Origin of the sequence: Gordonia sp. DT30 (genome assembly GCF_049844915.1) — a bacterium.
Taxonomy (GTDB): domain Bacteria; phylum Actinomycetota; class Actinomycetes; order Mycobacteriales; family Mycobacteriaceae; genus Gordonia.
Genome location: NZ_JBNCLY010000006.1, coordinates 57672 through 170724, shown reverse-complemented (window position 1 = coordinate 170724; position 113053 = coordinate 57672). Strand labels below are relative to the sequence as shown.

Genomic DNA, 113053 nt, shown 5'->3' with positions numbered 1-113053 from the left:
GCGCAGCCGGTCCCCGTGGGGTAGCCGCGCGGGATCGTGAGAAGTCATGGATTGTCCTCGGCTTCATCGTATTCGAGGTCGACAGCGAGGCGATAGCCGCGCTTGACCACCGTCTGGATCATCTTGGGATCGCCGAGGGCCGCGCGCAGCCGGGCGACCGCGACCTCGACGGCGTGGGTATCGGCGCTGTCACCGGGCAGCCCGCGCAGCAACTCCTGGCGTGCCACCACACGTCCGGGCACCTGGGCGAGCATCTTGAGCAGCAGATGACCCGTCGCCGAGAGGTCCCGCACCTGACCGTCGACGACGACGGCCTGGCCGCGAATCGCCGTGTCATGTCCGGCAACTCGCAGGATATGACTACGTCGGGGCAGTTCGTCGGTGATGAGACGGGCGAGTGCACCGAGCCGGAAGCGCCGGGGATAGGCCGTGGGAATCTGCAGCGCCTCGAGCGGTCCGGCGGTCACCGACCCGACACAGTAGACCGGGACGGCGGTGCGCAGGGAATGCAGAAATGGCTGCAACTTGCCCAGTTCCTTTGCGCGCGTGAGGATCGACGCGGCAGCCGGCGCGCTGGTGAAGGTGAGGGCGTCGAGGTCGGCGCGGATCACCGAGGCGATCATCGCGTCGATCTGTGCGAGGTCGGGATGGGTGTTCCAGCGATACACGGGCACCGGGAGCACGTCGGCCCCCGCTGCGCGCAGCACGGCACAGAAGTCCGGCAGCGGCTCCCACTCGCTGGTGGCGCCGTGCAACTGCACTGCGACCCGCTTGCCCTCCACGCCCTCCTCGAGGAGCCGGTCGAGGACCTCGGAGGACGACTCGCTCTCCGGCGACCACTCCTCGCGCAGGCCGGCGGCCCGGATCGCACCCTTGGCCTTGGGCCCGCGGGCAATAAGTCGCGACCGGCCCAGCGCGCTCAGCAACTGCTCGGCGTCGCCCCACCCGTCGGCGGCCTCCACCCAGCCCCGGAAGCCGATCCCGGTGGTGGCCACCATCAGATCCGGTGGTTCGACGACGATGCGTTCGGTGACCTCTTGCAGTTCGGTGTCGTCGACCAGCGGCAGGATGCGGATGGTCGGCGCCATGACGACGTCGGCCCCGCGCCGGATGAGCAGCGCCGCGAACTCCTCGGCACGGCGCGCCGCGGTGATCCCGATGGTGAATCCGGTGAGCGGCAGCTCGTCGGGCGTGGTCGGCTCCGGACCGGCCGAATCCGCGCCGGCCGCAGCCGGGTGGGCGGGATCCGGTGTGGCGGGATCGGGGCTCATCGTGTCCCGTTGCCGGTGAACCAGATCTCGACGTTGCCGTCGACCACCCGCGTCCCATACGAGGGCACCGACACCGACTCGTCGTCGAGGCAGACCCCGGAACGCAGCGAGAACACCTGCTTGCCCAGCGGGCTGGCCACCGTCGGCTCGCCCGCATGGTCACCGGTGAGCCCGCGCGAGAGCACCGCGGCCCGACCGAACGGGTCGATGTTTCCGATCGCGTAGAGCCGGGAGCGTCCCACGGCCTCACGGTCGGTCTCGGCCGCCGAGATCCGGAACAGCGCCGCCTGCGTCATGTCCGGGCCCAGTACCGCCACCCCGCGTCCTTCGATGAGGTGCTCGAGCGGACAGGCCCGCACCCACTGTCCGTTCGCCGTGCTCGGCGCCTCGATGGCGGTCATGTCGGAACTCCTTCGCGTTCGCTCGTCTGGCCGGGCGCCGGTCGTCCGGCTCGCACGCGCGGCATCTCCAGTAGTACCGGCACCTTGCGGTCCCCGCCGGGGTGCGTGAGGTCGATGTCGCCCAGCGCCGCCGATGCCGACGGCCCATCGGTGAACCGGATGGTCGGATCGGCGACCTCCGGCGCATTGACGAAGGACACGAACCGTGCCAGCTTCTCCTCGTCCTCGAGTACCGCGGCCCATTCGTCGCGGTACCCCGCGACGTGAGCCTCCATCGCGGCCTCCAGTTCGGCCGCCAGCCCCAGACTGTCATCACACACCACCGCACGCAGATGATCGAGACCACCTTCGAGTGATTCCAGCCACGGGGCCGTGCGCTGGAGCCGATCCGCGGTACGGATGTAGAACATCAGGTACCGATCAATGTAGGCGACGAGGGTCTGGTCATCCACTCCGCCGGCGAGCAGCTGGGCGTGCTTGGGACTCTGCCCGCCGTTGCCCGCGACGTAGAGATTCCAGCCGTTCTCGGTGGCGATCACCCCGACGTCCTTGCCCCGGGCCTCCGCGCACTCACGCGCGCACCCGGAGACGCCGAACTTGAGTTTGTGCGGAGACCGCAGGCCGCGATAGCGCTTCTCCAGCAGTACCGCCATGCCCACCGAGTCCTGCACCCCGTAGCGGCACCACGTCTCGCCCACGCAGCTCTTCACCGTGCGCAGACTCTTGCCGTAGGCGTGCCCGGACTCCATTCCGGCGTCGACGAGGCGGCGCCAGATCTTCGGCAGCTGCTCGACCCGCGCACCGAACAGGTCGATGCGCTGACCGCCGGTGATCTTCGTGTACAGATCGAAGTCGCGCGCGATCTCACCGATGACGATCAGCTGTTCGGGCGTCACCTCACCGCCGGGCATCCGCGGCACCACCGAATAGCTGCCGTTCTTCTGCAGATTCGCGAGGAAGTGATCGTTGGTGTCCTGCAGTGCCGCCTGCTCACCGTCGAGGATGTGCTCGCCGGAGGTCGACGCGAGGATCGAGGCGACGGTCGGCTTGCACACCTCACATCCACTGCCGGTGCCGTGGTTGGCGATCAGCTCGGAGAATGTGCGGATACCGGTCACCGCAACGACTTCGAACAGTTCTGCGCGCGACTGCGAGAAGTGTTCACACAACGACTTGCTCACCGCCACCCCGGACGCGGCGAGCAGTGCGGTGATGCTCGGCACACAACCGCCACAGGTGGTGCCCGCCGATGTGCACGCCTTCACCGCGGCAAGATCGCATGCGCCGTCCGCGATCGCCGAACAGATCGTGCCCTTCGACACCGCGTTGCACGAACAGATCTCGGCGGCGTCGGGCAGTGCGTCGAGGCCGACGCCCGCCGACCCGCCGGTGGGAGCGATAAGGGCGGCGGGATCACCCGGGATCTCCCGTCCCACCATCGGTTTGAGCATCGCGTACGCCGACGCATCGCCGACGAGGATGCCGCCGAGCAACGTGGTGGCGTCGTCGGAGATGACGATCTTGGCGTACTTCCCGCCCACCGCGTCGGAGTAGACGATCTCCAGGGCGTTCTCGGTGACCCCCATCGCATCACCGAAGCTGGCGACATCGACGCCGAGCAGTTTGAGCTTCGTGGACATGTCGGCGCCGGGGAACGTCGACGAACCGTCGAGCAGTTGGTCGGCGACCACCTCTGCGGTGCTGTATCCCGGTGCCACGAGCCCGTAGCAGCGACCGTCGACGGCCGCGACCTCACCGATCGCGAAGACGTCCGCATCGACGGTCCGGCAGGCCGAATCCACCAGTATCCCACCGCGTTCGCCGACCGGTAGACCGGCGGCGCGGGCCAACGAGTCCTGCGGGCGCACCCCGGCGGAGAACACCACGAGCGCGGCGTCGATCGTCGACTCGTCGCTGAGGGTGACCGTCAGCGACTCGCCGTCGGCGCCATCGGTGATCGACGACGTCCCCACCCCGGTGTGCACGTGCAGGCCCAGATCGGTGACGAGATTCTCCAGGACCGCGCCACCGCCGGCGTCGACCTGCATCGGCATGAGCCGCGGTGCGAATTCGACGACGTGCGGTGTCATCCCCAGCAGCCGAAGGGCATTGGCGGCCTCCAGCCCGAGTAGGCCACCGCCGACGACGACACCCGCCGCACCCGGACCGGCCGCCTCGGCGGCGAGGCGGATGCCGTCGAGATCGTCGAGGGTCCGGTAGACGAAGCACTTCTCATGGTCGTGTCCGGTCACCGGCGGCACGAACGGATACGACCCGGTGGCGAATATCAGTGCGTCGTAAGCGATGTCGGCACCACGATCGGTGCGCACCCGCTTGGCGTCGCGGTCGATCGCGGTCACCGCCTCACCCAGATGCATCTGAACCGCGGCGTCACCGGCGTAGTCGTTGCCGGCCAACGCCAGGGCCGAGCGCTCCCAGGCACCGACGTAGGACGACAGCCCCACGCGATCGTAAGCGGGTTCGGACTCCTCGGCGATCACCACGATGTGCCAGGCGCCGGCCTGGTCACGCTCGCGCAGCGTCTGCACGAACCGGTGGCCGACCATGCCGTGGCCGATCACGACGGCGGTCTTCGCGGTGGGGGCCGTCACCGAAGCAGGCTTCTCGAATGTGCCCAGAGGGTTGTGGGAGTGGGTCATCGGGCATTCACCTCGGTCGGGGCGTCGGTGCCCCGGGTATCGGTCGTGGAAGCGGAGTTCGGGGCGGGGGCACCGGCGGTGGCCACCTCGATGTCGTCGGTGTGGCGGTGGTCGGGGTCGAGAACGACCTCCCGGCGGGCGTAGAACCACCAGGTGATGATCGCGGCGATGACGTAGAAGGCCATGAAGATCCAGAACGCCACGGTCGCCGAATGATTGGCCTTGTAGCTGCTGCGCAGGACGAGGTTGATGGCGACCCCGCCGAGAGCACCGAACGCGCCGGCGATACCGATGAGCGCGCCGGACATCGAGCGCGACCACAGCACCGCTGCCGTACCGGATATGCCGGGCAGGTTGCGCGACTTGTGCTCGAAGATGGTCGGGATGATCTTGTAGACCGAGCCGTTGGCCACGCCGGAGATCGCGAACAGCAGGATGAATCCGACGATGAATCCGGCGAGTTGCCCGGTCTCGATCCGGTGCCCGGGGTGGCCGTCGGCGATGGTTCCCGAGGTCACCAGGACGATCGACGAGGCGACCATCGCGGCGAAGGACCACAGTGTGACCCGGCCGCCGCCGAATCGATCGGCGAGCTTGCCGCCGATGGGCCGGAACAGCGAGCCGAGCAGCGGACCGATCCAGGCGATCTGGGCGGCCGAAAGCGCTGCCGCCGAGGCGGTTTCACCCGAGGACTGGAAACTCAGGCTGAGCACCTGGCTGAACGCGAAGGAGAAGCCGATGAACGAGCCGAAGGTGCCGACGTAGAGGATCGAGATCAGCCAGCTGTCGTAGTGCTTGAGGCAGTCGATCATTGCGCGGCCACTGGCGGTCTGGTGATCGAGATTGTCCATGTAGATGGCCGCGCCGATGCCCGCAACCGCCAGTGCCACAAGGTAGATGGCGCAGAGGATCTCGGGACTGTCACTGGCCAGCCAGATGACCAGGAGGCCCAGGAGCTGGATGACGGGGACACCGATGTTGCCGCCACCTGCGTTGAGTCCGAGCGCCCAGCCCTTGAGCCGTTGCGGATAGAAGGCGTTGATGTTGGTCATCGACGACGCGAAGTTGCCGCCACCGAAACCGGTGAGCGCGGCGACCGCGAGGAACCAACCGTAGCCGAATTCGCCGGGGTTCATCATCAGCATCATCGTCAGACCGGTGGGGATGAGCAGGACCACCGCGGAGAAGATCGCCCAGTTCCGGCCGCCGAAACGCGCGGTGGCCTGGGTGTAGGGCACGCGCAGACAGGCGCCGACGAAGGTGGCGGTGGCCGCGATGACGAATTTCTGGTCGGCGTTGATGCCGTACTCGGGACCCATGAACAGGGCCATCACCGAGAACAGCGACCAGATGGAGAAGCCGATGTGTTCGCAGATCACCGACCAGAGGAGGTTACGGCGGGCGATGACAGAATTTCCGCCGTCCCACGCCTGCCGATCCTCGGGATCCCAATCGGTGATCTTGTGGTCTCTGCGCAGGTCGTGCACAAGTGTCGAGAATGCCATTCGTGTTGGTCCCATCGGGTCGAAGCGGGCTGAAATGCCTTGACCACCGACGACGGCGTCGGTCGTTGGAACCAAAAGTACGAAGTGCGTGTTGCGCCGATTTTCACCTCGGTGACCGCGACGTCACGTTGTTCTCACATCGGCGCCCGAAGCGTGTGAGAGCCCGAGATCGGGAGCAGACGGCACCAACCGGTGCCATCTGCGGTTTTATACCATCAGCCGAACGATGTCGACGACGCGTTTGAGACCGGGCAGCGCGCCGGCCGTGGAGCGTGGGTGCAGCGCGTGCACCGCGAGCCGGAAGATGGTGGCGCGCAGCATCATCTGTGGCCACTCCGGTTCATCCGACCAGCGCCGGACGAGATCGTCGTCGGCGCCGCCCCAGGCCAGCGAGTCCACCACGACGACGGCCGACGCCCAGGATGCGGGGCGCCAATACGGCACGATGTCGGTGATCCCGGGCGCGGCCGCGCCGGCGAAGAGCACCGTTCCGAATAGATCGCCGTGCACGATCTGGCTTTTCAGATCCACGTCTTTGCGTAGGCGCGCAAGGGTTTTCAGTATCTCGACACTCTCCTGCCCGTCCGGCGCGCTCGGCTCGGCCATCCCGGCCGCACGGGCTGCGCGCATCGGGGTGTCCTCCCAGGCCGCGCGGTCGGCGGCAGCGAAGACGTCGACGTCGGTGTGCGGCGGGGCGGGCTGCTGCAGGAGGAACCTCGGACGCGGCAGGTCGGCGGTGGCCTCGTGCAGTCGCTCGGCCACCGACACCACCTCGTCATGACGGGGTTCGGGGACACCTGCGATGTAGGTGTCCGCGCGCCAGCCCGACACCACATATCGGCCGTCGGTGGCGCGGAACGGCCGCGCGATCCGCAGGCCGTCGATGTAGAGGTTCTCACGTACCGATGCCGACCACGCCGCACGCGCGTGGTCGGGGACCATGGAGAGCACCACCTCGCCCACGCGCCAGCCACCGGCCCAGGTATCGCCCATCGCGATGGGCGGATGGGCGGTCAGCCCGAACGTGTTGAGCACGTGCTCGGGTGGCTCTACGGTGTTCACATTGCAGAGAATACCGAGGTCGTCGCCCGGCATCCCGCAGCGACACCGGCGCCGGCCGATTGCCGGTGTCGGTGGCCGCCGGTATCAGTGGCCGCCGGTATCAGTGGCCGCCGGTATCAGTAGACCGGGAGTTCCTTGTCGACCTGATTGGCCCAGGCGGTGATACCGCCCTGCAGATGCTTGGCGTCGGCGAAGCCGGCGCGCTTGAGCGCCGCGAGTGCCTCGGCCGAGCGGATCCCGGTCTTGCAATAGAGGACGGTCGGCCGGTCCTGCGGAATCTCTGCGAGGGCGGCACCGGAGAGTATCCGGTCCTTGGGGACAAGGGTGGCCCCGTCGATGTGCACGATGTCCCACTCGACCGGTTCCCGGACGTCGACGAGTGCGAGTTTCTCGCCGGCATCGATCTTCGCCTTGAGCTCCGCGGCGGTCAATGTGGATCCGGCGGCGGCCTGCGCGGCCTCGTCGGAGACGACCCCGCAGAACTCTTCGTAGTCGATGAGACCGGTGATCTTCTCACCTTCGGGGTCCTTGCGGATCTTGATGGTGCGGTAAGTCATGTCGAGGGCGTCGTAGACCATGAGGCGACCCAGCAGGGGCTCCCCGATACCGCAGATGAGTTTGATCGCCTCGGTACCCATGATCGCGCCGATGGAGGCGCACAGGATGCCGAGCACACCACCCTCGGCGCACGAGGGCACCATGCCCGGCGGCGGAGCCTGCGGGTAGAGGTCGCGATAGTTGATGCCGCGCCCGTCGGGGGCATCCTCCCAGAACACCGATGCCTGGCCCTCGAACCGGTAGATCGATCCCCACACGTACGGCTTGTGGGCCAGCACGGCGGCATCGTTGACCAGGTAGCGGGTGGCGAAGTTGTCGGTACCGTCGAGGATCAGGTCGTATCCGGAGAACAGGTCGATCGCGTCCTCGGGTTCCAGGCGCCGGTCATGGATGTCGACGGTCACGAACGGGTTGATCTCGAGGATCGAATCCCGCGCGCTCTCTGCCTTGGGGCGGCCCACGTCCGAGAGTCCGTGGATGATCTGCCGTTGCAGATTCGACTCGTCGACGACGTCGAATTCGACGATGCCGATGGTGCCGACGCCGGCCGCCGCGAGATACAGCAGCGTCGGCGAACCGAGGCCGCCGGCCCCGATCACCAGGACCTTCGCGTTCTTGAGCCGCTTCTGACCGTCCATCCCGACGTCGGGGATGATCAGGTGCCTGCTGTAGCGCGCGACCTCGTCATTGGACAGTTCGGCTGCCGGCTCGACCAGCGGTGGCAAGGACGACACGATGGGCCTCCCGGATTGTGCATCGGAATTGAAGAAACTGTGGGGAACAACGACCCCGCGCATACCGGCATTCCCCGGCGCCACGCCGGCCGTGCGGCCACCGCCCAGCCGCGACGGCGGCAAGGGTCAGCTGCTGCTCGTGCGATCGGGGAAGGGCCACGGGTTGGGTTTGCAGACCAGCGACGGGTTGGCGCGGACGTCCGGGTCGAGGGCCATGATCTGGGAATTCGAGACGCCGAACGACTGCTGCATCATGATCGGGGCGGGTGCCCCATTGGCCGGACACGGCTCGTGGTGCTCGTAGCCGATGCCATGGCCGACCTCGTGGTTGACCAGGTACTGCCGGTAGGAGACGTCGTCGCCCTGATAGGACAGCGCCCCGCGTACCCACCGGGCCTCGTTGAGGATGACCCGCTCGTCGGGCGGGTAGAAGCACGACGTCTCGAGTCTGATCTGGTAGCCGCACAATTCGCGGGTGGTGTCGGTCGAGGTGAGTGATATCCGCAGGTTCGGTTCGCCCCGATCGATCCGCTGGAACGAGACCTTGCCGTCGCCGATCCAGCTCTTCCGGTTGGCCAGCGTGGCGTCGACCATCTTCGCGAAGGCCTGATCACTCCCGTACTCGGAAGGGACCAGCCCATTCTCGGCCTCGACGGTGTAGGTGTAGACCTGCCCGCCGCCACCGACTCGCGGTGTGGTGCCCGCAACGACGTGGTAGGTCTTGCGCCCCGCGGTCGTGAAACCGCCGCCGCCGGGCAGCGCGGCCTCGGTCAGTTGCGCCGCCTGGATGTCACCGGTGGGCGCGCCGATCGGCCGGGTCTCCTTGGTCACCCCGACATTGCGCGACGACGGACTCGGCGTGATCGGGGCGCCGGTGTTCTCGGTTCCCCCGTCACGCACCGTGTACACGAGCAGCACGATGGTCAGCACCACCAGGACCGGGATCGCGTACGCACGCCAGCCGTAGGTGGTCACAAATCGTCCGAGCGCGCTCTGCTTCTTCCGCGGCGCCGCCGCGTCACGATCGGACCGCTGCCTGCCGTTGTCGTCGGTCGGGTCCCAGCGCGCCCGCAGCGGCTGATCGGGCAGTGGCCGTCGACGGGTCGTGGTGCTCCCGCTGCGCCCGGCCGATCCGGTCGACGACGCAGCGCCGGTGCCGGCCGTACGCGCCGTACCCGTCTCGCCATCGCGCCCCCGGTATCGTCCGGCACCGCTCGGCGCACTCGGCGTCCCCGACGCATCATCTGTGCGGCTCACGGTTCACACCTTCTCATAGAACGCGCCGTTACCATGTCCGACATCACTGGTCCTCACGTAAGGCCGGGTATTCACTTCGACGAACCGCAGGGTTTGCGGCCACCGCACCCGAGTACCCTCTAACCATGCCCACGGCCGCAAACGTCTCCGCCGGACGCAACGGAACCCGGCTTCCCCGGAGTGCACGGCGCTTGCAGTTACTCGAGGCCGCCAGCGAGATCTTCGTCGAACGCGGCTACCACTCGGCCGGGATGGACGAGATCGCCATCCACGCGGGGGTGAGCAAGCCGGTCCTGTACCAGCACTTTCCGTCCAAACTCGACCTCTACATCGCGGTCGTCGATTCCCACGCGGAAAAACTGGTCGTCGATGTCAACAATGCGCTGCTCACGACCACCGACAACCGGCAACGCGTCCAGGCCGCGGTCCAGGCGTTCTTCGACTTCATCGATTCCGACAACTCCGGATACCGGCTGATCTTTGCCTCCGATGTGATGGATCCGGCGGTCATCCGACGTACCGAGGGCGCCACCGAGGCATGTGTCGACGCCGTCTACGGCCTGGTCATGCAGGATTCGGGACTCGATCCGTATCGCTCGCGCATGCTGGCCGCGGGGTTGGTGGGCGCCAGCCAGGTCAACGCCCGCTACTGGCTCGAGGCACGGCGGCCCATCGACAAACAGACCGCCATCGACACGACCGTCGCACTTCTGTGGGGCGGTCTCTCCCATGTGCCGCGACAGGCCGAACTCGACGCGCAGGCGCGCCTGGCCGAGGAAGCAGCGGCGGCGCAAGCCGCGCAGACGACGACCCCGTCCGAGTAGTCTCCCGCCGGACACGACAACGCACCGGGCCCGATGGCACCGGTGCGCTGGGGTCGGGCAGATTCAGATTCAGGAACCGAATCCGACGCGACGGTTTTCCGAGGCCCCCACCTCGACGTAGGCGATCTTGGCGACCGGCACGAGGTAGCGGGCCCCACGCTCGTCGGTGAGCGTGAGCAGTTGCTCCTTGCCGCTCAGTACGGCCTCCACGGTGGCCAGCGCCTTGTCGCTGTCGAGGGGCGTCTGGATCGACAGTTCACGAGGGCTGTCGGTGATACCGATCTTCACTTCAATGGTCATGGCCACCCTTCTCTGGAGAAACTGTCACGTTGAACGTGCAACGCCGACATCACGATGCGGCTGTTGCCTGCCGCACCAGGCTAGTCCAGCGGAACCGGCCACGGGCAGCGGCTCCGCTCACAGCGCAAGCCGGCCCGACGATCTGCCCGACGCGATCAGCCCAACCCCATGTCGGCCATCCGCTGCGCGTGCCGGGCGGTGATCGACTCGAAGAAGTCGGCGACCCCGTTCAGCGATGTCGTACCCGAGAACAGCAGGTCGGTCACGTCCTCCTCGGCCGCGAGGACCCATTGCGCATGCGTGACGGCTTCGCCGAGCAAGCGGCGGCCCCACAGGGTCAACGGCGAGCGCAACGCCGGGTCGGCGGCGAGCGCGGCCCTGACCTGCTCGCGCGCGAACCGCGAATTGCCGGTCTCGGCCATCACCCCGGCGACCACCCGCTGCGCAGCCGACGGCATGAACTCCGACAGCTCGAGGTAGAAGTCGGCGGCCAGCCCGTCGCCGACGTATGCCTTGACCAGCGCCTCGAGCCACGTCTGCGGGGTCGTGGCGAGGTGATATCGGTCGAAGACCGGGCGGTAGCGCTCCACCGATTCCGCCGGGTCGAGCCCGCGCTGCACCACCTGTTCGGCGAGTAGTTCGAAATGCGCGATCTCCGACGCCGCCATCCGGGCGATCGCGATGCCGCTGACCGTGTCGGGCGCCATCGAGGATTCGTCGATCAGCCGGTAGAACGCGGCGTACTCGCCGGCGAGGAGAACCGCGAACAGCTTGCCGACGGCCGCATCCTGCTCCTCGTCGAGGCGGGCCGACCCATCCCGCTCCGACAGGTCGCCCGAGATGGCCGGTACGGGTTCGGGCGAGGCGGTCGACGACGACATGCCCCGATGGTAACGGTCGCGCGTATCGGTCGGCTTCGGCCACCACGTACACTTGCGGACGGTGTAGTCGGCGAACGTCGATCGGCCGATCGCGTGCGGGCAGCCTGTCGGCGCCCACACGTCGACGGCGGAGCGCATCGCCCGGGCAGCCGGAGAACGCTCGCAGACCACCAGACATTGTGCGCGCACTTGCGAGCCCACCCTGTCGCCCGACGCGATCGCGACGGTCGCGCGGCGAACGCGAGACACCGGGAGATCCGAGATCCGGAGAACCCGACACTCGACGAATCAGTGGAGCCTTTCGTGCGCGCTCGAGCGACATACGAAAGGCACACGAGTAACAACATGACCGAACCCGGCATACATACGACCATCGTCGACGACGCCCATGACTCCCCCTCCTTCGCCGATCTCGGCGTCGACGAGGCGATCGTCTCGTCGCTCGCCGACGACGGCAAGACCCATACCTTCGCGATCCAGGAACTGACGATGCCGCTGGCGCTCGCCGGCGACGACCTCATCGGGCAGGCGCGCACCGGGATGGGCAAGACACTCGGCTTCGGTGTCCCGCTGCTGCACCGGCTCATCCACCCCGAACAGTCGGGGATCCGCCCGCTCGACAACACCCCCCGCGCGTTGGTGATCGTGCCGACACGAGAGTTGTGCGTGCAGGTGACCGGCGATCTCAAGGTCGCCGCAAAGAAAGTCGTCGTCACCCTGCCCGAGGGCGAGGACGCCGACGGCACACCGACGGGGTCGCGCCGACGGCCGCTGAAGATCACCTCCATCTATGGCGGGCGCCCCTATGAGTCGCAGATCGCCGATCTGCAGGCCGGGGTCGACGTCGTGGTCGGCACTCCGGGACGGTTGCTGGATCTGGCAAAACAGGGTCACCTGATCCTCGGCAAGGTGGCCGTACTGGTCCTCGACGAGGCCGACGAGATGCTCGATCTGGGCTTCCTGCCCGACATCGAACGCATCATGGCCGCACTGCCCGAGCAGAAGCAGACAATGCTGTTCTCGGCGACGATGCCCGGGCCGATCGTCACCCTGGCCCGCACCTTCCTGCAGCAGCCCACCCACATCCGGGCCGAGCATGCCAACGACTCGGCCATTCACGAGCGCACCACCCAGTACGTCTACCGGGCGCACGCGCTCGACAAGGCCGAACTCGTGGCCCGCATCCTGCAGGCCGAGGGCCGCGGCGCGACGATGATCTTCACCCGCACCAAACGCACCGCACAGAAGGTCGCCGATGACCTCGCCGAGCGCGGCTTCTCGGTGGGCGCCGTACACGGCGACCTCGGGCAGGTCGCGCGCGAGAAGGCCCTCAAGAAGTTCCGAACCGGCGAGATCGACGTGCTCGTCGCCACCGATGTGGCCGCACGCGGCATCGACATCGACGACGTCACACATGTGATCAACTACCAGTCCCCCGACGACGACAAGACCTACGTACACCGCATCGGACGTACCGGCCGCGCCGGGCGCACCGGTATCGCCGTGACCCTGGTCGATTGGGACGAACTGCATCGTTGGGAATTGATCAACGCGGCACTGCAACTCGGCCAGCCCGAGCCGGTCGAGACCTACTCGACCTCTGAGCACCTGCGCGCCGAGCTCGGCATCCCCGAGTCGGCGACCGGCCGCATCGCCGCACCGCGGCGCGCACCTGCCGAGGCCGACGGAGAGCGCCGCGAACGGCGCGAACGCCGGGAACGGCCCGCTGCCGGTTCGCGGTCGCGCCGCCGCACCCGCGGCGGCAGCCCCACGACCGGTGGCGGCGCCACGAACGACACCGGCAAAACCGCGGAGCCCGCCACGTCATCCGACGCCGCATCCGCAGCGGGTTCGGCCGGTGACGCCCCGGGTTCGGCCGGCGCCGATCCGGCATCGGATGCCGCCGACGCCCCGCGCAAGCGGCGTCGCCGTCGCGGCGGCTCGCGGCGACGTGGCGGACAGGACGGCGCAGCCGAGCAGCCATCGGCGGACTCGGCCACTTCGGGAGCCCCGGCCGCGGCGGCCTCCGAGTAGGGTCAGGCGAGCCTGCCGACGCGGACCCGCACGACAACCTGGAGCCTCCGATCAGCACGTCGACCCCACCCCGCACGCCGTCTGCGCGACGGATTCGGCCAGAACGACGCACCCGCGCCGATCTCCTGGTCAGTCTCGGTATCGTCGTGGTCCTCGTCGTGGCGGGTGCGGTCGTCTGGTGGATCAGTCCGGCCCGCCACGCCCACAGCGTCACGGCGACGACCGCTCCGGCGGAGGTCGTGCCCGCCACGACCGTGCCCGCCGCGTTCGCCTCGCGCTGGTCGGCTCGGTCGGCGGCGACCGACCAACCCGCGCTCGCCCGTGCGGTGATCGTGACGGCTGACCGAACAACCGTCACCGGTCACGATCCGACGAGCGGTCGTCCCCTGTGGAGTTATGACCGCAGTCAATCGCTGTGCAGTGCGGCAGCGGCGTGGCCGAGCAGCGTCGACGAGGTTCTGGCGGTGTATCGCAACTCGCGTGGCTGCTCGGAGGTCACCGCACTCGACGGCTCCACCGGCGCACGCAAGGCGGCGCGCACGAGCGACGCCGACGACACGTTGCGCCTGTTCGCCGGCTCCGGTTATGTCCTCGCCCAGGGACCCGGACGCCTCGAGACCTGGGGATCCAACCTGGTGCGGGGCATCGAATACGGGCGGGTCAGCGCGCCGGTGAAACCAGGGGTGCAGCCGGGGCGTACCGACTGCCATCTGTATTCATCGACCCTCGCCGGAGACCGGGTCGCGGTGATCGAACGATGTGCCGGCGACCCCGGGTATCGGCTGACCGTGCTCGGCGCACTTCTCGACAGCAACGACCAGGTCACCCAATACGGGTCGACGCTGATCACCGAACGCGCGTCCGACGATCCACCCCGACTGGTCGCGATGAGCACCTCGGGAATCGCGGTCTACGACGGCGGCACCAACGCGGCGGCATCGCAGCCACCGTCGATCCGGCTGTTCAACGCCGACGGCGCCCCCGGAGCTTCGAGCGAGGTGAAGGGATCGGCGCAGCCTCCCGCCGACAGCGTCGCGACCTTCTCCGATGGACTCGTCACCTACTTCACCGGCCAGGCGACGGTGGTACTCGACGCACAATCGCTGCGGCCGCGATATCAGATCCCGGCGGCGCTCGGGCCCGGCGCGGTGATGGGCGGGCAGTTGCTGCTGCCGAGTCCGTCGGGAATCAGTGTCCGCGATCCGGCAACCGGCGCCGACATCCGCACCGTCAAGCTCGATCGCCGCGGCTACACCGGTGGCACCGTCGGTCTGCGGGTCCTCGGCGATCTGGTCGTCGAACAACGCGGCCCGCTCATCGAGGTGTACGGACCGAGGGGCTGACGCCGGCTCGGCTCAGCAGGCAGCGCACAAGCGAATACGCAGAGCTTCAGCTCAGATCTGCGGTGTGCACGTCCTCGCCGCTGTCCCAGTACTTCCAAAGATTCTCGGCAAGTTCGCGGTAGGCGGTGGCGCCCTTGTTCTTTCGGCCCCGCATCACCGACGCGCCGGACGCCGACGCCTCGGCGAAGCGCACCGTGCGCGGTATCGCCGGATCGAGCACGGGCAGACCGTAACGATCGGAGATGTCGGCGAGCACGTCCCGGCTGTGGGTGGTCCGGGCGTCATAGAGCGTGGCGACCGCACCGAGCATCGTCAGATTCGGGTTGGTGATCTGCTGGATCTCGGTGACGGTCCGCAGGAGTTGTCCGACACCACGATGGGCGAGCGTCTCGCACTGCAGGGGCACGATCACCTCGTCGGCGGCCGTGAGTCCGTTGAGCGTGAGCACACCCAGCGATGGCGGACAGTCGATGAGAATCACGTCAAAGTCTTCGGCAACCTCGGCCAGCGCACGCTTCAAGGCGTACTCGCGGCCGGGCCGCATCAGCAGCAGGGCCTCGGCGCCGGCCAGGTCGATCGTCGCCGGCAGGAGCGTGATCTTGTCGTCGGTCTCGACCAGCACATCGGCGATCTCCGCATCACCGAGCAACACGTCGTGTACCGACGACTGCAACTGATCCGGGTCATGTCCGAGGGAAAAGGTAAGACACCCTTGCGGATCCAGATCGACGACGAGCACCGACACACCGAGGTCGGCCAACGCGGCCCCCAGCGACGCGACGGTCGTGGTCTTGGCAACCCCACCCTTTTGGTTCGCAACCGCGAGCATGCGCGTCATGGCGTTCACTGTAGTGGTTGGAATCGGCGAATTCTGTGTGGCCGACCACAATGCAGCCGCAGATTCGTCCGCACCATAGGTGCGGACGCTTCGGCGAAGCGCCCGCAGTCGGTCACCGCCGCCGCACGTCGTGCCGTGGCTGACCCGTGCGGCCGTTGGCGCCCTGCCGCTTTACGCCCTACCGCTTGGTACCGGGGTCCTTGCTACCGGGTCCCTTGCTACCGGACCCCTTACCGGGTCCCTGGGTACCGGGCCGGCGCCCCCGGGGGCCGTCGTCACCGGCAGCCGGAGCCGGGCCGGGCTCCTCGAGTTCCAGGTCACCGGCCAGCCAGCGCAGCGACGGCGGGGCGAAGAGAAATCCGAGGGTCACCAGGGCCAGGATGGCCAGCGGTACCGCGAACACCGCCTGGTGGCTGGTGAACAGGTAATAGGCGACCGGTAACAGCAATATCTGGGCCACCACCGAGATCGCCCGGCCCCAGCGTCGTCCGAAGATCAAGGCCAGCCCGCCGGCCAGCACACCACCGAAGATGATCGCCAGCCACAGTGCGGTCCCCAGGCCGTTGAATGCATCGTGCCGGTCGTCGGTGAGTCCCCGGACGACCAGGATCACCGCCACGACGAGCGCAGCCACGCCCTCGGCGGCCGTCAGGGCACCGGCCACCCGGATCGGGGTCGGCGCCCGATCGGCGGCGCTCGCGCGCCGCTCATCGCCGCCGGTTCCGCGACCGCGCGGCCGGTCCCCCTGTCCACTGCGTGTGCTCACCCGTCCAGGGTAGGTCGGCCCGCCCGGATGGCCACACGCCCGCCCGGGCGGCGGCGGTCCGCCACGACCCCATATCCTCGGATGTCGTGCGCGTCATGCTCATCGTCAACCCGTTCGCCACCGCGACCAGCCCCGCCGGCCGCGATGCCCTCGTCAACACGCTGAGCGCACACTTCCCCGTCGACGTCGAACACACCACCCATCGCGGCCACGCCGGTGAACTCGGCGCACGAGCCGTCGCAGACAACTACGACGCGGTGATCGTCCACGGCGGCGACGGATCGGTCAACGAGACCGTGAACGGTCTGCTCGGCCCTCCGTGGCGGAGTGCGCCCACCCGGCTACCCGCTCTCGCGGTGATCCCCGGTGGCAGCGCCAACGTGTTCGCCCGCACGCTCGGCATCGATCCCGATCCACTTCAGGCGACGCGGCAGATCATCGATCTCCTCGACCACGGCAGCCACCGCCGGGTCGGGTTGGGGCACTCCGCGGATCGGTGGTTCCTGTTCAACGCGGGCATGGGCATCGACGCCATCATCGTTCACGCCATGGAGGACAAGCGCCACGCGGGCAAAGCCGCGACGCCCGCCCGCTACCTACGGACGACGATCGCGAGTTTCCTTCGAAATGCCCGCGACACAAAGACTTTCACGGTGACCGCGGCCGGCCACGACCCGGTCGAGGACACGCGGTTCGCCTTCATCAGCAACACCAGCCCGTGGACCTACCTCGGGCGGCGGGAGATCCGGATCAATCCCGCGACCGGGTTCGGGACGCGCCTGGGCGTCTTCGCCGCGACGTCGACCGGGGTGCTGCGCAATCTCCCGTTGGCCACGCGACTGGTCGCCGGGCGCACCCCGAAGGCCCGCCACGTGTTTCGCGACGACGACGTGGCGTGGGTGGCCTTCGCGGCTCCGGAGGCACTCGACGTGCAGATGGACGGCGACTACATCGGCGCCTTCACCGACATCCGGTTCGACCATCGTTCCGATGTCCTCGACGTCGTCGCCCCGGCCGGTGAGCCGACTGTCAACCGCTGATCTCAGCCCGACCCGAGCGCTTGACATCCGTTCGCGACCGCCCCGCGGGGTGCGTGTGACCAGCCATGCAGCGTGCGCTTGCTCACACGCACTGTGATCGATCAGACGATTGCCACGAGCCCGACCTGCAAAAACGCGTGACGGCTCGGCCCGACTCGGCGTAGGATAGTTCACCGGAGTTGGAGCTGACACACCGGCCCCCCGCGGGGACCGGACACGTGAAGTGATATTGCGACGACAGTGATATTGCCCACGTGTTAACGCAAGACCATTGACTTCGCCTGGATTCGTGAAAGTATTCACAAGCAACAGCGCGGAAACAATCGGTGTCTTCGCGTGAATTATCGGTTACAGCCAATACAAACCAACCAACGGTTGTCGAGTGGTGCGCGGAGCACCTTAAGGAGAAGGAATGGACTGGCGTCACAAGGCCATCTGTCGCGACGAGGACCCGGAGCTGTTCTTCCCGGTGGGAACCAGCGGTCCGGCCATCGCACAGGTTGCCGATGCGAAGCTCGTCTGCGCACGGTGCCCGGTCACCGCCGACTGCCTGGCGTGGGCCCTCGAATCGGGCCAGGACGCCGGCGTCTGGGGCGGCATGAGCGAAGACGAACGACGCGCACTCAAGCGTCGCACCGCCCGCACCCGCACCCGCAGCGGCGTCTGAGCGAGCGACGAACACCGGCCGCCTCCGGCGGCCGCACAAGAGACCCGGCCATGGCCGGGTTTTTTGTTGCGCCGACCGGCCACCCCACATCTGCCTGCACGGCCGGATTCAACTGCACCAGAGGGTCAGCGCGTGGCTTCCCGATGCAGCGGGATCACCACGACGAACTCGGCGCCGGGACCATCCGGGTTGTGCATCGCACTCACCTCACCGCCGAGCTCGATCGACACCAGCGTCGCCACGATACGCAGGCCGAGCCGTTCCGACGAGGTCATGTCGAAGCCGTCGGGCAGCCCTGAACCGTTGTCGCGCACCGATATCCGTAGGCTGCGCACGTCACGGTCGGCGTGGATGTCGATTCGCGCGTCGGTGCGCGCGGCAACGAAGCCATGCTCGATCGCGTTCTGGATCAGCTCGGTGAGGACCATCACCAACGGCATCGCGAGGTCGGCGGCCAGAACGCCTAGGCGGTCGCGGCGGCGCACCCACACCGGCCGGTCACCGGAGGCGACGTCGACGAGGGTGGGCACCAGTCGATCGACGGCCTCGTCGAGGTCGACCTCCTCATCCACACTGCCGGAGAGCAATTCGTGCACAAGCGCGATCGACGCCACCCGCCCCACCGCCTCGGTGAGCGCGGTGCGTGCCTCATCGTTGGAGGTGCGCCGCGCCTGCAGTCGCAACAGCGCCGACACCGACTGCAGATTGTTCTTGACCCGATGGTGGATCTCTCGGATCGTCGCGTCCTTGCTGATGAGCGCGAGGTCACGACGTTTGACCTCGGTGACGTCACGGATCAGGACCACTGCACCGGTGCTGGCTCCGCGTGGGGCCAAGGGCACGGCACGGATGAGCACTGTGGCGCGGCGGGCGTTCGCCTCCATCCGCATCCCGACATCGCGGTAGGGCCCGGTCGGCGGATCACTCACCCCGCATGCGGCGTCGATCAGCAAAGCCGCGTCTTGCGACTCGAACGGATCGGTCAGCAGGGCCGCGGTCACCTCCGAGAGGCGCGTTCCGCCGAGTTCGGCGCTCCAGCCCATGCGGTGGAACGCCGACAACGCGTTGGGGCTCGCGTAGACGACCACCCCACGGTCGTCGATGCGCACGAAACCATCCCCGGCGCGCGGCGTCGAGAGCCCCCGCGGATTGCCCTCCTGCTGCGGGAACGTGCCGTCGGAGACCATCTGGCAGAGGTCGCCGGCCGAATTCTGATAGGCGAGTTCCAGTGGGGACGGCAGCCGCGGATGGGTCAGGTCGACCGCGCGCGTGAGCACGCCCACCACCGCGACGCCGCCGGTGGAGTCGATGAACCGCACCGGCACCGTCTCACGCCGGATGGCCGTCGCGCCCAGCCAGACGGGGTCCTCGTCGCGAAGGATGCGGCCCTCGGCGAAGGCGCCGAAGACCTGCGGGTGCACGGCCGGGTCGACGACGCGTCCGACCTCGTCGTCGGGCAGCACCGTCGACGCCGTGTTGGGCCGGCATTGGGCAACGTTGACGATGTCACCGGCCTCGGTACGCACCGACAGGACGAAATCGGCGAAGGACAGGTCGGCCAGCAATTGCCATTCGGCCACCAGCCGTTGCAGATGCGCCGCGGCACGCTCGCGCAGCGTTGTGTGCTCGGCCAGCAGATCGGCCAGGGTGGACATGGCGGTGGGATCTCGCCTCGCCTCAGGCGATCACTCGTAGACGGCGATGATGTCGCCGGCCTGGATCACGTCCCCGACGTGGACCTTCATCTCGGCGATGGTGCCGGGTTCCTCGGCGAGCACCGGGATCTCCATCTTCATCGACTCCAGCAGCACCAGTGTGTCGCCGACCTCGACGTGCCGGCCCGACCCGGTCCGCACCTCCAGCACGCTCGCCACGATCTCTGCCACGACGTCTTCAGCCATGCCCCTGAATCTAGCCCACCCTGGATCTGGTCCACCCCGCGCGCGCCGACGACGGCCGCATCCGACCCTCGGCAGGGGCAGTCACGCACCGATTCCCGGACACTGCACTGCTCGTGGGACAATCTGGGGGCACAACTCGATGAAGGAGGCCCGCCATGGGTAAGCGCGGACGCAAGAAGCGCGCTCGGAAGAAGAGCGCAGCCAATCACGGCAAGCGACCCAACGCCTGAGCTCAGTTCTCGGCGTATGAACGACAAACGCCCGGTGCGGTGAGCCCGGTCCGATGGGACCGGTTCCGCCCGGGCGTTGTCGTAGGCCGATGACCTGCGTCTTTTCTCAATCTACTGGGTGTGTCAGTCTCCGGAGGTGTAGCGCGTCTCCTGCACGATGACGGTCTTGCGGATCTCCACCCGCAGCCGGTCGCGGAGTCCGGCGGGCGCGTGCTCGCCCCCGCATTTGCGGTTGATCAGCGCTTTGAGGTCACGCTCGATGCCATAGTGCGCCAAGCATGACGGGCAGTTGTCGAGGTGCCCCTGAAGCCGTGCGCGCGCGTCCGGGTCGCATTCGTGGTCCAGCAGCAGCCAGACGTCGGCGATGACTGCCGAGCAATCGAGCGAGCTGAATTCCGGGTCGTCGTCGGTGGGTACGTGGGCTTCGCTCATCGGGCCACCTCGCTCGTGGTCGTGCTGACCGAACGGTTGAAGCCCCGCTCACGGGCGACGTCGGCGAGCAGTTCGCGCAGTTGCCGTCGACCTCGGTGCAGACGCGACATCACGGTGCCGATCGGGGTGTCCATGATCTGGGCTATCTCCTTGTACGGCAGCCCCTCGACGTCGGCGTAGTAGACCGCCATCCGAAAATCCTCGGGCAGCGCTTGCAGGGCTGCCTTGATCTCGTCGTCGGGCAGCGCGTCGAGCGCCTCGATCTCGGCCGACCGCAGACCCGTCGACGAGTGCTCGGCGGTCGCCGCGAGCTGCCAGTCGGTGATCTCGTCGGTCGGGTACTGAGCCGGCTGCCGTTGCTTCTTCCGGTAGCCGTTGATGTAGGTATTGGTCAGGATCCGGTACAGCCACGCCTTGAGATTGGTGCCCTCCCGGAACGACGCGAAGGCGGAAAAGGCCTTGACGTAGGTTTCCTGGACCAGGTCCTCGGCGTCGGCCGGTTTGCGCGTCATCCGAAGCGCCGCACCGTACATCTGATCGAGCAGCGGCAACGCGTCACGCTCGAATCGCTCGGTCAGGTCGGCGGCGCTCTCGCCGGGGTCGGCGCGGCGCGGAGCGGCGGAGCCGGGGCCCTCGGCCGAACCGGTGACGGTACGCGCGGACCGTTTGTCGGCAGTCTTGCCCGACAAGTCCTGCGCGGAGTCGGCCGGGGCACTCTCGCGAGCGCCTGAATCGGGTTCGGTCACTGCGATCCCTTCGGTGATGACGCCGGCGGACACCGATTCCGGTGATCCGATGATGTCGATCAAGTCTACCGAGCCGGCACCGGCCGGCGGTGTTCGAGGGGGATCGAGCAGCATCTCCGAGTTCATCTGCCCACCTGCCTTCCGCTGCTTCGAGTCGTCTCCCAAGGAGACCCCGAGATCGTCACTGGGGCTACACGCCGCATCCACCTGCGATGATGCGGTCATATCCGCCCGGTCCTGTGGTGATAACAGGGCCGGCGCGACAATTGTTCCGTCCGACGCCTGCTGTGTTCCGCCATCAGTTCTCCCCTGCCAGGCTTTCTCCGACCGGTCGGCCCACCGGTCTCACCGAGGAGGTATGTGTGTCCGCGACACCGGCCATCGCCACGCTCACCGCGGCGGCGATCACCCACGAGGTCCACCGGTATCGCCACGATCCGCGCAGCGCCGCATATGGCGCCGAGGCCGTCGCCCTACTCGGCGGCAGGCTCGGTGTGGCGCCCGAACAGGTCCTCAAGACCCTGGTCATCGAATTGACCGGGGCAGCCTCAGGCCTGGCCGTGGCCGTGCTGCCCGTTCCGTACAAGTTGTCGCTGAAGGCCGCAGCAGCCGTCCTGGGCGCGGGCCGAGCGGTGCTGGCCGACGCGAAGGCGGTCACCCGCAGTTCCGGCTATGTACTCGGCGGGGTGTCCCCCATCGGTCAGCGCACTGCGCTGCCCACCGTGATCGACGAGTCGGTGCTGCGGTGGCCGCGGGTGTTGTGCAGCGCCGGGCGCCGTGGTCTGGAGGTCGAGTTGGCGCCGGCCGACCTGATCGCGATCACCTCCGCGGTGACCGCGGGCATCTGCGCGGACAAGACCGCCTGACACCGTCGTCCGACCACCGATCCGCACGCCCCGTCGGGTAGACATGAGGTCATGTGCGGACGCTATGCGGTGACCACCGACCCGGCGAAACTCGCCGCGGAGATCGATGCCGTGAACGAGGTGCCGCTCGACGCACCGACAAACGCCGACGGATCGGGTCAGAAGGCGCCCGGTGTGCCCGGACCGAACTACAACGTCGCACCGACCACGACCGTGATGACCGTCGTCAAGCGGCACGACCATGACGAGCCCGAGGACGACCCGCGGCTGCGCGTGCGCGCCATGCGGTGGGGTCTGGTCCCGGCCTGGACCAAAGAGATCGGCAAGGGTCCGCTGCTGTTCAACGCCCGCGCCGAGACGGCCGGCGAGAAGAGTTCGTTCCGGTCGTCGGTGAAGTCGCGCCGCTGCCTGGTGCCGATGGACGGCTGGTACGAGTGGCAGAAAGGGCCGCCCGACGCCAAGGGCAAGCCGACCAAGGTGCCGTTCTTCATGTCCCCGGCCGACGGCACCCGGGTGTTCATGGCGGGCCTGTGGTCGGTGTGGCGCGACCGTACCGATCCTGCTGCGTCACCGCTGCTGAGCTGCTCGATCCTGACCACCGACGCCGTCGGCGACCTGCGCGACATCCATGATCGGATGCCGCTGATCATGCCGTACGGAAATTGGGATGCGTGGCTCGATCCCGATCATCAGGCGCCGACGGATCTGTTCGCGCCGCCGAGCGCCGACGTCGCGGCCGCCATCGCGATCCGCGAGGTGTCGCCGCTGGTCAATCGGGTCGTCAACAATTCGCCAGAACTGCTCAACCCGGCCTGACCGGCCCACCGGCCGCGTGCCCGAGGCTCGGTGAGAACTCAATCGTCGGGCACGAGCACCGCGGCGCCGTCGAAGCGCCCGGCCTTCAGGTCGGCGAGGGCCACATCGGCGCGGGCGAGTGGGTATCGGTGCGTGGTGGCGGTGATGCCGTATTCGGCGACCAGCTCCAGGAATTCGCGGCCGTCGGCGCGGGTGTTGGCGGTGACCGAACGAATTTCTTTCTCGTAGAACAGCTCTCGCTCATAGTTCAGCACCGGGATATCGCTGAGATGGATGCCGGCGATCGCCAGGACACCACCCCGGTCCAGGGCACGCATCGCAACCGGTACCAGTTCGCCGACCGGGGCAAAGGTGATCGCGGCGTCGAGCGGCTCGGGCGGGGCGTCGTAGGCGCCGACCGCCGAGACCGCGCCGAGCGAGCGCGCCAGCTCACGCGCCCGTTCGCCGCGCGTCATCACATGCACCCGGGCGCCCTGTGCGATCGCCACCTGCGCGGCGAGGTGCGCGCTGCCGCCGAAGCCGTAGAGTCCCAGTCGACCGCCGGGCGGGAGTGCGGCCCGCTTGAGCGCGCGGTATCCGATGATGCCGGCACAGAGCAGCGGGGCCAGGGTCACATCGTCGACCCCCGCCGGTAGCGGATAGGCGAAATCGGCGGGCACGGTGGTGTATTCGGCGTAGCCCCCATCGACGTCCCACCCGGTGTAGACCGATGCAGGGCAAAGATTTTCGTCGCCGCGGGCACAGTACGCGCAGGTGCCGTCGGTGTGGTGCAGCCAGGCAACGCCCACCCGGTCACCGATACCGAATCCGGCGACGCCGTCGCCGAGGCCGACGATCTCGCCGACCACCTCGTGGCCGGGCGTCACCCCTGGCCGGTGGACCGGCAGATCACCTTCACAGACATGCAGATCGGTGCGGCACACCCCGCAGGCACGCATGCGTACCAGCAGTTCTCCGGCCCCGGGTTCGGGCACCGGTTTGTCGACCAACGCCAACGGCGCGGTGTCGATCGGTCCGGGACGGTTCACGGCCCATGCACGCATGGTCACACAGTAGGCGCGTTCCGATACGCATAGGCGTCGAGCGGAAAGTTACCCATTTTCCGCAGGGTGGTCAGCGTGGAGTTGGGCCGCAACAACGCGGCCTCGCCCTGGTGGTTGAAGTAGTAGCTGCGCGAGCTCGCACAGTTGCCCCGGTAGAACACCGACGACGCGAGATTGTCGGTGACCTCGCCGAGGAAGTCGGCGTTGGCCTGCTCGGTCACCTCGAAGGTCGACGCCCCGCGTCGTCTCAGTTCCTCGAAGAGCCGGCCGATGTGGGTCATCTGTCCCTCGATGGTGGTGAAGTACGAGAGTCCGCTGTAGGAGTACGGGCTGTTGAGCGACAACAGGTTCGGGAAGCGCGGGACGGTGATGCCCTGATATGCCTGGAACCGCTCGGTCCGCCACCACTGCCCCAACTCGACGCCGTCCCGGCCGACGACCGGAAAAGCGGGAAAGTTGCTGTCCCACAGGTCGAATCCGGTCGCGAGGATCAAGGTGTCGATCTCGGTCCGGCGGCCGTCGCCGACGACGATGGCACCGGTGTCGAGATGTCCGATGCCACTGGTCTCGAGCGTCACGTTGTCGCGGACGAACGCGGGAAAGTAGCTGTTGGAGAATGTCGGTCGCTTGCAGCCGAAGTCGTAGTCCGGGGTCAGTGCCCGCCGCAACGATGCGTCGGGCACCTGGGCGCGCAGATGCATCTTGGCGAGCATCGCCGCCGCCATGTTGCCGAGCCGCGCCTGCCGGAAGTGCAGCACCCCGAACACCATCAGCATCTCGAGCAGGGACGTGTTGACCAGGCGGGCCGCCCGCTGCGCGAGGGGGACCCGGGCGAACAAGCGCTGCACCGGCTTCGGGATGGCGAAGTCGACCTTGGGCACCACCCAGATCGGGGTGCGCTGGAACACCGTCAGGTGTTTCGCGACGCGCGCCGCCTCGGGGATCAGTTGGACGGCGGTCGCCCCGGTCCCGATGATCGCCACCCGTTTGCCGGTGAGATCGGCGGAATCGTCCCAGGCCGCGGTGTGCAGGATGCTGCCGGTGAAGGTATCGACTCCGGGGAAGTCGGGGATATGGGGTTGCGAGAGGAAGCCGGTCGCGGTCACCAGATACCGGCACGTGCGTTCGGTGCCGTCGGCGGTGCGGACCGTCCAGCGCTGCCGGCTATCGTCCCACTCTGCGCCGGCCACCGCGGTGCCGAATTCCATGTGCCGCTTGAGGTCGTACTTGTCGGCGATGTGGGTGGCGTAGCGCTTGAGTTCGGGGCCCGGGGCGAACAAGCGCGACCAATACGGATTCGGCTCGAAGGAGTACGAGTAGGTCACCGACGCGATGTCGACGGCCAGCCCTGGGTAGTGGTTGACATGCCAGGTGCCGCCGAGGTCGTCCTCGCGTTCGAGGATGGCGATGTCGTCGATTCCGAGCCGCCGGAACTCGATGGCCGCGCCGAGCCCACCGAATCCGGCGCCGACGATGATGACCTCATGATGCAATGACATGACCCGCTCCTCCCGAGTGTCGCTGTGCCGTCCGGGCCCGCGACCCCCATCTCTATCTGTTACCCGCTTCCACAGTAACGCAGATCACTCTAGCGTCTGTCGCACAGTCCGAGCGCGTGGGCAGAAAGTCCTCACACGGGGCCCCGCCCGCTGTGAGGTTGCTTTTACCGAGCGCTTTCCGCAGGTTGCGCAGACGAAACCCGCGCCACCCACCCTGTGGGCATGGACAAAGACACCCTCACCGCCAGCCTCGCCCTCGTCGATCTGCCCGACGACGGACTCACCGTACTGTTCTACGAGAAGCTCTTCGCCGCCCATCCCGAGGTCCAGCCGATGTTCAGCCGCAGCACCCGCGGCCAGGCCGCCATGCTGCGGACGGCGGTGATCAGCGTGGTCGAACACCTCGACGATCCGGAATGGCTGACCACCACACTCGGCGCGCTCGGCCGCCGCCACGCCGATCTCGGTGTCGGCGAGGCGCTGTATCCGGTGGTGGCGCAGACCCTGATCGCCACGATGGCCGAGATCGCCGGGCCCGCATGGACCGACGAGTACACGGCGCAGTGGGCGCAGGCACTGACCGCGGTCGCCGACCTGATGCTCGCCGGATATCCGGAGGCCGAAACCGACTCCGGCGCCGCCTGAGCATCGGCCGCTCAGGGAATTTGCCGGCTCAGGGAAGTTGCCGGCTCAGGGAAGTACCGGCTCAGGGAATCGGCGATCCGTCGTAGAGCACGTCGAAGAACTGGGTGGCCACCAGCGTCTCGCCCTTGTCGCGATCGATCCCGAGCTGTTTGCGGTAGGCCCACACGTGCTGCAGCGACAACGCCGAATACAGCAGCGGCAGACGGTCTTTGCGCTGTTCGTACACTCCCAAGGCGCCGCGTGCGGCGTCCCGGTCGGCGCGCGCGTGACTCGGGTGCATCAGGGCGTCGCGGATCACCGCCGCCCGGATCATCCTCTTGCGGCCGGCCGGGACGACGACGAGTTCGCCGGGCGCGAAGAGCGCGGTGTCCAATTCCTCGGCGGTGGCCACGGTGCAACCAGCGGTCGGGCGGGGATTGCACTCGACCATGTGGTGGACACCGTCTTCGGTCATCAGGTAGTCGAAGCTGAGCTGACCGTGCCAATTCAGTTCGCGCGCAATGCGTTGCGCGGTCTCCAGCGATTCCGGCGAGTCGACTGAACGGAAGATCACCCCGCCGCGATTGTCGATGGCCAGCGGATGCTCGTAGCAGGAGTGCAGCACCACCTCGCCGTGGTGTACGACGCTCCAGCTGCATCGATCGACGCCCTTGAGGAACTCCTGCACCAGCCATGGGTTCTCGGCGGTCGGCTCGATGTCCTCGGGGCTGATCTCGCCGGCCAGCGGGCCGGTGTTGGTCGCCACGTCGAGCCCGCCGCGGCCGAAGGCCGCGCGCGCGAACCAGTGATCCCAGTGCCCGAGCGCGGTGCGCAGCTCATCTTTGTCGGTGGCGGTGATCGTCTCGGCGACCGGGAGATCGAGTTGCTTGCACAACTGGGTGAAACTGACCTTGTCGTGGACCAGACGCAAGGTGTCGAGGTCGGGAAAGAAGAGCTCGATATCGCGGTCGGCCGCCAGTTGTTCGCGGTGCCGGGCGAGGTAGAAGACGTCCTCGAACATCGGGAGCAGCCAGTTGATCTGCTCCTCGTCGATGATCGTCGCGATCGTGTCGACGAAGGCCCGCGGCTCCTGCGCGGGGGCCGGCACGATGCGGTGTTTGCTCGCACCGCGCGAGTGGTTTCCCGGCGCGGCCCGGAACGTGTCGGTGGCCACCACGAACCGGCCGGTCTCGCCGAGCTTGTGGATCTCGTCCACCGCGAACGGCATCCGGGAGGTGGTGACGAGGATTCGCGGATCAGCAGGCGCCATGTGGTCGTAGAGTAGTCGACCGCGCGCCGCCGGCGATACGCTGAGAAACGCCATGGCAACCAACACACCACCCGGCGGCACCGGCCGACACCCCGACGGTCCGGCCTCCGCGCGCCGGACGTTGCGCCCGGGTCCCGCGCTGGGGGCGGCGGTGGCCGCCTTTGCGGTGGTGATGATGGGGACGACCATCCCGACGCCGCTGTATTCGATCTACGGTTCGCAACTGGATTTCGGGGTGACCACGACGACGGTGATCTTCGCCGTGTACGCCGCCGGGGTCATCGCCGCCCTGATCTTGTGCGGACGCTGGTCCGATGTCGTGGGCCGACGGCCGCTGCTGATCGCGGGCGTGTTGATCTCGGCGGTGAGCGCGGTCATCTTCGTCACCGCGGGCGGGCTCGGCCAGTTACTCGCCGGCCGCGTCGTCTCCGGATTGTCGGCGGGTATCTACACCGGCACCGCGACGGCCGCGGTGATCGAACTCGCGCCCCGCTCGTGGCAGTCGCGGGCCCCGGCGATCGCCACCGCCGCCAACATGGGCGGACTCGGGCTCGGCCCGCTGGTGGCGGGCCTGCTCGCCGAGTACGCGCCGGCACCGCTGCACACCGTCTTCGTGGTCGACCTCGTCGTCCTCGCCCTCGTCGGCACAGCCGTCTGGTTCATCGCCGAACCGGTCACGATCACCCCGGGCGCCCGGCTGAGCCTGCAACGACTGTCGGTGCCACCGCAGGTGCGGGCGGTCTTCACGGGCCCGGCGATCGCCGCGTTCGCCGGGTTCGCAGTGCTGGGCACCTTCACCGGCATCGCTCCGTCGTTTCTGGCGAAGGTGATCGGCATCGACAATCATGCCGCTGCGGGTGCCCTCGTCGCACTGCTGCTGGCCTCGTCGGCGGCCATCCAGATCATCGGCCGCCGCGCACCCACCGGCACCGCACTGATCGCCGGATGCGCGATACTCGTCGTCGGGGTCGCGGTGCTGGCGTGGTCGCTGGCCGCGGCCTCGCTCACGCTGCTGATCATCGGTGCCGTGATTTCCGGTGTCGGCCAAGGCATTTCGTTCAGCAAGGGGATGGCCGCAGTGGTGGCCGCCAGCCCTGACGACCGCCGCGCCGAGGTGACCTCCACCTATTTCGTGGTCGCCTATGTCGCGTTGTCGGTCCCGATCATCGGGCAGGGGATCGCCGCGGCCCACTGGGGCCTGGTCACCGCGGGCATCGCATTCAACATCGGGGTCGGCATCCTGTGCGCGCTCGCGATGATCCTCATCGTGTTCGCCCTGCGCCGCAGTGCGGATACCGCCTGACGGCGCCGGCTCATCGCGTTCAGCCGAAGGTGTCGTCGGACTCTGGGCGCCCACCGACTCCGGCCGCCTCGAGCGCTGCGACCAGCGCCGCGAACCGCGCATTCGCCGGCAGGTCCTCGATGAGCACCGGGCGCCGGTCCTCGTCGGCCAGCGGGATACACCAGTTGGGATATTGATCGGAGTCGGTTCCCGGCTGATTCTGGATGCGCCGTTCACCCACCGCGTCGACGAGCGCCACCCCGAGCAACACCGACGGGCTCGCCGCGATGAGCTGGTAGAGCGCATCGACGGTGCGCGGATCGGTCAACGGGATGTCCGGCGACCACAGCCCCCGTTTCCGGGCCATCGCGAGGATGGCATCGCGGTCGTGTTCCTCGCGCGCGCGGTCGGCGTCCTCGCCCTCGGTGAGCAGTCCCAGTTCGGCACGCAAGGTGATGTGGTCACCGGCGAGATAGCCGACGGTCGGTGGCAGATCGTGGGTGGTGACCGACGTCAGACAGAGTTCGCGATAGTCCTCGGGCGGGACCGGCGCGTCGGCGCCCTGCTCGAACCACAGGATCGAGCAGCCGAGGATGCCCCGGTCGGCCAGGGTCTGGCGCACCGTCGGCTCGAAGACCCCGAGGTCCTCGCCGATGACGACGGCGCCGGCACGTTGCGCCTCGAGAGCGAGGATGCCGATCAGCGCATCGTGGTCGTAGTGCACATAGGTGCCCTCGGCCGGGGAGCGCCCGTCCGGGATCCACCACAGCCGGAACAGACCGAGGATGTGGTCGACGCGCAGGCCCCCGGCGTGCCGCAGCACCGTGCGCAGCATGTCGCGGTAGGCCGCGTACCCCGATTCGGCCAGCCGCCGCGGATGCCATGGCGGCTGGTTCCAGTTCTGTCCCTGCTGATTGAAGCCATCCGGCGGGACGCCGACCGTGGCGCCGGTCGCGAGGACGTCGCCGAGCGTCCACACGTCGGCGCCGTCCCGGCCGACCCCGACGGCCAGATCGGCGACGATGCCGATCCGCATCCCCGCCGCCCGCGCGGCACGCTGGGCGAGGGCGAGCTGTTCGTCGCAGATCCACTGCAGCCACGTGTAGAACTCCACACGTTCGGCCAGCCGTCGGCGCTGCTGCGCGACGAATTCCCGATCGCGGAGTTCGCCCTCCCATTCGGGACCGTCGGCGCCGTACTCCTCGACGAGCGCACACCAGGTGGCGAAGTCGCGCAGGCCCTCCCCCTCCCGGCGCCGGAACTGCCGGTAGGCGGCGGCGCGTGCGGTCCGCAACGGCACCCGGTGGATGATCTCCAGGGCCGCCAGCTTGGCCCGGTAGGCTTTGTTGCGTTTGATCTTCTTCGTCGAGAGGTCCTCGGCCACAAAGCTTTTGGCGAGCCTCTCGATGACCTTGCGATCCGCCTTGGGTACGTCGACGAATTCGGGGATGTCGGTGACCGCGATATAGAGCGGGTTGACGAAGCGACGGGTCACCGGCAGATACGGCGAGTTCTCGAGCGGCGGGACGGGCTGCGCCGCATGCAGCGGGTTCACCTGGACGAAGTCGGCGCCATAGGTGCTCGCCGTCGACGCCGCGATCTCGGCCAGGTCGGCGAGATCACCGACGCCCCAGGACCGTGAGGACCGCACCGAATAGAGCTGCAGAGCAGTCCCCCACCGTTGCTCCCCCAGCAGCGCGTCGGCGGTGTCGAGCCGGCGCGGCGTCACGATCAGCGGTGCCGACGCGGTGCGCTGCGTGACGGTGTCGGTGGCGGTGATCTCGTGGTATCCGGGCGGCAGGCCGTCGGGCACGGCGAAACTCGCCCGGCCGGTGCGCACCCCGTCGACCTCGCGCGGCTCCCACCAGATGTCGAGTTGCACCGGGCGGATCCGGTCGCCGCCCTCGGTGGTGAGGGTGAGCTCGACCGGATTGCCGTGGGGCACATGGACCCACAAGGTCGCCGCGTCGCCCTCGGTGAGCACGGTGACCGGCGCGACGAGCGTCCGCCACGCGGCGATGTCGAGTTCGGCCAGCGAATCGTCGATCTGCTCGTCGGTGTCGGCGGCGATCCCCATCGCGTCGAGTACCGACCGCAGCGTCGATGCGCTCACCTCGTGATCGGTGTCACCCCATCCCACATAGCTCGTCGCCACCCCGCTGCGGCGCGCCAACTCGGCCAGTCGCGCTCCCACCGCGTCGGTCGCCACTGCATCGGGCACCACTGAATCGGCCACGCCTGCATCGTCTCACCGTCGGCGGCTGGGCGCGCGGCATCTCGCCGGTGGCGATCAGCCGAACAGCACTCCCGGGTTGAGCAGTCCGTGTGGATCGAGGACGTCCTTGATCGCACGCATCGTCGCGAGGTCGACGGCTGATCGGCCCAGATGTGTCCACGCGACCTTGGCGCGCCCGACACCGTGTTCGGCACTGATACTGCCGCCGAGAGCTGCGACGATCGAGAACACCGTATCGGTGGCGGCGCCGGTCGACTCGACCGGCACGTCGAGCAGATTCACGTGAATGTTTCCGTCGCCGACATGGCCGAACAGGATCGGCCGGCACGCGAAGTCGAACCGATCCGGGAGGTCTTGCAGCTCGGTGATCGCCGCCGCGAGGGCACGGATCGGAAAGGACACGTCGAGTTTGACCACCGGCGTCGAGGTGGCGCGTGCGATCGATTCGGTGTGGCGCTCACGAACCTCCCACAGGGCCCGCGCCGGACCGGGTTCCAGCACGGCGTCGATGATCCCCTCGGCATCCTCGAGTAGGTCGACGACGACCTCCTCGGTGTCGCCGGCGCCCGACACCTCGACCAGCAGATAGTACGGCGCGGGCGTGGCAACGGGCCGCCGGGTTCCGTACTCGTGGACGAGATCGAGTCCGTCGTGAGTCATGAATTCGGCGGCCTCGACCGCCAGCCCCGATTCGCGTGCCCGCCCGATCAGGGCGAGCGCGTCGGCGACCTGCTCGTGCGCGGACACCACCACGACGGTCTCGGCGGGGGGCGTGACGAGGCGGAACAGCACCCGGGTGATCACCGCCAAAGTACCCTCGCTGCCGGCAAGAAGAGCCGGAATATCGTATCCCACATTGTCTTTCACCAACGGCGACCAGCGTCGCAGGATCTCTCCGTCGGCCCGGACGGCCTCGACGCCCAGGATCTGGGCGCGGGTGTTGCCGTGCCGGATCATGCGCATGCCCCCGGCGTTGGTGGCGACCACCCCGCCCGCGGTCGCGCTGTCGCGGGAAGCGAGATCAACCGGGAACATCAACCCGTAGTCCTGGGCGCGGGCGTCGATCGCCGCAATGGTGGCACCGGCCTGCGCGCCGACGCACCGGCCGACCGGGTCGACCTCGTCGATGCCGGTCATCCGCGCGGTGCTCAGCACGATCAGCGGCGCACCACCGGACGCGGGCGGCGGGACCGACCCGCCGACGAGTCCGGTGTTACCACCCTGAACACACATCCGGATGCCTTGGGCCGCACACAGTCTCACGACCTCGGCAACTTCGTCGGTGCTCCGGGGACGCACCACCGCATCGGCCGACCCGGTGTAACGGCCCATCCAGTCGACGAGATATCCGGCCATCGCGTCGGCGTCGGTGAGCACATTGGCATCACCGACGATCCGGGCAAGAGCATCCTCGACGTGTTCGACGTCCCCGACGGCAGTCATCACCCGATTATCACCGGCCGGCACGCGGACCGCGCGGTACGGACGGTGCAACGGAGCACACCGGGCGAAGCAGGACGATCAGTGCAGCGCCTCGGTGATCGGTTGGTCGCCGTCGTTGAACTCGATCATCCGTTGCGCCGTGGCAGGATCGGCGATGACCGCAGCGGCCACCTGCGCCACATTGTCCCGGCTCGTCTCGCCCTTCGATTCGCCCGAACCACCGAGCGCGATGCGTCCCGAGCCCGATTCGTCGGTGAGGCGACTCGGGCCCAAGATCGTCCATGCCAGGTCGGTGTCCTTCAGATGAGCATCCGCCGCAGCCTTCGCCTCGGCATACGGGTAGAACGAATCATCCTCGGGCACACCGTGGTTGCGGTCGGCACCGAAGTAGGAGACGACGACGTAGCGGTCGACCCCGGCGGCGCGGGCGGCGTCGATCGAGCGGATCGCGGCGTCCCGGTCGACCGCATACGTGCGCGCCGGATCACCACCGCCGGCACCGGCCGACCACACCACCGCGTCGTGACCCCGCAGCAGCCCGGCGATCCCGTCGACGTCGAGCTTCTCCACGTCGGCGACGACAGGCGTGGCACCGGTCGCCTCCACGTCATCGGTTTGTGCCCCGTTGCGGATCACCGAACTCACCGCATCGCCGCGCGCGGTGAGCAGCCGCGCAAGTCGCAGCGCGATCTTTCCGTGTCCGCCGATGATGATCACTCGTGCCACAGTGCACCTCGTTTCGTGTCGGTCGATTCGATCGGGGTCGGTCCCCACCACCCTAGGCATCGACGACGTGCATGCGCCACGACGCGATTGCGCCGACCGAATCACACACCGACGGCCGCGAGCATCGCCAGCTTGTCGTGGCTCTCACTGCCCGGCACCGCGGTGTACACCAGCAGGGCGTGCGCACGTTCAGGGTCGAGCAAGGTCTGACAGCGCACCTCGATCACGCCGAGCTCGGGATGCAGGAGACGTTTGTCCTCGTCGGTCAGCCGGGCACCGACATCGTGACGCTCCCACAGCGCGACGAAATCGGCGCTCTCGGCCTGCAGGGCCGCGGCGATCTTTGCCGGGCGCGAGCGTGGGCCCTGCATGGTGACCGCCGCACGCAGCCGCGCCGTATGCGCGCGGGCGTGGTGGTCGTGGTCGGCCGCCGGGTATCGGGCCCGCGTGGCGGGGTCGGTGAACCACCGATAGGTGATACTGCGGCGGTACCCGGTGAAGACACTGTCGTCGCCGACGAGTGCGACGGCCAGCGCGTTCTGCCACAACGTCTCCGCCGCACTGTTGACGACCATGGCCGGCGTGTCGGACAGGCGGTCGACGATCCGCATCATCCCCGGACCGACGTGGTCGTCGTGATCGATCCGGTCGGGCGGATTGAGCCCGGCCAAGCGGAAGAGGTGATCGCGTTCGTCGAGTCCCAGGTGCAGGGCCTGGGCGATTGCGGCACACATCTGAGCCGACGGATGCGGCCCGCGTTGCTGCTCGAGCCTGCTGTAGTAGTCGGTCGACATCCCGGCGAGTTGTGCGAGCTCCTCACGCCGCAATCCGCGGGTGCGTCGCCGCACACCCGCAGGTAGTCCGACATCGGCGGGGGCCAGCGCGTCGCGGCGGCTGCGCAGGAACTGCGCGAGTCCCGCCCGATCGATGGTGGTGGTCATGCCCTACACCTCTACTCCCCACCGCGGACCCGGATCCAGGGATCACCGGTCCGTGGATGACTGCGGCCTGGCAGCCCGGTGCACACCGAGCTGAAGTGGGTTGTCGACGTGACCACACGATCGAGATGCAGACACCGAACCGAAACCACACAGCCAAGGAGTACATCGATGAAACTCACCGACAACACCGTCTTCATCCCCGGGGCGACCTCCGGGATCGGCCTGGGACTGGCCGTGCGTCTGCACGAACTGGGCAACACGGTCATCGTCGGCGGCCGGCGCACCGCCTTGCTGGACGAGATCGCCGCCGGCCATCCCGGCATCCACACGGTGCGGATCGACACCGCCGACGCCGACGACGTCGCAAAGGTGAGCGCCGACGTCCAGCGCAGGTTTCCCGAGACCAACGTGCTGATCGCGATGGCGGGCATCATGCGTGTCGAGGACCTCACCGGACCCGGCTTCCTCGACACCGCCGAAGCCGAAGTACAGACCAATGTCCTCGGACCCCTGCGCCTGGTGGCCGCCTTCACCGAGTTCCTGGCCGCCCGCCCCGGCGCCACCATCATCACCGTCTCGTCGGGTCTCGCGTTCACTCCCCTGGTGGCGACCCCGACCTACAGCGCCACCAAGGCCGCGATCCATTCATTCTCCGATTCCTTGCGATTCCAATTGGCGCCCAAGGGAATCGACGTTCTCGAATTGGCTCCACCGGCCGTCCGCACCGATTTGCTGCCCGGTCAGGGGCAGGCCGAGTGGGCGATGCCGCTCGACGACTTCCTCGACGAGGTGCTCGCCCTGCTGCCGGACGCCACCGACGAGATCCTGGTGGAGCAGGTCATGCCGCTACGGCATTCCGAGGTGCGAGGCAACCGTCAGGCGCTGCTCGAGCAACTGGCACAACAGCACTGAGCCTCGACGCCGGATCTCCGGCGCCCCCGCTCCGCCGCGGCCTCGGCTCAGAACGACGAGGGGGGAGTGCGTCCGGGCCCCTTGCGCCATGCGCGGAACAACATGAAGCCGCCGTAGATCGCCAAGGCGATCAGCCCGACCCAGAAGAGTCCCTTGATGATCGGGCCGAGCATCGCCAGCGCGATCAGCGCGATGGCGATGATGCCCAGGACCTTCCAGAAATTGAGGCCGCTGCCGTGGGTGGTTGTGGTGGTGTCTTGTGGTGTGTTCATGACTCCACCATGCCTCTCCGCGAGCGGGATTTCACTGGTCAGACGTACTTCTGGGGGAAAGATCAGGGGTCTCCCCCATCTGCGTTCCGACTGGGTACATTCCTACTGGGGCTCAGGAGTCGAGGGTCGCCGGTGGCGTAACTGCATCCCAGCATCGTCGGGGTGGTGATGGCGCGGCGGTCCCGGAACCATGCGATGCAGATGTCGGCGACGCATCCGGGCGAGCGAGTCAGCAGGTATCCGTGAGTGCAGTCGCCGAACCGGTCCTCATAGTTCCACCGGTCGAGCATCGCCCGCGGCACCACATATCCACCGATCATGGGAACGTCCATCACCGTGGTCGAGAGCCGGACCATCATCGTGTGGTCACGCAGAACGAGAATCTGAGCGCACGGGACATCCCCGGCATCGGGGTCTGACTCGTCGTGCTCACCCGGGCCGAGGTCGAGGACCCCACCCTGCGGGATGCCGGTCACCGAGTCGGCGAGCCAGTCGCGCATCGCAGCCCACGACCGGCCGGGATCGGGATCGGGCGTGTGCGGTTCGGGCGTGTGCGGTTCGGACTGGTGCGGGTCGGACATCGGGGGGCCTCCTCTGCTCGGGATGGGGCCAGTGAAGCACCGGCCACCGACAAGATCTCGAACGCGAGTACGAATCCGGTCGGTGAACGGCCGCGACCTGGGCGGATGCCGCCTGGGCGGGACCCTCGCCGCACTAACCGGCAAGATCGAGGCCATGCCGATCCCCGAATTCATCAGTGATCTTCGTGTCCATGTGGGCCATTCCCCGCTATGGCTGTCCGGTGTGAGCGGCGTCGTCGTCGACGATGCCGGCCGGGTGCTGCTGGCCCGGCGCGCCGACACCGACGAATGGGCGGTCATCTCCGGCGTTCTCGAACCGGGCGAGGAACCCGCACACGCGATCATCCGCGAGATCGCCGAGGAGACCGGCATCGATGCCCAGGTGGTGCGGCTCACGAGCGTCGACGTCACGCCGCTGATCACCTATCCCAACGGTGATCAGACCCGATACCTCGACGTCTGCTTCCTCGCGCGATATCGCGGTGGACGACCACACGTCGCCGACGACGAGAACACCGACGTCGGCTGGTTCGACCCCGCCGACCTGCCGCAACCGCTCGCCGAGACCACGCGCCTGCGTCTGGCCAAGGCGCTCGCCGACGAGGAGCGGGCCTGGTTCGCGACCTGAGGATGCCGATCGGTGACGGCCCGGTCGTGACCGCGCCGAACGCGAGCGATGGAATACCGCCCGCGAGCGAGTCCTTGAAACCAGCATGGCCGGACTCCCACATTCCAACGAGAACACCAACGAGAACACCCTCGACATCGACTCCGCGGCCGTGACCGCTGTTCAGGTCGTTGCCACCGACTACGGCGACCCCACCGAGGTCACCGAGGTCGTCAAGGCCGAGTTACCCACCCCCGACGCCGGGCAGGTGGTGGTGGCCACCGAGGCGATCGGCGTCAACCCCATCGACGCGAAGATCGTGCTCGGCGCCATGGGCACCGACCGCTCCGCACTGCCCCGCCCGATCGGCAACGAACTCGCCGGCGTCATCCACGCCGTCGGCCCCGACACCGACGGATTCGCCGTCGGTCAACGCGTCGTCGGCTATCCGGTTCCCGGCGCGTTCGCCGATCATGTCGTCGTCGGCACGGATCGCCTGCACCACCGACCGGACTCACTCGACGCCGAACACGCGGCCGGACTGCTCCTGGTCGGCGTGACCGCCGCCGACGCCGTGGCCACCGCAGGCATCGGCGCGGACGACGTCGTCGTCATCCATGGCGGTGCCGGCGCGGTCGGGGTGATCGCCGTACAGCTCGCCGTGCAGGCCGGGGCGACGGTGATCGCCACCGCCGCACCCGCCAACCACGATCATCTCCGCGAACTCGGCGCGATCCCGGTCACCTACGGCGACGGGCTGGTCGACCGCCTGCGCGACGCCGCCGCCGGTCCGGTCACCGCCGCCATCGACACCGTGGGCACCGACGAGGCCATCGACGTCTCGCTGCACCTGGTGGATGACCGGTCCCGGATCGTGAGCATCGCCGCCTTCGGCCGCGCCGACGACGGCATCGTGCTGGTCGACGGTTCGTCCGCCGACAGCAAACGCCACCGGGCCGAGGCCGCCGAGGGATTGATCACCGCGGCCGCAGACGGTTCACTGGTGACCGAGGTCGCCGCGCGTTACCCGCTCGCCCAGGCCGGGCAAGCGCTGGCCGATCTCTTGGAGCGTCATCCGCGCGGAAAGTTCGTCCTCATCCCCTGATCGGCGCCGGTGACCACCTCCGCCACATCGGCGGGCACCCCACAACAATGAAGTGAAAGGTGTTCCATGACAGTCCCTTCCATCACCCTCAACAACGGCGTGCAGATCCCGCAACTGGGATTCGGCGTCTTCCAGATCACGCCCGAGGACACCGTCGAGGCGACCCTCTCGGCACTCGACGTCGGCTACCGCCACATCGACACCGCCCAGATGTACGGCAACGAGGCGGAGGTCGGTGAAGCCGTTCGCAAGTCGGGCATCTCGCGCGACGAGGTCTTCATCACGTCCAAATTGAACAACGGCAACCACGCCTACGACGACGCCATCAAGGCCACCGACGAGTCTCTGAAGCGTCTCGGTGTCGATCACCTCGACCTGTACCTCATCCACTGGCCGCTGCCCGAGGTCGGCGACTTCGTGGAGACGTGGAAGGCGCTCGAGAAGATCTACTCCGATGGCAAGGCCCGCGCGATCGGCGTCTCCAACTTCCAGAAGCACCACCTCGAGCGTCTGTTCCTCGAAACCGACGTGGTGCCGGCGGCGAACCAGATCGAGATCCACCCGTATCTCACCCAGAACGCGTTGCGGGCCTTCAACTCCGAGCACGCCATCGCCACCGAGGCGTGGTCGCCCATCGCCCAGGGCGATGTGCTCGACGATCCGGTGCTCAAGAAGATCGCCCAGGAGAAGGACCGCACGGTCGCACAGGTGGTGTTGCGCTGGCACATTCAGCGCGGCGACATCATCTTCCCGAAGTCGGTGACGCGCTCGCGGGTGGAGGAGAACTTCGCACTCTTCGACTTCGAGCTCGGCCCCGAGGACACCGCCGCGATCGACGGTCTCAACAAGGACAAGCGGCGCGGGCCCGATCCCGACTCCTTCAACTACGTGCCCTGATCCGGCACATCGGCAATCGCTGCGGCCGGCGGGGATCCCCCCGCCGGCCGCAGCCGTGTCTCGGCCCCCACCCGGCCGACCAGGCGCCGGCCGGCCGGTCGCACAATGAGGTCCATGCAGATCTCCCGACGGGCCCAGCGGGTCGCACCGTTCTACGCGATGGAGTTCGCGAAGAAGGCGGGTGCACTCGATGCGGCCGGCCACGACGTCATCCGGCTCAACATCGGGGAACCGGATTTCGGGGCGCCGCCGGCGTTCCTCGCCGCGGCCCGCGAACTCACCGACGGTCGGCCGCTGGCCTATACCGACGCCCTGGGCACGCCGGCACTGCGCACCGCGATCGCCGACTTCTATGCCACGCATTTCCACGCCGAGGTGGATCCGCGGCAGGTCGCGGTCACCTCCGGCGCATCGGCGGCACTGCTGCTGACCTGCGCGGCGCTGATCGATCCCGGTGACGGGGTCCTCGTCGGCGACCCTTCCTATCCGTGCAACCGCCAGTTCGCCGAGAGCTTCGGCGCCGAGGTGTCGTTGATCCCCACCACACCGGAGAGCCGTTTCCAGTTGACCCCGGCGCTGGTGGCCGATGCCTGGACCGAGCGCACCCGCGGCGTGATCGTCGCCTCGCCGTCGAACCCGACCGGGACGTCGGTGCCCCACGACGACCTCGTCGCGTTGTGCCGGGCGGTTGCCCGACGCGGCGGATGGAGCATCGTCGACGAGATCTATCTCGGCCTCGCCGATCCCGGCGCCGATGGGCATCCGCCGCGCTCGGTCCTGGCGGCCGGCGGCGACTTCCACGCGAACACCGTTGTCATCAACAGCTTTTCGAAGTACTTCGGGATGACCGGGTGGCGGCTGGGCTGGGCGATCCTGCCGCCGGATCTCGTCGACGTCACCGAACGTCTGGCGCAGAACTTCTATGTCTGCCCGCCGACCCTCGCCCAGTTGGCCGCACTCAGTTGTTTCACCGCCGAGTCGCTGGCCGTCACCGAGGAGCGGCGACGCGAGTTCGGCAACCGGCGCCGGCTCGTCCTCGACGGACTCGAGGGCATCGGGCTGCCGGTCCCGGTGCCACCCGACGGCGCCTTCTACGTCTACCTCGACGTCTCGGGCACCGGACTGGGCTCGGCCGAGTTCTGCGAGCGCGCACTCACCCAGGCGCACGTCGCGCTCACTCCCGGGATGGATTTCGGGGTCGCCACCGCCGACGATCACGTCCGGCTCTCCTACGCCGCATCGACCGCCGACCTCACCGAGGCCCTCGAACGCCTGGAGCGCTTCGTCGACGGCCTGCGAGGCTAGAGCCATGTCGACGCCACCGCCGGACCCTGAACGCCTCGCCCACGCCGCCGATGCGCAGCTGCGCGCCGCCGACGTCTCGCGACTCCCCGGTGTCGTCGCCGGTGTGACGACCGCAGACGAGACGGTCCACCTCGGCGCCGCGGGACCGATCACCACCGACGCCGTGCTGGCCCTGTACTCGGTCACCAAATCCCTCACGGCGACCGTCGCCCTGCAACTCGTCGACGACGGCGTACTCGATCTCGACGCGCCGGCTGCGCGCTACGAGCCGCGCCTGGCCGACGTGGCGGTCCTCGACGGGTTCGATGACGACGGCACCCCACAACTACGTGCTCCACTGCGCGCACCCACGACCCGCCAATTACTCACCCACACAGCCGGTTTCGCCTACACCTTCTTCGACGCCGACTTCACCCGCGTGGCCCGCGCACTCGGCCTGCCCGACGTCGCGACCGGCACCGTCGAATCGCTCGGCACGACACTGATGTCCGACCCCGGCACCCGCTGGGAGTACGGGACGAACCTCGACTGGGTCGGCCTCGTCGTCGAGGGCGTCACCGGGCGGCGGCTCGGTGATGTCATGACCGAGCGCCTGCTGGCGCCATTGGGCATGTCCGACACGGCTTTTGCGCGCGATGCCGACGCCCTCGCGCGGGTCGCACCGCTGCACGCACGCATGCCCGACGGCGCATTCAAGGCCCTGCGCATCCCGACGGCACCGGATACACCGCCGGTCGACATGGGTGGGCAAGGGCTCTATTCCACCGTCGGGGATCTGCTTCGGTTCCTGCGGATGTGGCTGCGCGGCGGACGCACCGATGACGGTGAGCCGCTGTTGCGTCCGGAGACCGCGCGGGCGGCCACCCGCAATCAGCTCGGCACCCTGCGGGTCACCGCACTGCCCGGCGTCGATCCGCGCCGCACCCTCGACGCCGAGTTCTTTCCCGGTATCGCCAAGGGCTGGAACCTTCTCGCGATGACCAACGAGCGCGACGCCCCGACGGGCCGCCGAGCCGGGTCCTACGGCTGGGCGGGCCTGGCGAACGTGTACTTCTGGGTCGATCCGGCCGGCGGGGTCGCCGGCGCCTGGGCCACCCAGGTGTTCCCGTTCGCCGATCCGATCGCGATGGGTGCCGCGCTGGACTTCGAGACCGCGGTGTATCGGGCGCTGCCGGGCTGAGCCGCGCCGCGCCGACCGCCACGCCATCCGTGCGCGAATTCGGGTCTTGTGTGCTCTGCAGGACACACATTCCCCGAGTCGACACAGGTTCGCCGGCCTTCAGGCGGCCATCAACTTCAGGTGGACCAGCCAGTGACGGACCTTCGCGACGACGCGGCCCGTGCGGAGATCGTCCCAGATCCAGCGAATCACCATGATGCCCATGGCGCGCAGCGCGTCCTCCCGGGCCTTCTCGCGCAAGACGACCGTGGTGACGTCCTCGCCCGGCCTCAGCAACTTCTGATATTTGATGTAGCCATCGAATTCACCGACGAGCAAGCCATCCCAGTCGAAGTCCGTACGTGCCACGAAGTTTCCGTGGTCGTCATAGAACTTGTGCTGCAGTTGCGGCGGGCGCAACCCGGCCTCGATCATTTGAGCCCGGCTCCACGACTCGCCCGGGTTCTCCGCGCTGCCGTCCGCGAAATGTAGGGCGTGCCGAGCCCGACCGACGCCGCGTCGTGGTCGGACCAGCAGCAACGTCAACGTGTCGCGGTCGGCGCCGCGTCGTAACGCCGAGTCGAAGACAGCCAGGGCTTTCGCGAAATCACCTGCACTGCAGGCGACGTCGACCGCGGTGTATTCGATCGACGTGACCGCCACGCCGTCGACCTCGTCGATGTGCTCGTCGGGCACCTCGTCGACATGGCAATGCACCGACGACGACCGGAAACCGCCGCCCGACGCCGTTCGGTGGACGCGCCGGAGATTCGGCTCCAGCATCTCGAGGCCGTGCATCACCGCCGCACTCTGGTGACTCAGCGGCGCATCCGACGTCCCCGACCGCACGCTCGCGAGCGCGGCGAGACGATGCCATTGGTCGGGGGTACGCTCCGCCGCCGCGGCATACACGCCGCGAACGACCCGCACGATCTGTTTACGGCGCACGGCGCGGGCGAGATCGTCGTCGGTGAAGCCGACGGCAGTCGCCGCCGCACGATAGATGAGTCCGTGCGCATCCGCGGGGAGTCTGTCCATGTCGAGTTGGACGCGGCGCCGACCCCCGCCGGTTCCGTCACTGGGCATATTCCCCCGTTTCGGAGTCCACTCAGCGTTTGTGCGTCCTGCAGGACACACATCGCCGGAGTCAGCCCACAGATCAGACGGCGCGCACCATCCGCAGCGCCATCCGGGCGTAGGCGGCGCCGAGTTCGTCCGGATCACGATGGGTGCGGCTGGGAAACCAGCGGCACACGTCGACGCAGAGCGACGAGATCGCGAGGACCACGTCGTCGGCGTCATCGATGGCGAACGCGCCGGCGCCCACCCCACCGTCGATGATCGACGCCAGGATCGACGTGGTCTGGTGACGCAGGGCGGCGATCGTGCGGAAATGTGCGGCGCTCAACGCGGCCAGCTCGTATTGGACGACCTTGGCCAATTGATGGTGGCGGGCCTGCCATCCGGCAAACGCCGCGACCACGGCACCGAGGCGCTCCGGATACGGTGCGGACACGTCGTCGGCGGCATCGATCGCCTCGTTGACCAACTGGTGGCCCACCAGGGCGATCGAATACAGCAACTCTTCTTTGGAGCTGAAGTGCGGATACATCGCGGCCGCGCTCATGCCCAGCCGCGCGGTGATCTGCCGCGTGGACGTGCCGGCGTAGCCGAACTCGGCAAAGGACGCGATCGCCGCCTCCCGGATACGCTGCGCGGCAGCCGATTCCGTCGCACGCGTCGAAGCCACCGCTCTCACCTATCCTCCGTGCAGTCCGAAGATGTTGACGGCCAACGGCCCCGAGAGGCATTATAAGCAAGTGCTCACAAGTTGAGCGAACGCTGTGCGCCCGCCGAATGCACACGCTGGACGAAATGGAGTGTCATGGCCGAACCGTTGTCCCGCCGCGACCTGGAGTTCCTGCTCTACGAGTGGCTCGACGTCGAATCGCTGACCGAGCGGCCGCGCTTCGCCGAGCACTCCCGCGAGACCTTCGACGCGGTCCTGGAGCTCTCCGCCGACATCGCGACCAGCCGTTACGCCCCGGTCAACCGGCTCGGCGACACCCAGGAGCCCTACGTCGGCGACGACGGCAAGGTGGTTCTGCCCGAGGAGATCACCTCGGGGATCAACGAGTACCTGAAGGCGGGCCTGGTCGCCGGCTCCTTCGACGAATCCCTCGGCGGCATGGCGTTGCCGACCGTCGTGAACCGCGCCAGTGCCGCCTGGTTCCAGGCCGCCAACGCCGCCATGTCGTCCTACACGTTCCTCAGTGTCGGCAACGCCAACCTGCTCGTCGAGTACGGCACTCCCGAGCAGCTCGACACCTGGGTGCGTCCGGTCGTCGAGGGCCGCTACTTCGGCACCATGTGTCTCTCGGAACCGCAGGCCGGGTCGTCGCTGGCCGACATCACCACCAAGGCCGTCCCCGCCGACGACGGCATCTACCGGGTCACCGGGACCAAGATGTGGATCTCCGGCGGCGACCACGAACTCGGCGAGAACATCGTGCACCTCGTGCTGGCCAAGGCGCCGGGCGGCGGGCCGGGCGTCAAGGGCATCTCGCTGTTCATCGTGCCGAAATTCCTGCCCGACGGCACCCGCAACGACGTCGCGCTCGTCGGCCTCAATCACAAGATGGGTAACCGCGCGACCACCAACTGCCTGCTCAACTTCGGCGACGGCACGTTCCCCGCCGACGGCGAGGGACCTGCCGGAGCGATCGGCTACCTGGTCGGCGAGGAGCACAAGGGCCTCTCGTACATGTTCCACATGATGAACGAGGCACGCATCGGCGTCGGATTCCTCGCCACCTCACTGGGTTACGCCGGTTACCTGGCGTCGCTGGAGTACGCCAAGGTCCGCACCCAGGGCCGCCCGGCCGGCCACAAGGACCCGACCAGCAAGCCGGTGCCGATCGTCGAGCATCCCGATGTGAAGCGAATGCTGTTGGCACAGAAGTCGTATGTCGAGGGCGCGCTGGCGTTGGGCCTGTACTGCTCCAAGCTGGTCGATCTCCAGCAAACCGGTGACGACGCCGAGCAGGCCCGGACGGGCCTGCTGCTCGATGTACTCACCCCTATCGCCAAATCCTGGCCGTCGCAATGGTGTCTGGCGGCCAACGACCTCGCGATCCAGGTACTCGGCGGCTACGGCTACACCCGAGAATTCCCCGTCGAGCAGTATTACCGCGACAACCGGCTGAACCCGATCCACGAGGGCGCGCACGGCATCCACGGACTGGATCTGTTGGGCCGCAAGGTGATCATGCGCGACGGCGCGGGACTCACCCTGTTGGCGCAGACCATCGGCGAGACGATCGAGGCGGCCGCGGCGATCCCCGCGCTGACGGAGTACGCACAGACGCTCCGCGCCGCCGTCGACACCTTGGTCACCACGACTGCGGCGGTGTGGTCGGCCGGCGACGCAGCGGTATCGCTGGCCAATGCGACCGCCTACCTCGAGGCCACCGGCCACCTGGTGATCGCGTGGATGTGGCTCGAGCAACTCCTCGCCGTCGGCACGCAGACCGGCGACTTCTATGACGGCAAACGCGCTGCGGCACAGTACTTCTACCGCTACGAGCTCCCCAAGACCGGGCCGCAGTTCGAGCTGCTGGCAGCACTGGACCGCACCACCCTCGACACCGACCCGTCCTGGCTGTAGCCCACCCCCGCGACCATCATGATCTGCCACCCGACGAAGGAGCTCCCGCTGTGACCGTGCTCGACATGTTCTCCCTGACCGACAAGGTCGTCATCGTGACCGGGGCCTCGTCCGGTCTGGGCGTGTCGTTCGCCATCGCCTTCGCCGAGGCCGGCGCCGACGTCGTTCTGGCCGCCCGGCGCACCGACCGGCTCGCCGACACCGCGGCCAAGGTGGAGGCGACCGGACGCAAGGCGCTGTCGGTGACGGCCGACGTCTCCGACCCGGAGTCCTGCGAGCGGGTCGTCGCCGCCGCCATGGAGACCTTCGGCCGCGTCGACGTCCTCGTCAACAACGCCGGGGTCGGCACCGCCGTCCCGGCCACCCGCGAAACACCCGAGGAGTTCCGCAAGGTCATCGACATCAACCTCTATGGGTCGTACTGGATGGCACAGGCCGTCGCGCGCGTAATGGCGCCCGGCAGTTCGATCGTCAACATCTCCTCGATCCTCGGCATCACCACCGCATACCTGCCGCAGGCCGCCTACGCCGCGAGCAAGGCCGGCGTCATCGGCCTCACCCGGGACCTGGCGCAGCAGTGGGGATCACGCAAGGGCATCCGCGTCAACTCCCTGGCCCCCGGATTCTTCAAATCCGAGATGACCGACGGCTACCAGGACGGCTACCTCGAGTCACAGAAGCCGCGAATGTTGTTGGGGCGCACAGGTGACCCCGCCGAACTGGCGGCGACCGCAGTGTGGCTGGCGTCGGCGGCGGGCGGCTACGTCACCGGCCAGACACTGGCCGTCGACGGCGGCATCACCATCACATAGCAGCCCGCAGGCCGGCACATCGAGACCCGCCGGCCGGAGGCGCAAAGCATATCTCCGATAGCGAAAGGCAAAATCAGGCAGTGCGATACGTGGCAATCGGCGACAGTTTCACCGAAGGTGTAGGGGATGAACCCACCGGTCCCGACATCCCGCGCGGGTGGGCGGACCTCGTCGCCGAAGGCCTCGCCGCCGCGCACGACGGGATCGACTACGCGAATCTCGCGGTGCGCGGGCGGCTTCTCCAACCGATCGTCACCGATCAGATCGACGCCGCACTCGCCCTCGATCCGCTGCCCACGATGGTCACCCTCAACGGGGGCGGCAACGACATGCTGCGCACCGGAGATCTCACCGCGCTGGTGGAGCTGACCCGCGCCGCGGTGCGCCGTTGCCGCGACGCCGGAATCCGCGTGGTGCTGCTCGCCGGCGCCGATCCGTCCGACCGGCTGCCCTTCGGCGACACCTTGCGCCACCGGGGCGAGTACCTCACCAACGAGATCGCCACCATCGCCCAATCCGAGGACGTCGAGTTCATCGATCTGTTCCACGACACCGAGATCCGGCGCGCCGGATACTGGTCGGCCGACCGGCTGCACCTCAATTCGGTCGGGCACCGGCGTGCGGCGTCGCTGATCCTGCGCGGGCTCGGCGTCCCCGCACAGAGTCCCGAACGTCCCACGGCCGGCGCCGATGCCGACGGATTCGTCGGCAATCTGCGGTTCACCACCGAACACCTGCTGCCGTGGGTGATGCGACGACTCCGCAAACGATCGTCCGGCGATGAGCGCGTCGCCAAGTATCCGATCTGGATATCGGTGGCGCCGGCCGGAATTCGCTGATCAGCGGGTCTCCGCCCGCAGCGCATCCACCAGCCGGTCCACCAACCCCGCCTGCGCCGGGTTCAGCTTGCGGCGGGCATCGTCGGGCGTAGACCACTGCGCCCGATCGACTTCCGGGAACCTCTGCAACCGCCCCGACCGTGGTGGCCACGGCATCTCGAAGGTGTTGCTCACCACGTCGGAGACGTCGAGTGTGCCCTCGACCGCGAAGGCGACGACCCGCTTTCCGCTCTTGAGCCGCACCTCGCCGAGTGCGATGACCGCACCGTCGGGCGGGTTCTGCCCGAGCTCCTCGGCGAATTCGCGCCTCGCGGCGGGCAGGTGGTCCTCGTCCGGTTCGACGAGCCCCTTCGGGATCGACCATGCGCCATCGTCCTTACGGGCCCACAACGGACCGCCCGGATGGACGATCAGCACCTCGACGTCACGCGGCTCGCCGCAATCGACATATCGGTAGACGAGGAGTCCGGCACTGATGAGGGGAGTTCGCGGCGTCACCCCGACATTCTCCCCTGGGCCCGGCAACGAGGCCGCAGAAGGACGTCGATCACCGTCGGCTCGCCGCCGTGTTGCTGCCGCCGCGTTGCCATGCCGTCGTGTTGCCATGCCGCCGTGTTGCCGGCCGCCGTATCGTTGACACATGCCGCACAGCCCGCAGCCGGAGGAGCCCGATACCCCGGTCGACGATTCACCCGCCGACGATCCCGACATCCCGCACGAGTATCGGCACGAGTCCGCGTTCGCCTTCGGCGATGCCACACCGATCGGTGAGACCGACCGGATCGCCCGAGAGAGGGCGATCTACGAGGCCGGACGCCACGGCAACGATCCCTATCGGGGGCACGCGCTCGGCGGCACGGACGGCACAACCGAAGGCCAGTGACACCCGCGACGCGCCGGGCACGCAGAGCGCGGGCTGACCGCCGAGTAGCGGTGTAGACACGAATCATGGAGGTCCTCAGTAGTCGGGTGTTGCTCCGCTCACGTGACCCGGAGGCGCTGCAACACTTCTATCGCCACCAGCTGCGCCTCGCGATCGCCCGCGAGTACCCGGGCGGCATCGTCTTCTACGCAGGCAACGGGTTGATCGAGGTGCCCGGGCACATGAGTTCGGATCTCGAGGCGACCATCGAACCCTCGGGTGTGCTCTGGTTGCAGGTGCGCGACGCGACCGCCGCCGCGCGGGAATTGCGCGCCGCCCATGTCGAGATCGAACGCGAACCGCTGACCGAGCCGTGGGGCCTGGTCGAGATGCACGTCCGTGACACCGACGGCCGCTTGGTGATCGTCGTCGAGGTCCCCGAGGCGCACCCGCTCCGCCTGGACAATCGCTGACCACAACCGCCGCTGACCACCACCGCGGTGATCGCGCCGGGCCATGACAGACTGGAGCCCATGAGCACCTGGAAGGCACCCACCGTTTCCGGGCCGGTGGATGCCGTGGTGGAGCTGCCCGGTTCGAAGTCCATCACCAACCGCGCACTGCTGTTGGCAGCGCTCGCCGACGGACCGTCGACGATCACGGGTACCTTACGCAGCCGCGACACCAATCTCATGCTGGCGGCGCTGACGGGCCTGGGCATCGGGATCCGGGTCGACGCCGCCGACCCGACGACGGTCTCGATCGAGCCGCGTCCCATGCACCGCACCGACATCTACTGCGGGCTGGCCGGCACCGTCATGCGGTTCCTGCCCCCGATGGCGGCGCTGGCCACGGGACCGGTGGCCTTCGACGGCGATCCGCAGGCCCGGGTGCGGCCGCTGGCCACCATCCTCGCCGCGCTGCGATCCCTCGGTGTCACCATCGACGGCGATTCGCTGCCCTTCACCGTGGCCGGCACGGGATCGGTCCGCGGCGGCCAGGTCACCATCGACGCCTCCGGCTCGTCGCAGTTCATCTCCGGGCTCCTGCTCACCGGGGCCCGATTCGACGAGGGCCTGACCGTCTCACACGTCGGCGGCCCGGTACCGTCCATGCCGCATATCGAGATGACCGTCGCGATGCTCGACACCGCCGGGGTGAAGGTCGACACCACCGTGCCCGACACCTGGACGATCGGCCCGTCGGTCATCCGCGCCGTCGACTGGGCGATCGAACCCGATCTGTCCAACGCCGCCGCGTTTCTCGCGGCCGCCGCCGCGACCGGCGGCGCGGTGAGCGTGCCGCGCTGGCCCGCTCTCACCACCCAGCCGGGCGCCCAGATCGCCGACATCCTTGCCGAAATGGGTTGCACCACTGAACTTCTGGATGGCACGCTCACCGTCCGGGGGCCGCTGCGACTGTCCGGCATCGACCGGGATCTGCGTGCGGTCGGCGAACTCACCCCGACGGTCGCCGCACTCGCCGCGCTCGCCGACGGCGAGTCACGGCTGACCGGGATCGCGCACCTGCGCGGGCACGAGACCGATCGGCTCGCGGCGCTCGCGACCGAGATCGGGCGCCTCGGTGGCGATGTCACCGAGATCGACGACGGCCTGATCATCCGGCCGGCGGCTCTGCACGGGGGGACCTGGCAGTCCTATGCCGACCATCGGATGGCCACCGCCGGTGCCATCATCGGTCTGCGGGTGCCGGCGGTCGAGGTCGACGACATCGAGACGACCGCGAAGACGTTGCCGGACTTTCCGGGCATGTGGCAGAGGATGATCGGCCACCTGTGAGTCGTCGCACGGACAGCTACGACGAATCCGACGTCCGGGTCCGCCCGGGCAAGGGCACCCGTCCGCGCACCAAAACCCGTCCGGCACATGATGATGCAGAAACCGCCATGGTGGTCTCGGTCGACCGTGGCCGCTGGGGTTGCGCATTGGCCGGCGACCCGGACCGCCTGCTGGTCGCGATGCGCGCCCGCGAACTCGGGCGCACCCCCGTCGTCGTCGGTGACAACGTCGGGGTGGTCGGCGATCTGAGCGGCCGGCCCGACACCCTGACGCGCATCGTTCGGGTCGACGAACGCCGGACGGTGTTGCGGCGCACCGCAGACGACACCGATCCTTACGAACGGATCGTGGTCGCCAACGCCGACCGGCTGCTCATCGTCACCGCGATGGCCGACCCGCCCCCACGCACCGGCTTCGTCGAGCGAGCGCTGGCCGCGGCGTATGTGGGCGGGCTCGAACCCGTTCTCTGCCTGACGAAGTCCGATCTCGCCGATCCCACCGAGTTCACCGGGGCATTCGACGGACTCGACCTCACCATCGTGCGCGCCGGGCGCGACGATCGGCTCGACGACGTCCGCGCGCTGCTCACCGGACATCTCACCGCCCTGATCGGACATTCCGGCGTCGGTAAGTCCACCCTGGTCAATCGGCTTGTGCCCGAAGCGGATCGGGCGATCGGCGTGGTCTCCGGGGTGGGCAAGGGACGTCACACCTCCACCCAGTCGGTGGCGCTGGCCCTCCCCGAACAGCCCGGTGATCACGACGGGCGGTCCTGGGTCGTCGACACCCCCGGAATCCGGTCGTTCGGGCTGGCCCACGTCAGCGCCGACGACATCGTCGACGCCTTCGATGATCTGCGTACGGCCATCGAGCACTGTCCGCGCGGCTGTACTCATCTCGGTCCGCCGGCCGACCCGGAGTGCGCACTCGACGACCTCACCGGCGCATCGCATCGCCGTGCCATGGCCGTGCGCCGGTTGCTGATCGCCGTCGGCGGCGGGGAGACCGGCACCCCGCCCGTCGACGATCCACCACGCGAGTAGCCCCGGCGCGAATCAGTCCTGCAGGAGTGGGAGCAGCGCGGTGCCCTGCCGCTCGATCTCACGCAGATACGGCGTGTCCGACAGCACGAAATGCGTGATGCCGAGGTCGCGATAGCTCTGCAGCGACTTGGCGACGTCCTGCGCCGAGCCGACGAGCCAGGTCGATCCGGCGCCACCGCCGCCGTATCGGCCCGGCGTGGTGTAGAGGTTGTCGTCGAGCACCTCCCCACGCGCCGCGAGGTCATAGAGGCGTTGTTGCCCGACCGCGGCCCGCCGGTGCCGGTTGTGCGGTAGCGGACCGTGCTCGTCGACCCCGCCGGAATCGGCATACCGGGCCGCCATCTGCGCCACCCGGGCTTCGGCGTCGTGCCATGCCTGCGCCGTCGTGTCCCGCACGAGAGTGGTGATCCGCAGGCCGAATTCGAGGGGCCGGTGCACGCGCCCCACCTCGTCACTCAACGCCTTGAGGCGGTCGATGCGCTCGGCGACCCCGTCGCGCGGTTCGCCCCAGAACAACTGGACGTCGGCCTCGGCGGCGGCCACCCGCTCCGCGGCCGCCGAGGCGCCACCGAAGTACAGGGCCGGATGCGTACGCCCGTCCCGGACCTCGATCCGCGGCACCACGGTCGAGTCCTCGACGCGGAAGTACTCACCCCGGTAGGTGACGTTCTCCTCGGTCCACAGTCGCCGAACGAGCTGGAGGAATTCCCGGGTACGGGCGTACCGGTCGGCCTGTTCGCCATCGGTGTCGCCGTAGGCACCGAGGTCGTCCTTGCCCGAGACGATGTTGACCCGCACCCGGCCGCCGGTCAGGTGATCGAGTGCGGCCGCCGATGCCGCAAAGTTCGCCGGCCGCCAGTAACCCGGCCGGACCGCGATCAACGGTTCGAACGTCGTCGTGCGGGCCGCCAGCGCGGTGGCGACGGTGAAGGTGTCCGGCCGCCCCCAGCCGGTACCGATCAGTGCACCCTTCCATCCGTACCTCTCGAGGGCGGTGGCGTGCCAGGTGAGCGTGTCCAGACTGTTGTGTCCGTCGACGCGATCATCACCCCGATGCCCGGGGTCGAGCTGATTCGGTATGTACCAAAGGAATTCGGAACTCATACGCCTTCCGTGTCATCCTTTCCGTGTCAGTGGACCATCACCGATGTCCGCCGTGCGGGGAGGCCGGCACTCCGGCCGCGGTCACCGTGGGTGCCCGACGCCGCCCGGCACCGAGGTAAAGCTACGGAGAGACAAAGCCGTTGCGCTGCTTGTGTTCACCATGAACCGAATGGGTGACGCGCCGGTGTCCGGCTGGTTGACTGCTCGAGGTGTTCGCGGCCCCGACGCGGCGGACCCGATCTGGCCGCGTACGGCGACGACCTCCCATGATGACGAGGACTTTTTGGTGACCCGACAGTTGCATCTCAACGTCAACATCCTCAATGCCGGTGTGTTCGGTGGGTCCTGGCGGCTTCCCGGAACCGACGGACTGGCGAGCTATTCGATCGACCACTACACGTCGATCGCGGCGAAGGCCGAACGCGCCGCCCTCGATGCCGTGTTCCTCGCCGACGGCCCCGTGCTCGATCCGAGCGTGCGGCACCGACCGGGCAACAACCTCGAACCGACGACCGTGCTGGCCCGGATCGCGGCCCGCACCGAGCGGATCGGACTGATCGGGACGTTGTCGTCGTCGTACAACGACCCCGCCGAGTTGGCCCGCCGGCTCGGCGATCTCGATCACCTCAGCGGCGGGCGATTCGGGTGGAACGTCGTCACCACCGCCGGCGCCGCAGCCGCACGTAACTTCGGTCACCGCGACGAACCCGACCACGCACTTCGCTACCGACGCGCCGCGCGGGTGGTCGAGCAGGTCGTCGCGACGTGGGACGCGCGCGCCCGATCGGTATCGCCGCAGGGCCGGCCCGTCATCGTGCAGGCCGGCGGGTCGAGCGACGGCAAGAGGCTCGCGGCACAGGTCGGCGAGGTGATCTTCTCGGCCGAGCAGGACATCGACAAAGCCAGCACCTTCCGGTCGGAATTGCGCAGCGGCGCCGCAGCTTTCGGACGCAATCCGGACGAGGTCGTGGTCCTGCCGGGACTCTCGACGGTTCTCGGCAGCACCGAGGCCGAAGCCCGGGCACGCCGCGAACAACTCGATGACCTGCTGCCCGACGCCTATGCGCGCGCCCGGCTCGCCGGTCAGCTCGGGTTCTCTCTCGACGGACTCGCCGACGACGAGCCCATCCCCGGCGACCTGCTGCCCGAACCCGACGACGCGGGCGGATCGCAGACGTTCTACCGCGTCGTGCGTGACATCATCCAGCGGCAGAATCCGACCCTGCGGCAACTGTTGAAGATCTTGTCCGGCGGTGGCGGCCACCGGATCGTCGTCGGCACCCCCGAACAGGTCGCCGACGACATCGAACGCTGGTTCGTCCACGGCGCGGCCGACGGCTTCAATGTCATGCCCGATGTGCTGCCATCCGGATTCGACGACTTCGCCGATCACCTGGTCCCAGAACTACAGCGGCGCGGGCTGTTCCGCACCGAATACACCGGCACGACCTTGCGCGACCACCTGGGGCTCGGTCTTCCGGCGGCACCGCGGGCGAGCGCGCATCCGGTGGCCGACAACCGACAGGAGAGCGCAGTATGAGGGTGATCATCGAGATCTCGGTCGGCGAGTCGCCCGGGCAGCTGTCTCTCGAGGACGCCGAGTCGATTGCCGCGGCGGCCCACGATCTCGGTGCCACCGGACTCCTGATCGCCGACGCCACCGCGGGTCGCCACGGGATCGATCCGTCCGTCGTCGGCGCCCACCTCGCGGCCCGCCACGAACGGCTGCACTACGTGATCGAGGCACCGACGACCGGCAACGCCCCCTACAATCTGGCGCGGCGCATCCTCTCACTCGACCGCGCCACCGGTGGCCGGACCGGGCTGCTCCTGCGTCCCGGTGGCGGGGACGAGGTCAGCGACGCGGTGGCGCCCGGGCCCGCGGCCTCGCCCGAGGATCGCTGGAGTGAGTACGCCGAGATTCTCACGGAACTGTGGGAGTCGTTTCCGGCGAACGCATTACGCGGTGATCAGCGGGCCGGGATCGTCGCCGACGACACCCTGATCCGGCCGATCGATCACGAGGGTGCGTTCTATCGGGTGGCCGGCCCGCTGGACGGTCCGTCCTCGCCGCAGGGCAGACCGCCGCTCTTCGCCGCCGACCCGGGCCTCCTCGGCTGGGATCGGGTCGCCGCGATCGCCGACGCGGTGATCGTGCCGGCCGGCCGACTCGCCGACGCCGCCGCCGAACTCGCCGACGCGGCCGGTCGGCATCATCGCCGCCGCTCGGACATTGCGTTGTCGGCCCGGCTCGACGCCACGACGCCGGTCGCCACGGTGGCCGGCTGGGCAGACACCGGCGCCGCCGACGGCGCCGTCCTCGTCGCGAGCGCCGACGTGGCGGCGACGATCGATCGGATTCAGGAGATCGTGCCGCTGTTCGCACAAGCACCCGACACCACCCTGCGGACGGCCCTGCACCACCGCGAGATCGTGGCGGCGCACCGATGACGGCCACCGACCCCGCAACGCGGCCGACGCCTCGGGCCGAATCCCCCGAAATCGACGAAGCCGGCGATCCTCTCACCGTCGAGGGCATCCGGGAGGCCATCGCACCGATCCTGGAACGCATCGGCGCCACCGCCGGGAGCCGCGAACGCACCCGCGACTACTCCTTCGACGATGTCCGCGCGCTGGCCGACGCCGGCATCGCCCTGACCGGGATCGCGCGAGACGACGGCGGTGCCGGCGGCACCATCCGCGACGTCGCCGATCTCGTCATCGAGATCGCCCGCGCGGATTCCAATGTGGCACAAGCACTACGGGGCACCTTTTTGCTGGCCAATCAGATTGCCGGCCGCCCGGACCTGCCGTTGCGGTCGGTCAACCTCGGCCGGCTGCGAGCCCGCGCGCTGTTCTCCGCCACCGGCAACGAGCGCAACGGCGGTGCCGGCGGCAGCGTCACGACAACCGCCCGCCGCGTCGACGGCGGATACGTCGTCAACGGCCGCAAGTATTACTCGACCGGCGGACTCTACGCCTCGTATTTTTCCACATCGGCGGTCACCGACGACGGCACCACCCTGCGGTTCACCATCCCCACCGATCGCCGCGGCGTGAACCGGCTCGACGATTTCGATGCCGTCGGACAGCGATTGACACAAAGCGGCTCGACCCGCCTCGACGACGTGCACGTCGGCGACGACGAGGTCGTGATCATCGACGACGCCCAGCCGGACAACCCGTGGCTCGGGTCGTTCGCCCAGCTCTATCTCGCCGCAGTGCAGGCGGGCATCGCCGCCCGGGCACTCGACGACGCGGTCTGGTTCGTCCGCGAACGCGCCCGTCCCATCAAGCACAGCAGCGCCACCGACAGCACCGACGACCCCTATGTCCGGGAGACCGTCGGCGAGATCGCGTCCCGCGCGCAGGCCGCGCGGGCCGTCGTCCTGCTCGGCGCCGAATCCCTGCAGGGGGTCCGGGGCCGGTCGGGCGCGCAGGCCCGTACCGCTGGGGCCGCCGCCGCGGTCACCGTGGCGCAGGCCGGTGTGGTCGCGATCGAATCCGCCTTGCAGGCAACACAACTCGTCTTCGACGTGGGTGGCGGTTCGATCACCGACCGCGAATACGGATTCGATCGCCACTGGCGCAACGCACGAACCGCCGCCAACCACAATCCGCGCCAGTGGAAGTCCGCGGTCGCCGGCGCCTACCACCTGACCGGCGCCGAACCCCCGACGACGGGTCTGTTCTGACCTCGTCCCCGACATCACCTCCGAGAGGCAATCGATGACCATCGAGACCACCCGCACCCTGGGCCGCACCGGTGTGCCGATCACCCCGTTGACCCTGGGCGCCATGAACTTCGGCCGGTGGCAGTCCGAGGCCGAGAGCCTGCGCATCATCGACGCGGCGATCGGGGCCGGGATCACCTCGATCGACACCGCCGACGTGTACGCCCAGGGCATCTCCGAGGAGATCGTCGGCAAAGCGATCAAAGACCGTCGCGACGACATCTTTCTGGCGACGAAATTCCATAATCAGATCGGTGACGATCCCCGGCACGCAGGCAACTCGCGCCGGTGGATCATCCAGGCCGTGGAGGACAGTCTGCGGCGCCTGGGCACCGATCACATCGACCTCTACCAGGCGCACCGGCCCGACGAGAACACCAGCCTGCTCGAGACGCTGCAGACGCTGAACGGGCTCATCACCCAGGGCAAGATCCGCTACTACGGGACCTCGGTCTTCCCGGCACATCTGCAGGTCGAGGCGCACTGGCTCGCCGAGAAATACGGGCTGATCGCTCCGCACACCGAGCAGTTGCCCTACTCGCTGCTGGTCCGCGGGGTCGAACGCGAGGTACTGCCGGTCACCCGGCGATTCGGGGTCGGCGTTCTGTCCTACGGCCCGCTCGCCGCGGGATGGCTCTCCGGCAGGTACCGGGTCGGCGGCGACCAACCCGAGTCGGCGCGGGCAGAACTCATCCCCGGCCGATTCGACATCACCGCCGCACACAATCAACGCAAACTCGCGGCAGCCGACGCACTCGGGCAACTCGCCGCCGACAACGGCCTCACCCTCATCGAGCTCGCGGTGGCATTCGCGCTCAACCATCCGGCGATCAGCAGCGTGATCATCGGCCCCCGCACCCAGGAACACCTCGAGGCGTATGTGAAGGCGACGACGGTGTCGCTGTCCGGCGACATCCTCGACCGCGTCGACGAGATCGTAGATCCCGGAACACAATTCCTGGAACGAGACACCGGGCGCGACACCCCGTCGCTACAGCCCGCGGCACTGCGTCGAACAGAGTGAACCACGGCCGAACACACTGAACCCACCCAACCTCTGCCGAAAAGGAACGTTCTCCCATGACTCATGACCCCGTCAACACCCCCTACATCGCCCGCGACTCACGTTATGAATCGATCCCCTATCGCCGTGCCGGGCGCTCCGGACTCGACCTGCCCGCCTTCTCGTTCGGACTGTGGCAGAAGTTCGGCACCGACTACCCGTTCGAGACGCAGCGCGAGATCATCCTGCACGCTTTCGATCTCGGCATCACCCACTTCGACAACGCCGACCGCTACGGTCCGCCGCACCGGGCCGCCCAGCACAATTTCGGGCGCGTACTGGCCACGGACCTGGCGGCGTATCGCGACGAGATCATCCTGTCGACCAAGGCCGGCAACCCGATCGGGGCGAGCCCCTACCTCAAGGGCGGTTCCCGCAAGTCGTTGCTGACATCGCTCGAGCACAGTCTGCGGGACCTGGGGACCGATTACGTCGACATCTTCTACAGCCACAGCCCCGACCTGTCCACACCACTCGAGGAGACCGTCGGCGCGCTGGTGTCGGCCGTCGAGCAGGGCAAGGCCCTCTACGTCGGCCTCTCGAACTACCTTCCCGATCGGGCGCACGAGGCGGCCGGTCTGCTGCGGGAGGCCGGGGTGCCGCTGCTGGTGCATCAGCCGCGCTATTCGATCTTCGACCGCCGGATCGAGCAGAACGACCTCCTCGACGTCGCCGGCGACGACGGTTTCGGTCTCGTGGTCTATTCGCCCCTGGCCCAAGGTCTGCTCACCAACAAGTACCTCGAGGCCATCCCGGAGGGCGCCCGCGCCACCAACAGCACCTTCCTGTCCCCCGACGTCATCGACGACACCTACCGGCAGCGCGCCGCCGGGCTCAACAAGCTCGCCGAGTCGCGGGGGCAGTCGCTGGCACAGCTTGCGCTGCAATGGGTGCTGCGCCGCCCGGAGGTCACCAGCGCGCTGATCGGTGCGAGCTCCAGCTGGCAGCTCGACCACAATCTGGCGGCCCTGCAATTCCCCGAGCTGACCGACGACGACCTGGCTGTGATCGACGAACACGGTGTGCACGGCACCGGCCTGAAGCTCTGACATGCCGCCAGATCACACCTCGCACCCGCACCACCCGGGGATCGGGGCGGGCGTGCCCGACGGGCGCCCGTTCCGCCTCGGCTTCCTGCTCCACCTCGACCGCGATCTTCCCCCGGCCCGGTCCTACCGCGAGGCGATCGAACTCTTCGTCGCCGCCGAACGGCTCGGCTACGACTCCGGCTGGGTCATCCAGCGGCATTTCCGGCAGGGCCGTGAACATGTCTCGGCGCCGCTGGTGCTACTGGCGGCGATCGCCGAACACACCACCCGGATACGGCTGGGCACAGGCGTACTCGTGCTGCCGCTGGAGGATCCGCTGAAGGTCGCCGAGGATGCCGCGTCGCTCGACGAGATCAGTGGCGGGCGGCTGGAACTCGGGGTGGGTTCCGGACCATTCCCGGGCGCGTGGGAAGCGTTCGGCAAGGACATCGACAACCGCCACGCCTTGTTCGACGAGTCGGTGGCACGCCTGCACGATGTCCTGGCGGGCCGACCGGTCAACGAGCTCGGCGAGGTCCTCCATCCGCCGGGAGACGCTGTGCGCACACGACTCTGGCAGGCCACCACGAGCAGCCCCGAGCACGCGGAGCACGCGGCGGTGCGGGCCGCCCGCGCCGGCGACGGCCTGCAGTTGTCCCGGGCGACCGCCTGGCAGGGCGGCACGATCACCGACGCCCAGCACCGGCAGGCCGGCATCGTCGACGCCTACCGTGCGGCCTGGCGCGACGCCGACCGCCCGCCCCGGGTCCAGGTGTCACGAGCGGTGTATCCGCACCCCGATCCGGACGAGGCCCGCCGGCTCGTCGCGCCCGGCGTGCGTCGTTGGCAGAGTTGGAGCACCACCGGCGGTACGCGGCACACCGAGACGGTCGAGGACTATCTGCGCTCGGATCACGCCCTCCTCGGGCCGAGTGAGTCGCTGGCCGCGCAACTCGCGGCCGATCCCGCGCTGCGCCGCGCCACCGATCTGCTCGTCAGTTTCGTCCCCGGTGTTCCCGATCACGACGAACACCTGCGACTCCTGGAGACCACCGAACGCGAACTCGCACCGCGACTCGGGTGGTCGCCGGCCGCCAACCAGGCGAGACCAGCAGTGTCCGCGGCGCTTTCATCCTGACCATCTCGACATTCGGCAATCCGGAGACCACGATGCCCTTCCATCTCACGATGTCATTGATGACACCGGGCCACTTCCGACAGGCCTGGCGACTGCCGCACGCGGACCCGACGGCATATCTCGACATCGATCATTTCCAGCGGCTGGCCGGGATCGCCGAGGCCGCCGCGATCGATGCGGTGTTCCTCGGCGACGGGCCGGCGTTGCGCGGAGAGATCGAGGAAGCACCGGGCACCGGGATCGATCCGCTGGTCCTGCTCGGCAACCTGGCCGCGGTCACCGAGAACCTCGGTGTCGTCATCACGAGCTCGACGACCTACAACTCTCCCTACAATCTCGCCCGCCGGTTCCAGGCGCTCGACCACGTGACGAAGGGCCGGGCCGCCGTCAACCTCGTCACCACCGGAACACCCCACGCCGCAGCGAATTTCGGACTCAGCGCACATCCGGACAAGGAGACGCGATATCGCCGGGCCGCCGAATTCCTCGAAGTCGTCACCGGGCTGTGGGACGGGTGGGAGCCGGAATGGCTGGTCGCCGACAAGTCGACCGGCCGCTATGCGGACCCGGCGAGAATCCACGCCATCGACCACGACGGGGAGTTCTTCTCGGTGGCCGGCCCGCTCCCGGTTCCCGCCGGACCCCAAGGACGCCCCATCGTGGTACAGGCCGGTGGCTCAGAGGGCGGACGCGTACTCGCCGGCGAGTACGCCGACATGGTGTTCACGGTCGCGCAGACCACGGCCACCGCGGTCGGGTTCCGCGACGACATCCGCCGGCGCGCCGCCCTGGCGGGACGCCGGCCCGACGACGTCAAGGTCTCCCTCGGAGTGGTCGTCCTGGTCGCCGAAACGCCGGAGCGCGCGCAAGAGCGGGCGGCGGAGCTGTTCGCGACCCTGCCCATCGAGCGGCTGACCCGTGCCCTGCTGGGCAATCTCGGCCTGCCGCCGGATTCCTTCGGTCCCGACGACCCGCTCTCCGCGGCCGACCTGCCGGACACGCTTCCCGCGGCGGCCTTCTCCACCGGGTTCGGCGCGTCGACCCGGGCGCTGATCGCGCAGGGACCCACGACGCCGCGGCGAATCGTGGAGAGCGGGGCTGGTGGTTCGGGGCACCGCCTGCTCGTCGGTTCACCAGAGCAGGTCGCCGACGATCTCGAGGCCTGGTTCGCCGCCGGCGCCGCCGACGGATTCACCATCATGCCGGCCGACACCGCGGTCGACTTCGAGAACTTCGCCACGCTCGTCGTACCGATCCTGCAGGCGCGCAACCTGTTCCAGCAGTCCTATCCGTACCGCACCCTGCGTGAACGGCTCTTCGCCGCACCCGCCGGGCAGGTGACCGATACCCTGGCGTCCGCCCACAGCGCGTAGCCGAGCCCCCGGGTCACCCGACCGGCGTCGAGGTGACCGCGCTGCGATCACGGTGGGCGCAAAGGTGTTCCGCGACGCCCTCGGCGACCATCATCGTGCTGCCGGACAACGGTTTTCGCCGGCGTTCTCCCCGACCACGTCGGCGGCACCGAACCAACCTCATTCTCCGAAAGTGAACGATGTCAGACCTCCGAAGTTCGATCGAGCAGTCCGAGTCCGCACGACGCCGACGATGGCCGTGGGTCGTCGGTGCCCTCGCGGTGGTGATCGCGGTGGTCGTCGGCGTCGTCGTGACCCGGGGCGGATCGGACAACACGGCGTCCGGGGGCGACGGCCGCCCCGTGCGGGGCGGAACCCTGAACTTCGCGCTCATCGACTACCAGCGCAGCCCGGATCCCCAGTGGGGCACCAATTACGCGGAGTCGCTCATCGCCGGCAACATCACCGACAAACTGCTGTGGCAGGACCCGGACACCGGCAAGGTCACACCGTGGCTGGCGCAGTCGTGGACGTACAACCCGCAGCTCACCGAATTCACGTTCACGCTGCGTCCGGGAGTGACCTTCAGCGACGGTCTCCCGTTCGACGCGCAGGCGGTCAAGGCGAACTACGACCAGTACATCAAGGGCGACCCGGCGCTGGGCATCACCCCCAACGGCGCCACCCTGTTCCCCGGCTTCCTCGGCACCGACGTCATCGACAGCCACACCGTGCGACTGCGCTTCGCCCACCCCCTGGCCAGCGCATTGCAGGCGGTGTCGTTCACCGCGAACGCCGGTCCCGGCTTCCTCTCGCCGAACACCTTGCGGCTGAGCGCAACACAGCGGTCGGCCGACGCCACCAAGGTCGTCGGCACCGGACCGTTCGTGTACCAGAGCTGGAAGCCCCAGGTGGAGACGGTGCTGGTGCGCCGCGCCGGCTACGACTGGGCTCCGCCTGCACTCAAACACCAGGGTGAGGCCTACCTCGACAAGATCGTCTTCCGATCCATTCCCGAGGCGAGCGTGCGCACCGGATCTCTGACCTCCGGAGCCATCGATGCGAGTCTCGATATCGGTACCACCGATGAGAAGGCGCTGTCGTCACAAGGTTTCTCGATCACCTCGCGACCGGTGTCGGGAACCGCGATCTTCTTTAACTTCAACTCACAGCTGTTCCCGACCAACGACATCGCCGTCCGCAAGGCGATCCAACTCGGCTGGAACCGGGAATCGCTGAAGAAGACCGTCCTGACGCCGTCGTATTCGGTGGCGACCTCGGTTCTGCTGCCCTCGGTGCCCGGCTACGCCGACTACAGTTCGTCGGTCTTGCGCCATGATCCGCAGGCGGCACAGAAGATCCTCGACGACGCCGGGTGGCATCCGGGACCCGACGGCATCCGGGTCAAGGATGGCAAGCGCCTCGAAGTGAAGCTGCTGGGCATCAACAATCTCGTGGTGAACACACCGGCGTATGAGTCGATCCAGCAGGATCTGAAGAAGATCGGCGTGGACCTGAAGCTCACCGTGGTGCCGATTCCCGACTACACCGCCCAACAGGCGAAGGCCAAGACCGACTGGAACATCGTGGCGGCCAACCGGTCCCGGAACGACCCCTCGGTCCTCAACCTGCAGTACAGCCCCGAACTCGGCGACGGCTCCTACGTGGGCTCCGGGGCACCGGGAATCGACCCGGCCGAGTTGACCAGCACGCTCGGCCGGATCGAGACCACCCTCGACCCGCAGCAGCGGGCCCAATACACCAGGGCCGCACAGGATCTGCTCCTGCAGAAGTATGCGCTGGTGAATCCGGTGTACAACCCCTCGCAGGTGATCGCCCACTCTCCCGGGGTCCACGGCATCCTCTTCGACGCGCAATCCCGCAACACTTTCGTCGGTGCCTGGAAGGGCAGCGGCAACGACACCCGGGCCGGAGGCTGAGTATGACGAGATACATCCTGGAGAAGGTCGGCCGGGCCGTCTTCGTCGCCTGGGCTGCCTTCACCGTCACCTTCATCCTGCTGTTCGTGATCCCCGCCGATCCGGTGGATCTGTTGTTCGACCCGGCGACGATCAACACCGTGCCGCCGGAGGTGAAAGAACAGGTCCGCGACAACTACGGGTTCAATCAGCCGGTGCTGCTGCAGTATCTGTCCCGGTTGGGCCATGCGCTGCGAGGGGACTTCGGGAACTCGGTGCAATCCGGTAAATCGGTGACCACCTCGATCGCCGAGGTGGTTCCGCAGACCTTGGTGCTGGCACTGAGCGCGCTGCTGCTCGCCGTGGTGATCGCATTCGTGATCGCGGTCGTCGCGACCTCCACCCGACACCTATGGCTCCGCGGGCTCATCGAGGCGCTGCCCACCGCCGCGGTGTCGGTCCCGGTCTTCCTCTCGGGCATCCTGCTTCTGCAGGTCTTCGCGTTCCGGCTCGGTTGGTTCCCGGCCTTCGGCGACGACGGATGGCGAAGCCTCGTCCTGCCGCTGGTCTCGCTCGCCATCCCCGTCTCCGGCCCGATCGCGCAACTCCTGGTGCGCAGTTTCGGTACGGAACTCCACGCAGGCTATGTCACCACCAGCCGGGCCAAGGGCGCCGACCGCGCCCACATCCTCTCCCGCGAGGTGTTCCGCAATGCCGCACTGCCCGCGCTGACCATCGCCGGCGTCACCTTCGGCAACCTGATCGCGGGATCGGTCATCACCGAGACGGTGTTCGCGCGGACCGGCGTGGGCCGGCTGACCCAGTCGGCGATCAGCACACTCGACGTTCCGCTCGTCCAGGGCCTGGTCATGTTCGTCGCCGTGTCGTTCGCCGTCATCAACCTCGTGGTCGACCTCGTGTACCCGATCCTCGATCCGCGGCTGCGCACAGCGGTTCCGACGACCGGACGGGGCGTGACGGTATGACCTCTGTCGATCTGCCCGGTGCCCTGCGGTTTCGGGCCGGGGGCCACGTCGCCGCCGCGCGTGTCCGAAGTCGCGCCGGTGATCTGCTCCGCAAACCGGTCCTCGTGCTCGCCTGGATCATCGTCGTGATCGCACTCGGCTGGGCGCTGGTCCCCGACCTGTTCACCCACTACAGTCCCTACGACGGCAATCCGGACGCGAGTTTCCTCGGCCCGAGCGCCGACCACTTGTTCGGGACCGACCGCCTCGGCCGGGACCTCTACGCGCGTACCGTGTTCGGCGCCCGTACGACGATCATGGCGACGCTGCTGGCCGTGGTGATCGCGTTCGGCGCCGGCACGGCGATCGGCCTCGCGGCCGGATTCCGTGGCGGCTGGATCGACACGGCGGTCATGCGCCTGACCGATGTCTCGCTGGCGATCCCGAATCTGCTGCTCGCCATGGTGATGGTCTCGGTGCTCGGCTACTCGACCTACAACATCGCACTGGCCGTGGGTATCTCGTCGATCGCCGCTTTCGCCCGCGTGATGCGCGCCGAGGTGTTGGGCGTCGCGTCGCGCGACTATGTCCGTGCCGCAGCAGGTCTCGGTGTCGGACGGATGGCCATCGTCGTGCGCCACGTCGTGCCGAACTCGATGAATTCGGTTCTCGCGCTCGCCGCCCTCGAGATCGGCACCGCAATCCTCGCCGTCGCCGGACTCGGGTTCCTCGGCTACGGCGCCCCGCCACCCCAACCGGAGTGGGGACTACTGGTTTCCGAGGGACGCGACTACATCTCGCAGTATCCGTGGGTGTCGATCATGCCCGGAATCGCCTTGGCGGTCGTCGTCATCGCGACCCATCGAATCAGTGTGTCGTTCCGGAAAGGACAGGCGGTATGACCCAGACCTCGGCGCCGGCCGAAGAACTCGAGACCACCGAAGCGCCTGCACCCGAAGCACATCCACTCCTGACGATCACCGGGCTCGGCATCGAGTACCAGACCGGCCGTCGGTGGACTCCGGCGGTCCAGGATGTGTCACTGACCGTGGAAGCGGGCGAATTCGTCTCCCTCGTCGGCGAATCGGGGTCGGGCAAGACGTCGGTGGTGCTCGGCGCGCTCGGGCTCTTGCCGGCGAATGCCCGCGTGACACACGGCCGGATCAGCTATTCCGATGTCGACGTGACCGGCTGGACCGATCGTCGAATGGGCTTGGTACGCGGCAACTTTGTCGGCTTCATCCCACAGGATCCGAACACCTCGCTGAATCCGGTCAAGAAGGTCGGGCAACAGGTCGCCGATGCCGTGCGGTTCAACGAGCCGAAGGGCACCCGCAAGGGCAGCGCTCGTCTGCATGGGGCCCGGTGGCGCACCGCGGCTTTGGAGAGTCTGCGCACCGCGGGGCTCGCCGACGCGGAGCGGGTCTATGAGCAGTACCCGCACGAACTCAGCGGCGGGATGAAACAACGCGCATTGATCGCGATCGCGCTGTCGGGCGAACCGAAGATCATCGTCGCCGATGAACCGACGAGCGCCCTCGACGTCACGGTGCAGAAGAAGATTCTGGATCACCTTGCGACGCTGGGGAAAGAGCTGAACCTCGGGGTTCTGCTCGTCACCCACGATCTCGGGGTGGCGGTGGAACGCTCACACCGGATCCTGGTGATGCGCAACGGCGGGATCGTCGACGGCGGAACGCCGTCCGACATCACCGAGCATGCGACCGACGACTACACCCGACGCCTGCTCGCTGCCGCTCCCGGTCGCCACCGCAAGCGGCTCACCCCCACCGTGGTTCGGAAGCAGGCAGGCTCGGTGTCACCGCCGCGGCCGGTACTGGTGGCCGAGAACCTCACGAAGTCCTACCGCGCCCCGGGTCGCGGTCGCGGACACGAACTACGCGCGCTCGACGGCGTCGACCTCACCGTGCTGCGCGGGACGACGCATGCGATCGTCGGCGAGTCCGGCGCCGGTAAGTCGACCCTCGCCGCCATCATCGCCGGGTTCATCGCCCCGGACTCCGGTACCGTCGCGGTCGGCGACGTCGAGGTCACCTCCGCCGGCCGCCGGGAACTGCGGGATCTGCGGCGCAACCTCCAGTTCGTGTTCCAGAATCCGTACACCTCGCTCGACCCGCGGTTCACGGTCGAACGCCTCATCGCCGAACCGTTGGCGGCCTTCGATATCCACGACAGCCGTGCCGAACGGACCGAACGGGTCCACGAGTTGCTCGACGCCGTCGCACTCGACCGCGAATTCGCACGACGGCTGCCGCGGGAGTTGTCCGGAGGCCAGCGGCAGCGCGTGGCGATCGCGCGCGCGCTGGCACTCAATCCCGAGATCGTGGTACTCGACGAGGCGGTCAGCGCACTCGACGTCTCCGTGCAGGCACAGATCCTGCAGTTGCTGATCGACCTCCAGGCCGAGTTCGGCCTCAGCTATGTCTTCGTCACGCACGATCTCGGAGTCGTCCGTCTTCTCGGCGGGGATGTCTCGGTGATGAAGGACGGCGCCGTGGTCGAGCATGGCTCCGTCGAGGAGGTGTTCGACTCACCCGGCGACCCGTACACACGTGAACTGCTCGCCGCGATACCCGCCAATGTCACAGGTGTGACCATCGCAACCCGTCGCCCACCATCATCGACGGGCCCAGCGCACGCACCATGGAGGGCATGACTTCGGCGAATCCCCCTGCCTCCGCACGCCTGAGCCGCGTCGTGGTTCTCCTGTTCGCGGTGACCGCCGGCTCGTCGGCCGGGTGCCTGTACTACCTCCAGCCCCTGCTGCAGGAGGTCGGCAGTGACCTGAAGGTGTCCACCACCGCGGCCGGTCTCATCGTGTCGCTCACCCAGGTGGGATATCTGATCGGGCTGGCGCTGGTGGTGCCGCTGGGCGACTTCCTCGACCGACGGCGCCTGATCTGTGGACTGCTGGTGATCTCATGCGTCGCCTTGGGCATCGCTGCGGCCTCCCCGAACTATGCGGTCCTGATGGTCTTGGTCTTCGCGGTCGGGGTGTCGGCGTCGGCAGCTCAGGTCGTGATCCCGTGGGCCGCGGCCGTCGCCGGCCCGGGTGAACGCGGCGCGGTCGTCGGCACGGTGATGAGCGGTCTGCTCGTGGGCATCTTGTTCTCCCGCGTGCTCGCCGGGCTCATCGCACAGGCCGGCGGATGGCGCACCGTACTCGTCGTCGCTGCGCTGATGCAGGCCGTGATGGCCATCGCCGTGTGGTGGCGCGCCCCGCACACGCCCGCCGAGCGCGCACCGCGTGCCTCCTACCCGCAGGTGCTCGCCTCGATCTGGACCCTGATCCGCTCGGAGAACGTGCTGCGGCATCGCATGCTGCTCGGCGGACTCAACATGGCCGCGTTCTCGGCGATGTGGACCGCGATCGCGTTCCTGCTCGCCGGTGCGCACGGATCGTCCTATCACTACTCCGACGCGGCGATCGGGCTGTTCGGACTCGCCGGGGTGGCCGGGGCGCTGGCCGCACCACGGATCGGCCGGCTCGCCGACCGCGGCTACCTACGGCACACCCAGTACGGCGTCTGGTCGGTGCAGCTGGCGAGTTGGGCTCTGTTGTGGGCGGGTGCACATCAGGTCCTGGTGCTGATCATCGCCCTGCTCGTCTACGACTTCGGCGTGCAGGGTCTGCAGATCGCGAACCAGTCGGCGGTGTATTCACTCAACGACGAGGCGCGGTCGCGCCTGACGACCGCCTACATGGTGGCCTACTTCGCCGGGGGCGTCGTCGGCTCGGCGTTCGGCGGATGGGCGTATCAGACCGGCGGCTGGACCCTGCTCTGCGCGGCCGGTGCGGGCACCGCGGTGCTCGGGATCGGATTGTGGGCCTGGTTTGCCTTCACCGAACGCCTCCACGCCGTCGCGGGGATCGCCGCCGCGGACCGGTTGCGCACGGCCACGCGGGTCGGTGCCTGAGAGTTGTCGCCGACCGGTCAGTGGCCCGCGCGGCGACGCAGCCGACGACGGCGTCGTGCCTCGGATATCGCGGATTTGAGGCCGAGGCCCTGATCCATTCCGGCGAAGCGGTGCTCCGACGCGGTCTCCGGCGCGTCGTCGGCGGTGTCGCGCAAAAACCGATCCGGCAGTGCGAGCTTGTTGATGGTGCGCAGCGTCTTCAGATACTGCATCGACAGTGAGCCCGTGGTGTAGGGCAGGTCGTATTTGTCGCACAGTTCGCGTACCCGCACCGAGATCTCGGCGAGCCGGTTGCTGGGCAGGTCGGGATACAGATGGTGCTCGATCTGATAGCAGAGGTTGCCCGACATCAAGGCCATCGCCGGGCCGGCACGGAAGTTGGCGCTGCCGAGCATCTGACGTAGATACCACTGCCCGGGGGTCTCGTCCTCGAGACTCTCCACCGTGAATTTCTCGGCCCCGTCGGGAAAGTGACCACAGAAGATGACGACGTAGGCCCACACATTGCGCACCAGATTCGCCGTCAGATTCGCCGTGAGCGTGTGCCGGAAATTACGTCCGGTCAGCGCTGGGAACAGCACGTAATCCTTCGCGACCTGCTTGCCGATCTTGCGCAGGAATTCCTTGATCTGCGGGATCGCGACCTCGCGGGGCTTGTCGCCGGCGATGACTTCCTTGAGGGCCAGGTCGTGCAGACCGATCCCCCACTCGAAGGTGGCGGCCAGCATGATGTTGAACAGCGGCTGCAACGCCCGGCGCGGCTCCCACGGCTCGTCGCGGGTCACGCGCAGGATCTTGTAGCCCACGTCATGATCCATGCCGACGATGTTGGTGTACTTGTGATGGATGTAGTTGTGGGAATGCTTCCAGTGCGGCGACGCGCACACCATGTCCCATTCCCACGTGGTCGAATGGACTTCGGGATCGTTCATCCAATCCCATTGCCCGTGCATCACGTTGTGGCCGAGTTCCATGTTCTCGATGATCTTGGCCAGCGAGAGCGCCCCGGTGCCCACAAGCCACAGCGAACGCCGGTGACTGCCGAACAGGGCGACCCGACCGGCCACCTCGAGCAGACGCTGGGCGGCGATGGTCCGGCGCAGGTAACGGACGTCGCGCGGTCCCCGATCGGCCTCGATCTCCCGGCGCAGCGCATCGAGTTCGGCACCGAGCGCCTCTACGTCGGCGTCGGTCAGGTGGGCGTATTCATTGATGTCGGTGATTGCCATCGGTAACCAGTATGCCCCCGTCGCGCGCGGGGGTGCGATGGCGCCTCACGCAGCGCGGCGCTCGATGACCTGGGACGATCGACCCACTTGGGGCCGGCGGCGATCGCGCAGCGCCCGGATCGCCGAAAGCAGCCCCCGACGCCGCCCGGTCGACGGATCGACGATAGCGTGCAGCCGCGTACCGGCGAGCGCGTCGGACTTGAAGCGGCGCTCCGAGGCGGTCTCCGGCGCATCGTCGGCGGTCGCCTTGAGGTATTTGTCCGGCAGCGACAGCTTGGCGATGGTGCGCCACGACTTGGCGTACTGCAGGGCAAAGGAGCCGGTGGTGTAGGGCAGGTCGTACTTCTCGCACAGGGCGCGCACCCGTACCGAGATCTCGGCGAGCCGGTTGCTCGGCAGGTCCGGGAAGATGTGATGCTCGATCTGGTAGGAGAGGTTGCCGCTCAGGAATGCCAGGACCGGGCCGCAGCGAAAGTTGGCGCTGCCCAACATCTGTCGCAGATACCACTGCGCCTGGGTCTCGGAGTCGACATCCTGCTTGGTGAACTTCTCGGCACCGTCGGGGAAATGCCCGCAGAAGATCACCGCATTGCTCCACACATTGCGGATCACGTTGGCGAGCGCATCGGCGGTCGCAGCCTTCCGGAAAGCTGTTGCCGCCGAACGCTTGTCCCCGCCGAGCACCAGCGCCGCGGCGGCCACCAGCGTCGGCTGGACGACGTAGTCCTTGGCGAGCTGTTTGCCGACCTTCGCCCCGACATCGGCGAGGTCGCGGCGGAACTGCTCCTTGGCCTCCGGGGTGCGACGCTTCTTGGCGAGTTCGAGATGCTGTGCGGCAACACCATATTCGAAGAGAAGCGCCAGAATCGTGTTGTAGACGAGGTTGCCGAGATAGAACGGTTGCCACCGCTGATCCCGGGTGACGCGCAGCAGCCCGTAGCCGACGTCGTCGTCCATCCCCAGCACGTTGGTGTACTTGTGGTGGATGTAGTTGTGGGTGTGCTTCCAATGCGCCGAGGGGTCGGTGTTGTCCCACTCCCAGGTCGTCGAGTGCACCTCGGGATCGTTCATCCAGTCCCACTGCCCGTGCATCACGTTGTGCCCGAGTTCCATGTTCTCGACGATCTTCGCCACCCCGAGGGTGCCGGCCCCCGCCCACCAGAGACCGCGGTGGCGCGACCCGGCGATCATCGTGCGGCCGGCGAGTTCGAGCCCGCGCTGAAAACGGATGGTGTTGCGGATGTAGCGCGCATCGCGCTCGCCGCGCACGGCCTCGATGTCGGCGCGGATGGCGTCGAGTTCGGCGCCGAGCGCCTCGACGTCGGAGTCGGACAGGTGGGCGTATTCGGGGATGTCGGTGATCGCCATGCGTTCCTCTCGCCTCGGGCCGCAGCGGAATCGGGTCCCGTACCTACGGCTACGTTTCCGTAACTTACGATAGCGTAGGTTAGCTGAGGGCGCCTGTCCAGTCCGCGTGCGTCAGTCGGCGGCCAGCAGCTCGTAGCCCACGAGGTCCTCGATGTGCCCGTCGGAGCTCGCGGCCAGGGGCTGGGTGCCGAATTCGTTGAATCCGGCGTTGCCGGCCAGTGCGCGGCTGCCCTCGTTGGACGCGGCCGCGAACATGGTGAGTCGCCGGATCCCGAGGACATCGAAGATGTGGCGCACCGCCGCCGGGAACGCCTCACCCAGGACACCGTTACCCCGTGCGGCCGGATGGGTATAGAAACCGATCTCGGCACCGGTCACGTCATCGATCTCGAAGATCGAGATGTCTCCCAGGTACTCGTCGGTCTCCTTGTCGGCGACCACCCAGGTGCAGGTGTCCCCGCATGCGGCGGTCCACCATTTGCGGGTGCGTTCGGCCGCGGCATGTTCGACGGTCAGCGGGTTCGGCCGCTCGAACAGGTACTTGCGTGAGATCGGGTCGTCGAGGGTTTCCCGGATACGCTCGTCGTCCTTCTCCGCCAGCGGCCGCAGACGGAATCGCTTGGTATCGAAAGACGTTGCTCGCCACTGTGTTTTAGGTTCGAAGTCCTCGCCGGCGTGCCACTTGGCACACCAGGCGTCGACGACGCGGCTGTTCATCTCGAGGCACTCGGGCAGCCGGGCGAGCAGAGTGAACCCGGCGGCGTGTGCCACTCGCAGACTCGCCAGATTGCCCTCTGCGGCGTGATAGCGCACCACCTCGACGTCGCGGTGCGCCACCGCGTAGGTGATCGCGAGCACCACCGCGCGGCGTGCGAGTCCCCCACCGCGCCCGTCGGGATGGAGCACGAAGCCCACCTCGACGATCCGCCCCGGCCCCTGCAGCTCGACGCTGCCCACGAACCTGCCCTCGTACTCGATCGCCCACGTCATCGCACTGCCGTCATCCCACCCGCGCCGCGCGTCGTCGATGAACCGTTCGGCGTCGGATCGGCCGTAGGGCGAGGGCATACGCGCCCAGCGCATCGTCAGTGGGTCGGTGGCGTACTCGATCACGCGGTCGATGTCGTCACCTCGGTGTGCCCGCAGGGTGACCACCCCGTCGGAGCGCACCGGAACCTCGGTCGCGTCGGACAATCGGGACACTTCGGCTCGCACGCGGATCTCCTCCGTGGTCGAGGGCTGCCGTATCCCGAGCCTAACGGCTATCGGTCGGCGTCGCGATGTCTGCGCGCGACTGTGCCCGCCCGCGAGCGCACCGAACAGCCGATTCAGACGTCCAGCGTGCAGTCCCCGGCCGCCGCGCTGATGCATGTCTGGATGCGTTCGCCTTCGACGTGCTCGGCCCCCGACCGCAGATCACGGACGCACCCGCGGTCCAGTGTCACCACGCAGCTCTGACAGATTCCCATGCGGCAACCGAATGGCATGAGGACCCCGGCCGCCTCGCCGGCCTCGAGCAGCGTGGTCGCGCCGTCGACCTCCTCGGTGCGCCCGGAGCGGCCGAAGGTGACGGTCCCGCCGACGGCACCGACGGCGCCTCGTTCGAGGGCGAAACGTTCGATGTGCAGCAGATCCTCGTGACCGCCCGCGAAGACGCCGCCGACCATGTCGAGGAAGCCGGCGGGCCCACAGGCCCATGTCTGGCGCTGCGCCCAATCCGGGCACAACTCTCGCAACGAGTCCCCGGTCACCTTGCCCTCGGTACGGGTGTACCGGATGTGGAGGTCGACGGCACCGTCGGCAGCCAACGCCGCGAGTTCATCACCGAAGAGCAGATCCGCCGGGGTCGGGGTGCAGTGGATGAGCCGGATGTCGGTGCGCTGCCCACGGTGGGCCATGGTGCGCAGCATCGAGATGATCGGGGTGATGCCGCTGCCCGCGGTCGCGAACAAGATCTTGCGCGGAAGTGGTTCGGGCAGAACGAATTCTCCCCGGGGCGCCGCGAGCCGGACCACCGTACCCGGGCGCAGTCCGCTGACCAGGTGCGAGGAGAGGAACCCCTCGGGCATCGCCTTGACGGTGATGGCGATGGTCTTGTCGTCGCGGGTGCCCCTCGAGCCGGTGAGCAGCGGCACCGAGGTCAGCGAATAGGAACGCCACGTCCAGCGGCCACCGACGAGGACGCCGATGCCGATGTACTGGCCGGGCACGTAGTCGAAGGAGAAGCCCCACCCCGGACGGATGCGGATCGTCGCCGAATCCTCGGTCTCGGCGGTCACCGAGACGATCTTGCCGCGCAGTTCACGGGCCGACCACAGCGGATTGGCCAGGTGCAGATAGTCGTCGGGAAGCAGCGGAGTGGTCACCCGCGCCACCGCGGCGCGCACCCATCGGCCGCCGCGCGAGCGGGTGGCGATCCCCGCCACCGGCTGCTCGAAACGTTCGCGGAAACCCATCGACATCCTCCTCGAACTCGCGGACCGCTCAGTTCTCACATGAGGCCCGCACCCTGACCTACGCAACCGTAGGTTACGGCATCGCGACCCGGTCCCCGCGCTCAGAGAAGTTCGAGCAGGAACGGCAGCTCCTGGGTGGCATACCACCCCAGGTCGAAGTCCTCGACGTCCCCGACAGCCAGTTCGGCGTCCTCGTCACCGAGGTCGGCGGCATCGATGACGACCACCGCGTTGCGCACCGCCGCCTCGGCGTCGGCACCGTCGACGTGGACCGACGCCACCGCCGAGCGCGGAATCGGGCCGGCCACCCGGACGACGGCGTCGTCGAGTTCGGGATGCAGCGTCACCGTCTCGACGTCGGCGGCGACCACCGCACGCCGCGGCGGCAGCTTCGGGGTGTCCCCCGGCCTGGTCTCGGTCTCGTCGGCAGCGAGGTCGGCATCGGCCGCCTGGTCACCTGGCTCCGGCGCCTCACCGGCGAGCAGCCGCAACGCGGCACGTGCGGCTTCACGCATCGCCACCTCGGCGAGTTCCTCGTCGTCGCCGGACCGGAACGATTCCCGCAGCGCGGGGGTCAGCGCGAAACCGGTTCCGCCCACGGGACGGAACTCGCCGGACTCGTCGAGCTCCATCAGCATCGTCAGCGTCGCCGGAAAGTAGACCCTCATCGCTTGCCCCTTCGCACTCACGGGCTCACCCTACTGGCCGGGGTGTCACCGCGACGCGCCGGCAATTCTCTGTTGGCTCAGTCGGCCTCGCGCAGTTCCTCGAAGGACTCGGTGACGTAGTCGGCAAGTGCCGACAGATCCCCGATCACACCGCGATCGGCGGTGAACCCGAAGTGCAGCCGATCCCGGTATTCGACGACACCGATGGCCAAGGCGCGCCCGGCGAGCAGCCCAGGAACCGGATAAAGACTTTCTACCTTGCGCCCCAACACATACCGATCGGCGATCGGAATGGTCGAGATGGACAGCGGGACGTTGTATCCGCGGGTGCCCAACGACCGGAACGCCCACGAACTGAACTCGGCGAAGGGCACCATGCCCAGTTCGGCAAGCAGCGGCCGCGGCCCCAGGGTGACCCGGCGCGAGGACTGCGCGTTTCGATCGGCCAGGCCCGCGACCTGCGCCAGCCGCACAGTGGGGTTGTCCTCCCCCACCGGGAGGTCGGTCACGAACCCCGGGCTGCCCACATCGATCCACGTGACCTCGCGTTCGACCGACGGCGTCACGCCGGAGACACGTGTGGCCAGGGGCACCTCGACGCGCACGGTGTCGGTGATCGCGGCGGCCACGTCGAAGCCCAACAGCCACCGTCGCATGACTCCACTGATGATCGCCAAGACGACGTCGTTGACCGTGCACCCGTGGCGTTCGGCGATCTTGGCGCACTCCCGTCGCGGCACACCGGTCACCGCGACCATCTGCGACGAACTGCCGGAGGCGTTCAACGGACTCGGCGGCGCCGCATCGGTCACATCGGCCAATAGACCACCGATGCGTCGCACCGTCGAGTCGACGACGGTGCGGACTCCGCCGACGACACCGTTGCCGGTGATGACCGAATCGATGAACTCGCCCGGTCGCGACACCGCCTCGGCGAGGGCGCCCACCGCCAACGCCCCCGATCCCGGCGGACGTCCCGGCATCCACAGGTCCGGTTCGTATTCGACGGCCTCGGCGGTCTCGTCGGCGATGATCTGGCTGATCTCGGGGCAGGCGAAGTCGTCGACGACGCAGCGGTGGGTCTTGGTCAGCAACGCGTAGCCGCCATCACCCAGGCCTTCGATCAGATACATCTCCCACAGCGGTCGCGACCTGTCCAACGGCCGCGACATCACCCGCGCGACGAGGTCGGCCAGGTCGCCGAGAGTGCCAGGCCGCGGTAACCCGGAGCGGCGGACGTGAAAGTTGATGTCGAAGTCGGGGTCGTCGGCCCAGACCGGGCGCGCCAGTCCCATCGTCACCGCGCGCACGACCTGCCGGTACCGCGGGGCCAGTTGCAGACGGTTCTCGACGAGCGACACCAGCGACGGATAGTCGAGGGCGCCACCGGCACCCGGCGACGTGGTTCCGGCGCTCGACGCCGCCGGGTCGGCAAAGATCAGCAGCGCCCCGAGATGGCTGGTCGCGCCGGCCGGATCCAGGAAGTAATACATCGCCTCGCGCGGGGACAACCGATTGGCCACGGTGTGATCCTAGTGTTGCAACCTCCCGGCAACCCTTGATCGGCCCGAACGCAGCCGGTTGACTCGGTGAACAACGTTCGAGTCGGTGAACGTTGAGTCGGTGAACGTTGAGTCTGTGAACACAGTGCGGTGCGAGCGGACCCGACGACGGCGACGGGACCACCGGCGCTCGACGAACGGAGCGATTGTCATGCGCGCAGCACGCTACTACGACCGGGGAGATATCCGGATCGAGGACATCGACGAACCCGTGCTCACGCCCGGCAGCGTCGCCATCGACGTGGCGTGGTGCGGCATCTGCGGTACCGATCTCCACGAGTACGCGGACGGACCCATCTTCATCCCACCGTCGGGCCATCCGCAGCCCATCAGCGGCGAGAGTGCTCCGGTCACCCTGGGCCATGAGATGTCCGGTGTGGTGTCGGCAGTGGACGACAGAGTCGACGGTCTCACACCCGGTGATCACGTGGTCGTCGAGCCGTACATCATCGCCGACGGCGTCGACACCGGGCCCGACAGCCACGACTATCACCTGTCGGCGGATATGAACTTCATCGGACTCGGTGGGCGGGGCGGCGGACTCGCCGAGAAGATCGTCGTGGCGCGACGCTGGGTGCACAAGATCTCCAAGGACGTTCCGCTCGATCAGGCGGCGTTGATCGAGCCGCTGTCGGTGGGCTATCACGCGGTGCAGCGCAGCGGCGCGAGTGCCGGAGATGTCGCACTGATCACCGGCGCCGGTCCGATCGGCCTGCTCACCGCCGCGGTGTGCAAGGCGCAGGGCATCACCACCATCGTCAGCGAACCGAGCCGGCTGCGTCGGGAGAAGGCACGCGACACCGGGGTCGCCGACCACACCGTCGACCCCTCGGCGCAGGATGTGACGCAGATCGTCGGCGACCTCACCGACGGACGCGGCGCCGACGTCGGATTCGAATGCACCTCGGTGCAGCCGGCCCTCGACACCCTCTTCGACGCCCTCAAACCCACGGGAGTGCTTGTGGTGGTGTCGATCTGGGGCCATCCCGGCCAACTCGACATGCAGAAGTTGGTGCTCAAGGAAATCGACATGCGCGGCACCATCGCCTACGTCAACAGCCATCCGGCGACGATCCGGCTCGTCGAGGAGGGCAAAGTCGATCTCGCGCCGTTCATCACCGGACGCATCGGGCTCGACGACCTGATCCACCAGGGCTTCGAGACGCTACTGCACCACAACGAGACCGCGGTGAAGATCCTCGTATCCCCCTCGGGCGCCGGCCTCGGCTGAGCATCGGCCGATCTGTCAGCCCAGATCCAAAGATGCCAGGCGCCAACGATATTCGACGCGTACCGGAATGCTCTGGTGACTGCGCGACGCCTGGCGTACCCGGACCGGCACCCGTTCGATGCGTCCGGCGAATGCACGTACCCGTCGTCCGCGTTCGTAACTGCCGAAGATCTCCGCGGTCGTCGAATCGCGCATCTGGATGTGCACGCGCCGGACGTGCGCCGTCTCACCGGGGCCCCGCCCGTCCGGACGCACGAGGTCAGGCCGTAGCAGTGTCTCGACGTGCTGATACAGCTTCGGCGACACCAGCGTCTCGAGGTGGGCCAACGCGCGTCGACGGTCGAGAACCTCGAAGAGTGCCGTGACGGTGCGGATGGCGACACGACGCGCCTCGAGCGTCGCCGCCGGTACCGTCACCGGTGGCTTGCGCCGCACCCGCGGGACGCCTGCGGGCAGGGTCACCACCGCGGTGTCGGTGGATCTGCTGGGCTCGCCGACCGGCTCGTAGACCGGTGCCGGGACGAACCGCAGGTGCTCGGCCGAGATTTCTGGGGCGGCGCAGGCGCCGCTGTCCGGGGCGGTGATCGTTGTGGTCATGGAAGTCGGACGCACCCGTGGGCGCTCCGGTTCCATTTCTACGGCGAAAACTTCTTCCGACGCCTCAGCGACGCTTCTTCTTGGCCTTCGGGGACTTCGGACGCGACGACTTCGCCTGCGTCCGGGCAGCCGCACGCCGCTCACGCCGGGACGCCGACACCGACGCCGGATCCTCGAATTCCTCGGTCTCGCTGTGGACCACCTTGCTGCCGTCCTCGTCCGGACCGGAGAACGTCATCTCCGAATCGTCCGAGGCCCCGACACCGAGGCCGGACGCGCGCAACGCAGGCGGGGCCTGACTCGTCGCGCCGGTGGCGGCACCGGCCAGCGCGGGCGCCGGCTCGCGCAGAGAGGCGGCCGCGGGCGCCGCAACCGGCGGCGCCTCGGTCTGCACCTGCACGTTGAACAGGAACTGCAGGGTCTCTTCCTTCAGGCCCTCGAGCATGCCGGAGAACATGTCGAAGCCCTCGCGCTGATACTCGACCACCGGATCGCGCTGCGCCATCGACCGCAGGTGGATGCCCTCGCGCAGATAGTCCATCTCGTAGAGGTGATCGCGCCACTTGCGGTCGAGCACGCTGAGCAGGATGGTGCGTTCGAGTTGACGCATCGCGCCCTCGCCGGCGACCTCGGTGATCTCGTCTTCGCGCTTCTCATAGGCGGCCTGCGCGTCGGCGACCAGAATCGCCTTGAGCTCATCGGCGGAGATGTCGTCGCGTTCGCCGTACTCGTTCTCGCCGACGACCTCCTTGGGATCGAGATCGATCGGGTAGAGCGCCTTGCATGCCGTCCACAGTTCGTCGAGATCCCAGTCCTCCGCATAGCCATCGGCGGTGGCGCCGTCGACATAGGCGCCGACGACCTCGGCGATCATCTCGAGGATCTGTTCGCGATGATCGGTGCCCTCGAGGATGGTGCGGCGCTCGGCGTAGATGACCTTGCGCTGTTCGTTCATCACCTCGTCGTACTTGAGGACGTTCTTGCGGACCTCGAAGTTCTGCTGCTCGACCTGCGTCTGCGCGCTGCGGATGGCCTTGGTGACCATCTTCGCCTCGATCGGCACGTCATCGGGCAGGTTCACCCGGTTCATGATCGCCTCGAGGGCCGCGCCGTTGAAGCGGCGCATCAGCTCGTCACCGAGCGACAGATAGAACCGCGATTCGCCCGGATCGCCCTGACGACCCGACCGGCCACGAAGCTGGTTGTCGATCCGGCGGGACTCGTGGCGTTCGGTGCCCAGCACGTAGAGGCCACCGGCCTCGCGGACCTGCTCGGCCTCGTCGGCGGCGTTGGTGCGCGCGGTGTCGATGGCCTCGTCCCACGCGGCCTCGTACTCGTCGGGGGTTGACACCGGATCGAGTCCCGCCTTGCGCAGCCGGGTGTCGGCGATGATGTCGGGGTTGCCGCCGAGCACGACGTCGGTACCGCGACCGGCCATGTTGGTGGCCACGGTGACCGCGCCGATCCGGCCTGCCTCGGCCACGATCTGCGCTTCCTGCTCGTGGAACTTGGCGTTCAGCACGGTGTGCGGGATGTCGCGTTTGGCCAGCTGACGCGACAGATACTCCGATCGCTCGACGCTGGTGGTACCGATCAGCACCGGCTGACCGGCCTCATGCCGTTCGGTGATGTCGTCGACGACCGCGGCGAACTTCGCCTCTTCGGTCTTGTAGATGAGATCGGACTCATCCTTGCGGATCATCGGCTTGTTGGTCGGGATCGGCAGCACGCCGAGCTTGTAGATCTGATCGAACTCGGCGGCCTCGGTCTCGGCGGTACCGGTCATCCCGGCGAGCTTGTCGTACATCCGGAAGTAGTTCTGCAGCGTGATCGTGGCCAGCGTCTGGTTCTCGGCCTTGATCTCGACGCCTTCCTTCGCCTCGATGGCCTGGTGCAGGCCTTCGTTGAAGCGGCGTCCGTCGAGTACGCGGCCGGTGAACTCGTCGACGATGAGGACATCACCGTTGCGGACGATGTAGTCCTTGTCGCGGTGGAACAACTCCTTCACCTTGATGGCGTTGTTGAGGTAGCTCACCAGCGGCGAGTTGGCGGCCTCGTAGAGGTTGTCGATACCGAGCTGATCCTCGACGAACTCCACCCCGGCCTCGTGCACGCCGACGGTCTTCTTCTTGATGTCGATCTCGTAGTGCTCGTCACGTTCGAGTTGCGGTGCGATGCGGGCGAATTCGACGTACCACTTACTCGATCCCTCGGTCGGGCCGGAGATGATCAGCGGGGTACGAGCCTCGTCGACCAGGATCGAGTCGACCTCGTCGACGATCGCAAAGGCGTGGCCGCGTTGCACGAGTTCGTCGAGCGAGTGCGCCATGTTGTCGCGCAGATAGTCGAAGCCGAACTCGTTGTTGGTGCCGTAGGTGATGTCGGCGGCGTAGGCGACGCGGCGCTGATCGGGCGACATTCCGGTGAGGATGACCGCGGTCTCGAGCCCGAGGAAGCGGTGCACGCGTCCCATCCACTCGGAGTCGCGCTTGGCGAGGTAGTCGTTGACGGTGACGACGTGGACGCCGTTGCCTGCGATGGCATTGAGGTAGGCGGGCAGCACACAGGTCAGGGTCTTGCCCTCACCGGTCTTCATCTCGGCGATGTTGCCGTAGTGCAGCGCCGCGCCACCCATGATCTGCACATGGAAGTGCTTTTGGTCGAGCACGCGCCAGGCGGCCTCGCGGGCCACCGCGAACGCCTCGGGCAGCAGCTCGTCGAGTGACTCGCCGTCGGCGTGACGTTCTTTGAACTCGTCGGTCTTGGCCTTGAGATCGTCGTCGCCGAGCGCCTCGATCTCATCGGACAATGTCTCGACGTGCGATGCGACGGCATCGAGTCGCTTCACCATCCGGCCCTCGCCGACGCGCAGCAGCTTGTTCAGCACCGTTGATCGAGTCCCTTACTCATGTTGACGTCACCCACCACGGCCTGCGCAGCGCACAGACCGCCCTCCATCGTAGCGAGGACGGCTGAGCATGGTCTGATCGGCTGCGCCGGATATCACCGCGGTCCCGGGGTGGTGCCGCCCGAGCGGGCCGCACCACCCCGGAGACATCGGGGCGTCAGGCGAGCCGGATCAACCCGTAGTCGAAGGCGTGACGTCGATAGACGACCGACGGCCTGTCGGCCTCTTTGTCGTGGAACAGGAAGAAGTCGTGTCCGACGAGTTCCATCTCATAGAGCGCGTCATCGACGGTCATCGGCACGGCCGGATGTTCCTTGACGCGCACGATCTGGCCGGGACTGCGCTCGGCGACTCCGTCGTCCCATTGCCGTTCGGGCGCCCCGTCACGGGACGGGGCCGCATCGACCGACAACTGGTTGTCGCGCAGCGGCGGAGCACCGACCTCGGTGGCCTGCGCCACGGAGAGTGGGCGACGGTTGCCGTAGTGCACCTTGCGGCGATCCTTGACCCGGCGCAGCCGCGACTCGAGCTTGTCCAGCGCGGACTCGAGTGCCGAGTAGAAGTTCTCGGTGCAGGCCTGGGCGCGGACCACCGGCCCCTTGCCCGTCGCGGTGAGTTCCACCAGTTGACATGCCTTGGACTGGCGGCGGTTGCGCTCGTGGTTCAGTTCGACGTCGAAGCGGAAGATGGTGGGGTCGTACCGTTCGAGCCGGGCGAGCTTGTCGCCGGCAAAGACCCGGTAGTGGTCGGGGATTTCGACGTTGCGGCCACTGAACATGACCGTGGCGGTGGGTTCGGCGGGTTCGTCGGGTTCCACCGTGCCCGGTGGTACGACGAACGCGGATCGGTTGTCGATGTCGTCGACGGCGGCGACCTTGGATTCGCGCTGGCCCTTGCGGTGGATCACAGATGACATGAGCTACCTCCTCGGTGGAAAGTGCATCCCTGCCTCGCGATGCCGATATCGGATACGACGACCCACGCGCACTCAAGAGGTTACGAGAAGTGCTGGCGCCCAACAGTTTCGAATGAACGCCTGGTGGCTTCGACCAGTCCGGCAGATATGGGCATGAGGATGGGGAGCAGGAACCGAATCAGTGCCGACCGACGGTCGGCACCCATTTGCAGTGGCCTCACCTCCCGGCGCGGAGCGCCGCTGAGCGGTCCGCGGTGACCAATCAACCTCTTGTACCTCTGACCGTAGTCGGATGTTCGCGCTCCGGCCACGTTTCGCCCGCGGTGCGTCGCGCGAGGCGAGGGAGCAATGGCCGACAACGCCGGTGCTCGCGCACCCTCGCCACCCACGTCATCCACCGATCCACCGCCGTCCACACCCGGGGTGACGCATCACGTGCCACCGCGCCCGCGGCACCGTCGGCGGATGCGACGCTCATCCGATGACGACCGGCCCGGCACGCGCGAACCCGTCACGGTGGTCTGCCTTCGCCTCCGCGGCGACCAGGGTGAGCATCGAGGGCGCTGACCTCGTGCTGCCACGCGTCTGCGGCGGCTGCGGATGTGCGGGTGTCGACTGGTGCGCCGACTGCGCGGCCCGGGTGGCCGACGCCCCCGTCGAGTTGCACCCGCGGGTGGCGCTGCCCGTGCCGGTGTGGTCGGTGGGCCGTTACCGCGGCCCGCTGCGCGCATCGATCATCGCGATGAAGGAACACGGACGCCGTGACCTCGCCACACCGCTGGGCGCGGCCCTGGCCGAGGCGGTGATCACCCTGGCCCGGTGGGGTGAGATGCCCGATGCCACGCGATTGCATCTGGTCCCCGCGCCGACGCGCCGACTCGCGGCGCGGCGACGCGGGGGTGACCCGGTGACCGCGGTGGCGGCGGCCGCGGCCGCACGCATCGGCCCGCGGGCCCGGGTGCAACCGCTGCTCGTCACCTCGATGACCACGCGGGATTCGGCCGGTCTCGGCGCCCGGGATCGGCGCGCCAACCTGCGTGGCAGCATCCGGATGCGCACCGGACGCCGGCTCCCGCGCGGCGCGGTGATCCTCGTCGACGATGTGCTGACCACCGGCGCCACCGCAGCCGAGTCCGTCCGCACCTGCCGAGCGCACGGCGTCGAGATCGGTGCCGTGGTCGTGCTGGCCGGAGCGTGAGTTCCGCGCCTCAGGGGATGACGGGAATCGTGCCCGGCCGCATCGCGGGCTCCACCTCGGTCCAGTACTCGTCGGCCTGTCCGTTCGTACTGCCGAGCCGCAGCACGCCACGCTGGTCGGCGATGTAGACCGTGGTCGGGTTGGCGACGACGGCGGTCACCGGCGGCGAGACGTTGCCGCTGAGCAGGCCGACCGCCGGCGTACCGCTGATCGACACCTGCACCACCGGCGAGTCGGTGGCATCCCGGGCGATCATCACGGTGGTCGGCGAGGCCCAATCCAGCGAGACCGCACGGTTGCCGATGTTGTATGCCGCCATCTTCGGCTGGTCCAGCGTCAACTGCCCTTCGGCGTTGGCGGCGAGTACCGCGAACACCACCTGCCCGGCCACGATCATCGCAGCGCGCACCCCGTCCGGCGCGATCTGCAGTTCGGTGATCGGTCCCCGGACCAGCGCGCCGACCTGCCCGGCGTCGACGTCGAGGACCCGGGCCCCGCCGGCATCGTCGCGGCGCCACTCGATGGGGCGGCCGTCGACGACCGCCCACACGGTGTCGCCGTCGGGGCCGAACGACGGCCGGGTCACCGACGCTCCCGATGCGATCGTCGCCGGCGCCTCCCCGTAGTCGCCGACGGCCAGATTCAGCCGTGCGCCCGGCCCGTCCCCGGCGAGCACCGCCGCGACCCGCCGGCCGTCGGCCGAGATCGACGCCGACCGCAGCGACCGACCCGAACCCAGCGGACCGGCCACCGGTGCCGTGCCGTTGTCGATCACCTTGAGCAACGCGCCGTCGCGGATGAGGTTGAGCCCCACGTCGGTGGTGGGCTGCACGCTCGGATCGAAGGTGCGCACATCGGTGGTCTGCCAGCCGTCGGCGCGCTCGGCCACCAGGGGTGCGCCGTCGGCATCGATGACGTACGGACCGCCGATGTCAGCCCCGTTGAGGGTCCAGATGACCTGTGCTGCAAGCAGATTGCGGTCCCTGCTGGATAGATTGCCGATGCCGGTGAATCCGATGCGCACCCCACCACCGGGCAGGGCGGACACCGGACCATGCAGCGCAGCGCCGGTCGGCAGTGCCGAATCCACCCCGGCCGACAGATCACCGGCCGGTCCGCCGATCAGCGTATTCATCAATGTCGTCGCATCCGAATCCGAGCCGCCGTAGAGCCACCGCGGATCGGGTACCAGATGTGTGCGGGCGGGGTCGCTGTAGTACATCGACGCCGACCGATAGCTCACCTCGAACTGGTTGCGGTCGATCATCGTGCGGTCCGGCAGGGTGCCGTCGATGCGCCACTGATTGCCGACCCGGGTCAGGGTCAGGGTCGCCTCGACCTGCCCGGTCGCCGGCAGCAGTTGCCCGTCGGCCTTCAGGACGCCGACGTTGTCACCGACGAGTCGCATCCGGACCGCGGTCTGGCTGCGTTGATCGACGTAGGTGTTGATGTCATCGAGGATGATGGCGTCGCCACGCTCGTCCCACTGTGCCGCGGTCGACGGCGTGAGAAATTTGCGGGCGGCCGCATGTGCGTCGGTCGGTGCGGCAGTGGACTTGAGGTACGCCCGGACCAGCGCCTCCGGATCCATGTCGGGCTGCGGCGCCGGGACGGCGTTGGTCGGGCCCTCCCGCGCAAAGGAACTGATGGGCTGCGGCAACGAGTCGTCGGGGATGCCGCCGCACGCGGCGAGCAGCGCTGCGATGACGCACAGGATCGGCAACAGCAGACGTCGGCTCGCCCCGGTCCGTCCGAGATCACTCACCACCGGCTGCCCCTTCCACACGTACCGGCTTGGGGAGGGTCTTGACCTTGGTCGACCCCGCCGCCTTCAGTGGCAGCGGGCTGCCCAATACCTTGTGGCCGCGTATCAGCGGCAACGTCAGCCGGAAACAGGCTCCCTGGCCGGGTTCGCCCCACGCCTCCAGACGTCCCTGGTGCAGCCGCGCGTCCTCGATGCTGATCGCCAGCCCCAGCCCGGTACCCCCGGAGCGCCGGAATCGCGACGGATCCGAACGCCAGAACCGGTTGAAGACCAGCTTCTCCTCCCCCGGTCGCAGGCCGATGCCCTGGTCGCGAACCGTGATCGCGACCGCATCCCCGTCGGAGCGCATGGTGAGCGTCACCGGCTTGCGTTCGCCGTGGTCGATCGCGTTGGCCAGCAGGTTGCGCAGAATGCGTTCGACGCGGCGCGGATCGATCTCGGCGAGAACCGGCTCGGCCGGCAGATCGAGGACCAGCTCGGTGCCGGTCTCCTCCGCCAGATGCGACACCGTCGACAACGCCGCGTCGATCGGGATCGCCATGTCCATCCGCTCTGCGGCCAGTTCGGCCATCCCCGCATCGTGGCGGGAGATCTCGAGCAGCTCGTTGAGCAGTGTCTCGAAGCGATCGAGTTCTTTGTCCAGCAATTCCACCGACCGCCGGCGCACCGGATCGAGTTCGTCGCGGCCTTCATAGAGGACGTCGCTGGCCATGCGGACCGTGGTGAGCGGGGTGCGCAACTCGTGGCTGACATCGGAGGTGAACTGTCGTTGCAGACCGCCGAACTCCTCGAGGTGGGTGATCTGTTTGGACAGGCTCTCGGCCATGTCGTTGAACGACATCGCCAACCGCGCCATATCGTCCTCGCCACGTACCGGCATGCGTTCCTTGAGCCGTCCGTCGGCGAACCGGACCGCGATGCGCGAGGCCGACCGCACCGGGATCACCACCTGCCGCGACACCAGCCAGGCGATGGCGGCCAGCAATCCCAGTAGTACGACGCCACCGGTCAGCAGCGTGCCGCGCACCAGATCGACGGTGCTGTTCTCGGTGGTCAGCGGGAACACGAGGTACAACTCCAGGCCCGGCACCGACGCGTTGGTCGGCGAGCCGATGATCAGTGCGGGCTCGGTGCCACCCGAGGAATTGGCCACCGACGAGTATTGGTAGGCGATCTGACCGCCCTGCACCATGTCACGCAGGTTCTGTGGGATCTCCGAGACCGGACCCACCCCGGTTATCGCACCGTCGGCGCCCCGGCCCGGAACGATGAGCACCGTATCGAAGGTGCCGACGTTGCCCGACGCCTGGCCGCTGTCGATGTCGCGGTCGGTCAGCAGCGATCGGGTCTGGCGCAGCCGATTCTGTATCGACATGTTGCCGTCGCCGCCGGCGAGATCGCGCTCCACCGACGACCGGGCCCGCTCGATCTCCTCGGTCGCCGCGGTCAATTTGACGTCGAGCAACCGGTCGGTGATCTGACTCATCAGCACGAACCCGAGAATCAAGAGCACCACAAAAGACAGCACCAACGTCGACATCACGACCCGCAACTGCAGCGAGCGCCGCCAGACCCGGGCAAAGCCCGAACCGATACGGCTCGCGGTGCGGGACAGACGTCCGAAGGTGCTGTTGACGCGTCGTCTGTTACGGCCGATCACGGCGGTCCGGCTTTGTAGCCGACCCCCCTCACCGTCAGCACGATCTCGGGGTTCTCCGGATCGGTCTCGACCTTTGCGCGCAATCGCTGAACATGCACGTTGACGAGTCTAGTGTCGGCCGGATGCCGGTAGCCCCACACCTGCTCGAGCAACACGTCCCGAGTGAACACCTGCCGCGGCTTGCGGGCCAGCGCGACGAGCAGGTCGAATTCGAGCGGGGTCAGCGAGATCGGGACGCCGTCGCGGGTGACCTTGTGTGCCGGCACGTCGATCTCCACCGGACCGATCGACAACAGTTCGGCGGGCTCCTCGTCGGTGCGGCGCAACCGGGCCCGCACCCGCGCGACGAGTTCCTTCGGCTTGAATGGCTTGACCATGTAGTCGTCGGCGCCGGACTCCAGGCCGAGCACCACATCGACGGTGTCGGTCTTGGCGGTCAGCATGACGATCGGGACACCCGAATCGGCGCGCAGCACCCGGCAGACGTCGATACCGTTCATCCCCGGGAGCATGAGATCGAGAAGCACCAGATCCGGCCGGATCTCGCGGACCGCGGTCAGCGCCTGCGTGCCGTCACCCACCACGAACGGCTCGAACCCCTCGCCGCGCAGCACGATCGTCAGCATTTCGGCGAGCGCCGCGTCATCATCGACGACGAGGATCCGTGGCTTCATGGTCACAATGGTGACACTGTTGTGACCATCCGGGCGTGATCGACGCGCCGGACGTCTGCGCCGGGGCGCCTTTGCCACCGGGCCCGAGCAATTGCAGGAGCGCATCGTGGGTCGTCTCATCGCCGTCGAAGGACTCGACGGCGCCGGCAAGAACACGCTGGTCACGGGCTTGGTGCGGCGTTGGCGCGAAGGCGGTCTCACAGTGGCCGCGTTCGCCTTTCCCCGCTATCACCGTTCGGTGTTCGCCGACATCGCCGCCGAATCGCTGCACGGCGAGCACGGCGATCTGCGTGACAGCGTCTACGCGATGGCCCTGTTGTTCGCCCTCGATCGTCAAGCCGCGGCACCGGAGATCCGGTCCGCTCTCGACGCCAACGACATCGTCGTCGCCGACCGATACGTCGCATCCAACGCCGCCTATAGCGCCGCCCGCCTCGATCAGGGCGCCGACGGCGAGGTCGTCGCCTGGGTACGCGACCTCGAGTTCGGGCGCTTCGGTCTGCCCCGCCCCGACCACACCTTGTTGCTTGGCGTTCCCGCAGAGGTCGCGATGCGCCGTGCGCGCGCCCGCTCGGCCGACGATCCGTCGCGCCCCCGCGACCATTACGAGCGCGATTCCGATCTGCAACGCAGCGTCGACGCCGTGTACCGCGACCTCGCCCGGTCGGGGTGGGCATCGCCGTGGAGCGAGGTGGCCGGCGCCGATCCCGCCGAACTGGGCGATCTGCTCGTCGAGCATCGCTGAGGGCGCCGACCTCTCCGCCGACAGCGCCCACCGTATTGATCCACAGCCTGAATGACTCTCGTGACGGCGTGCAGCAACGTCCGATAGCCTGGGCTGCACCCACGTCGCGAGGAAAACATATGACCTATCCGCCGCCCCGCGGTGGCGTTCCCCCGCAGGAGTCGGCCCCGGAGTCACCGGACGCGGCCGCTGCGGACGTCACTCCGTCGGCACCTGATCCGACACCGTCCGGGCCGGCACCGGCCGCGCCGACACCGGATCCGGGTCAGATGCCGACTCGAACGATGACGGCGGGCGCGGACGCGCCGACGACGGCATATCCGATCCCGCCGGTATCCTCGCCCAACAGCCTTGCGGTGCAGCAGTTCTCGTCACAAGCACCAACACAGGCCCCGGCAGCACATCCGTACCAGGCGCCACCGCGCCCGAATCCGGTACCTGCGCAACCATATTCAGTTCAGCCGTTCGCACCACAGCCTTACCCGTCGCAGCCACCGCGCGCGCCGTTCGTACCGCCCGGCCCCCCGACCCACGGACCGGGGCCGTACGCCGCGGGCCCACCGTTCGGCGCACCCCCGAATGTGGGGATGCCGCCGCCGAAAAAGGGCCCACGCAACAACGGTGCGCTGGCCGCGATCGGCGCCGGGGTGCTCGCGGTGATCGCCATCGTGGCACTGGCCGTGACCCTGATCGTGGTGAACACCGGAAGCGCCGACAACACCGTCGCCGACGGCAATCCCGTCACGACGCCGACTCCTGGCGGCGGCATCGCCACCTCGCCCGACCCCGGCACGCCCAGCGTGCCCACCTCGCCGGATGCCGGCGGCGCACCCGACGGTGGTTCGGCGACCGCATATGCGCTGGCCACGGCGATGCAGCGCTACATCGAAGCGGCCAATGCCCGCAACGTCGGCCAGATGCAGGCCGCCGTGTGCAGCGCAGCCCGCCCGGCGGTGCAGGCGCCGACCGAACAGGGCAATCTCGTCCTCGAACGATTGGCCGTCACCTCGGTCAACGGCGACGTGGCGCAATCCACCATCGAGACCCACCTCGAGGTGGGGCCGCAGCGGTCGAGCAGCAAGCAGGACGCGGTGAGCTTCGAGCGCGAGAACTCCACCTGGTACTACTGCCCGGGCGCCGAACCGGCGGTCACCGCCTGATCGGCGGGTCACCGTCCACGGATGAAAAACGTTGCTGCCCCGCTCGATTGCGAGCGGGGCAGCAACGTTTGACATCGGCGGAGATCAGTACCGGTAATGCTCCGGCTTGTACGGTCCCTCGACGTCGACGTTGATGTACTCGGCCTGCTCCTTGGTGAGCTTGGTCAGTGTGCCGCCGAGCGCTTCCACGTGAATACGTGCAACCTTCTCGTCGAGGTGTTTGGGCAGCCGGTACACCTCGTTGTCGTATTCGTCGCTCTTGGTCCACAGCTCGATCTGCGCGATCACCTGGTTGGAGAAGCTGTTGCTCATCACGAACGACGGGTGCCCGGTCGCATTGCCGAGGTTGAGCAGACGGCCTTCGCTGAGCACGATGATCGAGTGGCCGTCGTCGAAGACCCACTGGTCGACCTGCGGTTTGATGTTGATGCGCTTGGCACCCGACCGCTCGAGGCCTGCCATGTCGATCTCGTTGTCGAAGTGGCCGATGTTGCCGAGGATGGCCTGGTTCTTCATCCGCTTCATGTGTTCGAGCAGGATGATGTCCTTGTTGCCGGTCGAGGTGACGACGATGTCGGCATCGCCGATCGCGTCCTCGACAGTGACCACGTCGAAGCCGTCCATCAGTGCCTGCAGGGCGTTGATCGGGTCGACCTCGGTGACCTGCACGCGCGCGCCCTGGCCCGACAGCGACTCCGCGCAGCCCTTGCCGACGTCACCGTAGCCGCAGATCAGCACCTTCTTGCCGCCGATCAGGACGTCGGTGCCCCGGTTGATGCCGTCGATCAGCGAGTGCCGAGTGCCGTACTTGTTGTCGAACTTGCTCTTGGTGACCGAATCGTTGACGTTGATCGCCGGGAACACCAACTCACCGGCTGCGGCGAACTGGTAGAGCCGCAGCACGCCGGTCGTCGTCTCCTCGGTGACGCCCTGAACCGACTCGGCGATCGTCGACCACTTGCTCTTGTCGGCCTCGAAGCTGTTGCGCAGCAACTCGAGGAACACCTTGTATTCGGCGGGATCGTTGTCGTCGGCGGGCGGAACGACACCGGCCTTCTCGAACTCGGCACCGCGCAACACCAGCATGGTGGCGTCGCCGCCGTCATCGAGGATCATGTTGGCGGGGCGCGGTTCATCCGACCCGTTCGCTTCGCTCCCGGCGCCGGCGGGCCAGGTGAGCATCTGCTCGGCGGCCCACCAGTACTCTTCGAGGGTTTCGCCCTTCCAGGCGAACACCGGCACACCCTTGGGATCGTCGGGGGTGCCGTGCGGCCCCACCACGACCGCCGCGGCAGCATGATCCTGCGTGGAGAAGATGTTGCAGGATGCCCAGCGAACCTCGGCGCCGAGCGCCACGAGCGTCTCGATGAGCACGGCGGTCTGGATCGTCATGTGCAGCGAACCCGAAATCCGCGCTCCCTTGAGCGGCGCGACCTCGGCGTATTCACGCCGCAGCGACATCAGACCGGGCATCTCGTGTTCGGCGAGTCCGATCTCCTTGCGTCCGAAGTCGGCCAACGTCAGATCGGCAACCTTGAAGTCGATGCCGTTGACGGAGTCTGCGTGCGGTGCGTCGTTCTGCACCATGGTCATCTGGTCCCCTTTGTGAATCGGTGTGGCTCGGTGAATCGGTGTGGCTCGGTGAATCGGTGTGGCTCGTCGCGTCGCACGCCGGCGAGCAGGGCTTCACGCACAAGCTTCAGCGCACCGACGGCACCACGAAGAGACCTGACGAACAGGCTATCGGACGTCACCGGCGCGCTGCCCGGTGCGGCCTTTCCCGGCCGGTCGATGCGCTCAGAGTTCCCGATCGCCCGCCGGACCGGCGGCCACGGCGTTGTCCGCGCCGGGCACCTCACCACGCTCGCGTTTGCCGACCATCGAATGCCGCATGCCGTAGAGGAAGTACACAGCCACCCCGATCACCATCCAGACGACGAACCGGATCCAGGTCAGCGCCGACAGATTCAGCATCAGCCACAAACAGGCGACGATCGCGAGTACCGGGATGATCGGTCCGCCGGGCACGGTGAAGCCGCGCTGGAGATCAGGTCGGGTGTGCCGCAGGATGATCACCCCGCCGGCGACGACGATGAACGCGAACAGCGTACCGACGTTCACCATCTCCTCGAGCTTGTCGATCGGGAAGAAGCCGGCGACCACACCCACCACGATTCCGATGAGGATGGTCAGCCGGGCCGGTGTCCCGAATCGTGGATTCGTCTTGGCCATCGGCCGCGGCAGCAACCCGTCGCGGCACATCGCGAACAACACCCGGGACTGGCCCAGGATCAGGACCATCACCACCGTCGTCAGGCCCGCGAGCGCGCCGATCGCGATCACCTTCTCCGCCCAGGTCACCCCGTTGAGGGCGAAGGCATCGGCGAGGTTCTTGGAGTCCGTGCCGGTACCGGCGAGTTGTTTGTAGTTGACCATGCCGGTCACCACGACGGTGACGAGCACATAGAGCACCGTCACGATGACGAGCGACCCGAAGATGCCGCGCGGCACGTCCTTGCGCGGGTTGCGCGTCTCCTCGGCGGTGGTGGCGACCACGTCGAAACCGATGAACGCGAAGAACACGATCGAGGCCGCAGCCAGCACGCCATACCAGCCGTAGGAGGTGTCACCGGCGCCGCTGACCAATGAGAACAGTGACGAGTCAACGGATTTCGCCGCGTCACCGCCACCCTCCGACGGCGGGACGAACGGTGTGTAGTTGCTCGACTTGACGTAGAAGAAGCCGACGATGATCACCAGCAACACCACCGACACCTTGATCGCGGTGATGACGGCCGAGAACCGGGACGACAGCTTGGTTCCCATCACGAGCAGGACGGTGACGACGGCGACGACGAGGACCGCACCCCAGTCGAAACTCCACCCACCACCCAGCGACACCGCGTGCACGTCCTTGTCCACCGACGGGAAGAAGGAGTGCAGGAAGTTTCCCAGATAGCTCGACCAGCTCTTGGAGACCACGGCCGCGCCGACGGCGAACTCGAGGACGAGATCCCAGCCGAGAATCCACGCCAGGAGCTCCCCGAAGGTCGCGTAGCCGAACGTGTATGCCGAACCGGCGACCGGCACCGCCGAGGCGAACTCGGCATAACAGACCGCGGCGAGGCCGCATGCGATCGCCGCCATGACGAATGCCAGCGAAATCGCCGGGCCGGCATTGTTGCCGGCTTGGGAGGCGGTCACGGTGAAGATGCCGGCGCCGATCACCACCGACACCCCGAAGACGATCAGATCCAGCGCGGTCAGGTTCTTGCGCAATCGATGTCCGGGCTCATCGGCGTCGGCCATCGATTGTTCCACCGATTTGACCCGGGTCAACGGATTCGCCATCAGCCTCGGCCTCTCTCCTCGTGGGCTCACACGCCGGGACGCCGAGTCGAACGGCGGTCCCGGCGAGCGTGTTTGCCGACAGGTGCGGTGGTCTCGACGCTAGCCGACGCGACCGGGGCTCACGGGGCTTTCGGCGCGGATACGGGTGCCGCGGCCGCGCGGTCCAGGTCGGGCTCGAGGTAGATCACCCGGGCCTGCGGCACCGCGGCGCGCACCCGCGACTCGGCGGAGTCGATGGTTCGGGCGACGGTCGCCAGATCGGCGTGTGCGGGCATCGCGATCTTCGCCGCGACGAGCATCTCCTCCGGCCCGAGGTACTGGGTCTTGATGTGGATGACGCGCTCGACGCCGTCGGCGGTGAGCGCGGTCATGATCGCGGCTTGCTCGCTCTCGGTGGCGCCCTCACCGATCAAGAGGCTCTTCATCTCCACGATGAGCACGATCGCGATGATGCCGAGCAGCACGCCGATGCAGACGGTGCCGATGCCGTCCCAGATCGGGTCACCGGTCGCCATGGTCAGGCCGACGCCGCCGAGCGCGAGGACCAGACCGATCAGTGCCCCCGAGTCCTCGAGCAGGACGACCGGCAGTTCCGGATTACGTGAGTTGCGGATGAATCGCCACCAACTCGCCGGACCCTTGAGAGGTCGCGATTCGCGGACCGCGGTCGAGAAGCTGTAGCCCTCCAGGCAGATCGCGACGAGCAGGATGACCACTGCGACAAGTGGCGACTCCAGGCCGTGGTCGTGGGCGTGGATGATCTTCTCGACACCCTCGTAGAGCGCGAAAAGCGAGCCGAGCGCGAAGATGACGAGCGCGACAACGAACGAGTAGAAGTAGCGGTCACGCCCATATCCGAAAGGATGTAGCCGGTCGGCTCGCCGCCCGGCACGTTGCTGGCCGATGAGCAGCAAGCCCTGATTGGCGGTGTCGGCGACAGAGTGCACGCCCTCGGCGAGCATCGACGAGGAGCCGGTGATGGCGAACCCGACGAACTTGGCGATGGCGATCCCGCCGTTGGCGCATAACGCGGCGACGATCGCTTTCTTGGAACCTTCGGCGGACAAGTGCTGACCCTCTCATTCGCCGGAAATCCGGCACGCTGGTGAACACACCGAACTCTAGCGACAACCTGCCCGTGGCGGGCCCTGCCGTGGCGGCGATGCCACGGCAGGACCGCCGGAGGCCGAACACGAAAACGCTAGACCATTCCTCCGAAGCCGCGCGCGATCGAGGAGTCGGTCTCGTTCATGACGGTGCGTGCATTCGTGACGCCCCGCTGGATGCCGAGCAGCTGTTCCCGCGACTGCGCGAACACGCGGTCCCAGTTCTGTTGGGCGGCATCGTAGGCCTGTTTGGCCCCGGGTGAGCGCCAGTTGCCGTCGAGCGCGGCCACCTGCGTCTTCAGTTGGCCTGCCAGGTCTTCGAGACGGCCGAACTGCGCGCTCAGTCCGCCTTCGAGGTCGCCGAGGGCGGCGAAGTCGTACTTGATTCTCCCGGACATGGGGAATTCCTTTCGGTGATGTGTCGATTTGCCGGTGATATGTCGATTGACGGTGATGTGTCGATTGACGGTGATGTGCCGCTTCGGTGATGTGTCGAACGTCGGCGGTCGGTGCGGTCGCGGGACGCGGCCGATTCCGCCACCCGCATCGGACCTACAGGCGCAACGGACCCGCGCCGCCGAACCCACCCGCGGCCTGCGAGTCGTTGTCCTCGTAGCCGCCGAAACCAGCGGTCAGCTGATTGCGGATGTCGTCGAGCGCGGTGTTGAGTGCCCTCGCCGACGAATTCCAATCGGAATGGGTGTTGTCGAACGCATTCGACGCCCGCCCGTTCCAACTGGAGACCCCAGTCGATGCGGCACTGGCGATCTGACGGATCACCGCCTGCATGTCGTCGACGATCTGCGAGACCGATTGCGCCGTCGCCTGACCCGACGCGATATCGACATCGACTGCTCCATCGAGATTCATGGTGCTTCTCCTCATAGATTCGGCACCGACGTGGCGATGCCCCCGAAGCGCTATCCGGCTGGATAGGCGCTGATCTCCCCCCGGTGACGCTGTTGTCGGGGAATCCCGCCACTCATGCCGAACCACCGCTGCCCGGGCAGCGTCTCGATCAGCCGGATGACGGCCTGACCGATCCGGTATCCGCTGCCCGGGGTGATGGTGGTCCAGAGTCGAGCATCGGGAGATGCGCTGAGGCCCATCAGGATCCGGCCTGCGCCTGAATCGATGATGCCGATGGCCCCAGAAGTCTGGATGAGTGTTCCGCCGGTTCGCGTGGCCGCGACGATCTCCCATCGCGCGCCGGCCGAGTAGAACGCGTCGGCCACGCGGACGGCGTCGGACGGGGTGGCACCCCACGAACGCAAGGCCGCGGTCACCGCCGCGGCGTCGGTACAGGTTCCGAAGCGTTCACCGAGTTCGCGGGTGGGGACGCTCACCTCGCCGAAGTCCATGGGTGGGTGCGGCCCGCACAACCGCCGCACGACCGCGCCGAGTGTGCCGGCGTCGACGACGTCGAGGACCTGCAACTCGATCACCTCGCCATCGCGGACCGCGAGCACGTGGTCGTGCCCGCGCCGCGCGAGAGTGGCGCGTACCACCGAACCGCTTGCGAACCTGCGTATCTCGAGCTCGTGATCGGGACGGGCGAGTACGGACAGGACGGTGTCGGTCCAGACCGTGGGTGCTCCGGCGGTGAGCACGCCGCACTGATCGAGCACTCGGTCCAGGGCGGCCGCGGAATGGGCATGAGCGGTTTCGTCGTCGTCGACCGGCCAGAGGTCGAGGACCACGGGCCAGGTGGTGATGCCGCACAGCTCACCGAGTCTGCGCAGCGCCGCGGGCTCGAGATGCCGGGGTGCGGTGGTGGTGGCGATCATGGCATTCCCCCGCCGTCGAGCGTCAGGCGCTGGTGCACGTACCTGGTGTCGAGTGCGGTGGCATCGACCAGCCCGGTGGCGTGGACGGCCACCTCGGCCCAGTTCTCCGGAAGCGACTGCGCCTCGACGGCCTCTGCGTCGCCGGCCGGTGCGTCGACCCGCTGCATTCCTCGATCGCCGGCAGGGATCATCGACGACATCGGTGGCGGCACCGTCGGGGAAACCGGCGACACCGAGGGGGCGGGCGCGTTCGGTGGCGCCGGGGTCGTGGCCGCAGGTGCCGATGCCGGCATCGTCGGCGTATACGAGCCGCGCGGACCGGCCGATGCGGTCAGCACGGTCGGCACCGCGATCCCGGCACCGGGCTGCGGCGATGGCGACTCGGCGACCGTCTCTACTTGTCCTGGGCCATGTTTCGACGTCGCCGGGAACTGTTCGGGGATCAGCTCCGGCGCGTGGCCGACGGTATGCCAGGGCCGAGCGACCGGTTCGGAGGCGCTCTCGTAGGCCGCCATCACCTGTGCGGCGCGCAGCCGCTGGTCGTGGACAGCACGCTCGGCATATGCGGCCGCGCCGCCGGCGATCGGGATCACCGAGGCAGTCACCGACGCCGCGTGGGCCAGACCGTCGACGAGGTCGACCTCGGCCGGATCGGGCATCGCCAGGCGCGCCACCGTCACGGCGAGCGACTGCGCTTCGGTCATCGCCGCGGCGGCCGTCGCCTGCGCCGCCATCTCGGTGAGCCACCCGACCAGGCCGGCGAGTCGATCCAAGGCGATCGACGAAGCCTCGGAGCGCCAATGGACCCGCAACCGGGCCAGAGCCGATGCGTATTCGATTGCCGCGCCGGCGAACTCGCCGGCCAGCGAAGTCCACGCCATCGCCGCATCCGCGAGGGGCGCCGCGCCCGGTCCCGCGTACAGATCGCCGGCAAGGCGGCGGCTGGTACGTGCCTCCCACCTGACCGCGGTGAATCCCGTCATCGATGCTCCTCCCATCTCTGTCGTGTTCGCCTATTCCGTGCTCATGACCCGGTGGTGGTTGTGACCGGTGGTTGTGATGCCGACGGCCGCGATAGGTGGTTCCGGCCGGGTCGCGGCGCGATCCGAATCAGTCGCGCAGGCGCGTCGCGGCGTGCTCGTCTGCGGCATCGAAGCCGCCCGCCTGGGCTCGCAATGTCGCCGCGACGTTGCGTAATCGGGATACGCCCGAATACGCATCGCCCCCGAACCGGGCGGCTCCCTCGGTCGCCGAGGTCGCGACCGCCGCCGACACCTCGTCGCGGCCCGACGCCACCACGCGGGTGGCCGAAACCAGCCGGGCGAGCGTCCCCTCGAGCGAGAGCGCCAGACGTTCGAGATCGGCTGCGGCCCTGGCCAATTCATCGGTGTCCACATCGAGATTCCGGGGTGCCGGGTGCGGCTGTGTCATCGCTGTCTCCGATGGTGGGTGAGTGGTTGCGCGAACTGGCGGCGACGAGGCCGGCGATCGCCGATCATGGTGTGGGTCCGGGCGGAGCGAGCCGTAACTCGATGTCGGTGTGGGGGCCGACCTCGGCGACCGGGTCGGCACCGAATACCGCCGGCGCCACACCCGAGACGACACCGACCATGTGATGTCCGTTGCCCTCGGTCACGAGATAGTCGGGTACCTCGTATGCCTCATCGGCGGTCCCGGCACCCCGCGCGGCCCCGGCCGCCGCCACCGGGGCCATCGAGGCCGGCATCGGGGCCGCCGCGGCGGTGGCCGTACGCGGGCTCGTACCAGGGGTGAAGCCGGCCGGTTCGGTCGCGCCGGAGACCGGCACCGATGGTCGCGCCGAGCCGAGCGGTGCGGCGACCGCACCGAGTCCACCACCGCCCCCGCGAACGCCGGCGCCCACTCCCACCATGCCGAGCCCGGCAGGACCACCACCGGGACCCGCTGGGCCGGATCCGCCGGTATCGGGTGCGACGTAGGCGGCCGGACGGACGGCGGCGCCGTCAGCCGCGCGCATCTCTTGCAGTGGCGCGGTGAGCATTGACGGGACCTCGGTGGCCGCCGATACCACCGGCGCCATGGCCTCGAGGATCGTGCCGGCCAGAGCGAACGGGGACGGGCCGGCGCCGGCAGTGCCCGTAGGCGCATTCGTGACCGGAACCGGAGCGCCGTTGATCGCCATGTGTGTTGTGGGCGCAAGCAATTGGGCACGGGTGGCCGCGACGGCCGCGGTCGCCTCGGAAAGCCCGAGACCGGCGAGGCTGACCGTGAGCGGGAGCGCTGCCGGTCCGGTCAAGGTGATCGCCGCGGTGATCTTGGCGATCGTCGCGGCAAGGATCGCCTGCAGGACCGCCAGTCCGGCGGCAACGATGCCGGCGGCTGCCTGGATGTCGAAGGACATGCCACTGCCCTGTACCGCGAGCTGCCCGCTGTTGACACTCGCCGCTCCGGTCTTGGCGACCGCCGACACGGTACTCTGCCCGCTCCACAGTTCATCGGCGATCTGCATCGCCCCCTGAGCCATCGACATCGAGGTATCGAGCACCGTGGACAAGCCCTGGAAGATCATGGTGGGGTCGAAGTCCGCCGTGGACAATTCGCCCGTGCCGAATCCACCGAGCAGGTCGGTGATCGGCTTCACCAGCAGTCCGACGTCGATGACCGGAAGCGGTGGCAGCCCCGGAAGCGGTGGTAGCGGCGGAAATTCCGGCAGTGGCCCGAGACCCAGTCCGGCCAGGACCTCGCCGACCGGCCGATCGAGTATCGGCCCCAGCGGAGTCGCCGCGATCAGATCGTTGACCGACATCTCGGTCAGCGCCGGGACGTCGGGTGGCGCGGAGGACGACTGTGCGGTCACCGGACCGACCGCAGTCTCGCGGCCGCCGCGGCGTCGACGGACTCGAACTCGGCCAGCCCGCCGAGCGCGCTTGCCGCGGTCGCCGCATGAACGGCCGCCAGATTGCCCACCGCCAGCAGATGGTTGGCCTGGGCGGTGATGAACGCCGCCAGGAATTCCTGGCCGATCAGACCGAACACCGGAATCATCACCGCCGTGTTCGCGGCGGCGTCGACCGATCCGGCGGCAGCAACCGCCGTGCCGATCGCGGCGTTGGTCGCAGCGAAGCCCTCCAGGACCTCCGGCGTCACCGTCACGTGATTCATGGCCTCCCCCTCATCATGAAAAATCGAGTGCTGTTCGTCTTACATCCCCGCGTCCTACATCCCCGGCGGCCTACGAACCCGGCGTCCTGAAACCCGGCGTCAGGGTCGGTGAGCACGCTGTTGCCCTCACCGCGGGGGTTGCCCCTCACGGCGCTGCTGCCCTCACAGCGGTGCTGTCCTCACCGCGCTGCCACCGTCGGCGGCCGGCGACTCCACCAGCTCGGCGAACGACGCAGTGAAGTCCTCGGTCAGTGCCGCTCGCCCGGCGAAGGCCCGCTGCGCGGCGAGCATGGCGGTCGCAACGGTCGCCGATCCGAGCCGCGCGCCACCGAGTTCGTTGGCCCCGTCGGCGAACCACAGTCCTGTCATCGCACCGGACCCGTCCACCTCGACGGTGATCAGATCATCGGCAGAGGTCTCGCGTACCCGTATCCGCGCGAGCCCATCGGCGAAGTCGTGCAGCCTTCCCAACTGGGTGGCCGCTCGTGATTCCAGTTCGTCCATGGCCGGGTTCATCGCGTCCTCACACCGATCGCAGCCAGGACACCGGAGCGTCGGACCCGTGATCGTCGCGGAGTTCCTCTGCTGCCAGCTCATCGGGCCGCGGCAGACCGAGCGACTCCACCACTTCGGGCGGAGTACCTGCATCCAGAAGTCGCGCACGGAGCCTGATCCCGGATGCCATGGCCGATTGCCTGCACAGCCGCAAGACCTCGTCGGCCAAGGCCTGCGGATGCTTGCGCAACCGTGCGTCATCGATGCTGATCGCCAACGGCAGTCCGGTGGACGTGGTGACCACCGATACCCCCGCGTCGCGCGAGCGGGCCGACGAGCTCTCCTCGACTGTGATACCGAGATGTCCACTGTTCATTTCGTTTCCCCCACCCGTGCCCGTATGTGACCGATGCTCTTGTGTGACCGATGCCTTGTTTGACGCAGTGGGTCCCGCCCTGGTTCCACCAAAAAGGGAAAAATTGTCTTGACGCCGTCACCGGTGACCCCGCCGATCGTGAGATCAGATGATGCCACATATCACACCAATTGTCCGGTTTGTCCGCACAGGTCCGTCGAGCAGGGAATCCGGTCGTGCATCGATTGCGGCCATCCGCGGTGTCGGCGACGAGCTGCCCATCACGTTCCCGGCGGCGCGCGAGCGGTGGCGGAACCCGAGGTGACCGGTCACGATCGGTCGCTCATGGGTAGACTGCCGAACCGGCGGACGCGCGGTGCCACAGCGCAGAGGCGCAGGCCACGATGGGACCATACGTACGGGGAGTAGAGCGATGATGTACGACAACACCGGGGACTCGACCACCGGGAGTCAGGGCCCCGCGGACCAACAGGGCCCCGCGGACCAACAGGGTCCCGGATACCAACCGGGTGCCGGCAATCAGGAGGGTTCCGAGATGCCGCCGACCCCACCGTGGTTGCAGTTCGCGCCGCAGGCCGGGTCGGCGCCGGACGCCGACGCGGCTTTTCCGTCCGCCACCGCAGCCGCGCCCACGCCGCCGCAGGTCACTCCCGAGCAGGCCACTCCCGAGTTCGCCACTCCTGAGTTCAGGGGCCCAGCACTGCATCCACCGACGCATGGGTATCCATCGGTTCCGGGAGCACCCGATCCGGCTGCTCCATTTCCGGTCCCGCAACCTCGGGCGCACGAACCGGTTCAGCACCCCGGTCCGTACCCGCCGGCCCCGCCGACATCGGACCCGCAGGCGCCACCGTATCCACCAAATGGATACGCCCCCAATGAGTTCGACCATCAGCCGCCGAACGGATACGCGCCTCCCGCGGCCCAGTCCGGTTTCGGGCAGGCCGCCGACTTCGGTCCGCCCGCCGGTTTCGGTCAGCCCACCGGCTTCGGGCCACCCGAGCATCAGTCCGGACCCGCCCTCGACGAGGTCGCGTTGCTGCGCAAGGCACGTCGGCCACCCAATCGCGGTTGGCGCCGTGCAGTGCACACGATCTCGGCGGGAACCATCAACCCTGGCGACTCGGCAACCGAGGTCCGGTATCAGCAGTTACTCGAGCGACTACGCCGGCCGGTCCGCGGCGACTACCGCATCGCGGTGCTGTCCTTGAAGGGCGGCGTCGGAAAGACCACCACGACAGTGGGTTTGGGATCGACCTTCGCCTCTCTGCGCGGCGACCGGGTGATCGCGGTCGACGCGAATCCTGATCTCGGTACGTTGTCCCAGCGTATCCCGCAACAGACGGCGTCCACCGTCCGCAATCTGCTCGCCGACGACAACGTGTACCGCTACAGCGATGTCCGCGCCCATACCTCTCAAGCGCCGTCACGCCTGGAGGTCCTTGCCTCCGAACGTGATCCGGCGATGGCCGAGGCATTCAGCGAGGAGGAGTACCGCGGTGTCATCACCATTCTCCAGCGGTTCTACAACATCATCATCACCGACTGCGGCACCGGCCTGAGCCACTCGGCGATGAACGGAGTGCTCGATCTCGCGAACGCGATCATCCTCGTGTCCTCCCCCGCACTCGACGGCGCCCGCAGCGCGGCAGCCACCCTGGATTGGCTCGAGGCCCACGGTCACGCGCACCTTGTGTCGCGGGCCGTCGTGGTGCTCAGTTCGTCACGGCCCGGATCGTCGACCATCGACACCGATCAACTCGGCCAGCACTTCCTCACGCGATGCCGTGCGGTGCAGACGATTCCGTTCGACGATCATCTCGCCGAGGGCGCCGACGTCGACCTCGAACTCGTGAGCAAACCGACCCGACATGCTTTCGTCGAATTGGCCGCGGCCATCGCCGACGAGTTCGCGACGACACCCGGGCGTCGTGAGGAGCCGTTCTACAGCTGAGGTTCCCCGTCCCGGGCTCACTCGACCTCCCCGCCACCCGGCGGGCGGTCGGCCTCCCGGGCGCGGTTGCCACGATTCGCCAGCCACCGACGGGTGATCCCGACGGCCATCGGGATGATGATCGTGAGCATCGAAGCGATGACGAACACCTCCAGGTGGTCGCGGATCAGGGGCACGTGCCCGAGAAAGTAGCCGGCCAGGATCAGCCCCGACGCCCACAGGACACTGCCGAGCAGCGAGCACAGCGTGAACACCCGGTGGCCCATCCCGCTGAAGCCGGCGACCAGGGGCGTCAGAGTCCGGACCACGCCGATGAACCGGCCGAAGAACACGGTCAGTGCGCCGTAGCGCCGGAAGAAGCGATGCGTGCGATCGACGTATTCCGGGCCGACCGCGCGCATCATCCGCCCCTCGATGACCGAGCGGCCCACGCGACGACCGATGAAGTAGCCGCATTGGTCCCCCAACGCGGCCGCCAACGGCACCACCACGCACAACCACCACACGTCGGCGAACGGATTCGGCTGCGCAGCAAGCACTCCGGCGGTGAACAACAGCGAATCACCGGGAAAGACGAATCCGATCAAAAGGCCGGTCTCGATGAACATGAGCACGCACAGACCGACAAGGCCGCCGGTGGCGAGAAATGAGTCGACGTGGAAGGGGTTCATCGCCGTCCACCCTAGGGGCTTCGCGAGCGGTGGTCGTCGGCCGGCAGCGGTGCCGGAGCAAGGTTAACTCGATGCAACATGCCGGACGAATTGCGTCCCGGTGGGGTTTACTCGGAGGTAAACATGCGGGCGGTGCGCCCCACGAGGCCCGGACCGGGCACCGCACCACCCCACCGCAGCCCAGATCTCACTGTGGCGTGATCGCAAGGAGTCGACCGTGTCCGCAACCCAGCCTCCCTCCACTCCCGGCCGGCCGACGTCCGGTTCGGCCACGCCCAAGCTGCGTCCGGTCTCCGACACCGACGTCCGCATCGAGTACCACACGATTCACGGCTACCGCCGCGCCTATCGGATCGCCGGCCACGGACCGGCATTGCTGCTGATCCATGGCATCGGCGACAACTCCTCCACGTGGAAGGAGATCATCCCGATGCTCGCCCAGCGCTACACCGTGATCGCACCCGATCTGCTCGGGCACGGTCGCTCGGACAAACCACGCGCGGACTACTCGGTGCCCGCCTTCGCCAACGGCATGCGTGATCTGCTCGTCGTCCTCGGCATCACCAAGGTGACGGTCGTCGGGCATTCGCTCGGTGGCGGTGTCGCGATGCAGTTCTGCTATCAGTTCCCGCGATTCGTCGAACGACTCGTCCTGGTCGCTGCCGGCGGCGTGACACGTGAGGTCAATCCCGCGCTACGCCTCGTCACCCTGCCTGGGGTCAGCGATGCGCTCACATTGCTGCGCATCCCCGGCGTGATGCCCACACTCAATGGGATCGCCCGGACGCTGGTCTCCCTGCCCCATGTCCCCGGTGTCCCGACGGGCATCTCGCCGCGGCGAGCGCTCAACGACCATGAGGATCTGCTGCGCGTACTCGGCGACCTGGCCGACCCGCACGCCTCGGCGGCGTTCGTCCGAACGCTGCGCGCAGTGGTGGACTGGCGCGGGCAGGCGGTGACGATGCTCGATCGCTGTTATCTGACCGAGCGGCTACCGATCCTGTTCGTGTGGGGCGAGTTCGACACCGTCATCCCCTACGACCATGCGCTGATCGGGCATGCCGCGATTCCGCATTCGGAGCTGGCCACCTTCGACGGGGCAGGTCACTTCCCGTTCCACGACGATCCCGAGCGATTCGTCCAGGTGGTGACCGGCTTCCTGGAGCGCACCACACCAGTGGTGTTCGATCCACAGAACTGGCGGTACCTGATGTCCACCGGCGGTGCCCGAGCCGAGGAGTTCGTCGGTGACGAGCAGACCGTCGGAGCGGTGCTCGAAGCGATGGAGAACGAGCGCAGCGCCACCTGAGGTAATGCCCGACTGAAGCAGCTGCGGGCCCGGACCGCCGCGGGGGCGGACTGCGGGGTTCGGACCGCGGGGTTCGGACCGCGGGGTCGGTCGAGGGGACGACGTCGCTACCCGCGCTGCACACAACCGTGAGAGCATGTTCGGCATGAGCTACCCGCAATACCCAGGCAACAACGGCACCCCAGGTCAGCAGCCCTATGGCGCGGCGCAGGCACCCGGCTTCGGCTCCCAGCCCGGCTACGGTTCACAACCCTACGGCGCCCAGCCCGTCCCGGCCCCGTACCCGGGCTACGGCAGCGCACCCGGCTACGGCAGTTTCAACGTCGACCCGGTCACCGGCGAACCGTTGTCGGACAAGAGCAAGATGACCGCCGGTCTCCTGCAACTGTTCCTCGGCGGCTTCGCGGCCGGCCGTTTCTATCTCGGCGACACCAAGACCGCCGCAATTCAGTTGTGCGCCAATATCGGTGCCTGGCTGCTGATCATCGTGGGCTTCATCGTCATCGGCGTGTCCGCCGGCGGCAACTCCGGGGGCGGTGCCGCCTTCGGCGTGCTCATCATGCTCCTCGGCTGGCTGGTGGCCCTCGGCGTCGGCATCTGGATCCTCGTCGACGCCATCCGGATGTTCACCGGCAGCGTCCGCGACCCGCAGGGGCGCAAACTGCGCGACTGATCCCGCCGACCCCGATGCGCCGGCCGGTGATTCGTGCCGGCCGGCGCGCGAGGGTCAGTCGCCGCAACAGCCCTCGCCCACCGGTCCCGACTCCACGCCACGCCGCACGTCGCGCGTGACGGTGTTGCGGGCCGCGAGTTCGTCGTCGGCGGGATAGTCGACCCCGACGAGGCACAGTCCGCGGGCCTGCGCGACCGGCACCTGACTGCTGCGTGCGCGCTCGGTCAACAGCGCCGCACACCAGTCGACGTCGCGGCGGCCGTCACCGACGCAAGCCACCGCGCCGACCAGCGAGCGCACCATCGACCAGCAGAAAGCATCCGCGCTCACCTCACCGATCAGCACCCCATCGGCATCGCGATCCCAGTGCAAGCACTGGAGATCGCGAATGGTGGTCGCACCCTCGCGGCGGCGGCAAAACGCCGCGAAGTCGTTGAGCCCCACCAACTTCTGCGATGCCGCATTCATCGCGCCGACGTCGAGCGGACGCCGCCACGTCGCGGTGATGCGCGCCAGCGTCGGCTCGGCCCCGAAGCGCGCGTCGGCGAGCCGGTAGCGGTAGTGGCGGCGCAGCGCCGAGAAGCGTGCATCGAAGTGCGCACTGACCGGCGTGGCCGTCTTGATCCGGACATCGTCCGGCAACATCTTCGCGAGCCTGCCGACCAGCGGATCGGGGTCGCCACCGAGGCTGCGGGTGGCCAGTGCCGATCGTGGGATGTCGGCATGGCAGACCTGTCCGGTCGCATGCACACCGGCATCGGTACGCCCGGCAACGGTCAGCCGGACCGGCACCCGCAGCACCGTGGCGAGCGCGTCCTCGATGGTTCCGCAGACGCTGCGCTGATCGACCTGGCGCGCCCAGCCCGCGAAACCCGTTCCGTCGTAACCGACGTCGAAGCGGAGACGAACGAACCCGCCGTCACCGGTATCGGTGGCGGCGGGTTCGTGCGGCGATGTGTGGCTCAGTCGTCCGACTTCTTCTCGGTCGAGCTGTCCACGTCGGCACCTTCGGCTTCGGCGTCGGCGACGGTCGCAGCCGTCGACTCCTCGTCGACGGCCTCGGCCACGGCCTCGGCGTTGGCCTTCTCGGTGTCGTCGGCGCCGGCCTCGACCGCCTCGACGATGTTCCCGTCGGCGGGCTCGGTAACGGCGGCCTCGGTGCCGGCGAGCTGGTCATCGGCGGCCTTGCGCGACGCGGCGACGCGGGTGGCGCGATCGGCCTCGGTGGACGCAGTCGACCCGGTGACGAGTTCGATCACGGCCATCGGGGCATTGTCGCCCTTACGCGGCAGCGTCTTGATGATGCGGGTGTAGCCACCATCGCGATCGGCGAAGCTAGGGCCGATCTCCTCGAACAGGACATGCACGATGTCCTTGTCGCGGATGACCTTGAGCACCTCACGGCGGTTGGCCAGCTTGCCGGTCTTGGCGTGGGTGATCAGTTTCTCGGCGTACGGACGCAGGCGCTTGGCCTTGGCCTCCGTGGTGGTGATGCGGCGGTGCTCGAAGAGCGAGGTGGCGAGGTTCGCCAGGATCGCCTTCTGGTGGCTCGCCGACCCGCCGAGGCGGGTACCCTTTGTGGGCTTGGGCATTGTCTTCTCCTAGAAGGACTCTCCCATCGCACGATGGAAGAAGTCAGGGTTGGCGCGCAGCGACTACAGCTGCTCGGTCTCTGCGAAATCCTCACCGGTATCACCGTCGAACGACACGTCGTCCGACCACGTTCCGGTCGCCGGGTCATATCCGGCCACCTGCGACGGGTCAAAGCTCGCCGGGCTGTCCTTGAGGGCCAGGCCCAGAGCGTGCAGCTTGACCTTCACCTCGTCGATCGACTTCTGCCCGAAGTTACGGATGTCGAGCAGATCCGACTCCGTCCGCGCCACCAGCTCGCCGACGGTGTGCACGCCCTCGCGCTTGAGGCAGTTGTAGGACCGAACCGTCAGGTCGAGATCCTCGATCGGCAGGCTGAACGACGCGATGTGATCGGCCTCGGCCGGGCTGGGCCCGATCTCGATGCCCTCGGCCTCGACGTTGAGCTCCCGGGCCAGCCCGAACAGCTCGACCAGGGTCTTGCCCGCCGACGCCAGCGCGTCACGCGCACTGATCGAATTCTTGGTCTCCACATCGAGCACGAGCCGATCGAAGTCGGTGCGCTGCTCGACACGGGTGGCCTCGACCTTGTAGGTCACCTTGAGCACCGGCGAGTAGATCGAGTCGACGGGGATGCGGCCGATCTCGGCTCCCGACGCCTTGTTCTGCACGGCAGGCACATAGCCGCGGCCCCGCTCGACGACGAGCTCGATCTCGAGCTTGCCCTTGTCGTTCAGGGTGGCGATGTGCAGATCCGGATTGTGCACGGTGACACCGGCGGGGGGCACGATGTCGGCGCCGGTGACGGTGCCCGGACCCTGCTTACGCACGTACATGGTGACCGGCTCGTCCTCTTCGGAGCCGACCACGAGGCCCTTGAGGTTCAGGATGATGTCGGTGACGTCTTCCTTGACTCCCGGGACGGTGGTGAACTCGTGGAGCACTCCGTCGATGCGGATGCTGGTGATCGCAGCACCCGGGATCGAGCTGAGCAGGGTACGGCGCAACGAGTTGCCGAGGGTGTAGCCGAAGCCGGGCTCGAGCGGTTCGATGACGAACTTCGACCGGTCCTCGGCAATGATCTCCTCGGTCAGTGTGGGTCGCTGTGAGATGAGCATTCTTGGATTTCTCCCTATGGCCGACCGCTATATGACGGCCTAGAAGTGGACCGAGCAGCAGTGGTGCTGCTTGGCTTTGCTGGTTTCCCGATCCCCCGGTCCGCCCAAACGCAACAACGCGGGCCTTCCGGGGGACACGGGGGGCGGAGCCCCCGTGCGAGGACTACTTCGAGTAGAACTCGACGATGAGCTGTTCGGTGAGCGGAACATCGATCTGCGCGCGCTCGGGCACGTTGTGCACGAGGATGCGCAGCGTCGACGGAACCACCTGCAACCAGCCCGGGACCGGACGATCGCCGACGAGCTCCTTGGCGATCTGGAACGGAGTGGTCTGCAGCGACTTCGGCCGGACATCGATGATGTCGTACTGGCCGACGCGGTAGCTGGGCACATCGACCTTCACACCGTTGACGGTGAAGTGGCCGTGGTTGACCATCTGGCGTGCCTGACGACGCGTGCGGGCGATGCCTGCGCGATAGACGACGTTGTCCAGACGCGTCTCGAGGATGCGCAGCAACTCGTCACCGGTCTTGCCGCTGCGGCGGTTGGCTTCCTCGTAGTAGCGACGGAACTGCTTCTCGAGCACGCCGTAGCTGAAACGGGCCTTCTGCTTCTCCTGGAGCTGCAGCAGGTATTCGCTCTCCTTGATCCGCGCGCGACCGTGCTGGCCGGGCGGATAGGGGCGACGCTCGAACGCCTGGTCGCCTCCGACGAGGTCGACGCGCAGACGACGGGACTTCTTTGTGGCGGGGCCGGTATAACGTGCCATTTTTCTAGTTCCTCCCTTTCCCGCTAGACCCGACGCCGCTTGGGCGGACGGCAACCGTTGTGCGGCTGCGGGGTGACATCGGAGATGGTGCCGACCTCGAGGCCGGCGGCCTGCAGCGACCGGATCGCGGTCTCACGACCCGAGCCCGGTCCCTTGACGAATACATCGACCTTCTTGACGCCGTGCTCGGCGGCCTTGCGCGCGGCGTTCTCGGCCGCGAGCTGGGCTGCGAACGGGGTGCTCTTGCGCGAGCCCTTGAACCCGACGTGTCCCGACGATGCCCAGCTGATGACATTGCCGCCGGGGTCGGTGATGGAGACGATGGTGTTGTTGAACGTCGACTTGATGTGTGCGTTGCCGTGCGGGACGTTCTTCTTATCGCGACGGCGAGTGCCCTTCTTGGGGCCTGCGCTACGTGACTTCGGAGGCATTACTTCTTCTTCCCGGCGATGGTCTTCTTCGGGCCCTTGCGAGTGCGGGCATTGGTCTTGGTGCGCTGTCCACGGACGGGCAGGCCACGACGGTGGCGCAGGCCCTGGTAGCAGCCGATCTCGATCTTGCGACGGATGTCGGCCTGCACCTCGCGGCGCAGGTCACCCTCGACCCTCACCGAGGCTTCGATGTACTCACGCAGTTTCGCGACGTCTGCGTCGGTGAGATCCTTGGCGCGCAGGTCGGGGCTGAGCCCGGTGCCGTCAAGAATCTCTTTGGAGGTGGTGCGACCAACTCCATAGATATAGGTCAGTGCGATCTCCAGCCGCTTCTCGCGGGGGAGATCCACACCAGCAACACGTGCCATGTGGCGGTTTCCTTTACTTCTCAGAGGTCTTCTCCCGGTCCGTCCCGTTTGCTTTCGGGCTCCGGCCTCTGAACCGGAGGTGGGCACCGACCCGTTTGTCGGTGCTGGTGCCGGGAGGGCTTCAACTGTGTTGTCGGAACAACACCTGTTCAGCTCTGCGGTCTGTCGTATTCAGTTGTGTTCTCAAGCGACTGTGTTCTCAAGCGATCCGATGTGAGCGCAGATCAGCCCTGGCGCTGCTTGTGGCGCAGGTTCTCGCAGATCACCATGACCCGTCCGTTACGGCGGATCACCTTGCACTTCTCACAGATCGGCTTGACGCTCGGCTGAACCTTCACGTCAATCTCTCCTGCGTTGATCGAAGGCGGCTTACCGTGAGGAGTCGCCTTCGCCGGCTCCCTGGCGGTCGCCAGGGAGTGCGTGGGTGTAGCAGTCGCGTTACGGTGACATCATTCGACATCGGCACCGCGATCGAGTTCGGACGCCCGCGCCCGGAACAAATCCGGAACAGGACACAGAGACGCTCGGCGCTACACGCACCGACGGTCCATAGTACCGTTCGTGCCGGTCAGCTCCAAAACCGCGCGCCGCGGGCGCGAATGTGCACCCGCTCGGCCGGCGTCGGGACGTGGACGAGCCGGATCCAAAAACACCCCGGCCCGCGCCCGAGAGCACGAGTCCGAGGTGAGTCGGGAGTTGTCGAGTTTACTTGTAGCGGTAAACGATCCGTCCGCGACCGAGGTCGTAGGGCGAGAGCTCCACGACAACTCGGTCCTCGGGGAGGATGCGGATGTAGTGCTGCCGCATCTTGCCGCTGATGTGGGCGAGCACCTTGTGGCCGTTCTCCAGCTCGATGCGAAACATCGCATTCGGCAGGGGTTCGACCACTCGGCCCTCGACCTCGATGGCCCCGTCTTTCTTCGCCATGTCCTCCGCGATCCTAGGTCGCGCCCGATGGGCGCGTTACCCGGTTGAATTCGTTGTTCTCTCTGGGCGTCTCCGACCGGAGACTGCACTACCGGCTCACCACGATCATCACGCCGCAAGGAGCGGGTGGAGACGTTGGTGAGGCCGACGCATGAAGTGCACCGCTTATCGATGTTACGCGAACTGCGAGAACGCTCCAAACGAGGACCTGCCACGGTTGCCTGCTCGCACCCCGCTGCCACAGTATTGAGACATGCGCGCCTTTCTGATCCAGAGCGCCCTGAGCGGTTTCGCCCTCTGGATCGCGACACTGATCGTGCCCGGCCTCGACTTCTTGTTTCCCGACGACGCGGGTTTCGGGATCAAACTCGGGATCGTGGTCCTGGTCGCGCTGATCTTCGGGGTCATCAACGCATTCATCAAACCGATCGTGCAGATCTTCGCCATCCCCCTCTACATCCTGACGCTCGGCCTGATCCACATCGTGATCAATGCCTTGATGCTCGAGCTCACCTCGTGGATCACCCACAACACCACCGGTTGGGGGCTACAGGTCGATCACTTCTTCTGGTCGGCGATCCTCGGGGCGCTGGTGATCTCGGTGGTCAGCTGGCTCATCTCGATGATCCTCAAGGAGCCGGTGCAGTAGCGTCAGGAGCCGGCCGCGATGATCGCCGCCAGTTGCTCGGTCGGACTGTTCGAGCCCAGAACCTGGATGGCCACGTGATCGGCGCCGGCTGCCAGATGCTCGTCGACCTGTGCCCGAATCCGTGCGGCATCCCCGTGGGCGACCAATGCGTCGATGAGCCGGTCGCTTCCGCCGTCGGCGATGTCGGTGTCGGAGTAGCCCAGGCGCTTGAGATTCGAGGTGTAGTTGCGCAGATGCAGGTACGGGTCGTCGACCGGCGGGCGGCCCACCGCACGAGCCGCAGCGGGATCGGTGTCGAGCACGACCTTGTGCTCCGGCGCGAGTAACACGCCCTCCCCCAGCACCTTCCGGGCCTCGGCGGTGTGGGCGACCGGGACCAGATACGGATGCGCGCCCAGACTGCGCTCGGCCGAGCACCGCAGCATCCGCGGCCCGAGCGCCGCGAGCAGTCGGCGGTTGACCGGTACGCGGGCGTCGTCGAGGGCGTCGAGGTAGTTTCCGACGGCCTCGAACGGGGTCGTGTACTCCGCGGTGGCCTCCGGGTGACCGGCCCCGACCCCGAGGTAGAAGCGGCCGGGAAAGTCCTGCTCGAGCTCGTGGAATTCACCGGCGATCGCCCGCGGGTCGGTATTCCAGATGTTGACGATGCCGGTGGCGACGGTGATGTTCTCGGTGGCCTCGAGAACCTTGCGGACCGGCCGTAGATCGGTGGGCGAACCGCCCAGCCAGATGGTGCCGTAGCCGAGGCGTTCGATCTCACGAACCTCATCGGCGGAGAACCGGCCGAACCATCCCCACACCCCGTGGCGCCCGAATCGCTCGATGTGCGCGGTCTTGTCCGAATCGGTCATGTGCTGGCCAACCTCAACGGACCCCTTCCCTATTCCGGGTGGCGCACGCGTCCCTGGCAGACGGCGAACTCAGCCGCGCGACCGATAGCGTGGTGTCCATGCGTGCAGTGATCCAGCGGGTGTCGGCGGCGAAGGTGGTCGTCGGCGGCGAGACGGTCGGCGAACTCGGACTCGCCGACGGCCGCCAGGGCATCGTCGCACTGATCGGCGTCACCCATGACGACTCCCGCACGCAGGCGAACGCGCTCGCCGACAAGATCTGGCGATTACGCATCTTCGATGGTGCCGGCGACACGCGGGAGGTCGCAGCCGCCGACGTCGATGCACCGATTCTCGTGATCAGCCAGTTCACGCTGTACGCCAACACCGCCAAGGGCCGCCGCCCCTCGTGGAATGCCGCCGCCCCGGGCCCGGTCGCCGAACCGCTCGTCGAGGCCGTCGTCGACGCCCTCCGCACAGCCGGCGCAACGGTCGCCACCGGACGATTCAGGGCACACATGCAGGTGCAGCTGGTCAACGACGGGCCGGTGACGATCAGCCTGGAGGTGTAACCAGGTGGGCCGGTGTCCTAGTCGAGCAGGCACCAGGAGCGACCGGCGCGGCGAGCATGCCCGATGGAGGTCTGCCGATCGCGGCCGGCCGAGGTGATCACCACCGCCGCAGTGGCGCGGTCGCCTGCGATGTGAACCGAGGCGACGTCGACCGTCAACTGCAGATTTCCGCCCGAGCGGCCAACGGAGTACTGCTCGGCGCGATCGAGCAGATCACGAAGTCCTTCGGATTCCGGACAGACCAGGGCCTTGGCCCTGGGCACGTCGCGCGCGTTGAGGGCGGCCGCGTAGTCCTCGATCGTCGTGCGCACCGCGCGCTCGTCGGCGGCCGGCGACGGCTTTCCGCTCGCAGCACCGGAGTCATTGAGCACCACCAGAATTGCCGCGAGCGCAGCCATCGCGGTCATCAGCGCGCCGACGGCAACGATCCACGGCACCGCCGTCATGCGCAACGGCATCCGCCCGGGCTGCGCGCCGTCGCCGGCTCCACCGGCCTCCGGGAACCCACCCGTCGGGTACGGCTGCGGAGCCGGATGTCGAGGGCGATAGGACTGCGGCAAGTACGGCGCCGGCTGCGGTGCCATGGGCGCACCGCCCACCGGCTGCCAGTACTGGTCCTGCCCGTACTGGTCCGGCCCGTACTGGTCCGGCCCATACCGGCTTCGGGCCGCAGCCGGACCCGTTGGCGTCATCTCGGTCCCCCGATAGGTCATGTCAGCCCCCCGCATAATTGGTGCGATTCACCATAAACCGACATACCGCTGACGCGCGTCAGTCCATCCACAGCAGGTGCCACCACAGATATTGGGCGCGGCCTCGCGGTGGATGGCCGGCGACGCCGAGCGCCGGATTGCCGGTAAGTTGGCGGCCATGGGACGTATCACCGCACGACGGCGCGTGATACGCGTGCGCCACGGTGAGTCCGACGCCCGGGCCGACATGCTGGCGGTCGAAGAACCCTTGGAGATCCGGGTCGGTGGCCGGCCGCTCGTGGTGACCATGCGGACCCCCGGCCATGACGTCGAATTGGCCGCCGGTTTCCTCGTGTCGGAGGGCGTGATCGCCGGTGCGCACGACATCGCGGTGGCGCGGTATTGCGCGGGTGCCACCGAGGAGGGCACCAACAGCTACAACGTCCTCGACGTCACCCTCGGCGCGGGAGTGGCGGCTCCGGCCCCGTCGCTCACCCGGCATTTCGCCACCACCAGCGCATGCGGCGTCTGCGGCAAGGAGAGCATCGAGTCGGTGACAACGATCTCCCGGTTCGGCGTCGCCGACGATCCGCTGTGCGTGGACGCCGACACGCTGCTCGGGCTTCCCGAACGCCTGCGCGCCGGGCAGCAGGCGTTCGCCAAGACCGGAGGCCTGCACGCGGCCGGACTGTTCGACGGCCACACCGGCGATGCGCTGGTGATCCGGGAGGACGTAGGACGCCACAACGCGGTCGACAAGGTCGTCGGCTGGGCTCTGGCGCAGGACCGACTTCCGTTGCGCGGCAGCATACTCCAGGTATCGGGCCGGGCAAGTTTCGAACTCGTCCAGAAGGCCGCGATGGCGGGTATCCCGATGCTCTGCGCGGTATCGGCGCCGTCGTCACTGGCCGCCGACCTCGCCGAAGCGCAGGGCATGACCCTGGTCGGCTTCGTCCGGGGCGACTCGATGGTCCTCTACACCCGCGATGATCGGGTGCGCCTGCAGCAGAGCCGATCAGCGGCCGCGCCCACCGTTGCGCGCGGCCGCTGAGGGCCCCGATACCGGCGCCGTCAGTCGAGCCGCAACCCGGTGTCGCCGTCGAACCAGTGGATCTCCTCGGGCACCGGCACCAGGCCGATCTGCTCGCCGACGACGAAGCTCTGCCGGTGACCGGCGCGAACCACCACCCGCCCGTCGCGTAGCGGTACATCGACTGCGCCATAGACGAATTGCTCGGCACCGAGCTCCTCGATCAACTCCACCCGGGCGGTGACCGATCCGGGCGTGCCCGGTGTCGTGAGTTCCCACGCCTCGGCGCGCAACCCCGCGACGACCCCCCGGCCCGCCCCGTGGGGCACCCGCAGCCGCGCTCCACCGAACTCGGCGAACCCGCCGTGCGGTTCGAGATCGGCCAGACACATCTGTGGTGTCCCCATGAATCCGGCAACGAACACGTTGGCCGGGCGCCGGTAGATCTCGCGCGGCGTCGCGACCTGCTGCAGCACACCGTGATCGAGCACCGCCACCCGACTGCCCATGGTCATCGCCTCCACCTGATCGTGGGTGACGTAAAGGGTGGTGGTGCCGAGTTCGCGCTGCAGCGCCGCGATCTGGGCCCGGGTGCTCACGCGCAGCTTGGCATCCAGATTCGACAACGGCTCGTCCATACAGAACACCTTGGGCTGCCGCACGATCGCCCGGCCCATCGCCACGCGCTGACGCTGACCACCCGAGAGCTTGGCCGGCTTGCGGTCCAGAAGGGCATCGAGTTCCAGCATGGTCGCGACCTCGGCCACGCGAGCCGCGGTGTCGGCCTTGCTCATCCCGGCGTTACGCAACGCGAAGCCCATGTTGTCGGCGACGGTCATGTTCGGATAGAGCGCGTAGTTCTGGAACACCATCGCGACGTCGCGCGACTTGGGCGGCAACCCGACGACGTCGGTGCCGTCGATGAGAATGGCACCGGACTCCACTGATTCGAGTCCGGCCACCATCCGCAGGCTCGTCGACTTGCCACAGCCCGAGGGGCCCACCAGCACCATGAACTCGCCGTCGCCGATCTCGAGTTCCAGCGCATCGACCGCCGGCCCGCCGTCGCCGAATCGCTTGGTGGCCTTGGCATAGGTGACCGACGCCATTACTTCGGGAGCTTCGGCTGGATCTGGGTGGTGTAGATCTGCTGGATCTGCTTCTGGGTGTCGGCCATGGTCGCGGCTACATCGGCATTCTGCAGACCGAACTTCTCATACGCCGTGCCGATGACCTTGTCGCCGCCGGGTACGAACACCCGGGCGTAGTTCTGCGGCTTGGTCTTCGGCAGTTGCTCGATGGCGGTTCGGAAGTTCGGGTTCGTCGTCAGGAACGACACCATCGACGGATCGGTCAGCGCCGCCTTGCGCACCGGCATGTAGCCCACATTCTGCGAGAAGTACGAGGTGTTCGCCGTATTCGTGATGAAGTCGATGAACTTCAGCGCATTGACCTTGCGCTCCTGTGAGTTCCGAGCCGGAATCGCGAGTCCCGCACCACCAGTGGGACATCCGGCAATCCCGCCCGGCGCGGGCAGAAAGGCTGTTCCGAAGCCGAACTTGGCGTCCTTGGTGATGCCGGACAGGTCGCCGGTCGAGGCAACGGTGGAGGCGATGAGTCCTGCACTGAAGTCGCCCGCGATGTCGTTGGAGATTTTCGCGTAGTGGTCCTTGTTGATCGAGTCGCTCAGATACTGCGCAGCAGCAACGGTTTTCGGGTCGGTGAACTTCAGGTCCCACGCATCGGAATAGGCACCGCCGAAGGTCCAGGTGGGTCCCTGGAACGTCCAGCCGAGGTAGTCGACGGCGTTGCCCCAACCGTGCGCGGACTTGCCGGAGCCCACCGCGGACTGGATGCGCGGTCCCCACTCACCGAACTCCTGCCACGATGCGGGACCGCGATCGGGCAGACCGGCCCGCGACCACGCATCCTTGTTGTAGTAGAACAGCGGCGTGGACCGGGCGTACGGCAGCGCCCACGTCTTGTTGTTCCACTTGTAGTCCCCGACAAGGGAATCGACGTAACCCGACGGATTGACCCCGGCCGCACCGAAGAGATCGTCGAGGGGGGCGATCGCACCGATCAGCGCGAAATTGAACCACCAGACGTCGCTGAGGATGATGATGTCGGGCAACGCGCCGCCCGACAGTGCGGCATTGAACTTCTGCGCCGCCTCCTCGTAGTTCTTGCCCGCATCGATCAGCTGCACCTTGATGTCGGGATTGGCGGCCTCGAAGCGCTTGATGAGCTCACGTTCGACCTCGGTCGACTTGCCTGGATGGCTCGACCAGAACGTCAGGTTCTTGGGGTCGCCGCCCCCACTGTCGGAACTCCCCGTTCCCGCACACGCGGCCACCGCCATTCCGGCAGCCAGCGTCACCCCGGCGGCGAGAAAGCCGCGTCGCGAGATTTCGACCATTTCAGTTCTCCTTGTTTTCCGAACAGCTTTCATGGACACCACGGGTGCGGTGTCCACCGTCTGGTGTGGTGGGTCAGCCTTTGACAGCGCCCGAGGTCAGGCCCTTGATCATGTGGCGTTGTAGCACCAGGAACACGATCAGCATCGGCAGCATCACCAGGACGGTGGCGGCCATGACCGGGCCCCAGTTGGTGACGCCGTCGTTGTTCTGCAACTGGGTCAGCCCCACCGGGAGGGTGGCGACGCTGTAGTCGTCGGACATCAGGAACGGCCACAGGTACTCGTTCCACTCGTTGACGAGTGTGATGAGCGCAAACGCCACCATCGTGGGGATCGACACCGGCAACACCACGCGGGTGA

The 113053-nt window shown here is 67.8% G+C and carries 112 protein-coding genes (2 of these 112 only partly in view); 45 read left to right on the top strand and 67 right to left on the bottom strand.

Going from position 1 to position 113053, the window contains the following annotated elements; genetic code table 11:
• The 8 genes from ACLQ3C_RS08510 to ACLQ3C_RS08475 all read right to left on the bottom strand — a co-directional run.
• Positions 1 to 48, bottom strand: the start of a protein-coding gene (locus tag ACLQ3C_RS08510; protein WP_425704608.1) for a sirohydrochlorin chelatase. Its footprint begins 696 nt before the window's first position; the window shows 48 of its 744 coding nt (coding positions 1–48); the start codon lies at positions 46 to 48; its stop codon lies beyond the left edge, outside the window.
• Positions 45 to 1271 (bottom strand): uroporphyrinogen-III synthase, encoded by a 1227-nt coding sequence (locus ACLQ3C_RS08505; protein ID WP_425704607.1) that lies wholly within the window; start codon positions 1269 to 1271, stop codon positions 45 to 47. The genes ACLQ3C_RS08510 and ACLQ3C_RS08505 overlap by 4 nt, the downstream gene beginning before the upstream one ends.
• Positions 1268 to 1672, bottom strand: a complete 405-nt coding sequence (gene nirD / locus ACLQ3C_RS08500; protein WP_425704606.1) for a nitrite reductase small subunit NirD — start codon at positions 1670 to 1672, stop codon at positions 1268 to 1270. The genes ACLQ3C_RS08505 and nirD overlap by 4 nt, the downstream gene beginning before the upstream one ends.
• Positions 1669 to 4239, bottom strand: a complete 2571-nt coding sequence (gene nirB / locus ACLQ3C_RS08495) for a nitrite reductase large subunit NirB (RefSeq protein ID WP_425704661.1) — start codon at positions 4237 to 4239, stop codon at positions 1669 to 1671. The genes nirD and nirB overlap by 4 nt, the downstream gene beginning before the upstream one ends.
• 89 nt (positions 4240 to 4328) lie before the next feature.
• Positions 4329 to 5837, bottom strand: coding sequence for a nitrate/nitrite transporter (locus ACLQ3C_RS08490; RefSeq protein WP_425704605.1), 1509 nt, complete (start codon positions 5835 to 5837; stop codon positions 4329 to 4331).
• Positions 5838 to 6044: 207 nt separating this feature from the next.
• The gene (locus ACLQ3C_RS08485) at positions 6045 to 6899 is read right to left on the bottom strand and encodes a TIGR02569 family protein (protein WP_425704604.1); all 855 of its coding nucleotides are present in this window, start codon (positions 6897 to 6899) and stop codon (positions 6045 to 6047) included.
• A 116-nt stretch (positions 6900 to 7015) separates the two neighbouring features.
• On the bottom strand, positions 7016 to 8191 hold the full coding sequence (gene moeZ / locus ACLQ3C_RS08480) for an adenylyltransferase/sulfurtransferase MoeZ (RefSeq protein WP_425704603.1): 1176 nt from the start codon (positions 8189 to 8191) through the stop codon (positions 7016 to 7018).
• A gap of 126 nt (positions 8192 to 8317) precedes the next feature.
• A complete protein-coding gene (locus tag ACLQ3C_RS08475; protein WP_425704660.1) occupies positions 8318 to 9280 on the bottom strand; it encodes a DUF3152 domain-containing protein in 963 nt (320 codons plus the stop codon).
• Between the two features lie 293 nt (positions 9281 to 9573).
• Between ACLQ3C_RS08475 and ACLQ3C_RS08470 the strand changes: the two genes are divergently transcribed.
• Complete coding sequence (locus ACLQ3C_RS08470) at positions 9574 to 10272, top strand: TetR/AcrR family transcriptional regulator (protein WP_425704602.1); 699 nt, start codon at positions 9574 to 9576, stop codon at positions 10270 to 10272.
• Between the two features lie 69 nt (positions 10273 to 10341).
• On the opposite strand, the gene ACLQ3C_RS08465 is transcribed toward ACLQ3C_RS08470, so the two are convergent.
• Complete coding sequence (locus ACLQ3C_RS08465; protein ID WP_425704601.1) at positions 10342 to 10572, bottom strand: DUF3107 domain-containing protein; 231 nt, start codon at positions 10570 to 10572, stop codon at positions 10342 to 10344.
• A gap of 155 nt (positions 10573 to 10727) precedes the next feature.
• Entirely contained in the window at positions 10728 to 11453 is a 726-nt protein-coding gene (locus tag ACLQ3C_RS08460) for a ferritin-like fold-containing protein (RefSeq protein WP_425704600.1), read from the bottom strand.
• A gap of 345 nt (positions 11454 to 11798) precedes the next feature.
• On the opposite strand from ACLQ3C_RS08460, the gene ACLQ3C_RS08455 reads away from it, so the two are divergent.
• Positions 11799 to 13487 carry a DEAD/DEAH box helicase gene (locus ACLQ3C_RS08455; RefSeq protein WP_425704599.1) on the top strand — a complete coding sequence of 563 codons (1689 nt, stop codon included), beginning with the start codon at positions 11799 to 11801 and terminating at the stop codon, positions 13485 to 13487.
• Positions 13488 to 13627: 140 nt separating this feature from the next.
• Positions 13628 to 14830, top strand: coding sequence for a hypothetical protein (locus ACLQ3C_RS08450; RefSeq protein ID WP_425704659.1), 1203 nt, complete (start codon positions 13628 to 13630; stop codon positions 14828 to 14830).
• Between the two features lie 46 nt (positions 14831 to 14876).
• Here ACLQ3C_RS08450 and ACLQ3C_RS08445 read toward each other — a convergent pair whose 3' ends face one another.
• Positions 14877 to 15668 (bottom strand): ParA family protein, encoded by a 792-nt coding sequence (locus tag ACLQ3C_RS08445; protein ID WP_425704598.1) that lies wholly within the window; start codon positions 15666 to 15668, stop codon positions 14877 to 14879.
• A 178-nt stretch (positions 15669 to 15846) separates the two neighbouring features.
• The gene (locus ACLQ3C_RS08440) at positions 15847 to 16434 is read right to left on the bottom strand and encodes a hypothetical protein (RefSeq protein ID WP_425704597.1); all 588 of its coding nucleotides are present in this window, start codon (positions 16432 to 16434) and stop codon (positions 15847 to 15849) included.
• 86 nt (positions 16435 to 16520) lie between these two features.
• Between ACLQ3C_RS08440 and ACLQ3C_RS08435 the strand changes: the two genes are divergently transcribed.
• Together ACLQ3C_RS08435 and ACLQ3C_RS08430 are read left to right on the top strand one after the other, a co-directional pair.
• Positions 16521 to 17474: a diacylglycerol/lipid kinase family protein gene (locus ACLQ3C_RS08435; RefSeq protein ID WP_425704596.1), complete on the top strand. Its 954-nt coding sequence runs from the start codon at positions 16521 to 16523 to the stop codon at positions 17472 to 17474.
• A 412-nt stretch (positions 17475 to 17886) separates the two neighbouring features.
• A complete protein-coding gene (locus ACLQ3C_RS08430) occupies positions 17887 to 18141 on the top strand; it encodes a WhiB family transcriptional regulator (protein WP_425704595.1) in 255 nt (84 codons plus the stop codon).
• Positions 18142 to 18266: 125 nt separating this feature from the next.
• Here the strand turns inward: ACLQ3C_RS08430 and ACLQ3C_RS08425 are convergent, their stop codons facing one another.
• Complete coding sequence (locus tag ACLQ3C_RS08425; protein WP_425704594.1) at positions 18267 to 19796, bottom strand: sensor histidine kinase; 1530 nt, start codon at positions 19794 to 19796, stop codon at positions 18267 to 18269.
• A 30-nt stretch (positions 19797 to 19826) separates the two neighbouring features.
• Positions 19827 to 20042, bottom strand: coding sequence for a biotin/lipoyl-binding carrier protein (locus ACLQ3C_RS08420; RefSeq protein WP_425704593.1), 216 nt, complete (start codon positions 20040 to 20042; stop codon positions 19827 to 19829).
• 155 nt (positions 20043 to 20197) lie between these two features.
• On the opposite strand from ACLQ3C_RS08420, the gene ACLQ3C_RS08415 reads away from it, so the two are divergent.
• Entirely contained in the window at positions 20198 to 20272 is a 75-nt protein-coding gene (locus tag ACLQ3C_RS08415; RefSeq protein ID WP_109239415.1) for a 50S ribosomal protein bL37, read from the top strand.
• A gap of 123 nt (positions 20273 to 20395) precedes the next feature.
• Here the strand turns inward: ACLQ3C_RS08415 and rsrA are convergent, their stop codons facing one another.
• Both rsrA and ACLQ3C_RS08405 read right to left on the bottom strand, forming a co-directional pair.
• Positions 20396 to 20704, bottom strand: coding sequence for a mycothiol system anti-sigma-R factor (rsrA, locus tag ACLQ3C_RS08410; RefSeq protein ID WP_425704592.1), 309 nt, complete (start codon positions 20702 to 20704; stop codon positions 20396 to 20398).
• Positions 20701 to 21513 carry a sigma-70 family RNA polymerase sigma factor gene (locus ACLQ3C_RS08405; RefSeq protein ID WP_425704658.1) on the bottom strand — a complete coding sequence of 271 codons (813 nt, stop codon included), beginning with the start codon at positions 21511 to 21513 and terminating at the stop codon, positions 20701 to 20703. The genes rsrA and ACLQ3C_RS08405 overlap by 4 nt, the downstream gene beginning before the upstream one ends.
• Before the next feature lie 299 nt (positions 21514 to 21812).
• Between ACLQ3C_RS08405 and ACLQ3C_RS08400 the strand changes: the two genes are divergently transcribed.
• Together ACLQ3C_RS08400 and ACLQ3C_RS08395 are read left to right on the top strand one after the other, a co-directional pair.
• Positions 21813 to 22316 carry an aminoacyl-tRNA deacylase gene (locus ACLQ3C_RS08400; RefSeq protein WP_425704591.1) on the top strand — a complete coding sequence of 168 codons (504 nt, stop codon included), beginning with the start codon at positions 21813 to 21815 and terminating at the stop codon, positions 22314 to 22316.
• A gap of 51 nt (positions 22317 to 22367) precedes the next feature.
• Entirely contained in the window at positions 22368 to 23132 is a 765-nt protein-coding gene (locus ACLQ3C_RS08395; protein ID WP_425704590.1) for an SOS response-associated peptidase, read from the top strand.
• A gap of 38 nt (positions 23133 to 23170) precedes the next feature.
• On the opposite strand, the gene ACLQ3C_RS08390 is transcribed toward ACLQ3C_RS08395, so the two are convergent.
• Together ACLQ3C_RS08390 and ACLQ3C_RS08385 are read right to left on the bottom strand one after the other, a co-directional pair.
• The gene (locus ACLQ3C_RS08390; protein WP_425704589.1) at positions 23171 to 24175 is read right to left on the bottom strand and encodes a zinc-binding alcohol dehydrogenase family protein; all 1005 of its coding nucleotides are present in this window, start codon (positions 24173 to 24175) and stop codon (positions 23171 to 23173) included.
• Positions 24176 to 24177: 2 nt separating this feature from the next.
• Positions 24178 to 25674 carry a flavin-containing monooxygenase gene (locus ACLQ3C_RS08385; protein ID WP_425704588.1) on the bottom strand — a complete coding sequence of 499 codons (1497 nt, stop codon included), beginning with the start codon at positions 25672 to 25674 and terminating at the stop codon, positions 24178 to 24180.
• Between the two features lie 222 nt (positions 25675 to 25896).
• On the opposite strand from ACLQ3C_RS08385, the gene ACLQ3C_RS08380 reads away from it, so the two are divergent.
• Positions 25897 to 26319, top strand: coding sequence for a globin domain-containing protein (locus tag ACLQ3C_RS08380; RefSeq protein WP_425704587.1), 423 nt, complete (start codon positions 25897 to 25899; stop codon positions 26317 to 26319).
• Between the two features lie 61 nt (positions 26320 to 26380).
• On the opposite strand, the gene ACLQ3C_RS08375 is transcribed toward ACLQ3C_RS08380, so the two are convergent.
• Positions 26381 to 27568 (bottom strand): ATP-grasp domain-containing protein, encoded by a 1188-nt coding sequence (locus ACLQ3C_RS08375; RefSeq protein ID WP_425704586.1) that lies wholly within the window; start codon positions 27566 to 27568, stop codon positions 26381 to 26383.
• 52 nt (positions 27569 to 27620) lie between these two features.
• On the opposite strand from ACLQ3C_RS08375, the gene ACLQ3C_RS08370 reads away from it, so the two are divergent.
• Positions 27621 to 28871, top strand: a complete 1251-nt coding sequence (locus ACLQ3C_RS08370) for an MFS transporter (RefSeq protein ID WP_425704585.1) — start codon at positions 27621 to 27623, stop codon at positions 28869 to 28871.
• 19 nt (positions 28872 to 28890) lie between these two features.
• On the opposite strand, the gene malQ is transcribed toward ACLQ3C_RS08370, so the two are convergent.
• From malQ to ACLQ3C_RS08350, 4 genes are all read right to left on the bottom strand, one after another.
• On the bottom strand, positions 28891 to 31086 hold the full coding sequence (gene malQ / locus ACLQ3C_RS08365) for a 4-alpha-glucanotransferase (RefSeq protein ID WP_425704584.1): 2196 nt from the start codon (positions 31084 to 31086) through the stop codon (positions 28891 to 28893).
• Positions 31087 to 31140: 54 nt separating this feature from the next.
• Positions 31141 to 32529: an FAD-binding oxidoreductase gene (locus tag ACLQ3C_RS08360; RefSeq protein ID WP_425704583.1), complete on the bottom strand. Its 1389-nt coding sequence runs from the start codon at positions 32527 to 32529 to the stop codon at positions 31141 to 31143.
• A 78-nt stretch (positions 32530 to 32607) separates the two neighbouring features.
• Entirely contained in the window at positions 32608 to 33255 is a 648-nt protein-coding gene (locus ACLQ3C_RS08355; RefSeq protein WP_425704582.1) for an SDR family oxidoreductase, read from the bottom strand.
• A 101-nt stretch (positions 33256 to 33356) separates the two neighbouring features.
• Positions 33357 to 34196: a helix-turn-helix transcriptional regulator gene (locus tag ACLQ3C_RS08350; protein ID WP_425704581.1), complete on the bottom strand. Its 840-nt coding sequence runs from the start codon at positions 34194 to 34196 to the stop codon at positions 33357 to 33359.
• A 168-nt stretch (positions 34197 to 34364) separates the two neighbouring features.
• Between ACLQ3C_RS08350 and ACLQ3C_RS08345 the strand changes: the two genes are divergently transcribed.
• Entirely contained in the window at positions 34365 to 35108 is a 744-nt protein-coding gene (locus ACLQ3C_RS08345; protein WP_425704580.1) for an SDR family oxidoreductase, read from the top strand.
• Between the two features lie 47 nt (positions 35109 to 35155).
• Here ACLQ3C_RS08345 and ACLQ3C_RS08340 read toward each other — a convergent pair whose 3' ends face one another.
• Both ACLQ3C_RS08340 and ACLQ3C_RS08335 read right to left on the bottom strand, forming a co-directional pair.
• Complete coding sequence (locus ACLQ3C_RS08340) at positions 35156 to 35380, bottom strand: hypothetical protein (RefSeq protein WP_425704579.1); 225 nt, start codon at positions 35378 to 35380, stop codon at positions 35156 to 35158.
• A gap of 62 nt (positions 35381 to 35442) precedes the next feature.
• Positions 35443 to 35961 (bottom strand): hypothetical protein, encoded by a 519-nt coding sequence (locus ACLQ3C_RS08335; protein ID WP_425704578.1) that lies wholly within the window; start codon positions 35959 to 35961, stop codon positions 35443 to 35445.
• Between the two features lie 154 nt (positions 35962 to 36115).
• Between ACLQ3C_RS08335 and ACLQ3C_RS08330 the strand changes: the two genes are divergently transcribed.
• The 5 genes from ACLQ3C_RS08330 to ACLQ3C_RS08310 all read left to right on the top strand — a co-directional run bounded on the left by ACLQ3C_RS08330 (position 36116) and on the right by ACLQ3C_RS08310 (position 41055).
• A complete protein-coding gene (locus tag ACLQ3C_RS08330; RefSeq protein WP_425704657.1) occupies positions 36116 to 36589 on the top strand; it encodes an NUDIX hydrolase in 474 nt (157 codons plus the stop codon).
• Between the two features lie 85 nt (positions 36590 to 36674).
• The gene (locus ACLQ3C_RS08325; protein WP_425704577.1) at positions 36675 to 37673 is read left to right on the top strand and encodes an NADP-dependent oxidoreductase; all 999 of its coding nucleotides are present in this window, start codon (positions 36675 to 36677) and stop codon (positions 37671 to 37673) included.
• A 66-nt stretch (positions 37674 to 37739) separates the two neighbouring features.
• Entirely contained in the window at positions 37740 to 38570 is an 831-nt protein-coding gene (locus tag ACLQ3C_RS08320; RefSeq protein ID WP_425704576.1) for an aldo/keto reductase, read from the top strand.
• Positions 38571 to 38684: 114 nt separating this feature from the next.
• Positions 38685 to 39875: an aminotransferase class I/II-fold pyridoxal phosphate-dependent enzyme gene (locus tag ACLQ3C_RS08315; RefSeq protein ID WP_425704575.1), complete on the top strand. Its 1191-nt coding sequence runs from the start codon at positions 38685 to 38687 to the stop codon at positions 39873 to 39875.
• A 4-nt stretch (positions 39876 to 39879) separates the two neighbouring features.
• Positions 39880 to 41055, top strand: a complete 1176-nt coding sequence (locus tag ACLQ3C_RS08310) for a serine hydrolase domain-containing protein (RefSeq protein ID WP_425704574.1) — start codon at positions 39880 to 39882, stop codon at positions 41053 to 41055.
• 99 nt (positions 41056 to 41154) lie between these two features.
• Here ACLQ3C_RS08310 and ACLQ3C_RS08305 read toward each other — a convergent pair whose 3' ends face one another.
• Entirely contained in the window at positions 41155 to 42072 is a 918-nt protein-coding gene (locus tag ACLQ3C_RS08305) for a hypothetical protein (protein ID WP_425704656.1), read from the bottom strand.
• Positions 42073 to 42193: 121 nt separating this feature from the next.
• Positions 42194 to 42784, bottom strand: a complete 591-nt coding sequence (locus ACLQ3C_RS08300; protein ID WP_425704573.1) for a TetR/AcrR family transcriptional regulator — start codon at positions 42782 to 42784, stop codon at positions 42194 to 42196.
• A gap of 135 nt (positions 42785 to 42919) precedes the next feature.
• On the opposite strand from ACLQ3C_RS08300, the gene ACLQ3C_RS08295 reads away from it, so the two are divergent.
• From ACLQ3C_RS08295 to ACLQ3C_RS08285, 3 genes are all read left to right on the top strand, one after another.
• The gene (locus ACLQ3C_RS08295) at positions 42920 to 44701 is read left to right on the top strand and encodes an acyl-CoA dehydrogenase (protein ID WP_425704572.1); all 1782 of its coding nucleotides are present in this window, start codon (positions 42920 to 42922) and stop codon (positions 44699 to 44701) included.
• A 50-nt stretch (positions 44702 to 44751) separates the two neighbouring features.
• Positions 44752 to 45513, top strand: coding sequence for an SDR family NAD(P)-dependent oxidoreductase (locus ACLQ3C_RS08290; protein ID WP_425704571.1), 762 nt, complete (start codon positions 44752 to 44754; stop codon positions 45511 to 45513).
• Between the two features lie 80 nt (positions 45514 to 45593).
• A complete protein-coding gene (locus tag ACLQ3C_RS08285; RefSeq protein ID WP_425704570.1) occupies positions 45594 to 46352 on the top strand; it encodes an SGNH/GDSL hydrolase family protein in 759 nt (252 codons plus the stop codon).
• On the opposite strand, the gene ACLQ3C_RS08280 is transcribed toward ACLQ3C_RS08285, so the two are convergent.
• Positions 46353 to 46850, bottom strand: a complete 498-nt coding sequence (locus ACLQ3C_RS08280) for an NUDIX domain-containing protein (RefSeq protein ID WP_425704569.1) — start codon at positions 46848 to 46850, stop codon at positions 46353 to 46355.
• A 142-nt stretch (positions 46851 to 46992) separates the two neighbouring features.
• On the opposite strand from ACLQ3C_RS08280, the gene ACLQ3C_RS08275 reads away from it, so the two are divergent.
• From ACLQ3C_RS08275 to rsgA, 4 genes are all read left to right on the top strand, one after another.
• Entirely contained in the window at positions 46993 to 47235 is a 243-nt protein-coding gene (locus ACLQ3C_RS08275; protein ID WP_425704568.1) for a hypothetical protein, read from the top strand.
• A gap of 65 nt (positions 47236 to 47300) precedes the next feature.
• Entirely contained in the window at positions 47301 to 47687 is a 387-nt protein-coding gene (locus ACLQ3C_RS08270; protein ID WP_425704567.1) for a VOC family protein, read from the top strand.
• A gap of 60 nt (positions 47688 to 47747) precedes the next feature.
• The gene (gene aroA / locus ACLQ3C_RS08265; RefSeq protein WP_425704566.1) at positions 47748 to 49013 is read left to right on the top strand and encodes a 3-phosphoshikimate 1-carboxyvinyltransferase; all 1266 of its coding nucleotides are present in this window, start codon (positions 47748 to 47750) and stop codon (positions 49011 to 49013) included.
• On the top strand, positions 49010 to 50056 hold the full coding sequence (gene rsgA, locus ACLQ3C_RS08260) for a ribosome small subunit-dependent GTPase A (RefSeq protein WP_425704565.1): 1047 nt from the start codon (positions 49010 to 49012) through the stop codon (positions 50054 to 50056). The genes aroA and rsgA overlap by 4 nt, the downstream gene beginning before the upstream one ends.
• Before the next feature lie 12 nt (positions 50057 to 50068).
• On the opposite strand, the gene ACLQ3C_RS08255 is transcribed toward rsgA, so the two are convergent.
• Positions 50069 to 51160 carry an LLM class flavin-dependent oxidoreductase gene (locus tag ACLQ3C_RS08255; protein WP_425704564.1) on the bottom strand — a complete coding sequence of 364 codons (1092 nt, stop codon included), beginning with the start codon at positions 51158 to 51160 and terminating at the stop codon, positions 50069 to 50071.
• Between the two features lie 286 nt (positions 51161 to 51446).
• Between ACLQ3C_RS08255 and ACLQ3C_RS08250 the strand changes: the two genes are divergently transcribed.
• The 12 genes from ACLQ3C_RS08250 to ACLQ3C_RS08195 all read left to right on the top strand — a co-directional run bounded on the left by ACLQ3C_RS08250 (position 51447) and on the right by ACLQ3C_RS08195 (position 66298).
• Complete coding sequence (locus tag ACLQ3C_RS08250) at positions 51447 to 52700, top strand: LLM class flavin-dependent oxidoreductase (RefSeq protein ID WP_425704655.1); 1254 nt, start codon at positions 51447 to 51449, stop codon at positions 52698 to 52700.
• On the top strand, positions 52697 to 53611 hold the full coding sequence (locus ACLQ3C_RS08245; RefSeq protein ID WP_425704563.1) for an LLM class flavin-dependent oxidoreductase: 915 nt from the start codon (positions 52697 to 52699) through the stop codon (positions 53609 to 53611). Before ACLQ3C_RS08250 ends, ACLQ3C_RS08245 begins: the two co-directional genes overlap by 4 nt.
• Complete coding sequence (locus tag ACLQ3C_RS08240; protein ID WP_425704562.1) at positions 53608 to 54855, top strand: acyl-CoA dehydrogenase family protein; 1248 nt, start codon at positions 53608 to 53610, stop codon at positions 54853 to 54855. The genes ACLQ3C_RS08245 and ACLQ3C_RS08240 overlap by 4 nt, the downstream gene beginning before the upstream one ends.
• A 34-nt stretch (positions 54856 to 54889) precedes the next feature.
• Positions 54890 to 55918 (top strand): aldo/keto reductase, encoded by a 1029-nt coding sequence (locus ACLQ3C_RS08235; RefSeq protein WP_425704561.1) that lies wholly within the window; start codon positions 54890 to 54892, stop codon positions 55916 to 55918.
• Between the two features lie 56 nt (positions 55919 to 55974).
• Positions 55975 to 57006 carry an aldo/keto reductase gene (locus tag ACLQ3C_RS08230; RefSeq protein WP_425704560.1) on the top strand — a complete coding sequence of 344 codons (1032 nt, stop codon included), beginning with the start codon at positions 55975 to 55977 and terminating at the stop codon, positions 57004 to 57006.
• Positions 57007 to 57058: 52 nt separating this feature from the next.
• Positions 57059 to 58123 carry an LLM class flavin-dependent oxidoreductase gene (locus tag ACLQ3C_RS08225; protein ID WP_425704559.1) on the top strand — a complete coding sequence of 355 codons (1065 nt, stop codon included), beginning with the start codon at positions 57059 to 57061 and terminating at the stop codon, positions 58121 to 58123.
• 50 nt (positions 58124 to 58173) lie between these two features.
• Entirely contained in the window at positions 58174 to 59496 is a 1323-nt protein-coding gene (locus tag ACLQ3C_RS08220; protein ID WP_425704558.1) for an NtaA/DmoA family FMN-dependent monooxygenase, read from the top strand.
• 179 nt (positions 59497 to 59675) lie between these two features.
• The gene (locus ACLQ3C_RS08215) at positions 59676 to 61415 is read left to right on the top strand and encodes an ABC transporter substrate-binding protein (RefSeq protein WP_425704557.1); all 1740 of its coding nucleotides are present in this window, start codon (positions 59676 to 59678) and stop codon (positions 61413 to 61415) included.
• A 2-nt stretch (positions 61416 to 61417) separates the two neighbouring features.
• On the top strand, positions 61418 to 62380 hold the full coding sequence (locus ACLQ3C_RS08210) for an ABC transporter permease (protein ID WP_425704556.1): 963 nt from the start codon (positions 61418 to 61420) through the stop codon (positions 62378 to 62380).
• Positions 62377 to 63261 carry an ABC transporter permease gene (locus tag ACLQ3C_RS08205; RefSeq protein WP_425704555.1) on the top strand — a complete coding sequence of 295 codons (885 nt, stop codon included), beginning with the start codon at positions 62377 to 62379 and terminating at the stop codon, positions 63259 to 63261. The genes ACLQ3C_RS08210 and ACLQ3C_RS08205 overlap by 4 nt, the downstream gene beginning before the upstream one ends.
• On the top strand, positions 63258 to 65036 hold the full coding sequence (locus tag ACLQ3C_RS08200; protein WP_425704554.1) for a dipeptide ABC transporter ATP-binding protein: 1779 nt from the start codon (positions 63258 to 63260) through the stop codon (positions 65034 to 65036). The genes ACLQ3C_RS08205 and ACLQ3C_RS08200 overlap by 4 nt, the downstream gene beginning before the upstream one ends.
• Entirely contained in the window at positions 65033 to 66298 is a 1266-nt protein-coding gene (locus tag ACLQ3C_RS08195) for an MFS transporter (protein ID WP_425704553.1), read from the top strand. Before ACLQ3C_RS08200 ends, ACLQ3C_RS08195 begins: the two co-directional genes overlap by 4 nt.
• Positions 66299 to 66315: 17 nt before the next feature.
• On the opposite strand, the gene ACLQ3C_RS08190 is transcribed toward ACLQ3C_RS08195, so the two are convergent.
• The 6 genes from ACLQ3C_RS08190 to ACLQ3C_RS08165 all read right to left on the bottom strand — a co-directional run bounded on the left by ACLQ3C_RS08190 (position 66316) and on the right by ACLQ3C_RS08165 (position 73542).
• The gene (locus ACLQ3C_RS08190) at positions 66316 to 67527 is read right to left on the bottom strand and encodes a fatty acid desaturase family protein (protein ID WP_425704552.1); all 1212 of its coding nucleotides are present in this window, start codon (positions 67525 to 67527) and stop codon (positions 66316 to 66318) included.
• A gap of 45 nt (positions 67528 to 67572) precedes the next feature.
• Positions 67573 to 68895 (bottom strand): fatty acid desaturase family protein, encoded by a 1323-nt coding sequence (locus ACLQ3C_RS08185; RefSeq protein ID WP_425704551.1) that lies wholly within the window; start codon positions 68893 to 68895, stop codon positions 67573 to 67575.
• Between the two features lie 111 nt (positions 68896 to 69006).
• Entirely contained in the window at positions 69007 to 70110 is a 1104-nt protein-coding gene (locus ACLQ3C_RS08180) for a GNAT family N-acetyltransferase (protein WP_425704550.1), read from the bottom strand.
• Between the two features lie 113 nt (positions 70111 to 70223).
• A complete protein-coding gene (locus ACLQ3C_RS08175; RefSeq protein ID WP_425704549.1) occupies positions 70224 to 71351 on the bottom strand; it encodes a ferredoxin reductase in 1128 nt (375 codons plus the stop codon).
• A 101-nt stretch (positions 71352 to 71452) separates the two neighbouring features.
• Positions 71453 to 72019 (bottom strand): DUF6912 family protein, encoded by a 567-nt coding sequence (locus ACLQ3C_RS08170; RefSeq protein ID WP_425704654.1) that lies wholly within the window; start codon positions 72017 to 72019, stop codon positions 71453 to 71455.
• Positions 72020 to 72096: 77 nt separating this feature from the next.
• Entirely contained in the window at positions 72097 to 73542 is a 1446-nt protein-coding gene (locus ACLQ3C_RS08165) for a wax ester/triacylglycerol synthase domain-containing protein (protein WP_425704548.1), read from the bottom strand.
• 190 nt (positions 73543 to 73732) lie between these two features.
• Here ACLQ3C_RS08165 and ACLQ3C_RS08160 point away from each other — a divergent pair, with 190 nt between their 5' ends.
• Positions 73733 to 74812 carry a 2,3-butanediol dehydrogenase gene (locus tag ACLQ3C_RS08160; protein ID WP_425704547.1) on the top strand — a complete coding sequence of 360 codons (1080 nt, stop codon included), beginning with the start codon at positions 73733 to 73735 and terminating at the stop codon, positions 74810 to 74812.
• Between the two features lie 15 nt (positions 74813 to 74827).
• Here the strand turns inward: ACLQ3C_RS08160 and ACLQ3C_RS08155 are convergent, their stop codons facing one another.
• From ACLQ3C_RS08155 to hpf, 3 genes are all read right to left on the bottom strand, one after another.
• Positions 74828 to 75409, bottom strand: a complete 582-nt coding sequence (locus tag ACLQ3C_RS08155) for an Rv3235 family protein (protein WP_425704546.1) — start codon at positions 75407 to 75409, stop codon at positions 74828 to 74830.
• Positions 75410 to 75473: 64 nt separating this feature from the next.
• Entirely contained in the window at positions 75474 to 78296 is a 2823-nt protein-coding gene (gene secA, locus ACLQ3C_RS08150; protein WP_425704545.1) for a preprotein translocase subunit SecA, read from the bottom strand.
• A gap of 178 nt (positions 78297 to 78474) precedes the next feature.
• Positions 78475 to 79233: a ribosome hibernation-promoting factor, HPF/YfiA family gene (hpf, locus tag ACLQ3C_RS08145; protein WP_425704544.1), complete on the bottom strand. Its 759-nt coding sequence runs from the start codon at positions 79231 to 79233 to the stop codon at positions 78475 to 78477.
• A 481-nt stretch (positions 79234 to 79714) separates the two neighbouring features.
• Between hpf and ACLQ3C_RS08140 the strand changes: the two genes are divergently transcribed.
• Complete coding sequence (locus ACLQ3C_RS08140) at positions 79715 to 80431, top strand: ComF family protein (RefSeq protein ID WP_425704543.1); 717 nt, start codon at positions 79715 to 79717, stop codon at positions 80429 to 80431.
• A gap of 10 nt (positions 80432 to 80441) precedes the next feature.
• On the opposite strand, the gene lpqB is transcribed toward ACLQ3C_RS08140, so the two are convergent.
• Genes lpqB through mtrA form a run of 3 tightly spaced genes read right to left on the bottom strand, consistent with a single transcriptional unit; the run spans position 80442 to position 84539 of the window.
• The gene (gene lpqB, locus ACLQ3C_RS08135; RefSeq protein WP_425704542.1) at positions 80442 to 82199 is read right to left on the bottom strand and encodes an MtrAB system accessory lipoprotein LpqB; all 1758 of its coding nucleotides are present in this window, start codon (positions 82197 to 82199) and stop codon (positions 80442 to 80444) included.
• Positions 82189 to 83856, bottom strand: coding sequence for an MtrAB system histidine kinase MtrB (gene mtrB / locus ACLQ3C_RS08130; protein WP_425704541.1), 1668 nt, complete (start codon positions 83854 to 83856; stop codon positions 82189 to 82191). Before mtrB ends, lpqB begins: the two co-directional genes overlap by 11 nt.
• The gene (mtrA, locus tag ACLQ3C_RS08125) at positions 83853 to 84539 is read right to left on the bottom strand and encodes an MtrAB system response regulator MtrA (RefSeq protein ID WP_425704653.1); all 687 of its coding nucleotides are present in this window, start codon (positions 84537 to 84539) and stop codon (positions 83853 to 83855) included. The genes mtrB and mtrA overlap by 4 nt, the downstream gene beginning before the upstream one ends.
• A gap of 97 nt (positions 84540 to 84636) precedes the next feature.
• Here mtrA and ACLQ3C_RS08120 point away from each other — a divergent pair, with 97 nt between their 5' ends.
• Both ACLQ3C_RS08120 and ACLQ3C_RS08115 read left to right on the top strand, forming a co-directional pair.
• Entirely contained in the window at positions 84637 to 85275 is a 639-nt protein-coding gene (locus ACLQ3C_RS08120; RefSeq protein WP_425704540.1) for a dTMP kinase, read from the top strand.
• 587 nt (positions 85276 to 85862) lie between these two features.
• Positions 85863 to 86435 (top strand): hypothetical protein, encoded by a 573-nt coding sequence (locus ACLQ3C_RS08115; protein ID WP_425704539.1) that lies wholly within the window; start codon positions 85863 to 85865, stop codon positions 86433 to 86435.
• A gap of 84 nt (positions 86436 to 86519) precedes the next feature.
• Here the strand turns inward: ACLQ3C_RS08115 and ahcY are convergent, their stop codons facing one another.
• The 12 genes from ahcY to ACLQ3C_RS08055 all read right to left on the bottom strand — a co-directional run bounded on the left by ahcY (position 86520) and on the right by ACLQ3C_RS08055 (position 96691).
• Complete coding sequence (ahcY, locus tag ACLQ3C_RS08110) at positions 86520 to 88028, bottom strand: adenosylhomocysteinase (protein ID WP_425704538.1); 1509 nt, start codon at positions 88026 to 88028, stop codon at positions 86520 to 86522.
• Between the two features lie 204 nt (positions 88029 to 88232).
• Positions 88233 to 89786: an amino acid permease gene (locus ACLQ3C_RS08105; RefSeq protein ID WP_425704537.1), complete on the bottom strand. Its 1554-nt coding sequence runs from the start codon at positions 89784 to 89786 to the stop codon at positions 88233 to 88235.
• 119 nt (positions 89787 to 89905) lie between these two features.
• Positions 89906 to 90853 carry a cation diffusion facilitator family transporter gene (locus tag ACLQ3C_RS08100; protein ID WP_425704536.1) on the bottom strand — a complete coding sequence of 316 codons (948 nt, stop codon included), beginning with the start codon at positions 90851 to 90853 and terminating at the stop codon, positions 89906 to 89908.
• 134 nt (positions 90854 to 90987) lie between these two features.
• The gene (locus tag ACLQ3C_RS08095) at positions 90988 to 91290 is read right to left on the bottom strand and encodes a WXG100 family type VII secretion target (protein WP_425704535.1); all 303 of its coding nucleotides are present in this window, start codon (positions 91288 to 91290) and stop codon (positions 90988 to 90990) included.
• A 154-nt stretch (positions 91291 to 91444) separates the two neighbouring features.
• Positions 91445 to 91762, bottom strand: coding sequence for a WXG100 family type VII secretion target (locus tag ACLQ3C_RS08090; protein WP_425704534.1), 318 nt, complete (start codon positions 91760 to 91762; stop codon positions 91445 to 91447).
• Positions 91763 to 91812: 50 nt separating this feature from the next.
• Positions 91813 to 92679, bottom strand: a complete 867-nt coding sequence (locus tag ACLQ3C_RS08085) for an ESX secretion-associated protein EspG (RefSeq protein WP_425704533.1) — start codon at positions 92677 to 92679, stop codon at positions 91813 to 91815.
• Complete coding sequence (locus tag ACLQ3C_RS08080; protein WP_425704532.1) at positions 92676 to 93662, bottom strand: PPE domain-containing protein; 987 nt, start codon at positions 93660 to 93662, stop codon at positions 92676 to 92678. The genes ACLQ3C_RS08085 and ACLQ3C_RS08080 overlap by 4 nt, the downstream gene beginning before the upstream one ends.
• Before the next feature lie 127 nt (positions 93663 to 93789).
• Positions 93790 to 94110, bottom strand: coding sequence for a PE family protein (locus tag ACLQ3C_RS08075; RefSeq protein ID WP_425704531.1), 321 nt, complete (start codon positions 94108 to 94110; stop codon positions 93790 to 93792).
• A gap of 64 nt (positions 94111 to 94174) precedes the next feature.
• Positions 94175 to 95464, bottom strand: coding sequence for a hypothetical protein (locus ACLQ3C_RS08070; protein WP_425704652.1), 1290 nt, complete (start codon positions 95462 to 95464; stop codon positions 94175 to 94177).
• A 47-nt stretch (positions 95465 to 95511) separates the two neighbouring features.
• On the bottom strand, positions 95512 to 95820 hold the full coding sequence (locus ACLQ3C_RS08065; protein ID WP_425704530.1) for a type VII secretion target: 309 nt from the start codon (positions 95818 to 95820) through the stop codon (positions 95512 to 95514).
• 162 nt (positions 95821 to 95982) lie between these two features.
• Entirely contained in the window at positions 95983 to 96336 is a 354-nt protein-coding gene (locus ACLQ3C_RS08060) for a YbaB/EbfC family DNA-binding protein (RefSeq protein ID WP_425704529.1), read from the bottom strand.
• A 7-nt stretch (positions 96337 to 96343) separates the two neighbouring features.
• Positions 96344 to 96691 (bottom strand): hypothetical protein, encoded by a 348-nt coding sequence (locus tag ACLQ3C_RS08055; protein ID WP_425704528.1) that lies wholly within the window; start codon positions 96689 to 96691, stop codon positions 96344 to 96346.
• 535 nt (positions 96692 to 97226) lie between these two features.
• Between ACLQ3C_RS08055 and ACLQ3C_RS08050 the strand changes: the two genes are divergently transcribed.
• The gene (locus ACLQ3C_RS08050; RefSeq protein ID WP_425704527.1) at positions 97227 to 98645 is read left to right on the top strand and encodes an AAA family ATPase; all 1419 of its coding nucleotides are present in this window, start codon (positions 97227 to 97229) and stop codon (positions 98643 to 98645) included.
• 17 nt (positions 98646 to 98662) lie between these two features.
• Here the strand turns inward: ACLQ3C_RS08050 and ACLQ3C_RS08045 are convergent, their stop codons facing one another.
• Positions 98663 to 99316 (bottom strand): DedA family protein, encoded by a 654-nt coding sequence (locus ACLQ3C_RS08045; protein WP_425704526.1) that lies wholly within the window; start codon positions 99314 to 99316, stop codon positions 98663 to 98665.
• A 217-nt stretch (positions 99317 to 99533) separates the two neighbouring features.
• Here ACLQ3C_RS08045 and ACLQ3C_RS08040 point away from each other — a divergent pair, with 217 nt between their 5' ends.
• Positions 99534 to 100625 carry an alpha/beta fold hydrolase gene (locus ACLQ3C_RS08040; protein WP_425704525.1) on the top strand — a complete coding sequence of 364 codons (1092 nt, stop codon included), beginning with the start codon at positions 99534 to 99536 and terminating at the stop codon, positions 100623 to 100625.
• 145 nt (positions 100626 to 100770) lie between these two features.
• Positions 100771 to 101298, top strand: a complete 528-nt coding sequence (locus ACLQ3C_RS08035) for a TM2 domain-containing protein (RefSeq protein WP_425704524.1) — start codon at positions 100771 to 100773, stop codon at positions 101296 to 101298.
• 54 nt (positions 101299 to 101352) lie between these two features.
• Here the strand turns inward: ACLQ3C_RS08035 and truA are convergent, their stop codons facing one another.
• The 8 genes from truA to infA all read right to left on the bottom strand — a co-directional run bounded on the left by truA (position 101353) and on the right by infA (position 106501).
• Entirely contained in the window at positions 101353 to 102264 is a 912-nt protein-coding gene (gene truA, locus ACLQ3C_RS08030) for a tRNA pseudouridine(38-40) synthase TruA (protein WP_425704651.1), read from the bottom strand.
• On the bottom strand, positions 102261 to 102890 hold the full coding sequence (gene rplQ, locus ACLQ3C_RS08025) for a 50S ribosomal protein L17 (RefSeq protein ID WP_425704523.1): 630 nt from the start codon (positions 102888 to 102890) through the stop codon (positions 102261 to 102263). Before rplQ ends, truA begins: the two co-directional genes overlap by 4 nt.
• A 63-nt stretch (positions 102891 to 102953) precedes the next feature.
• Positions 102954 to 104006 carry a DNA-directed RNA polymerase subunit alpha gene (locus ACLQ3C_RS08020; protein ID WP_425704522.1) on the bottom strand — a complete coding sequence of 351 codons (1053 nt, stop codon included), beginning with the start codon at positions 104004 to 104006 and terminating at the stop codon, positions 102954 to 102956.
• A gap of 163 nt (positions 104007 to 104169) precedes the next feature.
• The gene (gene rpsD / locus ACLQ3C_RS08015) at positions 104170 to 104775 is read right to left on the bottom strand and encodes a 30S ribosomal protein S4 (protein ID WP_425704521.1); all 606 of its coding nucleotides are present in this window, start codon (positions 104773 to 104775) and stop codon (positions 104170 to 104172) included.
• 23 nt (positions 104776 to 104798) lie between these two features.
• On the bottom strand, positions 104799 to 105206 hold the full coding sequence (rpsK, locus tag ACLQ3C_RS08010; protein WP_425704520.1) for a 30S ribosomal protein S11: 408 nt from the start codon (positions 105204 to 105206) through the stop codon (positions 104799 to 104801).
• Positions 105206 to 105574: a 30S ribosomal protein S13 gene (gene rpsM, locus ACLQ3C_RS08005; protein ID WP_425704519.1), complete on the bottom strand. Its 369-nt coding sequence runs from the start codon at positions 105572 to 105574 to the stop codon at positions 105206 to 105208. Before rpsM ends, rpsK begins: the two co-directional genes overlap by 1 nt.
• A 224-nt stretch (positions 105575 to 105798) precedes the next feature.
• Positions 105799 to 105912 carry a 50S ribosomal protein L36 gene (rpmJ, locus tag ACLQ3C_RS08000; RefSeq protein WP_005207978.1) on the bottom strand — a complete coding sequence of 38 codons (114 nt, stop codon included), beginning with the start codon at positions 105910 to 105912 and terminating at the stop codon, positions 105799 to 105801.
• Between the two features lie 367 nt (positions 105913 to 106279).
• Positions 106280 to 106501 (bottom strand): translation initiation factor IF-1, encoded by a 222-nt coding sequence (infA, locus tag ACLQ3C_RS07995; RefSeq protein WP_005187701.1) that lies wholly within the window; start codon positions 106499 to 106501, stop codon positions 106280 to 106282.
• 253 nt (positions 106502 to 106754) lie between these two features.
• Here infA and ACLQ3C_RS07990 point away from each other — a divergent pair, with 253 nt between their 5' ends.
• On the top strand, positions 106755 to 107150 hold the full coding sequence (locus ACLQ3C_RS07990) for a phage holin family protein (RefSeq protein ID WP_425704518.1): 396 nt from the start codon (positions 106755 to 106757) through the stop codon (positions 107148 to 107150).
• Between the two features lie 2 nt (positions 107151 to 107152).
• Here the strand turns inward: ACLQ3C_RS07990 and ACLQ3C_RS07985 are convergent, their stop codons facing one another.
• Positions 107153 to 108001, bottom strand: a complete 849-nt coding sequence (locus ACLQ3C_RS07985) for an LLM class F420-dependent oxidoreductase (protein WP_425704517.1) — start codon at positions 107999 to 108001, stop codon at positions 107153 to 107155.
• A 98-nt stretch (positions 108002 to 108099) separates the two neighbouring features.
• On the opposite strand from ACLQ3C_RS07985, the gene dtd reads away from it, so the two are divergent.
• Complete coding sequence (gene dtd / locus ACLQ3C_RS07980) at positions 108100 to 108552, top strand: D-aminoacyl-tRNA deacylase (RefSeq protein ID WP_425704516.1); 453 nt, start codon at positions 108100 to 108102, stop codon at positions 108550 to 108552.
• A 17-nt stretch (positions 108553 to 108569) separates the two neighbouring features.
• Here the strand turns inward: dtd and ACLQ3C_RS07975 are convergent, their stop codons facing one another.
• Positions 108570 to 109265 (bottom strand): hypothetical protein, encoded by a 696-nt coding sequence (locus tag ACLQ3C_RS07975; protein WP_425704515.1) that lies wholly within the window; start codon positions 109263 to 109265, stop codon positions 108570 to 108572.
• A 157-nt stretch (positions 109266 to 109422) separates the two neighbouring features.
• Here ACLQ3C_RS07975 and fdhD point away from each other — a divergent pair, with 157 nt between their 5' ends.
• On the top strand, positions 109423 to 110295 hold the full coding sequence (gene fdhD / locus ACLQ3C_RS07970) for a formate dehydrogenase accessory sulfurtransferase FdhD (protein WP_425704650.1): 873 nt from the start codon (positions 109423 to 109425) through the stop codon (positions 110293 to 110295).
• Between the two features lie 20 nt (positions 110296 to 110315).
• On the opposite strand, the gene ACLQ3C_RS07965 is transcribed toward fdhD, so the two are convergent.
• The 3 genes from ACLQ3C_RS07965 to ACLQ3C_RS07955 all read right to left on the bottom strand — a co-directional run.
• On the bottom strand, positions 110316 to 111383 hold the full coding sequence (locus ACLQ3C_RS07965) for an ABC transporter ATP-binding protein (protein ID WP_425704514.1): 1068 nt from the start codon (positions 111381 to 111383) through the stop codon (positions 110316 to 110318).
• Positions 111383 to 112693, bottom strand: a complete 1311-nt coding sequence (locus ACLQ3C_RS07960; RefSeq protein WP_425704513.1) for an ABC transporter substrate-binding protein — start codon at positions 112691 to 112693, stop codon at positions 111383 to 111385. Before ACLQ3C_RS07960 ends, ACLQ3C_RS07965 begins: the two co-directional genes overlap by 1 nt.
• Positions 112694 to 112766: 73 nt before the next feature.
• Positions 112767 to 113053: the 3' end of a carbohydrate ABC transporter permease gene (locus ACLQ3C_RS07955; RefSeq protein ID WP_425704512.1), read on the bottom strand. Its footprint extends 556 nt past the window's final position; 287 of the gene's 843 nt are visible here — the last part of the coding sequence; its start codon lies off the right edge, out of view; the stop codon is at positions 112767 to 112769.

Excerpts from the sequence above, each read along its gene's own strand:
- ACLQ3C_RS08330 (WP_425704657.1), top strand. The coding sequence starts at position 36,116 with ATGCCGATCCCCGAATTCATCAGTGATCTTCGTGTCCATGTGGGCCAT.
- ACLQ3C_RS08505 (WP_425704607.1), bottom strand. The coding sequence starts at position 1,271 with ATGAGCCCCGATCCCGCCACACCGGATCCCGCCCACCCGGCTGCGGCC.
- ACLQ3C_RS08210 (WP_425704556.1), top strand. The coding sequence starts at position 61,418 with ATGACGAGATACATCCTGGAGAAGGTCGGCCGGGCCGTCTTCGTCGCC.
- fdhD (WP_425704650.1), top strand. The coding sequence starts at position 109,423 with ATGGGACGTATCACCGCACGACGGCGCGTGATACGCGTGCGCCACGGT.
- ACLQ3C_RS08310 (WP_425704574.1), top strand. The coding sequence starts at position 39,880 with ATGTCGACGCCACCGCCGGACCCTGAACGCCTCGCCCACGCCGCCGAT.
- nirD (WP_425704606.1), bottom strand. The coding sequence starts at position 1,672 with ATGACCGCCATCGAGGCGCCGAGCACGGCGAACGGACAGTGGGTGCGG.
- ACLQ3C_RS08055 (WP_425704528.1), bottom strand. The coding sequence starts at position 96,691 with ATGAACAGTGGACATCTCGGTATCACAGTCGAGGAGAGCTCGTCGGCC.
- ACLQ3C_RS08175 (WP_425704549.1), bottom strand. The coding sequence starts at position 71,351 with ATGGGTTTCCGCGAACGTTTCGAGCAGCCGGTGGCGGGGATCGCCACC.
- ACLQ3C_RS08240 (WP_425704562.1), top strand. The coding sequence starts at position 53,608 with ATGACGGCCACCGACCCCGCAACGCGGCCGACGCCTCGGGCCGAATCC.
- ACLQ3C_RS08255 (WP_425704564.1), bottom strand. The coding sequence starts at position 51,160 with ATGAGTTCCGAATTCCTTTGGTACATACCGAATCAGCTCGACCCCGGG.
- ACLQ3C_RS08035 (WP_425704524.1), top strand. The coding sequence starts at position 100,771 with ATGAGCTACCCGCAATACCCAGGCAACAACGGCACCCCAGGTCAGCAG.
- hpf (WP_425704544.1), bottom strand. The coding sequence starts at position 79,233 with ATGTCATCTGTGATCCACCGCAAGGGCCAGCGCGAATCCAAGGTCGCC.
- rplQ (WP_425704523.1), bottom strand. The coding sequence starts at position 102,890 with ATGCCCAAGCCCACAAAGGGTACCCGCCTCGGCGGGTCGGCGAGCCAC.
- ACLQ3C_RS08325 (WP_425704577.1), top strand. The coding sequence starts at position 36,675 with ATGGCCGGACTCCCACATTCCAACGAGAACACCAACGAGAACACCCTC.
- ACLQ3C_RS08065 (WP_425704530.1), bottom strand. The coding sequence starts at position 95,820 with ATGAATCACGTGACGGTGACGCCGGAGGTCCTGGAGGGCTTCGCTGCG.
- ACLQ3C_RS08235 (WP_425704561.1), top strand. The coding sequence starts at position 54,890 with ATGACCATCGAGACCACCCGCACCCTGGGCCGCACCGGTGTGCCGATC.
- ACLQ3C_RS08155 (WP_425704546.1), bottom strand. The coding sequence starts at position 75,409 with ATGACCACAACGATCACCGCCCCGGACAGCGGCGCCTGCGCCGCCCCA.
- ACLQ3C_RS08455 (WP_425704599.1), top strand. The coding sequence starts at position 11,799 with ATGACCGAACCCGGCATACATACGACCATCGTCGACGACGCCCATGAC.
- ACLQ3C_RS08080 (WP_425704532.1), bottom strand. The coding sequence starts at position 93,662 with ATGACGGGATTCACCGCGGTCAGGTGGGAGGCACGTACCAGCCGCCGC.
- infA (WP_005187701.1), bottom strand. The coding sequence starts at position 106,501 with ATGGCGAAGAAAGACGGGGCCATCGAGGTCGAGGGCCGAGTGGTCGAA.
- ACLQ3C_RS08050 (WP_425704527.1), top strand. The coding sequence starts at position 97,227 with ATGCCGCCGACCCCACCGTGGTTGCAGTTCGCGCCGCAGGCCGGGTCG.
- ACLQ3C_RS08170 (WP_425704654.1), bottom strand. The coding sequence starts at position 72,019 with ATGAGGGTCTACTTTCCGGCGACGCTGACGATGCTGATGGAGCTCGAC.
- rpsM (WP_425704519.1), bottom strand. The coding sequence starts at position 105,574 with ATGGCACGTGTTGCTGGTGTGGATCTCCCCCGCGAGAAGCGGCTGGAG.
- ACLQ3C_RS08305 (WP_425704656.1), bottom strand. The coding sequence starts at position 42,072 with ATGGACAGACTCCCCGCGGATGCGCACGGACTCATCTATCGTGCGGCG.
- ACLQ3C_RS08245 (WP_425704563.1), top strand. The coding sequence starts at position 52,697 with ATGAGGGTGATCATCGAGATCTCGGTCGGCGAGTCGCCCGGGCAGCTG.
- ACLQ3C_RS08350 (WP_425704581.1), bottom strand. The coding sequence starts at position 34,196 with ATGACCACCACCATCGATCGGGCGGGACTCGCGCAGTTCCTGCGCAGC.
- ahcY (WP_425704538.1), bottom strand. The coding sequence starts at position 88,028 with ATGACCATGGTGCAGAACGACGCACCGCACGCAGACTCCGTCAACGGC.
- rpsK (WP_425704520.1), bottom strand. The coding sequence starts at position 105,206 with ATGCCTCCGAAGTCACGTAGCGCAGGCCCCAAGAAGGGCACTCGCCGT.
- ACLQ3C_RS08275 (WP_425704568.1), top strand. The coding sequence starts at position 46,993 with ATGCCGCACAGCCCGCAGCCGGAGGAGCCCGATACCCCGGTCGACGAT.
- ACLQ3C_RS08360 (WP_425704583.1), bottom strand. The coding sequence starts at position 32,529 with ATGACTGCCGTCGGGGACGTCGAACACGTCGAGGATGCTCTTGCCCGG.
- ACLQ3C_RS08215 (WP_425704557.1), top strand. The coding sequence starts at position 59,676 with ATGTCAGACCTCCGAAGTTCGATCGAGCAGTCCGAGTCCGCACGACGC.
- ACLQ3C_RS08185 (WP_425704551.1), bottom strand. The coding sequence starts at position 68,895 with ATGGCGATCACCGACATCCCCGAATACGCCCACCTGTCCGACTCCGAC.
- ACLQ3C_RS08380 (WP_425704587.1), top strand. The coding sequence starts at position 25,897 with ATGGACAAAGACACCCTCACCGCCAGCCTCGCCCTCGTCGATCTGCCC.
- ACLQ3C_RS08060 (WP_425704529.1), bottom strand. The coding sequence starts at position 96,336 with ATGAACCCGGCCATGGACGAACTGGAATCACGAGCGGCCACCCAGTTG.
- nirB (WP_425704661.1), bottom strand. The coding sequence starts at position 4,239 with ATGGTCGGCCACCGGTTCGTGCAGACGCTGCGCGAGCGTGACCAGGCC.
- aroA (WP_425704566.1), top strand. The coding sequence starts at position 47,748 with ATGAGCACCTGGAAGGCACCCACCGTTTCCGGGCCGGTGGATGCCGTG.
- ACLQ3C_RS08045 (WP_425704526.1), bottom strand. The coding sequence starts at position 99,316 with ATGAACCCCTTCCACGTCGACTCATTTCTCGCCACCGGCGGCCTTGTC.
- ACLQ3C_RS08195 (WP_425704553.1), top strand. The coding sequence starts at position 65,033 with ATGACTTCGGCGAATCCCCCTGCCTCCGCACGCCTGAGCCGCGTCGTG.
- ACLQ3C_RS08425 (WP_425704594.1), bottom strand. The coding sequence starts at position 19,796 with ATGTCCACCCTGGCCGATCTGCTGGCCGAGCACACAACGCTGCGCGAG.
- ACLQ3C_RS08470 (WP_425704602.1), top strand. The coding sequence starts at position 9,574 with ATGCCCACGGCCGCAAACGTCTCCGCCGGACGCAACGGAACCCGGCTT.
- ACLQ3C_RS08105 (WP_425704537.1), bottom strand. The coding sequence starts at position 89,786 with ATGGCGAATCCGTTGACCCGGGTCAAATCGGTGGAACAATCGATGGCC.
- ACLQ3C_RS08220 (WP_425704558.1), top strand. The coding sequence starts at position 58,174 with ATGTCATTGATGACACCGGGCCACTTCCGACAGGCCTGGCGACTGCCG.
- ACLQ3C_RS08070 (WP_425704652.1), bottom strand. The coding sequence starts at position 95,464 with ATGTCGGTCAACGATCTGATCGCGGCGACTCCGCTGGGGCCGATACTC.
- ACLQ3C_RS08395 (WP_425704590.1), top strand. The coding sequence starts at position 22,368 with ATGTGCGGACGCTATGCGGTGACCACCGACCCGGCGAAACTCGCCGCG.
- ACLQ3C_RS08490 (WP_425704605.1), bottom strand. The coding sequence starts at position 5,837 with ATGGCATTCTCGACACTTGTGCACGACCTGCGCAGAGACCACAAGATC.
- ACLQ3C_RS08090 (WP_425704534.1), bottom strand. The coding sequence starts at position 91,762 with ATGAATCTCGATGGAGCAGTCGATGTCGATATCGCGTCGGGTCAGGCG.
- ACLQ3C_RS07965 (WP_425704514.1), bottom strand. The coding sequence starts at position 111,383 with ATGGCGTCGGTCACCTATGCCAAGGCCACCAAGCGATTCGGCGACGGC.
- ACLQ3C_RS07985 (WP_425704517.1), bottom strand. The coding sequence starts at position 108,001 with ATGACCGATTCGGACAAGACCGCGCACATCGAGCGATTCGGGCGCCAC.
- dtd (WP_425704516.1), top strand. The coding sequence starts at position 108,100 with ATGCGTGCAGTGATCCAGCGGGTGTCGGCGGCGAAGGTGGTCGTCGGC.
- ACLQ3C_RS08095 (WP_425704535.1), bottom strand. The coding sequence starts at position 91,290 with ATGTCCGGGAGAATCAAGTACGACTTCGCCGCCCTCGGCGACCTCGAA.
- ACLQ3C_RS08270 (WP_425704567.1), top strand. The coding sequence starts at position 47,301 with ATGGAGGTCCTCAGTAGTCGGGTGTTGCTCCGCTCACGTGACCCGGAG.
- ACLQ3C_RS08075 (WP_425704531.1), bottom strand. The coding sequence starts at position 94,110 with ATGACACAGCCGCACCCGGCACCCCGGAATCTCGATGTGGACACCGAT.
- ACLQ3C_RS08190 (WP_425704552.1), bottom strand. The coding sequence starts at position 67,527 with ATGGCAATCACCGACATCAATGAATACGCCCACCTGACCGACGCCGAC.
- ACLQ3C_RS08430 (WP_425704595.1), top strand. The coding sequence starts at position 17,887 with ATGGACTGGCGTCACAAGGCCATCTGTCGCGACGAGGACCCGGAGCTG.
- ACLQ3C_RS08345 (WP_425704580.1), top strand. The coding sequence starts at position 34,365 with ATGAAACTCACCGACAACACCGTCTTCATCCCCGGGGCGACCTCCGGG.
- ACLQ3C_RS08335 (WP_425704578.1), bottom strand. The coding sequence starts at position 35,961 with ATGTCCGACCCGCACCAGTCCGAACCGCACACGCCCGAACCGCACACG.
- ACLQ3C_RS08115 (WP_425704539.1), top strand. The coding sequence starts at position 85,863 with ATGCCGCCGCCGAAAAAGGGCCCACGCAACAACGGTGCGCTGGCCGCG.
- ACLQ3C_RS08085 (WP_425704533.1), bottom strand. The coding sequence starts at position 92,679 with ATGATCGCCACCACCACCGCACCCCGGCATCTCGAGCCCGCGGCGCTG.
- ACLQ3C_RS08140 (WP_425704543.1), top strand. The coding sequence starts at position 79,715 with ATGACGACCGGCCCGGCACGCGCGAACCCGTCACGGTGGTCTGCCTTC.
- ACLQ3C_RS08230 (WP_425704560.1), top strand. The coding sequence starts at position 55,975 with ATGACTCATGACCCCGTCAACACCCCCTACATCGCCCGCGACTCACGT.
- ACLQ3C_RS08460 (WP_425704600.1), bottom strand. The coding sequence starts at position 11,453 with ATGTCGTCGTCGACCGCCTCGCCCGAACCCGTACCGGCCATCTCGGGC.
- ACLQ3C_RS07975 (WP_425704515.1), bottom strand. The coding sequence starts at position 109,265 with ATGACCTATCGGGGGACCGAGATGACGCCAACGGGTCCGGCTGCGGCC.
- rsrA (WP_425704592.1), bottom strand. The coding sequence starts at position 20,704 with ATGAGCGAAGCCCACGTACCCACCGACGACGACCCGGAATTCAGCTCG.
- ACLQ3C_RS07960 (WP_425704513.1), bottom strand. The coding sequence starts at position 112,693 with ATGGTCGAAATCTCGCGACGCGGCTTTCTCGCCGCCGGGGTGACGCTG.
- ACLQ3C_RS08160 (WP_425704547.1), top strand. The coding sequence starts at position 73,733 with ATGCGCGCAGCACGCTACTACGACCGGGGAGATATCCGGATCGAGGAC.
- rpsD (WP_425704521.1), bottom strand. The coding sequence starts at position 104,775 with ATGGCACGTTATACCGGCCCCGCCACAAAGAAGTCCCGTCGTCTGCGC.
- ACLQ3C_RS08420 (WP_425704593.1), bottom strand. The coding sequence starts at position 20,042 with ATGGCTGAAGACGTCGTGGCAGAGATCGTGGCGAGCGTGCTGGAGGTG.
- ACLQ3C_RS08445 (WP_425704598.1), bottom strand. The coding sequence starts at position 15,668 with ATGACGCGCATGCTCGCGGTTGCGAACCAAAAGGGTGGGGTTGCCAAG.
- ACLQ3C_RS08375 (WP_425704586.1), bottom strand. The coding sequence starts at position 27,568 with ATGGCGCCTGCTGATCCGCGAATCCTCGTCACCACCTCCCGGATGCCG.
- ACLQ3C_RS08385 (WP_425704588.1), bottom strand. The coding sequence starts at position 25,674 with ATGTCATTGCATCATGAGGTCATCATCGTCGGCGCCGGATTCGGTGGG.
- ACLQ3C_RS08205 (WP_425704555.1), top strand. The coding sequence starts at position 62,377 with ATGACCTCTGTCGATCTGCCCGGTGCCCTGCGGTTTCGGGCCGGGGGC.
- ACLQ3C_RS08200 (WP_425704554.1), top strand. The coding sequence starts at position 63,258 with ATGACCCAGACCTCGGCGCCGGCCGAAGAACTCGAGACCACCGAAGCG.
- ACLQ3C_RS08295 (WP_425704572.1), top strand. The coding sequence starts at position 42,920 with ATGGCCGAACCGTTGTCCCGCCGCGACCTGGAGTTCCTGCTCTACGAG.
- ACLQ3C_RS08340 (WP_425704579.1), bottom strand. The coding sequence starts at position 35,380 with ATGAACACACCACAAGACACCACCACAACCACCCACGGCAGCGGCCTC.
- ACLQ3C_RS08320 (WP_425704576.1), top strand. The coding sequence starts at position 37,740 with ATGACAGTCCCTTCCATCACCCTCAACAACGGCGTGCAGATCCCGCAA.
- ACLQ3C_RS08370 (WP_425704585.1), top strand. The coding sequence starts at position 27,621 with ATGGCAACCAACACACCACCCGGCGGCACCGGCCGACACCCCGACGGT.
- ACLQ3C_RS07990 (WP_425704518.1), top strand. The coding sequence starts at position 106,755 with ATGCGCGCCTTTCTGATCCAGAGCGCCCTGAGCGGTTTCGCCCTCTGG.
- ACLQ3C_RS08465 (WP_425704601.1), bottom strand. The coding sequence starts at position 10,572 with ATGACCATTGAAGTGAAGATCGGTATCACCGACAGCCCTCGTGAACTG.
- ACLQ3C_RS08020 (WP_425704522.1), bottom strand. The coding sequence starts at position 104,006 with ATGCTCATCTCACAGCGACCCACACTGACCGAGGAGATCATTGCCGAG.
- ACLQ3C_RS08315 (WP_425704575.1), top strand. The coding sequence starts at position 38,685 with ATGCAGATCTCCCGACGGGCCCAGCGGGTCGCACCGTTCTACGCGATG.
- ACLQ3C_RS08390 (WP_425704589.1), bottom strand. The coding sequence starts at position 24,175 with ATGCGTGCATGGGCCGTGAACCGTCCCGGACCGATCGACACCGCGCCG.